The organism is Sporosarcina sp. P19, from assembly GCF_002743165.1.
GTDB classification, from domain to species: domain Bacteria; phylum Bacillota; class Bacilli; order Bacillales_A; family Planococcaceae; genus Sporosarcina; species Sporosarcina ureae.
Window position 1 is genome coordinate 1 of sequence record NZ_PDYR01000006.1, and the last position, 115,343, is coordinate 115,343.

The following is a 115,343-nucleotide window of genomic DNA, read 5'->3' on the forward strand; positions in this document are numbered from 1 at the left end:
CGACTTGCATGTATTAGGCATGCCGCCAGCGTTCGTCCTGAGCCAGGATCAAACTCTCCATAAGAGAAATTCGATTAGCTCGAGTTTCATTTGCTGGCATCAATTAAGATACTCATTTTGTTTATGTCATCGTTAAATGCATAAACTGTATTTCGTTAACGTTTTGCTGTTCAGTTTTCAAGGTTCATTTATTCTTTAAAATAATGGAGCGGGTAGGGAGAATCGAACTCCCATCATCAGCTTGGAAGGCTGAGGTTTTACCACTAAACTATACCCGCGTATAAGTTGTAATTAAATTGTAACGGTTGAGAATGTTTGGTGCGGTAAAGAGGATTTGAACCTCCACGGGGTTAACCCCCACTAGGCCCTCAACCTAGCGCGTCTGCCATTCCGCCACTACCGCTTTGTTTCAGCGACAATTACTAGTATACACCTTCAGTTTAATAAGTCAAGAACTTTCTTGAATTCTTTTTAAAATGAATGGTGAGCCGTACAGGATTCGAACCTGTGACCCTCTGATTAAAAGTCAGATGCTCTACCAACTGAGCTAACGGCTCATGTTAAAATGAAAGGAACAATTTGTCCCAAATACCTTTGATCTCTCTAAAGCATGTACCACGCAATAGAAATGGCTGGGGTAGCTGGATTCGAACCAACGAGTGACGGAGTCAAAGTCCGTTGCCTTACCGCTTGGCTATACCCCATCAATGATAACTCGCTATCAAATCTTCAGGGATTTGTTCATTTTATTAAAAGTGACCCCTACGGGATTCGAACCCGTGATACCGCCGTGAAAGGGCGGTGTCTTAACCGCTTGACCAAGGGGCCTTAATGGTAATGTCGGTTCAGCAAGCGAATGGTTTGTTGCGCTTGTCTTAGTCGACTTTTACTATTATAGACAGGGTGTTGCCGTTCGTCAACCTTTTTGGACAATCTTTTTTAAATAACTTTTCAATATGCCTTAAAACGTTGATATGACAACCTTTCCGTTTATAATTTTTATAAGCTACAAAGCCGTCTTTCACTTCTTTTTATCAAATTGTATAAAAGGCATCCAATCATTATGATTGAATGCCTTTCACGCTTTACTTCACTTTCGAGATCTCCCCTGCACATTTTCCACAGCGATACTTCGTGCAATCCATTCTTCTGCGCCTAGGATAATCCAGCCCGCAAGCCGTACAACGATATAGATGGATGATTGTACTTTTCGCTCTACGTTCCGTAAGCGGTTTGCAATGACGGGGTGAATTCGTCTCTTTCAGTAGCTGTTTAAAATCTGAATCTCCATGTTTATACCCCTTCCCTTCTATATGAAGGTGATAATGGCATAGTTCATGTTTAATGATCCCGATCAATTCTTCTTCATCATGAAGCTTAATAACCAATGGGTTGATCTCTATAAAATGATTACTTAACTTATAGCGACCACCCGTCGTCCGCAGCCTACTATTAAAAATTGCTTGATGGACAAACGGCTTATGGAAGATTTCCAATGAGATCTGCTCAACCAGCTGTTGTAATTGTTCTTCTGACATGCTGATTCTCTCCTTTATTTCTTAAGAGGAAGCATAGATAATGCGATACGCCCTTTTTGGCGATCGACGGAATCAATCCATACTGTAACAATATCACCGGATGCAACTACGTCTAATGGATGCTTTACATAACCATTTTTCATTTTGGAGATGTGTACTAGCCCATCTTCTGAAACGCCAATGTCTACAAATGCACCGAAATCTACTACGTTGCGCACTGTTCCTTGCATTTCCATTCCTTCATATACATCTTTGATATCAAGTACATCCGCTTTCAATAAAGGTTGCGGATAATCATCTCGCGGGTCGCGATTCGGACGCTGTAAAGTTTGTATAATATCTTGCAATGTTATTTCTCCTACGTCTAGCTGCGCAGCAAGTTGAGGGATATCGACGTGTTCGAGAGCAGCTGTTGCTTTTTCTGTTCCAAGCTGTGATTTGTCGAGTTGCAACTCTTTCAATACTGCTTCTGCCACTTTATAACTCTCTGGGTGAATGCCTGTCGAGTCGAAGCGGTCTTTTGATTCTGGTATACGTAAGAAGCCAATTGCCTGTTCGTAAGTTTTCGCGCCGAGTCTCGGTACTTTTTTCAGTTCTGTACGTTTTGTGAACTTACCTGCTTCATCTCTTGCTTTAACAATGTTCTCCGCAACGGCTTTTGACAGACCTGAAACATACTGTAACAGCGAAGATGAAGCGGTATTGACATTAACCCCCACTCGGTTCACCGCTGTTTCCACAACAAACGAAAGTGATTCGGTCAGATTCTTTTTCGCTACGTCGTGCTGGTATTGTCCCACACCAATAGATTCGGGATCGATTTTCACAAGTTCAGACAACGGATCCTGCAGTCTTCGTGCGATGGATACCGCACTTCTTTGCTCTACCTGCAGGTCTGGGAACTCTTCTCGTGCTTTTGCAGATGCTGAGTACACACTCGCGCCTGCTTCATTGACAATTACGTAGGAAACCGGCTCCGCCACTTCTTTTATTAGATCGACGATGAACTTTTCTGTCTCACGGGATGCAGTTCCGTTACCAATCGCAATAATGGATATCGGATATTTCTTCAATAAATCGCGTATTACTTTTTTTGATGCTTCTTTTTGTGGCTTTGGTGGATGAGGATAGATGACAGAGATATCATGTAACTTTCCTGTTTCATCCACTACCGCAAGTTTACATCCTGTTCTAAATGCCGGATCTACACCAAGTACTGTTCTACCTTTTAATGGCGGTTGTAATAGAAGGCTACGAAGGTTTTCCGAAAACACGTGAATTGCCTGCGTTTCTGCTTTTTCGGTTAAAGTCGTTCGTACTTCTCTTTCTATTGAAGGAGCAATTAATCGTTTAAAAGAATCCTCTAACGCTTCTCTTATATACGTTGCGGATGAAGTAGGATGTCGCTTTAGATACACACGCTCGAGATCACCAATGATGCGATCTGCTGGGAAACCTACCCCCACACGCAATACATCTTCTTTTTCTCCCCGATTAATAGCTAACACGCGGTGAGGCACGATTTTACTGAGTGGCTCTTCATATTCATAGTAGTTTTCAAAAACTTTTCGTTCATCTTCCGCACCTTTTTTAATAGTGGCTGTTAATTTCCCAGATGCCCATGTGATTTTACGAATCTTCTCCCGTATTGTTGCGTCTTCTGATACTCTCTCCGCAATGATGAACTTAGCCCCTTCTAACGCATCCTCTATTGTAAGGATTTCTTTTTCAAGATTGATATAGGCTTGTGCTGCAGATTGAATGTTCTCGGATGTCTGTTGCATTAATTGGTCAGCGAGAGGTTCCAAGCCATTTTCAATCGCAATCATTGCCTTCGTACGTCGTTTCTGTTTATAAGGGCGATACAAGTCCTCAATTCGCTGCAATACGGTTGCACGTTCGATCTCTGCCTTTAACGTATCATCCAGCTTTCCTTGTTCATCGATTAAGCGCAGAACTTCTTCTTTTCGCTGTTCAAGCGACTTTATATAGTGATAGGCATCTTCAATATCCTTGATTTGTACTTCGTCGAGCGAACCTGTTGCTTCCTTCCGGTAACGCGCAATAAAAGGTACAGTGTTGCCTTCTTCCAATAGCGCGATGACACTTGCCGTTTGGGGCTTACTGATTCCTGCACGACTTGCTGTTGCTTCCATAAGATCTTTTGACAATTCAATCACCCTTTCTCCTTTCCATATAATAGCATGTTTCCAATACGCTTTCCTTCTGCAACCATTTATTTTCAAGCACAAAAAAAGCCGCTTCAACCTAATGAAGCAGGCTAGCTGCGATGAATGTTGCATCATCATCATCCTCAATCGTCCGTTCAACCTTTTTATACAATTGATACGGAGTAGAGCTTTCTTGTAAGTACTTTTTAGGACTTCGCAAATTCACACCATCAGAATGAAGAAAGAACCGGTCATTCTTATTATAAGGATACCTTTGTGTTCGAGGCGATTGTGGTCGTCCGGACAGATAACCCATTACTGGTAAAGGATAAATCATCTGACCATTTGATTGCAGTATATAGATCCGGATGTTACCGACACAACTATATTCTATAGTTTGCTGTTTAAAGTACACTTTTACAATCCCTACTGCCGCACCGCGTTTATGCAACATCTGTTTATTGCAACGCAGTAACAAATCGTCAGGTGATTCATGATGATACATCTTTAAGACTTGTGGAATTATTTCAGCCGATTCTTTTGCTTCTGTTCCACTGCCTAAGCCATCTGCAATAGCACAAATGAAATAATCTTCTTCTGAATGAATGTAGTATGCATCCCCAGAATCTTTATTACCTTTTTTGGACTGTTGATATATATATGCCTCTACATAGTCATTCTCAAAAGTCTCCACTAATTTGCACCACCACTTGTTAGGATTACTTCTTGTAACTTCTTAATTGCTTTGCGTTGCAGTCTTGAAACGTGCATTTGGGAAATATCCAGTAATTCTCCAGCTTCTTTCTGGCTCATCTGATCGATATATGTATACTGGATAATTTGACGTTCGCGTTCACTTAAAACGTTCAGTGCATTCAAAACAAGCATACGCTGATCTGTCTTTTCAAAACCGCCATCAGTTTCACCAATGATATCAAGCAGTGTAATGGTTCCACCTTCTGAATCCGCGTCCAGTGTATGGTCAATCGACAGCGCTTGGTAACTTCTGCCCATTTCCATCGCTTCAAGTACTAATTCTTCGTCGGTACCAAGATATTCTGCTATTTCATAGACCATTGGCGAACGCTGAAATTCAGTCGTTAACGTTTCAACAGCCGCTTTTATCTTCGGCCCTAACTCTTTGATTCGTCTCGGTACGTGAACTGCCCAGGTTTTATCACGAAGGAATCGCTTAATTTCCCCGATGATTGTCGGTACGGCAAACGCTTCGAAGTTCCGTCCTTGCTCAGGATCATATCTCCGAATTGCTCCTAATAGTCCGAGCATTCCCGCCTGCACAATATCTTCATGATGAGATTGCCCACGGGAATATTTGCGCGCGATGGAGTGTACTAGTCGCTCATAATGCAGGACTAGTTGTGTTTGCGCATGGTCGTCATTATTCTCTTGATATTCATGTATCCATTTAATGACTTGCTCTTTTGTCTCACTGTCACGAGAAGACTGTTGATTTGACATGGTCCTCTCCCCGCTCTCTGCCCAAATATTTGGTCATGAAAACAATGACACCCTCCCCATGGTCAACTTTGACTTCATCCATTAATGTTTCCATCAAGTAAAGTCCTAAGCCACCTTCTCTAAGAGGTGAATCCTCATTCCAATCTTGATATGGGCCGACTTTTTTCTTTGTTTCTTCAAAGTCGAAGCTTTGACCATGATCTGTCACAACAATTTCCAGGCGATCTTTATAAAGGGCACACCCCAAAATCACTTCACCTGTTTTTTCATCATTATACGCGTGTTGCACAGCATTTGTCACTGCTTCACTTGCCGCGATCTTCAAATCTTCAATTTCGTCATATGTGAATCCAATACGACTTGCAAGACCTGATATAGCTAAACGAGCTACACCTACATATTGGGCTTTTGCCGGAACCTTTATTTCAATGTAATCAAACGCTTGCATTATCTTCGCCACCTTTAGATTGTTCAATCTCCATAATGTCACTGAGGCCCGTAATTTCAAACAATCGGTAAAGGCGTTGGTTTAGTCCTTTAATAACTAATTTCCCGTTATGCGCTTTTACTTCTTTATAGAATCCGACAAATATGCCTAAGCCTGTACTGTCCATATAATTTACTTCAGATAAGTCTAATTCCACTTCGATTCCTTCTACTAACTCTAAAGTAGCCAAATGTTCTTTCAATTTTGGCGCTGTATATATATATCGATTTCTCCGATAACTTTAAAATTATGTACGAGATCTTTATCAACTTGCTCAACTTGTAAATTCATTTCGCCACCCCGATCGCTTTCTCTATTTTCTATGAATGTATAGCATAGTTATATCCACTACACACTCATTGTTTTATACCCATTCTTAGACTTCTTAAACCTTCAATTTGTTTTTTTCAAAATCACAAGTGTGAAGTCATCGTGCAGTTCATAATTCTGCATTTTAGATAGCTCATTAAATAAATAGTCAACCATTGCTTGTGCACTTTCCGAACGTACTTCGTGCAATAGATTCTCTATAACATCCATTTCAATGAAGCCTTTATCTGTTCTAGTTTCCGTTACACCATCCGTCATAATCGCAATAAAGTCATTTTCTTCGAGACGCACAGTACGTTCTTCATACACCGCTTCTGCTTGAACGCCAAGTAACAGACCTTTACTTTCTAGCAAACTGTACGAATCTTCAGAAGCACGATAAAACAGAGCAGGCTCATGCCCAGCTGAAGAATAACGGAATACCGAGTTTTCTGTATCGTATTTTCCATAAAACATAGAAATGAACATAGAATCAGCAATGCTTTGCTCCACCATTTTATTGATAAAGCTTAATACTTCAAAAGGACTTCTTTTCTCATACCGCAAGCTATCCATGCCAAACTTCACCATGGACATATGCATAGCTGCAGACATGCCTTTGCCGATAATATCGGCAACCGCCAAGCAAACTTCTTGTTCAGTTTCTTTTAGAAAGTATACATAATCACCGTTCATTTGCTTCGATGGCTTGGAGATCCAACCTATATCCAGACCCTCCAACATAGGAGTTGTTGTTTGTAGCAAAGTACTTTGTACTCTCACCGCAATATCCATCTCTGTTTGAATGACTTCTTGTTTGCGGATTAAGCTCTGGTGTTCTTTTAACGCTAGTCCATAATGAATCATCATTTCAATTAAAAAATCGAAAGATACGCTGACATCGGCCGGCATATCTTTAATCAGTTCTTCAATAGACGTTTTATGAATACTGATGACATCTTCCGGCGCGATATTCTTTTCTATGAAGCTGCGGCTGAATTGCTGTCCCAAATAGAGAGCTTCTTCCCCTTTGGAGTGCAGATAATTCTCCAGCATTTGCTTATACTGCCTACCCGCCTCTTGTGGCAATACCCTTCAACTCCTAGTGCAACCATTTAGTCGCTGTAATAGTGGTACCTACACCCACTTCTGTTTCTACACGAAAATCATCCATCAATCGTTTGACTCCAGGCATTCCTGCACCTAGCCCTCCCGATGTCGTGTATCCATCTGTCATAACTTTTTGTAAATCAGAAATTCCCGGTCCTTCATCGGTAGCGGTAATTAGTAATCCCACCCGTACACCTACTGTAATAGGCACAATTTCGATTCGACCTTTTCCCGCGTAAAGATATATGTTTCTTGCTAATTCACTAATGGCAGTCGTAATTCTAGCTTGGTCGACTGTCCCAAAACCCGTACTTTTCGCCTCATTACGTCCTAATTGTCTAGCAGCAACAATATCCCATTCTGTCTTGATCTCTATAGAAGACCTGTGTTCCATGGTCAGGCCTCCAATTCTCTAGTCAATTTCTCTAGCCCATTCTCTAGATCTAATGCAGTTGTCACGTTCTCTAAACGGATGCCTAATTCAATTAGCGTGATAGCTACAGATGGTTGAATACCTGTTATAACAACTTTCGCACCCATTAGACTTGTCATATGAATAACATCCCCAAGTACTTTAGCGATGAATGAATCAATAAAGTCGATTGGCGTCAAATCAATCACAACGCCTCGTGCAGACGTTTTATGCAGTTGATTCAATAAATCTTCTTGGAATTGTAATGCTGTCTGATCATCAAGCTCTACTTGAATAGATACAATCAATGTGTCTTTTAGCTTTAGAATTGGGATTCGCATCTTCATACTACATTTCCTCCTCCACAATTGTTCGACCTGTCATTTCCAGCGCCTTTTGCATACCTCTGCGTAACGTGCTAGTCGTCGAGAAATCTGTAAGATTAATGCCAAGCGTTACAATAGTTTGCGCAATTTCCGGACGAATACCTACTAGCATACATTTTGCACCTACTAAACGAACAGCATCTGCCGCCTGGATAATATGGTGTGCAACCATCGTGTCTACTACTGGGACGCCTGTAATATCAAGTAATACAACTTCAGCGCGCTGCTTGACAACGCCCTCCAATAAATTCTCCATGATCAATTTCGCACGTTCCGTATCGATTGTACCGACTAACGGCATGACAGATATCTTGTCGAAAACAGGAATTAATGAAGCCGATAGTTCTTGCAATGCAATCTTCTGCAAGATATCCGTACGTTCCCACTTTGTGGAATATTCTTCAATAATGCTTTCTCTTAACGGATTGATCCAGTTCGAGAAGATGTTAATCCCTTCGCGTAAGTTAGACTCTTGTAAAATCCCCGTTTCAAAGAATAGATTATATACGACAGAAGAAAACGTATCAATTGCCCGATTGATGAATTTAATGGACCATCCAAAATGAATGATTTTTTCCGTGAACTCATCCAAACGTTCCTTGTCCACTGTATCGCGGTACGTTAGATTGGATGTCATCAGTTCTGTAAACTCTCTACTAGTTGTTGCTACTACAGGCGCTGGCATTAATTCCAGAAAACGTTCATCTGCGTTCTCTTTCATCTCTTCTACCCAACGCGTCGTAATTGTATCTATATTTTCAACTATACCTTTTCTCATGACTTCGTTCATCGTTATTTGTTCCTCCCTACATCTTCAGTTATCTCCATTGTATCGAATTTCGCTGCAAACTACATGTATTTTGTCGTTTTTTTCGAATTTACTATAAAAAAAACACTATAACCAATTGGCTATAGTGTTTCAAGCAGCCATTAGTTACTGGCGCCATCTGCAATAAAATTTGTTGGAATATGTATGCTAAAATTTAATAAGTCCGAAGCTTACTTGTAACGCTTCGTCGACTTGTTTCATTAACGCATCGTCTAAGTGAGTTATTTTGTCTGTAAGCCTTGACTTGTCGATTGTGCGGACTTGCTCGAGCAGGATGACTGAATCCCGCTCGAATCCATGCCGGGCCGCAGTAATTTCGACATGTGTCGGCAATTTTGCTTTTTGAATTTGTGCAGTAATGGCTGCTACAATCACTGTGGGACTGAATCGGTTACCAATATCATTTTGGATGATCAGTACCGGCCTAGTCCCACCCTGTTCAGAACCGACTACAGGTGACAAATCTGCAAAAAAGACGTCTCCGCGTTTAATTGCCAACTTTTCATCCTCCGCTGACGCAACGTTCTACGGTATGCTGAGCTTCAAATTCCGCATATAAACATTCTGCCGCTATGTTGAGGTTGATTTGCGACATTTCCACATAACCTCTTATCATGGCTTCACGTAATAAGGAAGCTTCACCATGTTCGATATGTTTCACATCTGTCGTATAAACGAAATCTTCTTGCACTTGCTCCCATTGAAAGATTGCGTCTTCATTTTGCTGTTGCAATCTGGTTGAGGCTATACTAAGTATTCTTTTATCGTTTTTATCCGTACGCAAATCGAGCACCTCCGACAAACCCATCCCTCTATTTCTATATCAATTCTATCTTACCACTTATATTGGAATATGAAAAGACAAGGTTTGAAGTGTTTTGACAAGAAATACTAGTTTCGTCAGTAGAATGTCGAATTGAATGATCGTTGCGTCATATATTCCAATAGATAGTTTCGACTTTTTTACGTATAGACTCTCGGTATCCGTGTAGAAAATGTTACAGCTATTTCATAGGGTATCGTGTTTAAGCGTTCAGACCATTCTTCTATAGCTATTTCTTCTTTGCCTTGTTTACCGATCAGTACCACCTTTTCCCCTTCAGGATATTCACGAGGTAATCGGATCATGCATTGGTCCATGCAAATGGTGCCAACAATCGGTACCCTCTTGCCGTCAATTAGTACTTCCTGACCTGTAAGCGAACGCTTTAAACCATCCGCATAGCCCACCGGTAATGTACCGATCCATTCTCCTTCAACAGCCTCATACGTACCACCATAGCTAATCGCCTCACCAGCAGTCATCTGTTTCACGTAAGTTAATTCAGTTTCAAGCGCTAATGCTCGCTTAAGTTTAAATGGTAGCTGCTTTGCCACAGTATCAGACGGCGGTATTCCGTATAAACTTATGCCAAAACGGACAGCATCTAGTGCATATTCAGGAAACAACAATGCCCCCGCGCTATTGGACGCATGAATAAGACGCGGTTTTTCAGGCAAACAATTTACTAGGCGCATGAATCGCTCAAACTGTCGCCGTGTTGGTTCTCGATCTTCTTCATCTGCACGTGCGAAATGTGTGAATACACCATCAATAGATAGATCGGACTGTTGAATACACTTCACCAATTGAGCAAGCTCTTCTTCAGTCCGTACTCCAATTCTACCCATTCCGCTGTCGATTTTTACATGAATCCTGCATTTATTATCAAATGGTTGTTGAGCAATCACTTGTTTTACCCAACTCTCACTCGTGACCGTTAATATAATGCGATGTTGTGCTGCTACTGCCGCAAATGATACCGGTGAAAGTCCCAGCACGAGTATATCCGCTGTCGGCTGTGTTTTCCTGAGCGTCATAGCTTCATCCGGAGTAGCAACAGCGAACATTTCTGCTCCCGCTTGTAATGCAACGGAAGCAGCCTGCGCGACTCCATGACCATATCCATCTGATTTGACGACCGCGATCAACTTAGTTTTTTTAGGTAAATAAGAAATAAGCTGTTCTGCATTGTGTTTAATAGCCGCCGTGTTAATAACCGCTCGCGTTGGCCGATATTGTGTTTCGTTGAACATTTCCTTCCACCTCGTTATAGGATAGACTGTAGCATGCAATAATTATCTATCCAAAGGCACAGTCTAGTCAATTGATTCAGCCGTTGATTACTTCGATTCAGTTGCTGTCATTGAATTCGCTACAGTGATCAGTTCTTCCTTGCTTAACATGTCAGATGCAACAAAGAACGCCATGCCATTTGCTTCCCAGTGGATGGATTGTTCTGTCAATGCCGCTACTGCGAATCCTAGATCAACCGGATCACCTTCTATGGATACAGGCATTTCATTCAATGGCTTTTCAGCCGGTTCTTGAATTACAACATATTCCTTATCCCCACTGAATGTCATAATAACACGCTGACCATTCTCAATTTCCACACTCTTTTCTTCTGACAATGTAGTACCTTGTAAATTAGCAACCGGATAGTACGTTTGTTGATTTACCTTAGCCTGTTCTTCCCCATCACCTTCTGTTGCTTCTTCATCAGAATCCGCTTTATCGCCGTCTGCTTTCGGTTTATCCATTTCCACTTTATATTCAGCAACTTTATGCTCTACACCCAATGCAATTTTATCGAACTTAATGGAGATCTTTTCTTCACCTGCTTCATCATGGATCGTCACCTTATTTGGTAACAAAGTCTTTTTATCGATATGAATTTTCTGAGTTGGTAAAAGTGACTTATGATTATTGCGTGTCGCCGTTTCAAAGATATACTCTTTTTCCTTTTCTTCCATTACTGCCGCCTTGTCTGCCTTAATATCTTCAGCAAGCGTTCCGATCAGATACCCCTGACTGTTTTGTGCCGGCCAGTCACTTTGGAATTTGTAGGTTTTGCCGAGTGACGGTGTAATGACGAATACGCCTTCTTCGTTACGAACGATCATTTGTGACTCTTCATTCCCCGATTGTGTCACATTTACTTTGTAAAACTCCGGCTTAGTATGCCATACTTCCACATTGTACACCCGAGGCTCTGAACCTGTTTTGATTTCCATCGAAGCATTTAACTCGTAGCCTTTTGTTTCATTCCACTTATTACTAAGTTTCTTCATGACATCTTCTTTGGAGGGTTTACCGCATCCTCCTAGTACTAACATAACTGCGATGACTGTTAACAAGATAATTTTTTTCCGCATTCTTTTCATCCTTTCTCCAATCAATTCGGGTAGCTTATCTTATGAGAGGGATGAATCGATTATGCGAGCTTGTTTTAAATTCTAATTAGATGCTTTCAGAGTTCCACTAAGACCACTTGTGCAGCAGCTACTGTTTGGGTATGTGTAATGCTAACGAACCCCTGAACCAGCTGACTATGAAAGTACAGTACAGGACGACCACTTGCTTCTGAAATGACTTCGATGTCCAGAAAACTGCAATCTGCTCCTATTCCAGTACCTCGCGCTTTAGAGAATGCCTCTTTGGCGGCAAACCGGCCTGCCAAGTATTCGATTTTACGGGGGCCACTTAGTGTTTCATATACATGTAGTTCTCTTTCGGACAATATCCGTTCTCTGAATTTGGTGTTGCGGCCATCCAAACGGGCTACACGGTCCAATTCCACGATGTCTAATCCAATTCCTTGAATCAAAATGAACAACTCCTTTCCCTTCAAGTTAAATAATATGTATAATCAGTACAGAAGATTGAGGTGAAACCATGTTTATACGAACGGAAAATTTTTCACAATATGTTCGCGCCTATCCCGTCGTGACATTTTTGCTTGCCTTAAATATCGGGATATTTATCTACACATTGATTCCCGGTATTGGTAATCAACTCTTTTTATTCGGCCTGGGAGATAACTTCCTCATTGCGAATGGAGAGTATTGGCGCTTAATAACCCCGATGTTTTTGCATGGCGGTTTTATGCACTTACTATTTAACATGTTCTCGCTTTTCGTTTTCGGACCAGAGCTTGAGAAAATCGCGGGGAAAGCACGGTTTATTACAGTGTATATGTTAGCCGGCTTATTCGGCGATATCGCAACATACTTCGTGCAGCCTGCTGCTTATACGCACGTCGGTGCAAGTGGTGCGATTTTCGGTGTGTTCGGTGCGTTTGGTGCACTTGTGTATTACACGAAGCATGCGTTTCCGCAGTTGAGACAAGTTATTTTGCCGATTATCGTCATTAGTGTTGTGATGACGTTTGTAGGAACGAATATCAACGTGACTGCGCACATAGCCGGGCTGCTTACAGGCTTCCTGATTGGGCTGAGCTTCTTCAATCCGAAGAACATCGTCAGTTGGCGAAAGAAATAGTGTGATGCAAAGTCAGACGAGGATGATCCTTGTCTGACTTTTTGAATTATAATGAAATAGTGAGAGAATTAGTGGGCACAAGAGGTGTTTCATTCAAGCCGGAGACGTTTTCCAAAGCGTAGATCTCATACCTTTTGTCCCCTCTCTGCCAGCCATTCTACTTCATTAAGCCCCAAAAGCCAGACAAGATTAGTTGTCTGGCTCTGTTTGTAATTCTGTGCTTTCCGCGTGAAATTCATACCAAGATAGGAACTTTTCTGCGTCCTCCTGAGGCATGTGACGAATGGATGGAGCGTCCAATGTCATTCCGGATTTGACATTGGACGTAATGGTCGCAACCTTTTTCCTGCGATGAAAATAATTCTGATCTAACTCCATCGATTGAATCCGATTTTTCTCCGTAAACACCGTCTGCCGGCTGATTGTGCGAAAACGCATCGTCAACTGCTTCGGCAAGATGGTATAGGCTGCTGTTTTGTATTGCCAAATACCGTGTAATCCTACCAATGGTAACAGTAGTAACGTCAGCAAGCCGTATGGGAAAAAGTTGTACGAGACAATTGCTATCGGGATAAGTGTCACCAATAACTTAAAACGATAGTAGAAACGTTTCCCTCTTCCACCAATTCTTTCCGTAGGTTCACTGAAATCTATATTTGGAAATAGTTCCTGTAACGGTTCAATGATGCGGTTTCGTTTCGCTAGCGGGAAAAGTTTGATTCGAGAACCTTCCCCCACTCCCCCAGCACTGTTGATGATGACCGCTCCATAGCCGAATAGTTGACGGAGAGGATTTTCAGTGATCGTGATATTTTGTACTCGTTTCAACGGCACAGTAACTCTTTTTTTCTCGAGCAACCCTCGCGTGATGACTAAATCATCTTTCTCACGCATGACCTTGAAATCATAATTTGCAAGAAATGTCATCGCAACGGATAGTATCCAAACGATAAGAAAACCGAGTGCTACTAAAATCGCAATGACGAATACACCGATACGGATGAACGATTTCAGCTCTCCGAACAACCAATCGTACGGAATGAGTTCTTCGATTTGCGATAAAAATACGATTGCACCCGATAAAATAACCCCGATCCCACCTGAAGTTGTCGCAAGCATAAGCAAGTCACCTGTCGTCATGGAGAAAATTACTGGCGCTGGTTGTTGTGCTACCCGAACTTCTTCCTCCGGGTCTCTAATCAATTGCCACTCTGTTTGATCAAATATTATCGGCTCCGGACCTAGTACTTTTACTTTTTTCGCCTGCTTGATTTCTTTTTCAATCTGTTGCGCCGCTTCTTTCGTGATGGCAGTTAATTCAGCCTCGGCATCTTTACCTGAAGATGAGCCTGCTGTTTCTATTTTGACTTTCACCAACTGGAACGGTCGGTGAAAAATACCTTCTGTGTAATCCAGACTTTGAATACGATCGAATGGAATGTAACGCTTTTTCCGCACAAACAAACCCGATACGATGCGCAATTCTTGATCCTCAAACCAGTAATCAAAACGGCGCCATTTTACAATACCCGAAACTAACGTGAATACGATCAGCACGCCGAATAAAATCAACGACCAATACTGGATATACCATGGAGCTGTACTTTCTCCTTTGAAACCATTCACGAAAACCAAAATCACGAATGGACCAATCAATTCTTTCAGCGTGTTCGCAGTCTCAACGACAGCAGATATCCAATGAAGTTTATAACGTGGTTCAGACATCGTCTTTCGCCACCCTTGCAAACGTGGATATACGGTTGCGTAGTTCATCTGCCTCTTCCGTCACGAGCGCAGGAATGGAATGATTAGTCGCTGCAGTAGAGATCGTGATGGAAGCTAGACCGTACTTACGTAAAATCGGTCCTTCTGCTGTATCCACGTGCTGAACGCGGACCATCGGAATGAGTGTGCGATTGACGATGAATAATCCGTGTTGAAGCTCAATTTCCGCTTCACGTACTTCATAACGCCAGCGTTGCCAACGAATTTTCGGGAATAAGTAAATCGATAAAAATGCATGTAATAGTATAACTACTGTAACGACGATCATAATCCAAATTGGCCAGTCAAAAAAGTACGATAAAAAACCTAATCCGACTGCTACTGCCAGTATGATCACACTTTGAATCGTTCCATACAATCTCCAAACAGTTAACCCTTTTCTGGAAATTTGATTTGAAGGTTGTTGCCTCACAGATCCACCTCTTTTCAGATTTCTACTTATACTTATTAAACTATCATGAAAATATTTCACTCTAGTCGATCATATCATATTCACGACAAAAAAATCCGGGCTGCTATAATGCAGACCCGGATTTTATATTTTCTATTCTTATCGCTCTGAACGGTTACTGCTGTTACGTCTTGAACCGCCATCTCTTCTTGCGCCATCGCGAGGTCCGCTGCTACGTCTTGAACCGCCGCCAGAACCGCCACCACTGAAGCTTCTGCTGCGTCCGCCTTGTGAACGTCCGCCGCTGCGGTTGCCACCTTTATAGCCTCCACCTGAACGGGATGAAGAAGGTCTGCGTGAAGGTAATGGGCGCTCTTCTGTAATGCTTACAGGTGTTTCATCAATATTTTTAGTCAATGATTTAAGAGCTGCCGCCACAATTTCTTTCGCATCATGTTTCTCAAGCAATTGCGCTGCTAATCCAGCATAGTCCTCTGAATTTTTTTGGTCAATTACTTCTACTAGTGAATCCACTGCATTTTTCTTCTGTTCAAGCAATGCTTCATCAGAAGTTGGTGGACGTAGGGGAGTCATACGCTTCTTAGTCGTTTCCTCAACGATGCGAAGGTAACCCATTTCACGTGGCGTTACGAATGTAACAGCCACTCCACTTTTACCAGCACGGCCAGTACGGCCGATACGGTGAACATAGCTCTCTGGATCTTGCGGAATGTCAAAGTTGTAAACATGTGTTACGCCCGAGATATCCAATCCACGTGCAGCTACGTCTGTTGCTACAAGTACATCGATTTTATTGTCTTTAAACTGACGCAAAACTGACATACGTTTTGCTTGTGTCAAGTCACCGTGGATTCCTTCAGCAATATAGCCGCGAATACTTAGTGCATGAGCCAACTCATCTACCCGGCGCTTAGTGCGTCCGAATACGATAGCCAATTCAGGCTGTTGAACGTTCAACAATCTTGATAACACATCAAATTTCTCACGTTCATGAGATTTTACGAAGAACTGTTCAATGTTCTCAACAGTCATTTCTTTGGATTTAATTTTAACTACTTCTGGGTTTTTCATGAAAGTTTCTGCAATTTTACGGATTGGAGCTGGCATAGTTGCTGAGAATAGCAGCGTCTGGCGCTCAGCCGGTACGCTTGCAAGAATTGTATTGATATCTTCGATGAACCCCATGTTCAACATTTCATCCGCTTCATCCAAAACAAGTGTTTGAACGTGATCAAGCTTCAATGTTTTACGGTTGATATGGTCCAAAATACGTCCCGGTGTACCGACAACAATATTTGGATTATTACGAAGTGCACGGATTTGACGTCCGATTTCTTGACCGCCATAAACGGAAAGAACTTTCGCGCGGCTACCGTAGCCTACTTTATAAATTTCTTCTGATACTTGGATTGCCAATTCACGAGTTGGTGCGATGACCAACGCTTGAACTGCAGTGCTCTTTGGATCCAATTTTTCAATAATTGGAATACCGAATGCTGCCGTTTTACCAGTACCTGTTTGTGCTTGCCCGATTACGTCGCGGCCTTCCATACCAAAAGTAATTGTTCCCTCTTGGATTGGAGTTGCCTCTTCAAACCCCATGCGTAGCAAAGCCTTTTGTGTCGTTTCATTAATATTCAATTCTGAAAACTTCGTCAAAATATTCAATCTCCTTTATTTCTCCATTTGACAATTGGTTACATCTGCAAATGAAAGCGCGGCAAATTCGAGCCATGTACTTTGAAAATTGGGAGCGTTTCCGATATATCCATCTCTGGTTTATAAAAAGAATCTTCTAGAAGGATTCTTGTGGTCGAGAGAAGTCATATCAATTACACTTATCGTAATTGCGTCCAGATTTTTATACAGCACAATGTAAAATCTGTGACATACAAGGAAAGCTCGGTCCTTGCCGAGCGGTGAAAACAGCAAGTCATTGCTAGTTTGCCTACTAATCACCGTTTTATTCAAAAAAAAGTACTCTCCGTAAAATAAAACGGAAGAGTGCCGTGTAAATGTATCCAATTCCTTTTATCATTCTACCATGGCTTACACAAGACTGCAACGAATCCGCTTAAGTTCCATTAATCAGTCTTCATCCATGAACTTCAGTACTTTTGCGAACCATACGTGGCGATCTTTGCTATAACAAATATGATGTTTGCCATGTTCGGAATAAATCAGATGTTTTTCTTTTGACCCTAGTTGTTCGTACAACAAGTCTGCTGTGAATGCAGGAACGATGCCATCTTGCTTCCCCTGCACGATACAAACAGGAGTTTTGACTTGATGGTGATACGGTCGCACTAAGCGAACGACACGTAAAAACTCTAGGGCCATACGAACTGGTGTATGTGTCAGCTTATAGTTATACAGATGATAGAACGAGTTGGGAGGATAAGCTTTACGCTTTAGGGACCTCATCATGATTCTCGCGTCTTCCAATAAAATACGTGGATTAATATATTTCGCCGCAGCACTTAATAAGATAAGCTTTTTTATCGGATAGCGCATGGCCAAATACATGGCGATCAAGCCGCCCATGGAGAAGCCGACAACTATGACGTCATCTACTTCTTTTTCTAGTCTTCTTAACTCTAATTCAGCGATCATCATCCATGACTTGGCTGAGCCTCTTAGTACGCCCGGATCCATTTCATGCCCCGGTAACACAGGCACTACTACTTTCCAATGGGTATGATTTTCTAGAAATCGTTTAAACGGAGCGACTTCAAAAGGACCGCCCGTGAATCCGTGAATGATGAGGACGCCTGTCGTCACAATTCTTCCTCAGTGAGCAACTCTACGATCCGTTCTAGCTTCATTCCCCTAGATCCTTTGAAAAGCACCACTGTCTGATCCGTTAGTTTTGGGCGCAACGCATCTGCAAGCAATTCGGCATCATTCGCTGTCCACATGATATCTATAGGATGATTTTTCAACTGATCCGACAACCACTTCATACGATGCCCAAACAACGCGATACCTTTTAGGTCCATTTTTTTCAGTTCGTCCGCCAACTCTTCGTGATAGCGCTGTTCATTAGTGCCAAGCTCGAGCATATCACCTAGAACAAGCCATTTGTTTTCTTTAACGAATGTACCCTCGATAAAACGGAATGCTGCACGCATGGAAGTAGGTGCTGCATTGTATGCATCATTAATAATTAATGAACCGTTTTTTCCCGCAACAGGTTGCATACGCATATTCGTTAAGGTTGTTTCACTTAATGATTCTTCGATTTGCTGTTCCGTCAGACCCAACTCTGTTGCGATCGCAATCGCAGCCAGTGCATTCTTCACCTGATGAGAACCGTATACAGGAATCGTGAAGTGAGCTTCGAGTTTACCAACTACAGTAAACGAGCTACCTTTATCGGTAGATGTAATTTGCTGCGCAGTCAGATCTGCTTGATCGTAGCCGAATGACATGCTACGTAAATCGGATTGTCGATTGACTAATCCTTGTAATAACGGCTCGTCGCCGTCGTACAGCAACATACCCTCATTTACCAGACCATCGATGATTTCAAACTTCGCCTTTGCAATGCCTTCACGAGAACCGAGGTCTTGCATATGTGCCTCACCGATATTGGTTATGACAGCAAACTGTGGTTTAGCAAGCGTTGACAAGAAAGAGATTTCTCCAAAGCCGCTCATCCCCATTTCAAGGATCGCAACTTCCGTGTCGTCTTCAACAGACAGTAAAGTCAGCGGCAAGCCGAGTTCATTATTGAAGTTACCTTCTGTTTTTTTCACCTTGCGATAAGGTGACAGGACGCCCGCAATCAGATCTTTTGTCGATGTTTTACCATTCGACCCTGTGACTCCAATGACAGTACACGTCAATTCACTTCGGTAGCTACGGGCCATTTGCTGCAATGCAAGCTCTGAATCCTCGACGAACAGCAGCGGAATATCGGCTGGCGGATTCGGTTCATCTTTCAGCCAAAGTGCCGCAATTGCACCTTGTTCAATTGCCCCTTTGACGTATTGATGTCCATTTACTTGTTCTCCTCTAAATGGGATAAACAAGTCACCCGCTTGCACATTCCGTGAATCGATGCAGACACCTGTCACTTGTTGGTTCGCGATATGCTGTCCTTCTGCTTGAAGCCATTGCTGGATCGTTACTAGATTTCGTTTCACGTTACTTCCTCCACTCAGTCCATCGTATATTGTAGTTGCTGTTTTTCCGTATGCCGTTCTACTGCCAGTTCAATTAGCTGATCAATTAATTCAGGATAAGTCAGTCCAGACTTCTGCCACAGTAACGGGAACATACTAGTTGGCGTAAAGCCAGGTAATGTATTCACTTCATTGATCCATACTTCATCGTCTGCTGTCACAAAAAAGTCTGCTCGGACGAGTCCTGAACAGTCTAGAACTTTAAATGCACGGATTGCCATGTCTTTCATATGCTCTGCAACGGTATCCGGCATTTCAGCCGGAATAGATAACTCCGTGCTTTGATCTTTATATTTTGCTTCATAATCGTAAAAATCTGCAACCGGACGAATTTCCCCTGCTACTGATACCTTAGGATGGTCGTTACCGAGAACCGCCATTTCAATTTCACGTGCCACAATGCCTTGTTCAACAATAATTTTGCGGTCAAATTTCAATGCCAGTTCAACCGCTTTTTCGAGCGATTCACGATCATCCGCTTTACTGATTCCGACACTTGATCCAAGATTAGCTGGTTTGACGAACATTGGATAAGATAATTCTTGTTCCGCCTGATCTAATAATTGCTCTGCGTGCTTTTTCCACGTACTGCGAATAAAGTGGACATATGCAACTTGCTTCAAACCTGCTTGAGCGAATAATTGTTTCATCACGACTTTATCCATGCCTGCTGAAGAAGCAAGAACTCCGTTACCTGCGTATGGAATATTTAACACTTCAAACAACCCTTGTACTGTTCCGTCTTCTCCGTTCGTTCCATGAAGTAGCGGCAAAATGACGTCGGGCATATCCCCTTGTAAAAAACTTTCAATATGATCAGGCTTTGGTTGTTCACTTTTCAGACGTAATGCCTCAATATTTGAAACTGGTCCAGTTAACGGATCGCCTTTCAACCATTCACCTTGCATAGTAATATAGATTGGCAGTACTTCATATTTATCTAAATCTAGCGCCTCTGTTACTGCACGCGCTGTAGAAAGCGACACTTCATGCTCTGCGGATTTCCCGCCGTATACTAAACCTAACCGTTTTTTCATGTAATCTCCTCACATTCCGTAGTTTTCATTCATACAGTTTACCATGAACGGAGCCAATTCATGAATGAAAAACCCACGTTCTTCATTCTTTTTACTTCTCGTAGAAACCAATCATTTCACAACTCGTCTAGTAATGGGTGTACTTCTTAAAAAGTTTTGCGATATAATAGGTGATTATAGTAAGAGAATACTAGCTTAAGAAAAGGTGAGTTCATAATTGAAACAAACAAACAGGCTAGGTGAACGATTTGACTGGACACTTGCCTTTATCATTTTGCTTTTCGCGATTGTCAGTTTTTTCGTCATTGGATCTGCTCAAACCTCTGAGCAATATACACAGAACTTCGTTTTAAAACAAGTGAGATGGTATATACTCGGTTCTTTCATCGTAGCGATGGTCATGTATTTTGAACCCGATCAGTATAAAAAGTTCGCTTGGTATTTTTATGGCTTTGGTATTTTCTTGTTGGTCTTTCTTATGTTAGCGCCCGGTGGTCCGGGGCAAATTGCAGAAATGCGCTACAGCGCAAAACGTTGGTTGCATTTGCCTGTCATTGGGACAATCCAACCTGCCGAATTCATTAAGACATTCTTTATTATCGGACTTGCCAAGTTGGTCAGCACGCATAACGAACGCTCGTTAAGCAGGACATATACGACAGATTTACTATTGCTCGGTAAAATTGCGCTGATGCTTGTCGTTCCGTTGTTTCTCATCATGAAGCAACCCGATCTCGGAACTTCACTCGTCTTCATTTCTATTACTGCTGCCATCGTCATCGTTTCTGGCATATCATGGAAAATACTCGTGCCCGTCTTTTCATTTGGAGCGGCAGCCGCAGGAGGCATTCTGTGGATGTCACTGTTCGCACAAGATCTGCTCGACAAATTCGGTTTTTCACCTTATCAGTTTAAACGTGTCTATTCTTGGCTCGACCCATACTCTTACCCGACAGATGAAGGGTATAACTTGATTAATGCGATGACCGCAATAGGCTCAGGACAACTGACAGGTAAAGGTTTTCTAGAACGCGTTGTATACATCCCTGAGAATCACACGGACTTTATCTTCAGTGTAATAGGAGAAGAGTATGGTTTTATCGGTGCTTGCTTAGTGATCACACTGTATTTCATTTTAATTTACCACTTAACGAAAGTTGCTTTATCATTGCATGATACGTTCAGCGTATATGTTTGTACTGGCGTCATTGCGATGATCACGTTCCACGTATTTGAAAATATTGGAATGAATATTCAGCTGTTACCTATTACAGGTATCCCTCTCCCATTCATAAGTTATGGGGGAAGTTCTTTATTTAGTAATATGCTGGCAATCGGCTTAATTTTCAGCATGAAGTTCCATCAGCGAACGTATTTATTCGATGCGGATGACAGTGACTAAATGTAAATGAATACCGACTCCCTTTCCGAACATTCACAACTTGTGTAGAATGTATAGGAAAGGGGGTTTTTTAATGTCAACTTTACCAAATTGTCCAAAATGCCAATCCGAATACACTTATGAAAATGGAAACCTTCTCGTTTGCCCTGAATGTGCATATGAATGGACACTTGGATCGATGGAAGAATCCGATCAACCAGGTATGCCGGAGATCAAGGACGCAAATGGCAATGTGTTGCAGAATGGAGATTCTGTGACGGTCATTAAAGATTTGAAAGTAAAAGGAAGTTCCAACGCTTTGAAAATGGGGACGAAAGTGAAAAGCATTCGCTTAGTCGACGGTGACCATAATATCGATTGTAAGATTGATGGATTTGGCGCTATGCAACTAAAATCGGAGTTTGTTAAGAAAATTTAAAGCATAAACTAACGCGAAAAGCTCACCCTCGAATATATTCGGGGGTGAGCTTTTCGTATACTTTCTTATTTAATTAGCTTGAACGGGTGGTGCTTGTACGGCAGGCGCCAATGCTTGCAACATATCACTTCTGGATTTTGTGAGTTTTGCGGAAACACCAAGCTTTGCCAAATTGGAAATAATTGTCTTGAAATCCATCTCTTTAGCCACTTCTTCCACCTCAACCTTCCTAGTTAGTTATATAGACGTTTGATTGCTCGTGAAGTTCTAGATTTTAAAAGTTTCTTATGGTCTTTATTATACCACTTTAATTGCCTTTTAAATCTTTCATTTATGTAAAATTTTCATCTTTTACACAAGTTTTTATCCTCAATATGTAAAAACGAATGTTTTGACATACCCCCTATACGTATATTAAAGTGGATATATACGAAAGGTGGAGAATCACGAATGACGTTACTACCTGAAGATATTTCTCTAAATGAAGTGGAAACTTCTTGCCGTAAGAGTCATCATCCGGAAGAAATTAAGACGAACTTGACTCATCGCCTGAACCGTATCGAAGGTCAGATACGAGGTATAAAAGGTATGGTAGAGCGCGATGTTTATTGCGATGATATTATCACTCAACTTTCTGCTACACAATCCGCTTTAAACAGTGTGGCGAATGTTTTATTGGATGGACACTTAAAAGGCTGTGTGAAAAACAGGTTAGCTGAAGGTGACGAAGAAGTGTTAGACGAACTAGCTAAAACTATAGCTAAATTAATTAGAAAATAGGAGGAATTGTAATGACTACAACTACATTGAACGTAAAAGGTATGACATGTAATCACTGTGTACAAGCAGTAGAGGGAGCATTAACAGAATTATCGGGAGTGGAGCGTGCTTTGGTTGATTTGAAAGCGAATAGCGTAGCCGTGGAGTATGACGAATCCGTTGTAACCGTTGGACAAATGACAGAAGCCATTGAAGATCAAGGATATGACGTCGAAGCGTAACAAGAGAGGTGACCTGCATCATGAATGAGCAAAAAAGAGAGATTGCTATTACAGGCATGACCTGTGCCGCTTGTGCTAACCGCATCGAAAAAGGTTTGCAACGTATGGAAGGTGTTTCGACAGCTACCGTCAATTTTGCTACAGAAAAAGCGGCTGTTACATTTGATTCTAACCAAACCGGATTAACTGACGTGGAAGAACGAATTCGCAAGCTAGGTTATGATGTATTGATGGAAGAAGCGAACCTCAATATTAGCGGCATGACATGTGCTGCTTGTTCCGCACGGATTGAGAAAGTGTTGTCACGAATGCCTGGCGTTCAAAACGCCACCGTCAACTTAGCACTTGAAACAGCTCACGTAAGCTATGATCCTGCCGCTTTAGAATTGACAGATATTTTACAAAAAATCAAAAAGGTCGGTTATGAAGCAGTACCTCGTACAGAAGAGGCCGATAGTCAAACTGATCATCGTCAGAAAGATATTAATGACAAGACGCGCAAGCTAATTATTTCATCTATTCTTTCACTGCCGCTCTTATGGACCATGTTTGCACATTTTTCCTTCACTTCTTGGATGTATGTGCCTGAAATCTTTATGAATCCATATTTCCAGTGGATATTAGCAACACCTGTACAGTTTTGGATTGGCGCTACGTTCTATAAAGGCGCGTATGCAGCACTACGTAACGGCAGTGCCAATATGGATGTACTTGTTGTACTGGGTACGTCTGCCGCATATTTCTATTCCGTTTACCTTGTGTTGACAGGTTACGCATTGGATCACGGCTTATATTTCGAAACAAGCGCAGTATTGATTACATTGATTTTATTAGGTAAATTATTCGAGGCACGAGCAAAAGGTCGGTCTTCAGATGCAATCAAAAATCTTATGAAGTTGCAACCGCAAGTGGCTATCTTAGAGCGCAACGGAGAAACTGTGGAAATATCCATCCATGAAGTAACGCACGGAGACATTCTAGTCATTCGACCAGGAGCTTCTATTCCCGTAGATGGACTGGTATTATCCGGATCTTCCGCGGTAGATGAATCGATGCTAACGGGCGAAAGTTTACCTGTAGATAAACAACCAGGCAATGAAGTGTTTGCAGCTACCGTGAACGCTAATGGTTCATTACGGATAAAAGCATCGAATGTCGGCAAAGACACGATGCTTTCCACTATTATTCGCGTCGTAAAAGAAGCACAAGGTTCAAAGGCTCCAATTCAGAGACTAGCTGACCGGATATCCGGAGTGTTCGTACCTGTCGTCGTCGGGATTGCGGTCATTACGTTCCTCATATGGTATTTCGTAGTCACACCTGGTAATTTCGAAGCTTCTCTAACGAGCATGATTGCAGTTTTAGTCATCGCATGTCCTTGTGCACTCGGTCTTGCTACCCCTACTTCTATTATGGCCGGTTCAGGAAGGGCAGCGGAAGAAGGCGTGTTATTTAAAACTGCTGAAGCAATGGAACAAACCCGTTCCATTGATACCATTGTGTTTGATAAGACAGGAACAATTACAAAAGGTCATCCAGAATTAACAGATTTCCACGTTCGCAATGAAAAACAGCGTATGTCTTTGCTTTCCCTTGCTGCTGCGGCTGAAAGTGACTCCGAGCATCCCGTTGCAAAAGCCATTACGGCTCACGGATTACAACAGTTTTCTACATTGCCTACTGTGGAGTCATTCGAAGCGATTCCTGGTTACGGAATTCAAACAGTAATTGACGGACAAAATATTTTGCTAGGAACAAGAAATCTACTTTCTCACCATAATGTGGAATTTGATTCTACGATTGCTTCTGTAGAACAAATGGAAGGCGACGGCAAGACCGTTATGTTTATGGCAGTGGATGGTATACACGAAGCGATCATTGCAGTCGCAGATACAATTAAAGATACATCGAAGCAAGCAATAGCCGAGCTGCGTGCGATGGATCTTGATGTCATCATGTTAACGGGAGATCAGCATATGACAGCGCAAGCAATTGCACATACCGCAGGCATCGATCATGTCATTGCAGGCGTATTGCCAGACCGTAAAGCGGAGGTCATCCGCTCCTTACAAGCTGAGGGTAAGCGTGTAGCTATGGTCGGAGACGGTATTAACGATGCCCCCGCCCTTGCGGTAGCCGATATTGGTATGGCAATGGGGACTGGAACAGCGGTCGCGATGGAAGCCGCTGACGTGACGCTCATGCATGGTGATTTGTTGCGTGTAGTTGATACGGTGAAAATGAGTAAGTTGACGGTCCGGAATATAAAGCAGAACTTGTTCTGGGCGTTGGCGTATAACTCAATTGGTATTCCGATTGCGGCAGTCGGTTTGTTGGCCCCATGGCTAGCAGGCGCTGCGATGGCGTTTAGTTCGGTGTCTGTTGTGTTGAACGCTTTACGTTTGCAACGTGTGAAGTTGCATTAAGAAAAGTATTAAGCTGTCCTGGGAGTCATTCATGACTTCTTGGGGCAGTTTTTTCCTTGCTGGAGTTCTTGCCCTATAATATATAGGAAAGCTGGCAGTGGTGTCGGGGTGGGGATTTCTTATTGTTGTACATTAAAGTTAGGGGTGTAATTTGTTCTGAATTTGCTCATGAGGTTGAAACGCACTTGACCTTAACTAAGTTCAAAGACAACTGTAATGAAACACAATTGTTAGTGAGTAATCTGCGTCGTTGCACTTTGAAGTTAGGATTGAAGTGGAAGATAGCGGCGACTTCCGATGGATCAACGAGAGCCGTAGCTAAGCAGAGCTTTTGCGAGTAAAGTCGAAGCGTTAGAAGCTTGCACTTTGCTTTCATAAACTACAATTGGTAAGCCACGCCTATCGGAAAGTGTTCTCTGCTGGAGGTGCAATCCCCTCGTCGATACTAGCTCCCTATTCTCCGCTAATACTTGAATGCTGACCTTATTCATCGTACGATGAGAAAGAAACTATTCATTCAGAAAGCAGGTTATATATGAAGAAAACGATCTTATTACTAATGTCCGTTCAGTTCTTCGTTTACCTTGGCTTCGGCATCATCATTCCCATTTTACCTGAGGTTATCCTCGCCGAAGGTTTTTCGAAAGTACATGTCGGTGGCTTGCTAACAATTTATGCATTGTCTTCGTTTTTCACTGCACCATTATGGGGCGCGCTATCTGATCGCACTGGCAGAAAGAAGTTAATTATAATCGGGTTGCTTGGCTTCAGCGTCAGCTTCTTTTTATTCGCGGCATTCATGCACGACATTGTATTACTCTATGTTTCACGCGTAGTAGGTGGTATCTTCTCAGGTGCGCTGTATACGGCCGTAACTGGCTTTGTCGCTGATATCACAACAGTGGAAAATCGAAATAAGTATATGGGTCTGCTCGGTATGTCAATTGGTCTTGGCTTCATTTTCGGCCCAGCAATTGGCGGCATTCTGGGCGATGTTCATTTACAATTACCATTCATCACTTCTGGGACTTTAACATTATTATTAACAGTATACGCTATGATTATTTTGAAAGAGCCTAATCGTCATAGTGATGGAAATAAACGGGCGATTATTCCGAAAGGCGCCTCTACATTGTGGACGTATCGTATACGTTATCTATTTATTACTTCATTCATAATCACATTTTTACTTGCAGGTGTAGAGGCGACATTCCAACTCTTCCAAATCGATAAAATTCAAATTACACCATTGCAACTTGGGTATTTGTTTATGGCTAGCGGTCTTGTAGATGCAGCAATTCAAGGCGGTGTAGTACGACGGGTGAAAAATGGTACCGAAACTTCGTGGATTATCGTTGCGCAGGTCGTTACGGCAATTGGCCTCATACTCATTCCATTTTCCACAAGCTTACTTTGGGCAGGTTTTGCGATGAGCGTATTCACTGCTGGTAACGCACTCGTCCGGACCGTACTCGTATCTCTCACAACTAAAGAATCAGGTGGTATGTATGGTACCGCAGCAGGTCTCTCATACTCGATGGATAATATGGGGCGTATTATTGGACCCTTGTTATTTACCTGGGTATTCACAATGCAAGCAGGTAATATGTACTTTGTTTCCGCTATCATAGCGCTACTATCCATAGGGCTGGTATTTATTTTCCGGAAATCCCCTCGCTCTCTGCGAAATATACCAGATGCAATTGCTTGAAATAAAGCAAAAGATACTTCACCTTCCTTTATAAATAGGTTATTATCGTCAACTCCGCTATAGTAAAGGAATAGTATATACCCTACGGGAGGAAGCATATGACGCAAGTAATAAGTTTGATTATCACAAGCACGTTGATTATTAACATATTTCTCGCGATTGCTTTAATATTTTTAGAGCGTCGGGATCCTACAAGTACTTGGGCATGGTTGCTTGTGCTGTTTTTTATTCCTATTTTAGGTTTCATTATCTATCTATTACTCGGTCGGCAATTACGTCAAAAACACTTATTCCGCTGGGAAGGTAGAAATAAGATCGGTATTGAGAAACTGATTAATTATCAGCTCGAGGCCATAGAAAACGAGACGTTTGAGTTTCTAAAAAATGACACAGAAGAATATGATGATATGATTTATTTGCATTTACGCAATAATCATTCCGTACTAACACAAGATAATGATGTGCAAGTATATACGGACGGTCGCGATAAATTTGACGCATTGCTTGAAGACTTGGAACACGCTCGTGATCATATCCATATTCAGTATTATATATTCCGACTAGACGGTATAGGAAAGCAGATTGAAGAGATTCTAATCAGTAAAGCAAAATCAGGTGTGAAAGTACGGATGCTGTTTGACGATATTGGTTCACGTGGTTTGCATGTGAAAAACTTTCATAAATTGATGGAGAGCGGTGGTGAAGTAGCTGCGTTCTTCCCCGCCTTGCTACCATTAATCAATCCTCGCTTAAATTACCGAAACCATCGGAAAATCGTCATTATCGACGGGCGAATTGGTTACATCGGAGGATTTAACGTCGGGGATGAATATTTGGGGCTCAGCAAGAAGTTCGGATACTGGCGCGACACGCATCTCCGAATCGAAGGAAGTGCGGTTCATCCATTACAGACTCGCTTTATACTCGATTGGAATCAAGCATCACCTAAAACGAATATTCAATACAATGAACGATTCTTCCCAGCCATTCCTCGCAAAGGAGATGTCGGCTTGCAAATTGTATCTAGCGGACCTGATTCCGAGTGGGAAGATATTAAAGATGGCTATTTGAAAATGATATTTCTGGCAAAAGACTACATCTATATTCAGACACCTTATTTTATTCCTGATACAAGTATGTTGGATGCGCTTCGGATCGCATGTCTATCAGGCGTAGACGTACGAATAATGATTCCCAACAAACCGGATCATATGTTCGTTTACTGGGCAACCTATTCGAACGTCGGCATTCTATTAAAAGCTGGTGCAAGAGTATACATTTATGAAAATGGTTTCATCCATGCCAAGCAAATTGTAGTGGATGATCAAGTATCGTCTGTTGGAACAGCGAATATAGATGTTCGTAGTTTCCGCTTGAATTTCGAAGTGAATGCTTTCATCTATGATCGAGAAAAATCACATGAGTTGGCAGAAATTTTTGAGCAAGATATTCAAAGCTCAACTGAGCTGACACTGGATGCTTATTTGGAGCGTGAACGATTGATTAAAGTAAAGGAATCTATCTCTCGCTTACTTTCACCCATCTTATAGACCAAAACGGTCGACAGAAGATTTATCTTCTGTCGACCGTTTTTATCGTACACCTAAATACTCTTCTAAAGTAATATTTTGTTTAAATATGTGTTCCGCCTTATCTTTTCCTACATAACGATAATGCCAAGATTCATGCATATACCCAGTTTTATCTTCTTTTCCTTCAGGGTAACGAAGGATAAATCCGTATTGATGGGCATTGGCAGCAAGCCACTTAGCTGCTTCAGTATCACCGAATGAATTCGACGCCCAATGTTTTTCATGATTAACTTCGCCGATATCAAATGCAAGACCGGTTTGATGCTCTGAGTAACCAGGACGCGCACTATAACGATCAGCCGCTTCTTGCCCGTCTCTTTCCACGTATCGGTTATATAAGGTGACTTGATAGTCATACGAACGATACGTACTGAATGCCTGCAAATTAATGCCCGATGTAACGGCCGATGCTGCTAATTCATTGAACGCTTCTCGCGCTTCTTCGCTTTCTCCAGGTGCATAGTCCTCCGGCAAAGGGTATTGTTTATTGACTAGCAATATACCTTGAACAAGCTTCGGTTCTTCAGGTAATTTTTGTCCTTTTATATAGCTAGTGGAATTAGAAGGTTTCACTGAATTTGGCGGCACTGCTTTCCCTTGAGACTTTTCTTCTTGTACTGCCTCTTCCTCCTGTTCTTCTTCAATTAATGGTTTTTCTACCTCTCGAAGTCGCTCTTCACTTGAAACGTCAGATGAGGATGTGTTTTCTTCACTACGTTCTGTTGTATCCGCACTATCTGAATCCGAAGGCTTTTCTATTTCTGCAAAGTCAGCCGTCGGGTCTGCTTCATTTCGAATAGTGTCAACGGCCTTTTGCATACTCCACCCGTTCGTTCCGATCCATATCACACTGCCCACAAGGATAATAAAGAGTAGAACAATAACTCCATCTATCCATCTATTATTCCGTCTGCGCTTTCTGGCAAACGATTCATCCTTTTTATTTCTCATGCTATACCCTGCTTTCTTTCTGACTCGCTTATTAAATTGCTACTCTCTTTTATATACATTTTACGGTCTGTTTTAAACTACGTATTCTAGTGTATCACCATTTTTCTTTTACGTCTGTTTATGCTAGTATTTACGTAACTAAAGATTCAGTCATTATTGTGAGGTCTTGCATTTGAATAATCAACGTTGGCTCTCGATGAGCTTTTTCGTATTTTTCTTTACATGGGGCATCTTCTTACCTTATTGGACAGGTTGGTTGACTTCATCAAAAGGTCTATCCGTGACACAAGCTAGCTTCATAATGGGTGTTGGTATGATCGCTAGGTCTTTTTCAACGTTTTTTCTATTTCCGTACGCTACACGAAAAATATCACTTCTGCGCGTTATACGTTGGACTACTTTTTTATCTTTCATTCTCGCGCTTGCTTATCTTCCGGAAAGTCCCTTTGGAATCCTATTTGTATTGACGGTTTTATTTAGTGCCATATATCCTATCATTCTCCCAAGCGCTGAGAGTGGCGCTTCATTATTGATGCAACATGAGCGAATCCATTACGGTAAGAGTCGCTCATTCGGTTCAATCGGCTATACTGTCGCCTTACTATTGATCGGTACGGTAACGGCAATCTGGAATGAACAAGCGATTTTGTATATGATGATTATCGGTCTCGGTGTGGGATTGATATTTTTCTTTCAATCTGCTCCAGCCGTGTTACAACAACACCCCGTTACAGGTTCGGTTGCCCAAAAGGGTCAATTGCGGGCTTTGTTTGCGAATAAACCTTTTGTCATCGTGCTATGTATTGCGATATTACTTCAAGGCTCGCATGCTTCTTATTATAACTATGGTTTTATTTTTTTGGATGAGATGGGAATCAACGGTTTTTATGTCGGGGTGATCCTTAATATCGCTGTACTGTTTGAAATCATATTTTTCACGCTGGCAGACCGGTTGCTTTCAGGAGCCAAAACGTCGACTTTATTCATAGTAGCGGCAGCCGGTTCTACCATTCGTTGGATTTCCATCTTCCTTTTCCCTATAACTAGTGTATTTATCGTAACACAGATTCTCCACTCCCTATCTTTCGGCATGGCACATTTTGCATTCATTCAATACATATCAAAAAGTGTACCACATCATCTCATTGCTTCTGCGCAGGGTGTCTATGCAGCAGTAGCGTTGAGTTTGAGCACTGCACTTCTGACATTCCCTGCTGGATATTTATACGACCAGTCCCCACGCTTGGCATTTTTAAGTATGGCGGTTTGTTCCACTGGTGCACTAATTGTACTTTTTTGGACAAAGCAGCTTATTTCTCACGATATTGAAAAAAAGAAAGACCGCTAATTCCAGAGCGGCCTTTCTTTTTGTTAAAACAGTAAGATGTACGCTAATGCTCCAAGTGAACCTACCCCGAAAAATAACGCCATCCAAAGCATCCATTTCGCTTCACGCATTAGACCTTGATTTCTATACATAATAGTTCGTGCGGCATTAGTAAAGGTAAACATGATCAGCATGAACAGAATGGCGAATTCTAAATTTAACTTGATGATAAAATACAACGCTGCTGCTGCAGAAGCTGTAATTGCCAAGCCCATGATCCATTTCAATTTCATGTGACTCTTCCTCTCCATTGTTGGCAACAAAAAAAGCTGGTATGCACCAGCTTTCTCAGTACCTTACTTTTCTTCCGCGACTGGTGGTTCAACATGTTTAAAGTAAAATTTACGTCCAAGATACGTTTGGAAGATTAACAGTAACCCTCCCACTGCCCAATACAGTGGCAAAGCAGCCATTACAGTATACGAAATGAACATAATCATAATAGGTGACATGTAAATGAATAACTTCATTTGTTTCTGTTGCTGTTCAGGCATTGTCCACAATGACACGCGCGCTTGGACAAAGTATACAGCTCCGGCTACTAACATCATGATAATATCCGGTTCACCGAGTTTAAACCATAAGAATTCATGTTCTTTCACTTCAGGTGGTGCATAAAGGATAGCAAAATACAAGCCCATAATGATTGGCATTTGAATTACAAGCGGTAAACAACCCATATTTAATGGATTGACACCATGTTTAGAATACAGTCCCATCATTTCCTGCTGCAACTTCATTTGCTCTTCTTTATCCTGAGATTCCTTCGATGCTTTCATACGCTTTTGGATATCTTCCATTTCTGGTCGTAGTCCATCCATCTTTACCTTCATCTCTTGTTGAGATTTATAGTTTTTTAACATCAACGGCATCAAAACTATACGAATCGCTACAGTTATCAGTACGATTGCAAAACCATAATTACCATTAAAAGCTTCTCCTAGATAATGAAGTAGCCAATCCATCGGTCTTACAAATGTACTGTAGAAAATACCTGTTTTGTTTTCCACACCGGAACAACCGCTCAAAAACACAGCAGTAATTGCCAATAAACTCACGAGCCCTATTCTTTTCTTCAATGGTTTCACCTACGCTATCTCAAACTAAAGAAAAGTATACAGCAAACAGCGATAAATTTACAGCGAATCACCTTTTTTTATAGTAAAACGAAAGTAATTTCCGTCCAAATCCTTCTGAAAGCGCCGAGGTGTTAAGCCCGTATACTTTTTAAACACACGTGTGAAGTAACTTTGGTTACAGAAATGAAATCTCTCTGCAATTTCCGCAATTTTTAAATTAGAAAAACGTAAATAAAATTGTATTTCTTCTATTTTTCGCATGGTAATATATTCCACCAACGTGACAGATGTATGTTCTCGGAATATGCGAGAAAGGTGGCTAGTACTAACATTGAACTGTTTGGCAATTTCTTCAACGATTAATGGCTTTTCAACGTTTGCATTTATGTACTGAATCACTTCATTGACCGTTTCATGCGAAAGGGAAGGTTTTACTTTTCCCTTGAGGATATAGTAGTAGAACTCGACTAATTCATCTCCGATTTCCTTTACGTTTTCTGTATGTAAATTGGTATGGATCATTTCTATACAAGCTACATTAAATCTCAAGGCATTTTCTTCAGTACAAATAGATGCTTTCTGTAATCGTCTTGTCATGATGGAAGAGAGGGTAATGAAATAGTATTTTATGACTTCGAATGAGTATCTAGGTTTATACTCATACAAAACTCCCTGAATTTCCTTAAGCGTAGAGCGTGCGCTACCTAGCTCCAAATTAAAGATCTGTAGGAGAAATTGTTGCTCCAGGTAAAAAAACAACTTCGCTCGTTCTGTATTTCCCTCTTTGTCAATAACACTGATCAAGTCCAAACTAGAGGCTTCTGTTATCTTGCCAGTCATGAGTATCCCTCCACTCATTCTATATATATATGACTACGCAAGACGCATTACTATATGTACATTATTTTACCTTATTCCCCAGGATTATCTACCCCTTATGTATTTAACGCTATATATATATTAAAGCGCCCCTTAAAAAGAGGCGCTTTTAGTATTTTAATGTGTTTAGATTTAGTTAGATTTATTGTCTTTTTCCGCTTCCTTAGTTGTTTCGTCCTTGTTATATAGTGGCTTATTATCGCTCTTGTCTTCATTTTTCTTATAAAGGCCATCTTTTTCAACAGCCTTTTTATCTGGATCCTGTACTGCTTGGTTATAATAATGAACACTTGTCTGTGCTCCCTCGGATACCATGTTGTTATCTCGTAAATCTGTCGGATCTGAATGACCTACTTTTTCAGTCGCTTGGTCAACTAATTTATTGTTATTAACAAATGTGTCTACCTTTTCCTTCAACACACCTACTGTTTCCATTGCCTTATCTCGATTTTCTTTTTTGCTAAAGAAAGCGTAAGCTCCTGCAGCAAGTGTTGCAAATAATAAACCATTTGATTTTTTAGCCATATTTACCATCCTCCGTCGTAATGTAATTGTAGCGATTTTCTATCTACTGCTTAATATACCCCGTAGTCTTACTTTCAAACGTTTTCAGTTCAGTTAGTTACTTAGTAATTGTAAATATAAATGTACTATTTTATTTACTGTTTATGCTTAATGCATACTTTACTACTTTTCAATCGCCTACGTAGTAATTTTCGTTTTCGGCGCATAGTAGTTTTGCAAAGTGTATTTTGTTATACTATGTAGAAAGAGAACTAGAGGTGAGATCACTATGATTCGTAAAATGACAGTAGAAGATATTCAAGATGTTCAAGAGATTGCCCTTACTGCTTGGCAGCATACATTTTCAAAACATATACCCGCAGACGTGATCGAGACATTTATCGAGCGAACCTATTCTGATTTAATGTTGAAGAAACAACTGGAAAAAACAATGGTTTTACTTGCGTTAGATGAGCAAGAAAATCCTGTAGGATATTTAAGCTATACACCGATTGATGTGGATGGCGAAAGTGAGGTAACGGCACTTCATATGCTTCCAACACATCTGAACTGCGGATATGAAGATGCGTTATTGAAAGCAGCATTGGCTACGTTGCAGGATGCCGTAAACGTGGATGTGTATGTAGACCAGAATGATAGGACGCTCCAAGACTTCTATGCAAAACAAGGATTTAGTTTTGTAGAATCGTTCTCCGAGTTGTTCGAAGGCATTTCCGTAAATACTCTTCATTATACATTGCCTATTACACAGCATGCACATACATGAAATAAAAAGCCAGAATTGTACTTATACCGTTAATCAAGTAGATTATTTTGTGTAATATAGTGTGAATACTGATCTACTAGCAAAGACCCTTTTCTTTAGGAAAAGGGTCTTTGCGTGTTTATAGCTATTTAGCTCATCCAATTGGACTGCGTTGAGACGTACTCATCAGGTGAAGGTCCTGGAGCCATTGGCGGCTTCTTTGTAAAGCAAAGGATGGCTGCAATGTAGAGTAAGATGGATGCCAAGGATAGGATTCCACCTAGCAGGCCGGCAATGATGAATAATATACCGGCAGTTTTTGGACTCTTATTGTTCCAAACTTTTACTAGACCAATAATATTCAATACCAGGCCTATGAAAGCTACAGCAACCAAGATCCAAATGACAGTCGAAAAAGAGCCCATGAACGACATGAACATGTCTATTTCTTCTGTGTTTAATACACCCTCACTTACAATGCCTTCACGGAATTCATCCATGAACGTTGGATCCGTACTTGCCATATTCCAAATGAATGCTACGAGGGCGGAACCGATCACACCAAGCGCCAATAAAATGGCTGATATGATTCCAAGCACACGCTCTGCTGTACGATTAATCATTCCACGTCATCCTCTTCTGCTAGTTTATTTCTCTATTACCTATACGCAAGGAATTGAGAAAAGTTTCAAAAAGTGATGTGGAACATCTAGAACGTACCCGTTCCATCATACGACTTATGCTTTTACATCGTTATAATCATCACTTCGGTCGAACGCATTCACTACATATGAACAGACCGCTTTCATCTTTAATCCTTTTTCACGTGCATTTTCAGCTGCTTGATCAAGTAGCTTTTTTGCGACTCCTTGGCCACGCAACGAGTCGTCTGTATAGGTATGTGTCATCGTCATGACCCCACTTTCTTCAGACCACTCGATTTCTGCCTTAACATCTCCCGCCACTTTATACTGATACGCATACTTCGTTCCACCTAGATCAACAAGCTCAAAATTCATTCCTTCGCGCTGTTCTGTGTCTTTGTTTTCACTCATGCATATCTCTCCTTTATAGTTATACTTCTAAACTATAACGTACCACAATGACTACTTAACTAAACAAAGATTTAAGTGAATCTGCCATATTTCTGAAAAACTCTTTTACCTTTTCCCAGAAACTTGGATCTATATCGCCTAACTTTTCTTTAATTTTCGATGCCATGTCGGACAGTTGTTCATTAAGCTTCGTGAAATCAATATCCAGTTTCGAGATCCGATCCATTAGGTCAATTAACAATTGACGATCTGCTTCATTTAACTCTATATTGAATTTTTGCAATTGATCATGGACGATCTGTTCTACGTCTTCCTTTGTCGCAGGCTTTTGTTCCGAGATCTGTTTTTTAATCTCTGTCAACAAATTGGCTACTTCGTCTTGATCAACGCCTGCTTTTTCTGAAAGCCTCGTTGCCAGACTCAATTCATCATTTGCTACATCCGTACGCTCGGTATCGAGAACCTCTCCCGACACTTCATACGCTTTGTAGATTCCAACGAGAGCTGAGTGACCTGTTACTTTCTTGGGTGCCGCCACTTCAACGACGGCGTCTTCAATACCTGCTGTCATCATAGCAGTTGCATACATGTCCGCCGTAACTTGTGTGATATGATCCGGTGTCACAATATTGATGACAAGACCTTCGCCTTCTTCTTGTCTAGTGATTTTAGCCGAAGAATACATTCGGGCATTTCGGTCGCCGCCAGGGATATATTTGATCAAATCATTGCCGTCTACTGATAGTTCTTCCACTTCAGCTTCCTCAGCTACTTTTAGACTTTCTTTCACACTCGCTTTTTCACTATCCGATAAATTTGAACCATATACTACAATCGGAACTCCAAGCTTTTCATTGATGACTTCATCTGCTGATACTGCAGATGGCGCTATAATTGCAACCATCATCATAAAAGCCAATAGAGAGGCTAATCCTTTTTTCATACAGTCACTCCTCCTTGTTCTATATGTATAGATACGTTGAGGTTCATAGAAAAGTTGCGCTTATTATAATATAAGAGTTGTCCAACCGTCTTGTTGTGTAATTCTTCGTTCTCTCATCAACGTGCCAAGTGCCCGTTTGAAAGCGCCCTTACTCATCTGGAACATTTCATCAATTTCTTCAGGAGTGGATTTATCAGTAAACGGCATTTTACCGCCTGACTGTTCTAAATAGGCTAAAATCTGTTCACCATCTGACTGTAAACGATCTTGCTTTCTTGGCAATAACGAGCCGTTCATCGTGCCGTCATCATGGACTTCAATAATACGAACATCTACTTCTTCACCCAATCTTGGCTCTGCTTTACGCTCTGTTTCGTGGACGAAAATACGTTGGATGTCTTCAGTCAATAAAAATGTACCGATGGGTAGCAGGCGATACGCTCTTGCTTTGACATTCTGATTGTACATATCTGTTTCCGCCATTGTATAGTGCTCCTGGATTCTTTCTTCAGTCACTAGACGTCCGAACAAGTTGCCGCCTGGATCTGAACGAAGCGTCATATACAGCTCATCGCCTGGTTGCGGCCATAATTCTTTAATTTGTGGGAAGTCCGCCCGATTGATCAGCACTTCAAAGGATGCGCCGATATCTACATAGGCCCCTTCACTTCTTTCCAAACGAATCACTTTTGCCCAGCCGAATGAATGAACGGTTACTGACGGTATTTGTGCAGTGCCTGTCAGTTCACCCCTTCTATTAATGTAAAGAAAAACTTCAATTGTCGATTGCTCTTGTGCATCCGGTGCTTCAGATTCATTCATATAGATTTCTTCTCCGGCAGCGTCCAATACAAAGCGTGACCCTTCTTTGCGAAGAATTTCAAGTGTTGCGAGTGTACCTGGTTGTAATAATGTCATATAAGATAATCCTTTCTAGAGTGCTTTACTTTTTAATTTTTTTACGAATTCAGGATCAGACTCAAGCGTCTCCACTAGATCAGTAATACGATCCATCGCATTCCAACTTAGGTGATGTTCAATCCCTTCTACGTCTCCGTAGATATTTTCTTCTTCCACACCAATGATACGCAGAAATTGCTCTAGTAATTCATGGCGATGCACAAGTTTTTTACCAAAACGCAAACCACGGTCTGTTAATGCCAACCCCCGGTATCGCTCATAGTGCACATAGCCTTCACGATCCAGGCGCTGAGCCATTTTAGTTACAGATGAAGGAAGCACAGAAAGTGCTTCTGCCACGTCTGACACACGCGCTTCACCTCTCGCTTCTAATTGCAAATAAATTTGTTCAATATAATCTTCCATACTCGGTGTAGCCAAACTATCGCCTCCTCATTTGACAGTCAACATCTACGAATTACTATCTTTAAAGTTTAAGATTTGAAAGCATGGGTAAATTACTTACATAGCAGATAATAATGAAAAGGAGTTGATTCACTATGGGTCGTATATTATGGCTTGTTATTGTAGTTCTACTAGCATTATGGGTAATTGGTTTAGTAGCAAATATTGGCGGTGGCTTAATCCACACACTTTTAGTAATTGCCGGCATTATCTTTGTCATTCAATTAATAACTGGTAGACGTTCGATATAGTGAAAACTAGTTTATAGTGCTCCTTTTGTGATTAGGTAACGATCGCGTACACACATGTGTTGCGTAAGTCTTGCCCATTCGCAGAAGGAGCATTTTTACGTAAAATCCCTTCCAGTTCAAAACTTGTTCGTTTTGCAACTGCACGACCTTTACTGTGATTCTCGTCACAAAGAAATTCTACCCGTGTAGCCGATAGATCTGTAAATGCAAACTTCACAAGCTCTTTGATCGCTTCTGTCATATAGCCTTCGCCTTCAAACTTCGTGTCCAGCCAATACTCTACTTCAAATTTACGAATGTTCCAATCGATACGATGGAAACCAGCGCAACCAATAAATTCACCTGTTTCTTTTAAAAACAGATGAAAGTTCAAAGATTTTCTACCGATGAATTCAGAAACTGATTGACGTACATATTCCTCTGTCGATTCGATCGTCATTTCCTTCTGCGCCCATCCAGTCCACTTTCGCAACGTAGGCATTGAATGTGATACCGCACCCCAAACATCCATCGAGTCATTTAATTCAGGCGCTCGAATATGTAGCCGTTCAGATTGTAGCTGCTCTTTGAAACCAGGTATGCTCTTTACATAACGTTCCCGATCTTCCCAACGTACAGGCGTTGTCGTACCGGCCTCATAATCTTCTCTCGTCATTCCATATGTTACGGCGTCATAATACGTATTCTCTTTCGGAAGAAACCATGCTTGGCGCAAATGTGCTTCCTTTACAAAACCAGCCCGCTCGAACGCTTTACGCATAGCTGCATTATCGTGGCGTGTATGTCCTTCAATACGAATCTTATGTTCCGGTAATTCGAACACGTATTGCGTAAGTTTTTTTAGCGCCCGCGAACCATAACCATAACCCCTGAAATCATCGGCAATCCGCAAGTCAAATAATGGGACATCTTCTTGTAAATCATAGACTTTTACGATTCCCACTTTTTCGTTTTCACTATTCTCGATCCAGAACGTCTTTACGTCATCCGATGCATAACCGCCTTCTTCAATCGACTTTTCAAGCAATTCGCGACCTGGCTGACTACTATCGTGATAAGGCCATGAGTTTGTCGTCATAAACTGAATAAGCAAATCTTGTTCTTCTATCGTCCATTCTTGTAAGCGCATTAAAACTCCTCCATCATGTCTGCCTGTATGCAAGCGCCTCACGTGATATTACATCTTTTGCTGTGCTTCAATTGCATGTTCGTATGCAATTTTCACTAAGTCCGCAACATGTTCGTCTGCTAAAGAGTAGTATACCATTTTGCCACGTCTTTCTGATTTAGCTAATGAATGATCCCGCAAGTAACGTAAATGATGGGAAGCGGTAGCGGATGAAGATTGAATCACTGCCGCTACATCACAGACGCACATTTCCGATTCCAATGTTAGTGAATAAGCAATTCGTAAACGTGTTTCATCAGCCAACGCTTTGAATATTTGTACCATCTCCGTTACATCTGGAAGCTCTTTCCGAATTTTACGAACTACATCTTCGTGCACTATTGTTACTTCACAAGCATCTTGATTTACCACTTTCTCACCCCATTCATTCGACTATAGATTACGGTAATTATATAGATAAGAAGTTGAAAAATCAATTGACTCTAATGTTCATTTGAATCAACCATTGCTACATTTTATCTGTATGTTTCCCGTGAATTTTTTCATATAATTCATCTTCCGTAGAAATATCGGCTAGCTTCACTTTCGATCGATAAGCAGCACGGATAATTACATGGCCAGCAACTGGTGCTGTCAAAAAAACAAAGCCAATACCGAGAAGCAACCGTACACTGATAAAGTTTTCGGTGAATAGAAAATAGAGGAACGCGCCGGATAGTGTCAATAATACTGCTAGTGTCGAACTTTTCGTCGCAGCGTGTGACCGAGTGTAGACATCCGGTAAGCGGATTAATCCAAAGACACTCAAGATACTTGCAATAGCACCTGTCAAAATTAATAAAGCTCCTACAAATTCACCGATCTCGCTTACGTTCAACTATTTTCCCCCTCTCGATAAATTTGGAAAATGCGATCGTCCCAATAAAAGAAAGAATACCAAGAATCAAGATCGCTTCCAAAAATGCTTTTGTATTTAAAATCACCGACACGACGGCAATTGTAGCGATTAAATTTACTCCGATTACATCGAGTGCCACGACACGATCTGGAAGCGAAGGACCTAGGATAATTCGGATGACGGCCACCAAAATAGTCAATGCGAATAGTATGACCGATATTGTCAGCATACCTGCTATCATCGTGTCACCTCCATGATCGCTTTCTCAAAATTCTTCAATTGCTTAATCAATCCGTCGCGCGATTCTTCGACGTCCATTGCGTGAATATATAGCTCATTGCCCTCAGCGGATACTTCCATCACGACCGATCCTGGTGTTAAGGTAAGTAGCATAGAAAGCATGGTCACTTCCACATCACTCGTCAAGATAGTCTCGTATTTAAAGATTCCCGGCTTGATACGCAGTGTAGGCCGCACGATTTGGGAGATGACCACAATGCTCGACTGCGTCAGTTCCCTGATAAAGATTAACAAGAGCTTGCAGGAAGCATATACTCTGCGTAAATAGAAATGCGTATCGAAAAAACGGCTCATGACAAATATAATGCCGAGTCCGACTAAAAATCCCATGAAAAACGTTGTGAATAATAGTTCATCTTCATCAATCAGTGTCATCCATAAAAAGGCGATAAATAAATTCAGCAGAAGCTGTAATGGCATGTCGTCTCCCCCTCCCTACTCTAAATCGTCGCCTATCACAGCGCGTATATACTGTTTGGGATCTGCTAATGTATCTGCTGCATCCTGAATATAAGGTGACAGCAGTTCTGCACCTATACCTAATCCAACTATGAGTACCGCAAGCAATACGAGTGGCAATCCGATTTTCTTTTGAAATGGCTTCTGATCATCTTCACTAATTATCGTTTCTCCCCAAAAACTATTGAGGAAAACACGAAGAAGTGAATATAATACGCCAATACTTGATAAAAACGACACAGCGAGCAACACGTAAGATCCCGTCTCAATTGCACCTAACCCTATATATACTTTTCCAATAAATCCGCTGAATGGCGGAATTCCGGCAATTGCAAGCATCGTCAAGAAAAATAACCAACCGACTAGCGGGTAGTTTCGGATCAGGCCGCTGATCTCATTGAACTTCGAACGTCCCGTCAAATATACGACAGTACCTGCCAATAGAAACAGCAATGCCTTACTAATCATGTCGTGAATCAAATAATAGCTCGCACCTTGGAAAGCAATATTCGTAGCAATTGCCAGACCTGTCAACACAAAGCCAACGGAAATGATGACATTATACGAGACAATCTGACGTATATCTGAATAGGCTATAGCTCCGAGACAACCCGCAACCATTGTGACAATGGCTAAGACGCCAATGATTTTATAAATAACTGGATCATGTATAAATATTAATGTAAACATGCGATACAGCGCATAAATACCGACTTTCGTCAGTAATGCGCCAAACAGCGCAGCGACCGCAGTAGGTGGTGCTGAATAAGAACCTGGCAACCAGAAATAAAGTAGTAAGCCCGCTTTCAAACTAAAGACAATCAAGAAAATAATTGCGATCAACGTCAGTAGCGGTCCTTGTCCCGTTTCTGCTACACGTACAGCGATATGTGCCATGTTTAACGTACCCAGTACACCGTATATATACGCGATGCCCAACAAAAAGAACCAAGATGCTAATACATTAATCAGTACATACGTAATACCTTCCTTTAACTGTGTTTTGCGTCCTCCAAGAGTCAGCAGCACATAGGAAGCTAGTAACATGACTTCAAAACAAACAAATAGGTTAAATAAATCGCCAGTCAGAAATGAGCCATTGACTCCTGCTACTAAAAACAGGACGAATGGATAGAAGAACATCGTCTCTGTCTCAATCCCTGTCGTAGCGAATGCATATAGCAAAATAATACTGGAAACGGCGCATGCAACCAGTACGAGTAACATCGCAAATGAATCGCCTACAAACAAAATACCGTGCGGCGGTAACCAATCTCCAAAGTCTAAGCGCATGATGCCATTTAGATGAATGTGATGGAGACAATAAGCAGCTACAGCAGCAGAAGCCATTGTCGTTAGTACACTAAGCACACGTTGCACGCGAATATATGGACGTAAGAATACTAAAATCACACCTACCAAAACAGGCAGGATCATAGGCAATACCAATATATTATTCATCTTGTCGCCCTCGCAATCTAGGTCCACGGCCAGACTCTTGGTACACACGGTAAGATAGTACGAGTAAAAATGCCGTCACCGCGAAGCTGATGACAATCGCCGTCAGAATAAGTGCTTGCGGGAGGGCGTCTGTATATTCCGCAGCTGTCTCCGTAAGCAAAGGCACATCGCCTTTTTTTAATCCGCCCATCGTCAATAATAATAAATGAATGGCATGCGACAGGATTGCAGTCCCTAAAATAATTCGCAACATCTCTTTTGATAAGAGTAAATAAACGCCTACTGCCACTAGCACACCAACCAGAAGGGTAATTAATGTCTCCATTACTCCACATCCTCACTGATTCCCAAAATAATCGTCACGACAACACCGAGGACAGTCAGTGCGACTCCCGCTTCGAAAATCGTCATCGTTCCAAGTTCTGTTTCACCAAAAACCGGTAAATCTACAAGCCATGTCGTCTGTGAAAGAAAGGACTCACCAAACAATATTGACAACATTCCGGTACCTACCGCAAGCAACACGCCAAGTGCCGCCACCCGCTTAAAATCAAACGGCGTTCCCCGGTGAACCGTTTCTATGTCATAAACTAAATACAATAATACAAACGCAGAAGAGAGCACAAGTCCACCAATGAAGCCGCCCCCCGGATTATTATGTCCCGATATAAACAGCTCCACACCAAACGTCAAGATGATGAAAAACACAATCTTCGTCACCGTCTGTAAGATCACATCATTTTTCTTCAGGGTGATCCACCCCCTTCTTGCGACGCAGCTTGACTAATGAATAGACGCCAAGACCTGCGATGAACAATACCAGTACTTCAAGCATCGTATCGAATGCACGGAAGTCACCGAGTATTGTATTCACTACATTCAAACCGCCTGCAAGCCGTGACGCTGTCTCATAATAGATAGAAATAGACGGATACATGGAATGGCCTTGCACGAGCAAAGCGATAACGGTAACAGCCACCCCGGACGCAACCGCGATCAGTCCATTGCGTATTCGCATAGAAACGGACTTATACTCGTTTTTCCACTCCGGTAAATAGTAGAAGCACAGTAAAAACAGCACCGTTGTAACCGTCTCGACAATTATTTGCGTCAACGCCAAATCCGGCGCACGGAATACGACAAATAGAATGGCGATGGAATAGCCCAGTACTCCGTTAAGAATAATGGCAGTAATCCTAGATTTAGCAAATAAGATCGCTACACTGGAACACATCATCACGAATATAATAATACTTTCATTAATTTCAATCACGGCATCATCTGAGAAGTCGAAAATGAACTGCTGGAAACCTAGCAAGCCTATTCCGACAAGCGCAATGAAAAACAACATGATATACGCAACATAATCTCGTACTGATCCGGTCATATATGTTTTCGTCACAACAGAAGCTACACGTTCTATTCGCTGTAACAATGCATTATATAAGCGATCAAGCGTCCATTGTAAAAAGCCTACACTGTAAATCCATTTCCAGTAACGCAATAAACCATATAATAAGATTCCCATGATAATTACACCGATGGTCATGAAGATTGGCATCTCCCAACCATGCCACACGTGTATTTCCGGTACTAGTCCAGGCATCCCCTCATATTGCGGATATACCGCATTCATTGCCGGCCCTAAAACATACGTACCGAGCAGATTCGGGAAGATGAAAATAAGTACAACTAGACTGCCAAGTACCATAGGTGAGATTAACATTTGAATCGATGCTTCATGAGCAGGTCGTTGTCCAGGAGCCGGTGCGTGTACTTTACCGAAAAACGTCTGAAACACGATGATCATACAATAAATAAATGTGAATATACTGCCGACCCACGCAATAATTGGGAACAATAAGACCAACGAATCCATTGATAATAGATTGGCTTCTTTTAATGATAGCATTGCTTCAAAAAATAATTCCTTACTTAAGAAGCCGTTGAATGGCGGCAGTCCTGCCATGGAAAAACTGCCAATCAGTGCAATGGTAAATGTGATAGGCATGATCGTTGCCAAGCCACCAAGTCGATTAATATTACGTGTTCCTAGCTCGTGATCTAAAATACCGACGACCATAAATAAAGATCCTTTAAAGGTAGAATGGTTAATCAAATGAAATAATGCAGCGAATGTAGCGGCGGTAAATAACGCAATCTGTGTACTTTCAGAAGAAGCAAATGCTAATGAGCCGATACCAAGCAGGCTCATGATCATTCCCAGTTGACTCACTGTAGAGAACGCGAGCAACGCTTTCAGATCCGTTTGCTTCACCGCGTTAACCGATCCCCACAACATCGTCAGTAACCCTACACAAGATACGACATAAAACCATGTGGTATCACCTGCGAAGACTGGGGTAAACCGCGCTACTAAATAAATACCCGCTTTAACCATCGTGGCGGAGTGTAAGTAGGCACTGACAGGCGTAGGTGCTTCCATCGCGTCAGGTAGCCAAATATGGAATGGAAACTGAGCAGACTTAGTGAACGCGCCAATCAAAACAAGCAACATGGCAGGTATGAACAGTGAATCCGCTGCAATCACTTCCCGCATAGAAATTAGTTCCTGTAAATTGAACGTTCCTGTTATTGTATAAAGCATTAAAAATCCAACTAACATGAAAATACCGCCTGTGACGGTAATCAACATCGATTTCTTCGCTCCGTATCTTGACTGTTTTCGGTGATACCAGAAAGCAATTAGTAAGAAGGAAGAAATACTCGTCAATTCCCAGAATACATACAGGACGATTAGGTTATCGGATAATACAACACCAAGCATAGCCCCCATGAACAATAGTAAATATGTATAAAATCGACCAATCGCTTCCCGTTCAGAAAGGTAGTAGATTGAATACAATACAACTAAACTACCGATTCCCGTGATCAGCAACGCAAAAATCATACTCAATCCATCTAAATGTGTGGAAAAATAGACATCTGCAGAAGGTATCCAAGGAAACGTATATAAATAAGACGCCCCATTCGAAAGCGAAGGAACAAGACGAATCAGTAAGATAAACAAGAACAGTGGAATGGTAATTACAAACCAGCCAATCCGTCTCCCAGTCAAAATTTTGTGTATGAACGGAACTAAACACGCAGCTATAAAAGGAATGAATATTGCTAGTAAGACGGTTATCAATCTAACACCTCCCAGAATCAATTGATTATAAGTGTCAATAGAATGCGTAGAGCCTCTTGACTGTATACAGTACGTTATGCATAATGGGACTCTAAGCGTAGAGTACAATCTCTACTCGAAAGTATACACTACTTTATCAAAAACCGCATAAAAAGCGCGGTCAGCATACTGTAAGGCCAAGTTCATAATCCTATATACAGGATGAGATTCTCTGGCGGAATTGCAGCGGAAAGCATTCCCCTAAAGTTTGAACCAGTTAGTAATAATTCATAGAATTCGAAGAGGTGATGAGTCATTATGGGCAAAATGAAAAGCCGTATGGACGAGGGAATTCTCGTTTGTGTGTATTACGGTCCAAATGGTGAACGTCTCATTAATAGAGGATATAAAATTGCAACCATCATGGATTGTCCGCTCTATATCTTGACCGTTGATCCTGCGCCACTCGATGATTTCGACGTGGATAAATCTGAGTATATTGATCGTTGGAAAGAGCTTGCGGAAGAATTAGACGTGGAAGCGTTCATTATTCGCGACGATGAAAAGCGCCCAACCGCAAAAGTGATTAAAGAAGTGGCTCACCAATACGGCATTACACAAATCATCATCGGACAAACCGCGCAAAGTCGCTGGGAGGAAATAACAAAAGGCTCTTTCATGAACGTCTTGTTGAGAGAAATTCCATTTGTTGATTTCCATGTCGTGTCAGTTGATCGGGCGATAAAGAGTGAGACAGAAGGATCGTTTGAAAAAGGCGTACGCGCGTATTTAATTCCAGATGGAGATAACTTCCGTATCAACTTCACGCTTTCGAAGCACGCCCAATATGAAGGAATCTTCTTTAAGGAAATTGGGACCGACTTCAACAACGGGGTTTTTAAGTTCATGCAGAATAGTAAGATATGCCAAGTGCAAATAGAAGACGACCAAGTGCTCGACTCAAGTAAGATTCAATGCAAGATACAAAATTAACACTAAGAGAGATGTCCCGGAATGGGGCATCTCTCTTTTTGTATGTATGCAAGTTCAAGATCCAAGAATTTATGCAGTGGGAGTTAAGTGGTAAGTACGAGGGGAATGAAAGCGTCCCCTCCGTAGCGCCAATCCTCATCCACAACACCCTGCCAGCCTCTCTATCCAACTTTTCACATCAAAAAAAGAGTTATCCCGAGAGGTCATTAAAATAATGACTTCGCAGACAACTCCTATCGCCTCTGTTATTCAGAAAGTTCTTCCCCTACAATCTTCACTTCCATCTCCAGATCAATACCGAAATTCTTCTTCACTTCCGCTTTGACCATCTCAATCGTCTGAATATAATCTGCCGCCGTAGCATTATTTTTATTGACGATGAACCCCGCGTGTTTAGTAGACACTTCTGCTCCACCAAACCCTTTACCCTGCAAGCCGCTATCTTGGATCAATTTTCCAGCGAAATAGCCAGGTGGACGTTTGAACACACTACCTGCCGATGGATATTCAAGTGGCTGTTTGGATTCACGTTGGAACGTTAAGTCGGCAACTGCCGCATCGATATCACACTGTTCACCTTGAGTGAGCCAGAATTCTGCAGATAGGACATAGTAGCCTTCTGTAGTAATAATGCTTTTACGATATCCTAGTTCTAACTCATCTTTTGAAAGCATGAATATTTTTCCAGTAGCATCCATTACAGTCGCATGATGAATAATATCTTTAATTTCTCCACCGTACGCTCCAGCGTTCATTGCCATTGCGCCACCTATTGAACCCGGTATTCCACAAGCGAACTCCAGACCAGTTAAACAAGCTATTGCCGCTTGTTTGGAAGCGTCAATAATATTCGCGCCAGCTTCCGCTATCATTCTATTACCATCAATCTTAATATTGTTGAGGTTTGCCATATACATTACAATCCCACGAACACCACCGTCACGAACGACCATATTCGAACCGTTCCCCAGTAATAAAATCGGAATTTCATTAGTAAAAGCATAGCTAACAACTGCTTGCACTTCTTCTATTGTGCCAGGCGCCGCGACAACATCCGCTTTACCACCTAGACGTGTTTTCGTATATTTGTTTAGTGGCTCATCAAGTAATAACCAACCGCTTTGTATATTCTTTTGAAGATCTTCAAACCATCGATGTTTTGACATCTACATCAAGTCCTTTCAGTATACGTGTCCCCAGTTTTACGGAAACAATCTTATCCATCTATTAGTATGCTTGCAATCCGTCTTTTTGACAAGGTTTTTCATTTTGACTTTCAACCTTTTTTCAATTACAGTTTAGCTAACTAAATTTCCATTAGGAGGAGTGAAAGTGAATACATGGAAGGTAGATAAGAGTGCGTCCACTGTCGGCTTTTCCGTTCCACATATGATGGTATCAACTGTCACGGGAACGTTTGAAGAATTTTCAGGAGAATTACAAGGAAACATAGCCGATCTGACGAAAACCAAGATTAGTTTTCAAGTAATCGTCGCTTCAATCCAGACAAAGAATAGAGACCGTGATCTACATCTATGCTCGGTGGACTTTTTTGATGCTGAAACTTTCCCTGAAATGACATTCTCTTCTCGTGCAATTTATAACGATACAGACGGTAGATATCAAATGTCCGGAGACTTGACTGTTAAACATACGACCAAAAGAGCAATATTTTGCATCACTCCTCAAGAAGTGACTGTATTCGGAGCTACATATTTTGTTGAGGGTGAGATCAAACGAAAAGATTTCGGATTAATGTGGAATCGGGCAATCGAAGCTGGCGGTGTGATGGTTGGAGAGGTGATAGATATTAAGATGTCGGTTGTAATTTGCAAAGGTGAAAAATAACGGGAGCATCGTGAATTGACGTTCGTAACGAAAGTGTCCTATTAACAATTCACTAACGTACTGTTTCAAAATGAAATAAAAGACTGAAGACGAAACGCCTCGTAATTCTATAGAGTTTTCTTCAGTCCTATAAAACAGCTCAATTATTTAGATATCACAAGTCTCATCATCACACTGCCCACCATCATTTGTACCAAGTACTTGTAACTTAGGTTTGGCCATACCCTCTTCTTCAGCTATTTTTTCAAGCGCTTCAACAAATGCTTCTGTAGGCTGCGCTCCACTTATAGCATATTTACGATTAATTACGAAGAATGGCACGCCTTGGACACCAATTTCCTGCGCTTCTTTGATATCATTTTTTACTTCATCCTCGAAATTATTACTATGAAGCATCTCTCTAGTTTTGTTTGCATCTAATCCAGCTTCTGTCGCGATCGCTACGAGTACTTCTTCCGTATCAATGCGCTCTCCCTCCACGAAGTAGCCATGCAAGAGACGCTCTGTTACTTCTTTTTCCACACCGTGCTTCCCTGCGAATTTCGCTAGACGATGTGCATCCAGCGTATTAGAAGTTCTCATTTTATCCACTTGATAGTGAAGTTCAACCGATTTTGCTTGCTCTTCTATATTATTCAGCATGTTTTTCGCTTCTGTTTTGCTGACATTGTACTTTCCTGCTAACCTTTCCACTACCGATTGGTCTGAAGCTACTGGTGTATTCGGATCTAGCTGATACGCCTTGAATATAACCTCCGACTTTTCTTCCAGCCCTAATTGTTTCAAGGCATGCTCTAAACGTCTTTTTCCAATATAGCAAAACGGACAAACATAATCTGACCATACTTCAATTTTCATTTTTTGCCCCACCTTTCTATTCTCTATTTTAGATTCAAGTAAAGTTGGCAACAATGTTAATGCTTGGATTATATAATTATACAGAATGAGGTGTCGGAATGAATGAATCTCTATGGCTTGCCACCGCTTATCCGAAGTCTACCTATCCAACAGTAGATGATGATGTAACTTGCGATGTATTAATCATAGGAGGCGGACTGAGCGGGATAGCAAATGCTTATTTTTTGGCTAAGCAAGGAAAGAGCGTTGTGTTGCTTGAGAAAAATAGTTTGTTGCATGGAGCAACCGGAAATTCTACAGGTAAATTAACTGCCCAACATGACTTGGTATATGCGGACATGATCGAACAGTTTGGTGTAGAGAGCGCAAAACAATATTTCGATGTAAATGAACAAGCTGTTGATTTTGCGCGATCCATTGCGGAGGCAGACCAGCTGCAAACCGCACACTCCGCGCTATATTCCCAAACGGCAGAAGGTACAGAACGATTACTGGCAGAGAAAAAGGCATATGAAGCGATTGGGATTCCTTTTATACTTGCGGGCAGTGCTTCCTACTTACCTTTTGAAACAGCCCATACTTTACTGATTGAAGACGAAGCACAAATACATCCAGTGCGTTTTGGACAACGATTAGCACAGCTCGCTGTGAAAGAAGGTGCACGCATCTTTGAACATGCACAAGTAGCGGCATTGGATACTGATCGTCATTTTGTCAAACTCTCTTCATCTAAAGTAGTCAGTTATCGACAACTAGTTATCTGCTCACATTATCCAATTGAGGCCCTAGAAGGCATGCAAATTCTTAAACTGGACGTCGAGCGCTCCTATATTGCTGCGTCAAAAACAGAGACTCCATTTGATCATCAATTTATCTCGGTAGATGAGCCGAAGCGCTCGATACGGACAGCGACAATCGATGACCAGTCTTACTTATTACTATGCGCTCAATCTCATCCTGCAGGCTCGGAAAAAGAAACACAACTTCATTACGACAGCTTGACAGAGGATATTAAAACGACATTGGGGCATCCCGATGTTGTCTACAAATGGTCGGCTCAGGATCCGTCCACACCTGATTTGGTGCCTTATGCAGGAGCTATTTCAAACTCGTCGCCAGACGTCTATATTAGTACAGGCTATCGGAAATGGGGACTATCTAATTCCTTAGCTTGTGCGGAAATCATCTCGGATGCGATTGTCGGGCGATCGAATGCCGCAAGCGAATTATTTTCTCCTAGCAGAACAGATTTCGGCTCTTTATCCAGCCGTGCTCTACTATTAGCTGGACGTACCGTAAAGGAATTTGCCGGAGGACATATCGCCCGGACCGACTCGCCGATCTGTACGCATATGGGGTGCCGTACCCGCTGGAATAAAGGAGACCAAACGTGGGACTGTCCATGTCACGGATCCCGTTTTCGTGCAGATGGAACCGTGTTGGAAGGTCCTGCCACACAACCCCTAGATTTAGGATAAAAAAACTGTCACAGAAGATCGGGCTACCGATTTCCGTGACAGTCTGGTGTTTATGAAAGTGCTTCAGTCAATACAGGTACAATTTGCTTCTTACGTGAAACGATACCTTTTAACAAAGCCGAATTATTATTGAACGCTACATTAAATGCAGAACCTGCACGTTCAGCTTCTTTTCCGAGAGCAATGATTACGGAATCGCTATTGATGATATCTGTCACAACAAACAGGAATAAGTCTAGCTCTTTTTGCTTGATTACATTATTTAATTCCGCTTCCAGTTCATCTTGTCGGCCAAGGATATCTTGCAAGTCTACTGCATTTACTTGTGCAATTACCATTTTCACATCGCCAAAAATAAATTCTTTCGAATCCAGATTAGCCAAATCCTTTACAGGTACAGAGCTTAAGTCTGCTCCAGCTTTCAACATGTCCAAACCGTAAACAGCAGCATCTACTTCTGCAATTGCAGCCAGTTCTTCAGCTGCTGCCTGGTCTTGATCTGTAAATGTTGGTGATTTGAATAATAATGAATCTGATACGATCGCAGAAAGCATTAAGCCCGCAATGTTCTTTGGAATTTCAACGCCATGCTCTTTGAATAATTTGTTCAAAATCGTTGCCGTACAGCCTACTGGCTCCGCACGATAATACAATGGATCGTTTGTCTGGAAGTTCGCGATACGGTGATGATCAATCACTTCCAACACTTGTACATCATCCAAGTCATCCACACTTTGTTGTTTCTCATTATGATCGACTAAGATGACTTGAGATGTCTCAGGTGCCGCTTTTTCAATTAACCGTGGTGCTTCAAAACCGAAAGTTTCAAGCGCATACGCTGTTTCTTTTGTAATATTACCTAGACGAACAGCTTCTGCATCCACTCCGATTTGTTGTTTAAGATAAGCATACGTAATCGCAGATGCAATGGAATCGGTATCCGGGTTTTTATGCCCAATAACTAACACTTTTGACATTTGTTAATTCCTCCTATTTCACTATGTTTACTGACTATATTCTACCACACTATTCAAGATTGACTAGTGGGAAATAGTAAAGATTGTATTTCTTCCTTATTATGAAGGAAATCTGCAATCGTGTAACGGTCTAGCACTTCAAAGTAAGCTTGAAGCGCTTCGTATAATACACCTCTTAGCTGGCAGGCTTGAGACAACACACACATATTTTTACTCGGATCAAAACATTCGACTAAGTGAAAATCGTCTTCTGTTTTTCGAACTAGTTCGCCTACATTTATGCTATGTGGATCTACACTGAGACGGATTCCACCACCACGACCACGAGTGGTTACAATCAGTTCCAGTTTTCCTAACTCATGGACTATTTTGGTGAGGTGATTTTTCGAGATTTTATAAGCATCCGAGATTTCTTGAACTGTAGATAGTTCATCCGATTGCTTGGAAGCTAAAAAAATCAGAACACGCAGCGAATAATCTGTATACATCGTTAAACGCATAATATCACCACTTTCTACTCTCACCTTATTATAGCATTTTCAATCGAAAAATCATTGATTGACACTGAGCGTTACACTTATAAGCTTAGCTACTTTTTGAATAGAATGTGACAACATTCACATATTATTTTTAAACATGTATTTTAAATATATCTTTTAGATTCTAAATGATTTATGATAGAGATATCAAATACGGAGAGGTTGTGTATTCACAATGTTAGATCAAAAAACTATCGACGTTATCAAATCCACAGTACCAGTACTAGAGGAACACGGAACAGCCATTACTACGGCGTTCTACAAAAATATGTTCGTGGCTCATCCGGAATTACTAGACATTTTCAACCACGCTAATCAGTCGCAAGGACGTCAGCAGACAGCTCTTGCAAACACAGTATACGCAGCTGCGCAACATATCGATAACCTAGAAGCCATTCTACCGGTTGTTGTACAAATCGCGCACAAGCACGTATCTCTTGGAATCTTGCCGGAACATTATCCAATTGTCGGAGAGTATCTGTTAAAAGCTATCAAAGAAGTACTTGGTGATGCAGCGACTCCTGAAATTATGGATGCATGGGAAGCCGCTTACGGTGTAATCGCTGGCGCATTCATCGGTGTAGAAAAAGATATGTATGAGAATACAGAAAAAGCCGATGGCGGATGGCACTTATTCAAAGACTTCGAGATCGTCGACAAAGTAGAAGAAAGTGATGTCATTACTTCATTCTACTTAAAACCTGTTGATGGCAAAAAATTGCCATACTATTTACCGGGACAATACATTACGATTCGTTTGGAAATCCCAGGCGCAAAAAATATTGTCAACCGTCAGTACAGCTTGTCTCAAAAATCAAATGACGAGACTTTCCGTATCTCAGTTAAACGTGAAGATACATTAACACCAAACGGCGTAGTTTCTTGCTACTTGCATGAAAATGCAAGTGTAGGCGACATCATCGAAGTAAGTGCTCCAGCAGGCGACTTCTACTTAGATCCTACTGGCACAGCACCTGTTACTTTAATCAGCGGTGGGGTTGGTATTACACCAATGAAAGCTATGTATTCAACTATTGCAGACTTGTCTCCAGAACGTGAAGTAGCATTCTTGCACTCTGCACGTACACGTAGTCAACAAGCATTTGCGAATAAATTAGAGCATATAAATGCAAAACTGCCAAACTCTACGTACAAAGCTCTATATTCAGAAGAGGGAGACGGCATGTTCACACGTGAGTTCTTAGAAGAAAACGTTATTGCAGACAGTGATGTCTATGTATGTGGACCAACTGGTTTCATGGAGTTCGTTATTCAACAACTTCACACAATGGGTATTCCAGAAGATAAAATTCACTTCGAATTCTTCGGCCCAGCTGTAGCACTTCAATTACAATCTGTTTAACCATAAACAACCCCCGCGAATGTGAATAATTCGCGGGGGTATTTTTATACTTTATTCGGCATACGGATTGAAGACATAATGAGGGCAGCTACTAAAAATAGACCTAAATAACCGACGACCGGATATAGTGTATTGACCAATTTCGTGAATCCAAAAAAGCTCAATGCATAGCCAATTACTAATGAAAATGCTATGAATAACTTAAATTTCATCGTTCCACTTTGGATGAATCGAGCACCAAACGCATAGAACATACTGACCGCTGTATTGAAGATCATACCGTATAAAATAACTGCCATGAAGATTGCAAAGATCGGTGAAATATTATTGATAATTGCAAGCATCGGCAAATCTGCTCCTGCTACATTTTCCACCTGTGAAAAAATCGCCAAGTGACTTAACAGTATTAAAATACCTAATCCAAGACCACCTACGAATCCACCTCGTGCTGCAATCTTTTCATCTTTTTCCGCACCGCCCATAACAATTGCCATCGAGGCACCTACCGCAATATTAAATGACACATAGTTAATGGCAGATATGAACCAGTTAGGCAATGTCGTAGGCAATGCTTGTGCGACAGGGTCTAGAACCGCGAATGTTGTATCCATCGTGACGATACTGTAAACAGATACGACAACTACTGTAATAATTAAAAAGGGTGTTATACTCCCTATTACAGCAACTACTTTATCTACGTTTAATAATATCGTCAAGAACACTAAAATCATCATAAGCAAACTGCCTACAAATGTCGGTAAGCCAAATTGCTGATGTAAGTTAGCACCGGCACCCGCCAGCATCACCACACCCACGCCAAATAATGTAAAGATGATAATACCATCCACTATTACACCTAAATAGCGCCCACTGATTTTGTAGATTACGTCTTTGTGTGAAGGTGTTCGCATTCGACTTCCAAGACGCGTTAATGTCATTCCTAAGTAAGCGAACAGCGCCGTACAAATCACTGCGCCAATCATGCCTAAGTAACCGAAACTCGTAAAATACGTCATAATTTCATTACCGGAAGCAAATCCCGCCCCTACGATAATCCCAATAAATGCACTGCCCATTTTCAATATTTTCTTCATAATTTCCCCTATTCTTCTCTGTAACCAAGCAAATTCGAGATGTTCATTCATCTATTTTCTATATTTAGAGACGAATGGGTTGTCTTTTTCAAAGAAACGCCAAGGATAATGCACGGCTTCACCAGTGTTGCCAATCCCGACCCGAGGACCCGGTTCTATTTCAGCCTGAGGTAAGCCTTCTGCTATATAGAGAGGCTTCTGTGTCCAATGATGGCCGTAGTATGACATCGTCACGCCAAGAGCTTTGGAGAGCTTCCCGGGTCCATTTGTAAGATCGGTCTCTTTCTTAATGTGTATGCCACGACGTTGTTGCATATGACGTACTCCTTCTATTGGTTCACCTGCTCGCAGTAATACAGCATGCGGTGTCCCCTCTTGTGCACAGACCACATTCATTAGTGTGTGCGTGTGCATTTGATATGTATAGACGGAACCCGGCTTACCGAACATAATTTCTGTACGCTTTGTTCTACGATTACCATAACTATGCGCAGCACGGTCCTCAGCTCCATGATACGCTTCTGTTTCCACAATTCTAACCACTGATAGTCCTTCGGGTTCCTCATGGACAATATATTGACCGACCAAATTACGGGCAAGCTCTAGTACAGGTACATTGAAGAAAGGTGAATCAATCGGTTCATACATACAATCTTCTCCTTTCCGTTCTCATGCCAATCCTTGACCTTCTGCAAACTCACAATAGAGTTTATGTGTTTTCAATAGTTCGGTGTGATTTCCTCTACCGGTAATCTGACCATTCTCTAAAAAGAGTAATTGATCTGCATGCAGTACAGTTGCCAATCGGTGTGCAATAATAAGCGTAGTTCTACCTTGCATCAAGTGGCGTAATGCTTCTTGGACATGCGTTTCCGATCCGCTATCTAAATTCGACGTCGCTTCATCCAATAATAATATCTCTGGGTTATGCAATAATGCACGCGCGATTGCAATACGTTGACGCTGACCACCTGACAACTTCATACCGCGCTCCCCCACCATCGTATCGAATTGATCCGGCATATCTTTTATGAATGTATACGCATTGGCCGCTTTTGCAGCTTCAATAACTTGTTCAAGAGGTGGTCTCTTTTCAAGACCGTACGCAATGTTATCTAAGATTGTTCCACTCAATAATGGGCTTTCCTGTGAGACGTAGCCTATACGCCGGCGCCAATCCGATAACGGAATCATCTGAATCGGATCTGCTCCAAGCCGTATTTCTCCAGAAGTCGGTTGATAAAATCTCTCCATCAATGAAAAGATTGTGGTCTTTCCTCCACCGCTTGGTCCGACGAATGCCGTTACAGTTCCTCGCTCTGCAGTGAATGAAATTCCGTTCACTACATCCTTCCCCTCTTCATATGAAAAATGAACATTTGAAAATGCGATGGCGCCTTCTATTTTCGATGTACGTTCACCGTCTGCGGACTCTGAATCCATCCGCAGAATGCCTTGAATTCTTTCTGTCGCCCCTACTGCTTTTTGGAATGAAGTGAAAAATTGAGCCATTTGAGCGAACGGTACGATGATCTGAAATAGCAAGAAAATAATTGCAACTAACGTTCCTGCTGATAATGCACCTTTTGCAACTTGTGCTCCTCCATATCCGAGAATCACTACTAAGATACCCATCATTGTCAACATCATGATAGGTGAAATAACAGCCTGTATTTTTGCTTCTTTCAGCCCATATCGAAATAGCGATTGAATGGCTACTTTGCCTTTCTCCCCTTCAGTAGATTCTGCGCGATATGCTTTCACTAACCGGATATCTCCAAGTACACGGCCTAGATGTCCCGAAAACTTTGCCATTTCAGCCTGTGTCGCTTTCGCTACCTTGTGCATTAAACGTCCAAGCGGATACAAGATCGCCATACTAACAGGCACACTAATTAACAGGATAATCGTCATTTTCCAATCGAGCACCAATAGAATAATGACCGCTCCAATAATTGAGATCATACCCGAGATGAACGATACTAGATGCTCTGAAACAAGTGATTTTAATACAGTCGTATCTTGTGTAATGCGACTCATCGTTTCGCCCGTTTCATTTCGATCAAAATATGGCACAGGTAAACGCAATACTTTTTGCCATAATTGATTACGTAAATCCGCCACTACCGTCTCACCAATAAAGGCCAACATATAATAGGAGAAACCTCCAGCAATTGCTTGCACTACGAATAAAACGAGCAGAAAAACGCCCGTTTTCCAGTTCAATAATTCACTTGTGAAGGAGTCCACTAAATCTTTGGTAATCAACGGCACAGCTAGTCCTGCGGCTGTTTCAACGAGAGATAGCACCAGTGCAAAGATTGTCACAGCAACTGGCCAGCGCAATGTCTTGACCAGACTCATAAAGTTTTTTACGGATCCTTTAGGTTTTACTTGATCATTCATGGTGTTTCCTCTTTTCTATCTCATTCAAACGGATGTTGCATTTGCCTTTGAAGATATTCACCAATGCGATGCCAATCGGCCTCCAAATCAGGTCTAAGGGATGGACGATAAAACACTGAAGCTGGATGGAATGTCGGTATTATAGTGTATGATTCATCCGTTAAACTATATTGTTTATCTTCTAATTCCGCTAAATATTGCACAGGTTGCGTCAATATTTGTCCATGAAGAGCCGTAACCTTCGCATGTTTTCCTAGCAATCGCTGCAAGCCGATATTGCCCAGTGTTACGATGAGCTTCGGTTGAAGATTGGCTACTTCAAAATCAAGGATGAGCGCATGGGCCAATTGTTCTTTTTGTGTGGGTGGTCGATTATACTTACGCTCCGTCAAACTACCATCCCGTTCTTTCTTCGTCCCCCATTTGTATGGTCTACTGCGGAACGAACTCGTCATATAGACATCTTCACGTGTTAGCCCGATCGATGCAAGGGATTTCATTAATTCGTCACCTGCACGGCCAATGAACGGAATACCATGTATCGCTTCATGTTCTCCCGGCGCTTCTCCAACGAGTAAGAGCGTCGGTGATTTCGGACCTTCTCCGTGAACAAAGCCTTCTACTGGAAATCCTTCGCTACGTTCTAAAGCTACACGCGCAATTTCATCTGGTACACGAAACATCGTATCCACTCCTTTCTGTAATTATAAAGGTTTCCCTGGCGAATAAAAAATGTTAACCATCGAAAAAGCCGCTCCCATTTCAGTGAAATGGAAACGACTAACTTTATACTATGTTAACTCCGTTTGTTTTGTTTCTGTTCCGAGGAAAATAACAGCTAGTACTCCTACCATAATAGCTGCGCAGAATATACCAAAGACTACTCCGAAACCGTATCCTGCCGTTAACAATGAACCAACGAGAAGTGGTCCAAAAATTCCTCCCACACGTCCAACTGCAGCTGCAACCCCAGAGCCTGTCGCTCGGATCGCGGTAGGATATTGTTCGGGTGAATAAGCGTAGAGTGCTCCCCATGCCCCCAAGTTAAAGAAGGATAGAAACGCACCGGCTACCATCAATGTAGTCAATGTCTCCGCATTGCCAAAAGCTAGAGCACTGAGTGCCGTTCCGAATAAATAAGTAGCGAGGACAAATTTACGTCCTATGCGCTCGATTAGCCACGCGGCACTGAAATAGCCTGGCAACTGCGCTAGTGTCATCAATAATACATAGCCAAAACTTTTAATTAGACTAAAACCTTTGATCACCATTACGCTCGGTAGCCAAAGGAACATGCCGTAATACGAGAAAACCACAGCAAACCATACAATCCACAACATGATTGTCCGTTTTCTAAATGTCGGAGCCAGTAGTTGCTTTAGTTTCTGTCCAGTCGTTTGCGATGTTTTTTCTTGCTCTTCGAATTTCTTGGAGTCCGGTAAATTACGTCGAATGTAAATCGCATAAAATGCCGGTAGTGCCGTAATGATCAGAGCAATTCTCCAGCCGAATTCTGGGATAATAAAATATGCTATTAAAGCCGCTATAAGCCAGCCCGCTGCCCAGAAGCTTTCCAGTAACACGACCACACGTCCCCGCTCTTTTGCGGATACGCTTTCTGAAACTAATGTAGAGGCAACAGGCAACTCTCCCCCTAACCCTGCTCCCACTAAGAAACGCAAGGCTAAAAACGCCCATAATGTCGTCGTCAAAGCGGATAAGCCACTCGCAACTGAAAATAAAACCAATGTCATCATAAATACTTGCTTACGTCCAATTCGATCGGCCAATAACCCGAATCCGAATGCACCTATCGCCATGCCGATCGAGTTAACACTACCAATCCAGCCCATCTCAGTCGAAGTCAGATTCCACTCTACAGCTAATGCAGCAATGACGAATGACAGGATTCCCACATCCATCGCGTCGAACATCCAGCCTGTACCTGCTATGCCTAATAATTTATTTCGTGATATTTCTTTCTTTTTCACGGGGCTTCTACCTTTCTATTGTACAATCTTTAGGTGTCTTTACAGTTGTCATTATAGCACTTTTTAGTTGCATTTGACTAGCTTTGTTTTTGGGGTATTTTTAGATGTTGGTGGTTGTGCGTTTCGCGGGTGATGATAGAGCGGGTGGGTTGTGGGTATGAGCGGATACGAGACTGGATTGAGCGGATGGAATGCGGCTATGAGCGGATTCGGGACTGGATTGAGCGGTTAGGCTGTGGCTATGAGCGGATACGCGACTGGATTGAGCGGATTGACTGTGGGTATGAGCGGATTCGAGACTGGATTGAGCGGATGGAATGCGGCTATGAGCGGATTCGGGGCTGGTTTGAGCGGATGGGCTGTGGCTATGAGCGGATTCGGGACTGGATTGAGCGGTTTGGCTGCGACTATGAGCGGATACGGGACTGGATTGAGCGGTTTGGCTGTGGTTATGAGCGAACAAACAACATGATAGAGCGCTCGTTCAAGTTGAATAAGCACACCCCAACAAATTAGAGTGAAAAACAATAATGAACATACAAAAATCCCAGAAGACAGAGTCTCCCGGGATTTCATTCGTTCTTATAGTCCAGCTTCCACTTCTTTGATCATTTCTTTGATTGATTGAAGTCCGCCACCAGATAGGTACCAATATTCACCGTTCAAATAAACCATTTTGTCGTTCTTGAATGCGTTTGTTTTCTTCACAAGATCGTTTTCAACAGAATCTTTCGCCGATGCGCCGTTACCGATTGCTGCGTCGCGGTCGATCACGAAGAGGATATCTGGGTTTGTTTCTAAGATGTATTCAAACGTGATGTTTTGTCCATGTGTAGAAACTTCTATTTTTTCGTCAGCGGGCTCAAAACCAAATACGTCATGAACTAGTCCGAAACGTGAGCTTGGGCCGTATGCACTTACTTTCCCTTCAGTTGCTAGGATAATTAATGCATTGCTGTCGATGCCTTCAGTTTTAGTTTTGATTTCTTCGATGCTTGCATCTACTTCTGCTAATTCAGTGTTCATCTCATCTTCTTTATCGAAGATTGTAGCGATTTTACCCATGTTCTCTTTGAAAGATTCCATGTAGTTAGCTGTATCAACACCCATGAAGATGGTTGGAGCGATTTCAGATAACTGATCATACAAGTCTGTTTGACGTCCAGAGATGAAGATCACGTCTGGTTTCATTGCATTGATTGCTTCAAAGTCAGGCTCTTTCAAACTACCAAGATTTTCATATTTCTCATCTTCGTATTTAGAAAGGTAACCCGGTACGTTTGATTGTGGAAGACCTGCTACTTCAATTCCTAGCTCATCTAATGTATCCAATGTTCCAAAGTCAAAAACTACTACCTTTTCAGGGTTCTTTTCAAGTGTTGTTTCACCAAGTTCATGTGTAATCGTTACTTCTTTGCTTTCTTCAGCTGGCTTGTCTTCAGGTTTTGCATTGTCTGCAGGTTTTTCTTCGTCTTTCGCACCGCCACAAGCAGCTAGTGCAAGCATTAAGATTAATGCAAATAGGGAAAGGGTAAGTTTCTTCATTTTAGTATAATTCCTCACTTTGTATAATTTATTTTAAGAGTTAAAATACACACAAATACGGCAATCTTTCATTTGTTGAATGGGAATTTCCATATCATAAATTTCGCGTAATGAATCTGAGGTGATAATATCGTTTGTTACTCCGTCCTTGACGACTTTTCCGTTCTTTAACGCAACGATGCGGTCTGAGTAGACAGAGGCAAAGTTGATGTCATGCAAGACGATGACCACCGTTTTGCCAAGATCGTCGACAAGCTGACGCAAGATTTTCATGATTTGCACGGAGTGTTTCATGTCCAGGTTATTCAGTGGTTCATCGAGCAGAATATAATCGGTGTCTTGTGCAATTGTCATCGCAATGAACGCTCGCTGACGCTGACCACCGGATAATTCATCCAAATATGCTTCTTGCATGTCTATCAGGCCCATATACTCCAACGCCTGATCCACCATCCGCTCATCTTCTTCCTGAAGACGGCCCTTACAGTGCGGGAAACGGCCGAACGAAACAAGTTCACGGATGGTAAGTTTGACATTCATGAAGTTAGATTGCTTTAATATCGCGACGCGCTTAGCAAAATCATTAGACTTCATATTTTTCACTTTGCTTTTATCGAGCAATACTTCGCCCGTGTCAGCATCCATTAATCGACTTACCATCGACAGAAGAGTAGATTTACCAGCCCCGTTCGGTCCAATGAATGATGTGATTTTTCCACGGTGAATATTCACACTGACCTTTTCGACGACTGCTTTTTTTCCATAAAACTTCGTTATCTCACGAACTTGAATCATGAAGACCGACTCTCCTTTAATAATAAGTAGATAAAGTACATGCCACCGACAAAGTTAATGATCACACTGAGTGTGGTCGAGAAAGAGAATAGACGTTCAACGATCCACTGTCCGCCAACTAATGCAATGACACTCATCAATGCAGCACCGGCAATTAACACCGAATGCTTGAACGTGTTAAAGAATTGGTAGGACAAGTTGGCTACGATTAATCCGAAGAATGTAATCGGACCTACAAGTGCCGTGGACACCGCAATCAGTACTGCCGATAAAATCAGCATGATCTTGACGACCGACTGATACGGTACACCTAGATTGATAGCTGTATCGCGTCCCAATGATAAAACATCAAGTTCATTGATATAGCGCCATCCGATAATTAGTGTGATAACCAATATTGATAATGCCCACCAGACGAGATCCCCGTTGATATTGTTGAAACTCGCAAACATCTTATCTTGCACACGCAAAAATTCATTCGGATCAATCATCACTTGCAGGAATGTCGAAATACTTCCGAAGAATGTACCGACGATGATACCGACTAGCAGTAAGAAATAAATCGGCCGGTTCCCTTTTCCGAATAAGAAGTGATAGAGCAGTAAGGCGAACAATATCATCGCACCTACCGACAGCATGAAGTTAAACTGCTGGTTGATCAGGACAAATGAAGTGGATCCGAAAAAGAATATGAGAACGGTTTGTAGCAGGATATAGAGTGAATCTAATCCCATAATACTTGGCGTCAAAATGCGGTTATGCGTGATGGTCTGGAAAATAACTGTGGAATATGCCACTGCCACACCTGTTAAAATCATCGCCACCACTTTGATTGCTCTTCTAGGAAGTGCATAGTCATAGCTGCCGTTCAAACCTTGAAACAGATATAATCCGCAAAAGACTAATGAAAATGCCAACAAAATTAATAGCTTCGTTGAGTTACGCATAGGCTTTCCCCCTAAACAGCAAGAACAGGAAGATTGCGCTTCCGATGACACCGACCATTAAACTGATCGAGATTTCATACGGGAAAATAATAACCCTGCCTAGAATGTCACATATAAGAAGGAAAATCGCGCCTAGCAATGCAGTATGCGGCAAGGTCTTTTGTAAATGGTCTCCTTTGAAGATTGAGACGATGTTCGGAATGATTAACCCTAAGAAAGGAATCAGTCCCACTGTCAATACAACCGTTGTCGTTATTAATGCGACTAAGACCAACCCAATATTGACGATACTCTTGTAAGCGAGTCCTAAGTTCTTGGAAAAGTCTTCTCCCATACCTGCCACTGTAAATCGATTCGCATATAAATATGTAATGATCAACACGGGTATACTAATATACAAAAGCTCATAACGGCCTTTCATGATCATGGAAAAATCTCCTTGAAGCCAAGCAGACATATTCTGGATCACGTTTGCTTTAAATGCAAAAAATGTGGTGATGGAAGATAAGATATTCCCGAACATCAATCCAACAAGCGGAATGAAAATCGCATCTTTGAATTTAATACGATCAAGAATTTGCATAAACAAAAATGTACCAAGTAAGGCGAATGTAAACGATACCGCCATCTTTTCTAATAGTGTTGCGTTGGTAAAGATCAACATAGACACTAAGATTCCAAGTTTAGTCGCATCCAACGTCCCTGCCGTGGTAGGTGATACAAATTTATTGCGGCTCAATTGTTGCATAATCAAACCTGCAATACTCATCCCTGCACCTGCAAGTAATATCGCGACTAATCGAGGGAACCGACTAATCATGAAAATTTCTGTCGCTTCTGACCGCCAGTCCAATAGGTCCGCTGGTGTGATTCGGCTTGCGCCAACAAACAGCGAAAGAAATGATAAAAGTATAACTGCTGTAATTAAGTAACGTTTCTTCATGAAGAACTCCGATATCGAATATTTGAGCATTTCTCATTTAAATGAAAATGATTATCATTCGCTCAACAACAACTTTACAGCGTTTTGTAGATGATGTCAATATCTAAATGAAAATCGTTATCAACACTTTTTTAAAAATGCATATTTGGGTACTTATGCCCCGTTATTTATTTAAACGTATGGGATTATACGAAAAAACCGTTTTCCGTATGACACGGAAAACGGCGTATTCATTTACTGCTGATTCATTCCTTGGTCCATTTCTTGGGCGCTATCCAATATTTCTTTCGGTACTTTGATTTCATCAATCTCATTGATCTTTGTCATGGTACCCTTCATATTCTGCGTGACTTTAACTTGCTGACCTTGCTCGTCCATTGTCATGACCATATCCATGTCAAAGTCTTTTGTGAAGAAAGTCTTTTTATCAATAGTGAAGTGTAGATCGACTTTTTCTACTTTTAAATCTGTTTCTTCCAACTTGGCTTCATCTGCTCCTGCCGGCATGTGCTTCTCTAACATCTCCTGCATGAGCTCGCTAAACTTTTCACCAGAACCTATCAATGTCAAAACGTATTCATCGTTAGTCTCTTCAAATGTAAAGTCTTCTGCGTATTCTTTATACATAGTGAAGTCCACTGGTGATTCAGTCACTCCCGCCATTTGACCAGTGACTTCCTCATACAGTTCATTCGGTAGTTTGATCCAACCACCTGATTGTGGATCTTTCATGAAGAAACCTTCTTCTGTCATATACTGTTCTATCGCCATTTCTTCATCGCCAACTTGCATATTCATGGTTTGGCGCATAGCGAGCGGTTCAAGTATCATATCCATATCAATCGTTGAATTAATGTCTTGCTTTTCATCCCCCATTTCTAACGTTTGCATAATTTCCATATCAGAATGCATACTCTGCTGTGTTTCAGCTGCCGCATTTGCTTTTTCCATTACTTCACCGGCTGTCAGTTCACTTTTTACGACCACTTCTTCTCTTTCCCCTGTCATAGGATCTTCTTTAGGTTCAGCAGTTTGGCCACAGGCACTTAAGACAAGTGCTAGCGTTCCTGCTGTAAGAATGGTTGTCCATTTTTTCATACTGTTCATCACTCCTTATATATTGTTCTCGCTTAGTTGTACGATTGATTAAGAAAAATTCCTCAGATTCACCTTTTTATATTAAACATAACACAATGGGAAAACCACAAGTTAATACACTAAATACTTTTAATATTCATCAAGAGGTTTAGATTCCGAGTTATCGGGCAAACTAGAAGCATCCCACCCCCTTTCTCTTCTTATAAAGATAAAAGGTTTTGGCTGCATGCATTGCGCATGCAGCCCTTTTTTATATTCAATTTAGAATAAATTCTTGTAGACGTTCATATTCACTTGCTGGCATTTCTACAGTCATCAAAGTACCTTCTTCTTCATATGCTGTATCTTTAATTGACGCGTTTTCATTGAGATGTGCAACGATTTCTCCACGGTCGTATGGAATCATTAATTTACACGTGACATATTGTCGGAATAAGTTTTGTTGGATCAATGTTAGTAATTCAGGTATTCCTTTATCTTCGCCAGCCGACATCCAAATACTCTGATCTTTTATACGTGGATAGGAGATTTCAGTCAAGTCCGATTTATTATATATGTTGATAGTAGGAATGCTTTTCACGCCAATATCTCCTAGCGTTTCATTAGTAACGTCCATCATATGACCATGTTCTTCGTCGGAAACGTCCACAACATGCAACAATAAGTCGGCATTCTTGGCTTCTTCTAGTGTCGAACGGAATGCTTGGACAAGATGGTGTGGGAGTTTGGAAACGAACCCTACGGTATCCGTTAATATAAATTCTTTTTTATCATGCAGCTTGATCTTTCTTACAGCGGTTTCGAGCGTTGCAAATAGCATATCTTTTTCACGGACTTCTTTAGATTCATCCACATCCGTAAATTGCAGCAATCGATTCATCAACGTGGATTTCCCAGCGTTTGTATAACCTACAATCGACACTACAGGTATACCGCTTCTGACACGCTGTTTTCGCTGCGTTTCTCGTTGATCACTTACATGCTCGAGTTCACGGCGAAGCTTCGCTATCTGATCTTCAATTTTCCGACGATCAAGCTCAAGCTTCGTTTCTCCGGCTCCTTTATTCTGTAAGCCGCCTCCCGTGCCGCCACCTTGCCTGCTGAGTGATGCACGTAGTCCGATAAGTCGTGGCAGTGTATATTGCAGTTGCGCTAATTCAACTTGCATCTGCGCTTCTCGGTTGCGTGCCCGCCTCGCAAAAATATCCAGTATTAGCATAGTACGGTCAATGATTTTACATTCTAGATCTCTTTCCAGATTTCGTAACTGTGAAGGTGATAATTCATCATTGAAGATTATTAAATTCGCTTCGTTTTCTTCATACACATCACGGATTTCATCGATCTTCCCTCTTCCAATATAACTAGAAGGATTTTTCCGTTCCAAATTCTGTGTCACTTCACCTAGTACTTCTACATTGATGGCTTCTGCCAAATTCTTCAGTTCTTCCATCGCATATTCAAAGTGCAAATCCTTCTGCTCATGCACGCCAACTATTATGGCCTTTTCAATTAACACATCCATGCTAACATCCTCCAGACATCTTTATATATAGTTTACCCTTCGTTCTATTTGCTAATCGTTCGATATGAAATGAATCTCCGCCAAACGTTGTGCTGTGTCATTTTTTTCTATAAAGCGCAAAACAACGTCTCCGATTCGGATATCATGTACATCTCCGACTTTCTGTGATAATACTATTGCCCATTCACCGGATTCTCGTAACGGGTCTTCCACATGGAAAATACATTCAGAAATTTTTTGTTGCTGATGGAAAGTCGTTCGCGCACCCGTCTTAGCAAGACCAGCTTGTCGCTTTTCTTCGGGTTCTTCCCATTCGATGAAGAATGGATACGGCAATTCATTGGAGACACTTTGTTCAATAAACAGCATCTTCCAGCGAAGCAACTCACCATTTTCTGTTTTTCGTGAAGCTTTGAGAATTTTAGTTGTCGTGAAACCTTTATTATCGAGTTCATCTTTCCATTGTTCCATATCCTCGACGGAAAAACAGACAGTTGCCCAGCCGTCACCATATGGCTGATCATGAAAATATTGAGCAATAAGCGGTTGCTCCTCTACTGCTATTCTCGCTTTGTTTTCATCTACTACTGTCAGCCATTCGATATAGACATTATCAGTATACAATAACGCATTCGCTGTTCCCCAGTTTTCATGTTGTCCACCAACTACTGCCGGATTACCTTTTGCACGTTGTTCATTGACAATACTTTGAACATCATACTGAGTGAAATAGACGAGGTGGTCGAGTTTCATAGTAAGCATGCCCTCCTAAATAGATGATTTCCTTCTATCATATCAAACCTGTCCTACCAATCGGGATTCCCCGACCTTTATGTTTTGCCTCATCCGTTATGTGTGTGGATGATGAATACACGATACGGAGCTATGATGAAAGAAAACCTTACATACTATAAGATCAGCAACAGTCAAAATAAGCTTCAGTGTTTCCCGAAAGGTCAGAATAGTGTAGGATAAAAGGAGAGTTTCAGGAAGATATATGTTCTGACGAAAACGAATGCGGAGGGATTGTATGGTAATCAATTTATTAAAGTCTCACTCATCGGTTCGACGTTATAAAGATGAACCGATTTCAAGAGAGACAGTTATGGAACTAGTGAAAGCAGGTCAGCATGCAGCAAGTTCTCATTTCGTGCAAGCATGCACGGTAATGTATGTAACGGACACTGAAAAACGCGGCCAGTTGGCTGAGCTATCCAAGAACCGTCGCCAATTCTATACAGCCGGCGCAGTATTAGTATTCTGTATGGACTATAACCGATTATCTCATGCTGCCCGTTTACATGGTCAGGAAATTGACTATACAGTAGCAGAAAATGTATTAGTTGGCGCGATCGATGTCGGTCTTTTCGCACAAAATGTCGTCATTGCTGCCGAATCAAAAGGCTATGGTATTTGCTATATCGGCGGCGTACGGAATGCGATGGAGGAAATTTCAGAAGTACTGGAATTGCCTAAAGGTGTTGTGCCTCTATTCGGATTGTCTATCGGTGTTCCAAATGAATCCAATGGAGTCAAACCACGTTTACCTGTAGAAGCCATTTTACATGAAAACACGTATAACGAAGAAAAGTATACTGAACTATTACCAGCATATGACGAAACCATGAAAGAATACTATGCGAGCCGTGACTCAAATCAGCGTGATGCAATGTGGACAAAAGAAATGGCTGATTTCCTTGAATCACCAAGAAGAACGGATCTTCAGGCATTCTTACAAAAGCAAGGATTCTTATTGAACTGAAGACAGACAGGAGTGTCAAACGATGTCAGTAGATGACGTGCTGGAACTACTCCAGCGACGCATGACAGATGGAACATTCATCCGTGCGACCATTAGTGGTCCACGAATGAAATCCAATGATGTGAAGCGAATTAAATTAAAACCGCTTGAACTAAAAGGTGAATTTTACATTCAATTTGAATATCAGCATGAACGTGTTCTCAAGCATGATAATGTGGCACTTGAAGACGTGGCGCAACCTCTGCACGATGCCTTGAAAACCTTTAAGCAATTCCATATTGATTTATCAGATGAAACGATGCAGATTCAAATATCCAAGAAGATGAAAGTTTCGATTAAACGAATTTTCCTTAATACAGAAAAGACCGTTGACTACGCGCATAATCGTACGAAAAATTACGCTTTGAATGAAGGGACACCTTATCCATTTCTTGTTCGTCTCGGCGTTCAAACAGCTGAAGGTAAGGTCAAAAATCAAAAACATGATAAGTTTCGTCAAATCAATCGCTTCGTCGAACTGATTGATGACACACTTTCCCACTTGCCGAAAGACCGTCCGATTCGCATACTCGATTTCGGATCGGGTAAATCTTATTTGACGTTCGCACTGTATCATTACTTGCGAATCGAAAAAGGCCTTGATATTCGGGTAACGGGACTAGATCTTAAAAAAGAAGTCATTGAAGAATGCCAGGAAATCGCACGTGATCTGCAATATGATCAACTCGAATTTCTAGTAGGCGATATCAATGAGTACGATGGCGATACTGCAGTCGATATGGTCGTCACGCTTCACGCATGTGACGTGGCAACGGATATGGCGTTGGCTAAAGCAGTCAACTGGGGGGCTTCCGTCATCCTATCGGTTCCTTGCTGTCAGCATGAACTGTTTTCACAAGTTCAAGCCCCGGCACTCGACATCATGTTGCAGCATGGCCTAGTAAAAGAACGTTTTGCTGCACTAGCAACCGATTCCATCCGCGCAGAGTTGCTGACATTAGTTGGCTATGAAGCACAACTAGTGGAGTTCATCGATATGGAGCACACACCGAAGAACATCTTGATACGTGCTTACCGTACTACTAAGCAACCAACTCCAGAGCAAATTGATCGTTACGTTGCATTCAGAAATATGTTGCAGGCGAAGCCTTTCTTAGAGAACGAACTGCAGCCTTTGCTCGGTTTTCTACCAGCAGATGACCATCACACTATTTAACAGCATAAAAGATCACCGCAACGTCTTATTGACAATACGGTGATCTTTTTATCAAACTTATCATTGTGGCAAGTGTTCGATTATACTATCCACTGCCTGCTTAATATAATGCGGTTTCGTCCCAAGATTCAAACGAATGAAGCCTTTCGAGTTTTCCCCAAACCACTCTCCGTAGTCGATTGCCAGTTTACATGTATCTTGCACAAATTCTTTTACACTGTCTGGCTGGATATGTGCGCGCAAGTCAATCCACAATAGGTACGTTCCTTCCAATGGCGTAACGATTAACTTAGGCGCATGCTCTGCGAACTGTTCTACTGCATAGCGTTCATTCGACTTCACGACTTCTCGTAATCCTTCAAGCCAGTCTGCCCCATGATTATACGCCGCCTCTGCAGCCGTCATACCTAGCATATTCACTTCTGTTTGATTCACGGAATTCACAAATGTATCGAACTGCTCTAGCAACGCTTCATTTTCAATGATAATCTGAGATGTTAACAAGCCCGCCAGGTTGAATGTTTTGGAAGCAGAAGTTACTGTAATGACACGCTCAGAGTACTTCCCTCCAGTGACAATTGCAGATGGTATATGTGTATGATCGCCAAACGTCATATCATGATGGATTTCATCCGACACAACCAGTACGTCATGTTTTTCACATATTGACAAGAGTTTCTCTGCTTCCTCTGCTGTCCACACACGACCAACGGGATTATGCGGTGTACAATGAATGAATAATTTCACGTCATTCTCAAGTATTTGCTTTTCAAAGTCTTCAAAGTCTATTGTGTAAACGCCTGCCGTATTAATGAGTTCGCTGCTTATCAGTGTACGGCCAGTATCTTTCACTGCGTTGGCGAAAGGATAATAGACCGGAGATAGAATCATCACTGCATCCTGAGGTTTCGTAAATGCATTAACAAACCAGTATAACGCCGTCACGACGCCTGTTGAAAAACGCATCCATTCCTCTTTCACTTCATAACCATGATGCTCACGTTCCCAATTAATGAACGCTTCAAAATATGATTCAGGTGCATATGTATAACCGAACACCCCAAAGTCCACTTTTTCTTTCAACGCCTCGATCACTTGCTCTGGTGCCTTAAATTCCATATCTGCTACCCAGGCCGCAAGTAAGTCTGCATCACCGAAACGTTCCTCCAGCTTGTCCCATTTCAGCGAGTACGTACCCTTTCGATCAACTGCATAACGTTCCAAAAACTCTTCTTTATTCATATAGAAACCTCCTCTGTTATCAATTTCATAGTAGTCATTCTATTCCGATTGTATCATATGTCCCCTTTTGCTTCCTCCGTTGTCGTTATGATTTCTTTTGGGGTATACTAGAGTATTGAAGCGACATTAGTTGGAGGTCATGAAAGTGAGAAAATGGAATACCGCAATCATTTTAACAGCACTATTTTTCATTTGTTCCATTCAGTCTGTCAGCGCACAAACGACAGACGTAAAATATATAGACGTCCCTAATCACCACTGGGCAAAAAATGAAATCATGCAGCTGGATGAAATGAAAATCATCACAGGCAATTTCGATATGCAATATCATCCTGAAGAACCACTAACAAAGGGGCAAGCTGCTGTATCTTTATCTAAAATCTTCGGATCAAAATTCATTGATAAATCTTATGGTTTTTCAGATATCGCATGGGGATCAGATAAAGCACGTTTTGCTTTGACTGCTGTTGAAAACGGCTGGATCCAACCAAGCGAACGTGGAGTTTTCGGCTTTGATGAACCATTGACGAAGACAGAGCTATGGAATTCACTCATTACGGCCTTTGATATGGAAAAGGACTTCGCTAAAGTGTTATCTACTAGTTGGCCTTCTAGTTCGGATCGAGCTACATTACAAAACATTCCTGTTTATACGTTTCCTCAAGTAGAGGAGTATCTTCATTATGGAGACTCGGTCGTATCGCGAGCATACTTTTCAAAAGCACTGCATCGGATACTAGTGGAAACCAATCGTATAAAACACCCGAAGCAATTCACACTTACCGCTCCTGAAGAGTCCGTTGCCTATAGTAAAAGTGTACCCGGAAATCATTTAGGGAGTGTACCATTCAGTACTCACCCCCTTTATTTACGCTCGGAGGAAGCATTTGAATATAAAGACTTTACACAAATCAATTATGGCTTTTCACGAGATAGTACGTATACGTATGCAGTTGGAACAGATGGGGCAGAAATTAAACTAACTGTTCGTGAATTACCTAATAGAGATGTATTTGTATTCTCGGAACTACACAATCCAACAGACGCAGCTATTACTGTAGAAGTACTTCAAAAAGAAGAGGATATCGCACGTTTTAATTTATTCCGTTATGATCGCTATCCACTCATGCGTGAAAACACGGATTTGACCGATGCGGATATGACAACTTATCCAACAGGATTGTTGCGCTTCATTAAGACAGATGGCTCAGTAGAAGAGCGGATGATTGGACAGGCTTATCTATCCAAACAATTATCTCTCCGCTATGATAATGACGAACAAAGCGTTTCGCGTGAACTTCTTGAAGAGCAAGAGAACTTCACCTATGCGTTAGCTGGAAAAACACTATTATCCTCCTACACACTTCAAGCCGATTCAGGGGAAATTGCTGATCACTGGTATGTCGATTCGGACGAACCATTGTTTAATTCAAAGAATGATATATTTAAGTGGATGAGAGAAACTAGTCAGAATCACAAGAAGCGAAATAATTGGTACACTGCAGATGGTTCGTATAATAAACTGGCTGACTCGACAGAACCAATGCCCGTTTCAGGTCAAAACTACGGACGTACTTTATTGATGCTGAAAGAAGATCGTGCATTGACACTCTATCATGAGAATAAAGGACGATACTTTGAGAATCTAGTCTATAATGCTTTCGTCAACTTGAAAAACTTCAAGCAGGACAAGGCCTACTGGGAAACAGAAGTAACCAGTACGTATCTCAAAAATTTGTATGATATTCACGCACCATTCATTGATACGCGTTTCAATGAACAAATCGCTTTATTCTATTATAATATCGGTGGTGAGTTCGGGATCCCTTCTGCAAATGAACCACTGCGTAATTATGCTGACCTGCTAGTTTCCCAACAACAAAAAGGCAATATTAATAGAGTAGCTAGCGATGCATATTACATTGCGGATTACTTTCCGATCAAACAGAAAGTTACTACCCATACATCCATGAACCATGCACTCGGTGGTATGAATATTCTACTCCTATCTTACCAAGAGTTCGGGGATTGGCGATATCTCCAAACCGCACGCAATATCCAGCGAGCCATTGTCTATCAAAAAGATAAATGGATTCGTGATAACGGAGATATTTGGTATAAGATTTCTCCAGAATCCACTTTTGAGGGGGATGATTATAAACATTTGACACTGGAAGACTTGATTGAATCCTATCAACTTTGGCAGCAAATCGATCCAAGTTACTTGCCTACCCTGAAGCAACTAATTATTTCCAAGGCTACCTTCCTATCCAATGAAAAACTTGGCTATACGACAAAAATTAAAAAGGGCTTGAAGGAAATTGGATTATACGAGTATCTACCAGATGGCGATGAAGTCACTGACGCTTTATAAGCACAATGAAAAAGAGCGACCCTTGCACACTGTGCAGGATCGCTCTTTTTACTTACTTTTCTTTTTCAAGCAACTCCATTGTTTCATCGAATTCTTTTTCAATAATGGGGTTGTGTTTATACGTTGCTTTACTTACTACAACCGCAACAAGGAGACAAATCGCGAACCCTGGGACGATTTCATATAGTGAACTCGATAAGAACTTGACGTTACCCCAAACACCGACTGTAATGGCACCAGCGATCATACCGTATAGTGCACCTTTAGCCGTTAACTTTCTCCAGTATAATGACAAGAGAATAATGGGACCGAATGCACCACCAAAACCTGCCCAAGCGAATGAAACCAATTTTAAGACAGATTCTTTATTTGGCCAAGCCAGCACCATGGCGACAATCGTCACGAGCAGAACGGCTAGGCGGCCTAAAAATACATAGCGACTATCCGAAGCGTCTGTTTTGAAAACTGCTTTATATAAGTCTTCAATCAAAGCAGATGATGTCACGATCAATTGAGAAGATATCGTACTCATAATAGCTGCCAATACAGCTGCTAGCATGATGCCTGCAATCAACGGATGGAATATGATCTGTCCGAGAACGATAAAGACCGTTTCCGGATCTGCCAAGTCCGCGCCATTTTGCTGAAAATACGCGACACCGATTAATGCAGTAGCAATCGCACCTATTAAACTCAGTAACATCCAGCCAATACCGATCCGTCTGGCACTTTTCGTCTCTTTAACAGAGCTGATCGCCATAAAGCGGACGATAATATGCGGCTGGCCGAAGTAACCTAGTCCCCATGCTAGTGAGGAAATGATTCCTACCACACTCACACCTGATACAAAGTTAAAGAGCGAAGGATCGACTTCTCTTATACTCGCTGCAGTTTCTGAAAATCCACCTGTTATGAAAATACCAAATGAAGGCACTAAAATCAGTGCTAAAAACATAATCAATCCTTGGATGAAATCGGTATAACTTACTGCCAAAAATCCACCGAACAATGTATACGCTAACACTACTACTGATACAATGATGAGCCCTGTATGATATTCTAACCCGAATGAACTTTGAAAGAACTTCCCACCTGCTACCATACCTGAGGATACGTAGAACGTGAAGAATGATAAAATAATGATACCTGAAGCCACCCGCAATAAACGAGAAGTATCTTTTAATCTATTCTCAAGGAAACTCGGAATCGTGATGGAGTTATTCGAAACTTGTGTGTAGACACGTAAACGCGGCGCCACAAACAACCAGTTCAAATAAGCACCTACCGTCAAGCCAATCGCGAGCCATGCTTCACCTAATCCACTTAAATAAATTGCACCCGGCAGTCCCATCAACAGCCAACCGGACATATCGGACGCTCCGGCACTTAGTGCTGTAACAGCCGGCCCGAGCGAACGTCCACCAAGCATATAATCCGTCAGGTTCGATGTACGTTTGAACGCATACCAACCAATGAACAGCATAGCCGCCATGTAAACGATTATGGAAATAAGCTGATACATTTGTTCTGTCATACAATCATCTCCTTTTTTCTATCTATGTACTCATACTACCTGATAGGTAGCGCGCTTTGAACCTTTATTTCGAGACTCGTAGAATATAACTATTTTTTCGATACAATTCCCCGGGAAATTACTTCATTTGACATAGAAAACAAAAACGCTTTATTTCCACATGTTACATATATTTTGAAACCATTCTCTCCTTCCTAACGTATAGATACAAACCAAAGGGGGAGATCAAATGTTACACACGACAACTAACATGTTGCAAGGCCGAACAATTGAAACGTATCACGGGATTGTATCAGGCGAAACCATTATGGGAGCAAATATCGTACGGGATATTTTTGCATCTGTCACTGATATTGTAGGCGGACGCAGTGCTGCTTATGAAAGCAAACTAACTGAAGCACGTCAAACAGCACTTGATGAAATGTCCCAGAAAGCGAATGTTATGGGGGCGAACGCTGTCATCGGTGTAGATTTAGATTTCGAAATGGTACGTGAAGGTATGATGATGTGTATCGCAACCGGTACAGCTGTAACGTATCGCGATGGAGAATAATCATATATACAAAAGAGAGGGTACTCCCTCTCTTTTGTATTACTCTAATATTTCTGCTACGCGTCCAACTTGTCCATCCTCAAGCCGTACTTTAATCCCGTGCGGATGAAAACTGGAATTGGTCAATAAATCTTTTACGACACCTTCTGTTTTCACGCCGCTTCGCTGATCTTTCTTTAAAATAACGGCTACTCGTAATCCAGGTTTTACATCTGCTCTATTCTGTCCATTCATATACTCAACTCTCCTCGTTTTTATTTAGTGTACCATATTTATGAACTCTTTCTCTTCAAGTACATCTGATGAAGGAAGGAATAATGCATGATACAATAAAGGTTATCAAACTAGGAGGGGTTTTCATGCGATTAACAGTATACTTAGCTGGGGAAATTCACACATCTTGGCGAGATGAAGTCAAACAACAAGCAAAGGATTTACAATTACCTGTCGACTTTGTCGGACCCATGGAAGACCATGACCGCTCAGACAATATTGGGGAAGAGATTCTAGGCGAACAACCGGATAAAATATTTAAAGATGCCGCAGCTTCTAGCCTTAATAACTTACGAACGGAAATTTTAATGAAAAAATCAGATGTCGTCATGGCGTTATTTGGCGAACAGTACAAACAGTGGAATACTGCGATGGATGCCAGCGCAGCAGTCGCTTTCGGGAAGCCACTCATTCTGATCCGTCAGGAAAATCATCACCACCCACTAAAGGAACTATCCCGCAAAGCACATGTTACCGTAGAATCGGTAGATCAAGCAGTCTTAGCTCTGAAATATATTTTTGAGTAAATATGTGAATTACTTACTAGAGGACAAGCCTAACATTTATCGGCTTGTCTTTTTCTTTGTCCACTGATTACTATGATCTTCACTTGAAACGCCATTTAGTTTGGCTAGTATTCATACGTAGTAATTTCATCCTATCTTACCTTAAAGATATAATTTCTTAACTGAAAATTCTATACGTATAGAGTCAGGGCAAATGGTAGAATAGAAGTAGATGAGATAGTGGAAGGGGCAATCGGATCGTGCAGAAAAATGGAATTCGCCAACAATACATAAAAGTATTTATCGTTTCAATAGTCATCACGATTGTCGGAATGGCTAGTATGTATTTCTATGCTAGTAACTCTTGGGATGAACTAGAAGATCAACAGCAAGACTCTTATACAAAGTCAAAACTAGTGGAAGAAATATCCGATTCAATTCAAGATCTATTCTTTCGAACCCGTGGTTACTATGCTTTTCAAATAGAGGAAGAACTAAACTATGCTTATCAAGCAATCGAAGACATTCATTCTCATTCCAAGGAATTTAAATCGTTTCATCTAAATGCAGAAGAACAACAAATCATTGCCGAAATCGATAACTTCTTAACGGAATACGAAAATGTCACCCTTCCAAAAGCCATTCAATTTGTTGAAGAAAATGATTATGACGGCTTACGGAACTTAGCAAATAGTGGTACCAACCTAACCGTTAATAGCTTCATTAAATATGCCAGTGTATACGAAGATTCTTCAAAGGATAAGCAAAGAAATGCATATGATCAAACGATGCAACAAACTAAAAATTTCTTTTTGATTATCACCATATTTGGCTTCATCTTCTTGCTTATTCCAATCTATATGGTTTGGAATGTTATTCATCGTGTGGTTAAGCCAATAGAAGATATTACGCGTGCGGCAGATCGGTATGAAACAGAAGGTACAGTGCTATTCCAACCTATTCAGACAAAGAATGAAATCGGTGCACTTTCGCAATCCATTCATAAAATGATGGAACGCATTCAAATGAATGAGCAGGAGCTCCTCTCCCAAAATGAAGAATTAATTACACAGCAAGATGAATTATTCAGTCGCCAGACTAAGATGGAATTCGCTTTATCGGAAGCTCGATTTTCACGTTTTCGTTTGGAACGTTACAATGGTTTGAGTCATATCTTATCATTCTCACTGGATAAGCAAGAAGTATGCGACCAAACTTCTGACTATTTAAATCAAATATATCAATCCGACTTGGGTTTTCTTTGGCTTCCTAGAAGCGGAATTCATACATTAAAGGGAATTTCACAAGAGTTTTTTGATGAAATTAAACGAGAACGGTTAGAATATATAAAAACCAGACTTGAAACAGAGCCCTATTTCATTATCAAACGAGAAGCAGAATATGAAAAAGGCATAGCCGACAACATTACATATGTCTATGATTTTGTGACAGGTGTCTATAATGTCGCAAACGAATTAAGCGTCGTTTCCGTCCTCTCACGTATCGGCAGGCCATTTTCGGATGACGACCAAAAAGATTTATATGGTTTGCTTAAGCGAATTGCCATTGCGGTGGATCGAATTGAGCAATACGAACTTATTAGTCATGAACGTCAGTTGAATCAAAACATCCTGGATAGTATCAATGAAGGTATTCGATTCGTCTCAAACAGAGATGAGAATGATAAGTATAATGCAGCCTTATTCGATTTACTTGGCATGAAACCTGAAACAGAACACAAGATATGGTCTCGAGAAGAGTGGACGGAGGTTTTCCTAAAGCAAATCGATGACCCGGTTCAATACAAAGTATTTCTTGATGAAGCAAACCAATCCGAAGCTACGGAGTTCATTAATAACCAATATATACTTTCATTACCTTCTAACGAATCTCGAGTCATGAATGTGTATAGTGTCCCAATTATTATTCAAAATGAAAAAGTCGGTACGATTTTCGTACATCGTGATATAACTCATGAGCACGAAGTCAATAAAATGAAAACAGAATTGGTTTCGACTGTCAGTCACGAATTACGAACACCTTTATCGAGTATCGTCGGATTCTCTGAGCTTTTACTAAATAAAGATATGGATGATACACGCAAGAAACGTTATCTTGAGACTATTCATAGCGAAGCAAACCGACTAACTGCGCTCATCAATGACTTCTTAGATCTTCAGCGGATGGAATCTGGGCGTCAATCGTACACAGTAGAAGATATAACGATCAGTGAAGTGGCTGAAAAGGCTGTGGCTAATTTACTGATTCAATCACCTCGCCATACGATAAACGTGCAAGATCTGACTTATTCATCTCTAATCAGAGCCGACTATAATCGTATTTTGCAAGTATTCATGAATTTAATCGGAAATGCGATTAAGTTTTCTCCTGACGGCGGAAGCGTGAATATCACTCTGTTAAATCAACAGGACGCAGTTACCGTTTCCATAGCGGATGAAGGCATTGGAATTCCTTCAGATACTATTGGTCATCTATTTGAAAAGTTCTATAGATTCGATAATAGTTACAGTAGAAAAATTGGTGGTACAGGTCTCGGTCTATCTATTTGTAAAGAGATTATTCAAGATCATAATGGACAGATTTGGGTGGATTCTGAAGAAAATGTAGGGACGACTATTTTCTTTGCTCTTCCTTTAAAACAGCAATTACCAACAGAAAAAATTGACTCTGATAAACCTTTGGTCGTGATAGTAGAAGATGATGTGAATATTTCTTTATTACTTGGTGAAGAGCTAGCAAGCAATGGTTTTTCAGTCATTCATCATTCCAAGGTGAACAAAGCATTTGCCTGTATAGAAAAAAGGCTACCTACCGCAGTCGTCGTTGATCTAATGTTAGACGAAGGTGAAAATGGTTGGGATCTGATTAGCCAAATGAAAGATCACACTCAAACTGAATCAATTCCTATTGTTATATCCTCTTCATTGGAAAAAGAACCGTTACTAATGGAGAAGTTTCATGTCAGTGAATTTTTGACGAAACCTTACCCTCTCAGCGATTTATCATCCATTATCATGGAGACTATAGAACGGTCGGATGGACTGATTTTATATCCAGAGAACGACTAAATAGAACGTCCTTTCCATAATGGAGAGGACGTTCTGTTTTTTATAGATATGCACAGTAATTAAAATAATGATTTAACTAATTCAGCTAGTTCATTTGGACTAAATGGTTTGGGTACGAAATAAGAGGCCCCTTTAGCTAAAGCAAGATCCTGATCTGCTTGCTGCGCTTTCGCAGTGAGCATAATGATAGGTGTTGTTAGTTTTAACGGTTGTAGATGCTCTAATAATTCCAAACCGGTCATACGTGGCATCATATAATCCAAAAGAATGGCGTCATATGGATGGCTTTGAATTTTTTCCAAAGCTTCTACCCCGTCTTCAGCCTCTTCCACTTGAAATCCTTCAAATTCCAAAGTGTCTGTGAGCAACATGCGCAAAATATCTTCATCATCTACAACTAACACTTTTTTTCCTACATGTGTCAAAGTGGGCATCTCCTTCTAATCTCTTTTATCAAATAACCGGTTAGCTAATTTATCGATTCTTCCGAGGACTTCTGAAGGTTGGAATGGCTTAATTATATAGTCGTCTGCTCCAAGCCAGAGTGCCGCCTTAATATCATTCGCACTTTTTCTAGCTGTCATCATGGATACCGTGACGTTTGTTTTGGAATGGTCACTCTTTAATCGACTTAATACTTCAAGACCGTCCATTTTTGGCATGACACCATCAAGTAGTACGATGAAATAGGCGTCAGGGCTATACCAGTCATCTTCAAGAAACGAAGGGCCATCAGCATATGTCTTCACTGTAATATCAATATCCGAAGACTTTAATTCCAGCAACGTTTGCTGAAGGATTTGCCTGATGAATGAGTCGTCGTCAACGATAATGACGATCAACTTTCTCTTTACTACTCGTTTTCTCTGGTCGTAAATCACAGTTTGATTTCGCCCTGAACGCTTTGCTTCATAAAGAGCCTGATCAGCAGCAGATATCAAGTTGGCAGTATTCCCTTCATATGTCGCACTGCCTGCCGAGAAGGTCACCTGAAACGTCCCTTCACCTGAAGTGAATATTGCGTCATTGAACTTTTCTCGAATTCGCTCAACAGCATGCACAGTATCTTCTGCTTTGATGTTATCAAATAATAAAGCAAACTCTTCCCCGCCATAACGGAATACATAATCACCTTCGAACTTTTCTTCTTTAATGATTTTGCCAAAACTCTGCAATACTTCATCGCCTGCAGGATGTCCATACAGATCATTTACTTGTTTAAAGTGATCCAAGTCTATTATGACCAGCGAAAAAACCGCTTCAGATTGATCGGCTTTTTTCGCCAATGTATTAATCGTCTCATCAAAGTAGCGTCGATTCCCAACACCCGTCAAACTATCTGTAATCATACTGCTACTGACCGCATGCTGACGCATTTGCCGATTGAACAAATAAGGAAAAAAGACATCCATATCAAAAGGTTTAGGTATCAAATCCATAGCGCCTCTACGATACGTTTCAATTAGCATTTCTTTTGTTACTTCTTCACTCGAGATGGCTAAAGTCGTATTTTTTTGTCGCGCGGGTTCTGCGATTTGATCCAACACCTCAAAGCCTGTCATATCAGGCAACTTTGCATCTATAATCACAATACTTGGTCTCATAGAGTAAAACTGTTCAATTCCACGCTTCCCATTCAATGAAATAATTACTTGAGCTCCAAGCTTCTCAAGCAGCTCTTTTAAATAGGATACGAACTCTAAGTCTTGATCAATAATTAGAACGAACGTTTCCTGGTCAAGACGATTGACGTAGCGATCAGGCAATTGAAATTCTTCTTTTTTCACAGCAACTGTATTATCAAAATGCGAACGAATACGATTCTTCAAATTTTCTAATGAAGAAACGGGTATTTTCTGATCGTTGGAAGACGTCAGAATCTCTAACTGTGACGTGCAAAAGAGAGACAACTGTTGTAATCCAATTGTCCCGGACGTTCCCTTCAATTTATGAAGAAAATAATATAACTCTCTTTCCGTTAAACTACCACGCGCTTTCCACTCTTCAAAGATATTCTCTGTTCGTTGTGCGAGCATATTTTGATATTTTTTTTGACTCACTTTTTTCCTCTCCGTTCAGCGAAAGCATTCCCAGCTCGGCCTGTACTTCTGATTCCCCGGTATTCTACTTCTATAAAAAAAGAGCTGGTAATATAGAGTTTCCCATTACCAGCTCAAACGCATATTTACTCTAGACCCATTTCTTCTTTTACTACTTGTGAAATCCGTTCTGCATAGTCTGCACACTGTGCTTCTGTTTCAGATTCGACCATTACGCGGACAAGAGGCTCCGTACCCGAAGGACGCACTAGTACTCTTCCCTGACCGTTCATTTCTTTCTCTACCTCGTTAATAACTCCGACAATACGCATATTATCCATGACCGCATATTTATCCATTACACGAATATTAATTAGTTTCTGTGGATACACTTTCATTTCACTAGCCAATTCCGATAATTTTTTACCAGTTTGCTGCATGATATTAACAAGTTGCAATGCCGTCAGTAAGCCATCACCCGTTGTATTGTAATCCATGAAGATAATGTGGCCTGATTGCTCACCACCAAGATTATAATGATTCTTACGCATCTCTTCTACAACGTACCGATCACCTACAGCTGTTTGAACACTCTTCATGCCAAATTCCTCTAGCGCTTTATAGAAGCCCAGATTACTCATCACAGTAGAGACAATAGTATCTGATTTTAATCTGCCTTTGCTATGTAAATATCGAGCTACGATGAACATAATTTGGTCACCGTCGACAATATTTCCTTTTTCATCAACTGCGATAAGACGATCGCCATCACCATCAAATGCTAGACCGATATCTGCACTCTTTTCTACTACAAGTGCTGCAAGTGTTTCAGGATGTGTAGATCCGACGCCATCATTGATATTCAAGCCGTTTGGAGAAGCACCCATTGTAGTCAAGTCTGCATCCAAGTCTGCAAATACATGGGTTGCCAAGACAGAAGTCGCTCCATGTGCGCAATCGAGCGCTACATGGATATTTTCGAAGTCCTCATCGACAATTTGTTTCAGGTATTGAATATATTTCTGACCGCCTTCGAAGTATTCCGTAATGGTTCCAACACTTCCACCTACCGGACGAGGTAATGTATCTTCTTCTGCATTTAATAATTTTTCGAATTCCTCTTCTTGTGCATCAGTTAATTTAAAGCCGGTATCTCCGAAGAACTTAATTCCATTATCCTCAACCGGATTATGTGATGCTGAAATCATAACGCCTGCTTGCGCGTTCATGACACGTGTTAAATAGGCTACGCCTGGTGTACTAATTACGCCTAACTTCATAACTTCCACACCAACAGATAATAGGCCTGCTATTAAGGCATTTTCAAGCATTAAACCAGAAATCCGTGTATCTCTTCCCACTAGCACTTCTGCTTTTTCTTCTGTATCTTTAGTGAATAAATATCCACCGATTCTGCCTAATTTAAATGCCAGTTCAGGTGTAAGTTCCTTGTTCGCTACACCTCTGACGCCATCTGTTCCAAAATACTGTGTCATGTTGTATTCTTCCTTTCGATCTGATCTTAGTAGATCACGTTTGGTACGAGCTTTACGATTCTTTACTATCATCTGTCTTTTTCGATACGTTAGAAGTTTCACCTGAAACTTTCACCTGAACTTTTAATTTGGCAGGTGTCACTTTAGTAATTCCTTCAGGTTTCTTTACATCTACTTCCACTTTTCCGGATTTAGTTATTTTAGTGATATCCAGTTCTACTGGAATTTCTTTGATTGCATCCACTGTACTCTTTGGTCCGTGAATGCGGACTGATTGACTCTCGGGTACAGCACTTTCAATAGTTATTCCAGTCGGTGATTGACCCTTTTGTTGCAACTTCAACGGAATTTCACGACTATATTCCTGAACATCCACTTTGACCGTGACTTCTTCCGGATCCAATGCAACGGAGAGCTTATTCAAGTCGCGATCTAATACGCGAACACGAGATTTTTGCTCAAAAGGTTTATCAAGGCTACCGTCACTTGTAATAGAAACTTTTACGAAACTAATCGCATCCACAACACTTTTCGCACCTGTAACATTAATCGAGGAAGGTTGGACTCCCATGCTTTTCACTTCATAGCCGTCTGCTAGCAATCTAGTATTCATCTCTGGATCGACACGAAATGATTGAGTTACCTTTTCCTCAATGTTAATAGTCACTGTTGCAGGGTCAAGTCGAACATCTAGTTTATCTGATAAATTTTCTGCTTGTATACGTACATTATGTTCACCGAGTGTCAAATTTTGCAAATCCAATTTCAATGTGAAATCCTTTAACAACTTAGTAGTCTGTACAATTTGGGCCGGCCCTTCAATTGTCATATTGACCATGTCAGGTACTCCGGTTACTACCAAATTCTCCGTATCGTAATATACTTCCACAGGTACATCTTGCATGAGATCAAACATATCGCCTATTGTATTACGACTAGATTGATCCTCAGCTTTTACTGATAAAAACAGCATAATGGCTAAAAAAAGAGCAGTCAGTCGTAAAAACCAGGGGCTATCCATGAATTTATCCATTTTTTCTCTTCCCCCACTTCCATAGAGAAGTATCTGTTTGTCCTGTTGTGTTACCGAACCAGGAAATACGTAATAGTTTTTCGAACTCCTCGATATCTAATTTACGATTGATTTCCCCTTCTACAGCTAGACTGATGGCACCGGTTTCTTCTGAAACAATGATGGTTACCGAATCAGTGACCTCACTGATACCAAGCGCAGCACGATGTCGTGTACCGAGCTCTTTGGAAATAAATGCACTTTCCGACAATGGTAAATAACAACCCGCAGCAGCAATACGGTTTTTCGTCACAATGACTGCACCGTCATGCAGTGGTGTGTTTGGAATGAAAATATTGATAAGAAGTTCGGAAGTAATATGTGAATTCATAGGGGTACCTGTTTCGATATATTCACTAAGACCTGTTTCTTTCTCAATTGTGATTAACGCACCAATTCGTCGCTTCGCCATATAGCTAACGGATTTGACGAATGCCTCAATCAAGCGGTCACGTTCTTCTTCCTCCTGCATAGCAGTCCGCGCAAAGAGCCTCCCCCGTCCTAGTTGCTCCAATGCTCTACGTAATTCAGGCTGGAATATGATGATTGCAGCCAAAAAACCGAATCGAAGTACTTCCTCCATCATCCATTGGAGGGTCTTCAAGCCGAGCCATTCCGTAATATAGCGACCGATTAAAATCACAAAAATACCTTTCAATAATTGAACAGCTTTTGTTCCTTTAATAATAGTAATTAATTTATAGAGTACGAACCAAACAAGAAGCACATCCACAATATTTTTCAGTATTTCTATTGGTGCTAATGTTGTTACTTGCTCCAAACCCGGCATGTGCTTCCCCTACCTTTTAAAAAATTCTTATACATCTAGTATAACATAATTCCCAACTAACATGCCCAACTAAAAGGTATTGAACATCTGAATGTAAATCAAAAAAGTGATGCGTAAGCTCGGAAGCCGCATCACTTTACAATCTATTTCGTCATTCATTTTCAAGCTTTTGTTCCTTCGACGCAGGAATAATATCTTTTGCAACAGATTTCATCTTATACCATAGCCAATCAAATATCTCATTGATTTCTTCACTTGATCCCGTTATAACGGCCGTTGAAGCCATATACTTGGAACCTTTAATGACTGTGACATTGCCATCCACTTCTCCTTCAATTCGAAGGTCCCCATTCTTCACGACTAGGTCTCCTACAACCGTTTCGCCTGCCGGTACAACCACCGTTTCCCCTTCAACAACTAAATTAGGCTGTTTTGTAAATGAAAACTGCTGCTCATTTTCAAAACTCGAGAAAAAAGATGCACTCATCAGTAGTAAAAACATCGCAGCCGCCACCATAAATGGATGCTGACGAAACCACTTATTCGGACCTTTCTTGATCATCTGTTTCGGCAATCTTGCCGTCACGCCATCAACAAATCCAGCGGGCGCTTCCACTACATCGACACCCTTAAATAAAGTAACAGTTTGCTCTAGTTCCTCAAATATTTCTCTACACTCTTCACATAACTTCAGATGGTCGTTCATAATCTGCTCTTCATCATTGGTGATTTCACCATCTAAAAACGCATGCATATAATGGACAACATGTTTAGGACATTTTTCCATGAATCCAACCTCCTACATACTACCCATTTGTTGTCGAAGCGCTTCTCTTCCTCGATGCACTCGTGTTTTTACCGTACCAAGTGGCATCTCCAAAATGTCGGCGATTTCCTGCAACTGTAGGTCTTCCATATATCGCAAAATAATAATCGTACGGTATTTATCGGGCAGCCTGTTTACTTCGTATTGAACACGATCTTTCATTTCCATCTTCTCTACTTCTTCTTCCGGTAACTGATGATCCGTTGCGATTTGCGAATACATATCCAAGCCTTCCGTTCCTGGCACCGTAGCATCCAAGTAGTAATCAGGTTTTTTCTTACGAATGCGGTCAATACATAAATTGGTCGCAATACGGTACAACCAAGTAGAAAATTTTCGCTTTTGATCATAGGTTTCCAAGTTTACATAGGCTCGCACAAAGGCTTCTTGTGCAATATCTTCCGCCTCTGCTGCATTGTTCAACATTCGGTAACATACTTGATATAGACGGTGCTGAAAATGGATGACGATTTCCTCAAAAGCTTCCTGATTACCATGTAAAACTTCTTTTACTCGTTTGTTAATTAATTCGTCCAATAGGCTTCACTCTCCGCTCCTATGCGGCTGTCCCTTTATATACGTTAGAAACTTCATTTAGTTTCACTTTTTTTATTTATTATGTCCATCTCTACTTTATCATTATTTCAGCTATCTGTGGTAGTAATTTCCTTAATAGAAAAAAGTGATCAAAACCCGCAGGCTTTAATCACTTCCACAAATTATAGTAGCTTTTCACCAAATAACGAACCCATCAGTCCAACTGCCACATCAGCCGTCTTATTGTACTCATCCAGTATAGGGTTTACCTCAACAAACTCCGCGGATGTAATGACATTTGCATCTTCTAGCAATTCCATCGCCAGATGACTTTCACGGTAGGTGATCCCACCTGGTACCGGTGTTCCAACTCCCGGGGTATACAACGGATCTAAACCGTCCAAGTCTAATGACAAATGAACACCATCTACTTGTCTTGAAGCAAAATATTTAAGCGTTTGCTGTATCACTGCTGACATACCATAACAATCAATTTCATGCATAGTAAACACTTTTACGCCTTTTTCTTTAATTAATTGTCGTTCACCAGGATCCACTGAGCGCGCTCCGATAATTACTACGTTTTCAGGATTGATTTTCGCTCCTTTATTATGCACATTCACTAATTGCTCATGTCCCAGCCCAATGCTGACCGCGAGTGGCATACCGTGGATATTTCCTGACGGAGAGGTTTCGCTTGTATTCATATCTGCATGCGCATCGTACCAAATAACACCAAGATTTGTATAGTGTTCCGCCAACCCTGCAAGTGTGCCTATTGCGATACTATGGTCTCCACCAAGCACTAATGGAAACTTCTTGTTCTTTACAATAGCCGAAACTGTCGCAGCAAGCTCTTCGGTCGCTTCTGTCACCTCTGTTAAATTCTTCAATCCCGCTTCATTACACGATAAATCGTGAACAGGAGAAACAGAAATATTACCTTCGTCCGTTACGTGATGACCCAAAGCTTGTAGACGCTCTATCGCTCCTGCATATCGAATTGCACTTGGTCCCATATCCACTCCACGTCGGCTCTGGCCAAGATCTACGGGCACTCCTATTAAAGAAATGTCTAGTTCGCGCATAACTAATCCTCCAACCTGATATTTATATTTTTAAGTAGAACCGTATTCTCTTATCTCTTTCGCGTTTTCTAGTGACATGGGTCGACCGTAATAATAGCCCTGACCTTCGCGGCACCCTAAGTTGTAGAGCATTTTTGCCTGCTCTGGTAATTCTATTCCTTCTGCCACTACGTTTAACCCTGCGGTATCAGCAAGAGTTACAATTGCTTTGATAATAGCTTGACTGTTCTCATTTTCCAATACATCCCTCACAAATGCCATATCAATTTTCAACGTATCGGCTGGGAGTTCTTTAATATAACTAAACGTACTATAACCGGTTCCGAAGTCGTCAATCGCAACAGTAATACCTTCACTTCGAAGTCTTTGAATGGATTCTTTCATACCTTCCGTATCGATAAATGAACTTTCTGTCAGTTCCAACTCTAGCATCTCAGGTGGTACATGGTATTCTTTAATAATATTCAAGACAGTGTCAACAAAGCCCTCTTCTTTCATTTGGACTGTGGAGACATTTACAGCGAATCGGCAGGTTTCACCAGCTGCCACCTCTATCTCTGCGCGCTTACACACTTCACGTAAAATCCATTCACCTAGCGGTACGATAATTTTTGTTTCCTCGGCTAGCGGAATGAATTTATTAGGAGGAATCACTCCTAAATCTGGATGATTCCAACGTACAAGCGCTTCTACGCCTGTCAATTCGCCAGTATCCAATAACACTTTCGGCTGATACTCAAGATAAAAGTGTTGTTGTTGCACACTTTTACGTAATTCATTTTCCAACAAAATTCGCTCTAACGACATCTTTGAAGTACCGGGCTTGTACAGTACAGTATCCCCGCCACCACGTATCTTGACCTTACTTAACGCCAATGTGGCTTTAGTGATCAAATCAGAAGGGTGATCGGCGTGTTCAGGATACATAGAAACACCACAACTTATAGACAATGTGTAGGTTTGTTTTCCAACTTGGATAGGCTTTTCTAAGAAAGTACGAATATCTTCCGCATGATTATAAAACTCTTCTGCGTCTAGCAATCCGGGTATGATGAAGGCAAATTCATCTCCCGCAATACGCGCTAACAGGCTTTCAGGACCTGTTCTCTCTTTCAGCCTTTCTCCAACCATCGCCAATAAATAGTCTCCTGCTTCATGCCCAAGTAAATCATTTGCATAGCGTAGTCGATCAATATTCATATGAACGAGAGCAAATATTTGCTTGCGGGTACGTGCTCTTTCAAATGCTAGCGCCATCTGTTCCCTAAATGAATTTCGATTCATTAAGGAAGTCAATGGGTCATTGTAGACAAGGTATTTGATTTTCTCGTCTGATTTCACACGTTCTGTGACATCACGCATGACGACTAGTAGTTTGTCTTCATATTCAACTGATTCCCTCACTTTATCAATCTTTGCCTCCATGAAGTGCAATCTATTTTTACTATCTAGAAAAGGATACTCCAAATTGAGTGCTTGGTACTGATATCTCCCAAATTGCAAAATTTTCTTTTCTACCTTTTGGCGGTTTTGCTTATAAATATATGAATAGAATGAATTGGAAAGTAGTTCGTCCACTGAATGCCCAAGAAGCTTCTGAAAGGATGGTGAAACATAGTAGAATTTCCCGTGCCGATCAATGACGGCAATATAGTCAGATGCATTATCTGTAATAATTTCGTAAAGATCTGCATTTTTTCGGATTTCTAGTTCCATTTTCTTTCTCTCGGAAATGTCATAGCGAATTGCGATATATTGATAGGGTTTTCCTTTATGATTTAAAAATGCGACGATCGTTGTGTCTACCCAGTAAGTTGTTCCATCCTTGGCACGATTACATATATCGCCACGCCAAGTCTTGCCCGCCCCAATCGTTGCCCACATCTCTTTAAAGAATGCTGCATCATGATGACCCGAGTTGACAATGCGTTGATTAGCACCAATTAATTCTTCTTTTGAGTATTTTGAAATTTTTTCGAAGTGTTCGTTGGCATATTGAATCGTTCCTTTTGAGTCGGTGATTGCGACGATAGCTGCCTGTTCTAATGTATAGGCAATATCACTAAGAACCTTTTGCAATTCTTTTTCACTACTAGACTCAACAAGTGCATTCATGCCGTTTAGAAATTCTTGCATAGCTATATCACAATCCCTATATCTGGTTATTTTTCGTCATGCATACAAGTTTAAATACCTATATGTGTTACAGATTATTATACATGATTATTCAAATTGTTCTATATATTTAAGTATTTTATTCAACAAAAAAACCCTCTATTTTTCAAAAAATAAAAGGTTTGTATATTTTAAATATAGAATTGTACGTACGTTAGTAAAATGGCTGGGGTAGCTGGATTCGAACCAACGAGTGACGGAGTCAAAGTCCGTTGCCTTACCGCTTGGCTATACCCCAACGAATAGCTGGTTATTCTTTTCTACAGGTAAAACAAACATGGTGGTGGGGGACGGATTCGAACCGCCGAACCCGGAGGGAGCGGATTTACAGTCCGCCGCGTTTAGCCACTTCGCTACCCCACCGTGTTAAAATTGCGATAAGCTTCGCATTGCTGCGTCAGGCTTCATTCGCTCAATCAGTCACGTACCTGAGTACGCTCCTTCTTTCTCTCACTTGCTTCCTTGCACTACTCGCTTCGCTTGCACAGGATGTGCTGACTTCGATGTTGCCACAGGATGTGGCGTTCTTAATTGAAGTACCTTCGCAATTGCTGCTTTACTTTTAAAAATTAAATGGTGACCCCTACGGGATTCGAACCCGTGATACCGCCGTGAAAGGGCGGTGTCTTAACCGCTTGACCAAGGGGCCATAAAAGTGTTCATGGAGCTTCCAGCCGGACTCGAACCGGCGACTTCTTCCTTACCATGGAAGCACTCTACCTGCTGAGCTATGGAAGCATAAAAAATGGCTCCGCAGGTAAGACTCGAACTTACGACCGATCGGTTAACAGCCGATTGCTCTACCACTGAGCTACTGCGGAATAATATTATATGTAGTACGTTTGACGACAAAAACCATTATAGCATGTTTGCTAACTCTCTGCAACAAATACTTTTAAATCACTCAAGCTTTTTTAATTATAGTGGGCTTAGTCATATACGTCAAGGGTTTTTCATACAATAGTTTAGACTTCACATAGTTAAGGAGATTGGCATGATCAAAAAACTTCTCTTCCTTCTTGTATTGACTGCACTATTCCTAGCTTTCATCCCTCAATTGGCCAAGCCTTCTTCTACCTTGAAGGCGGTTTTCCGATTGACCGAACAACCTGCAGTGATAGTGAAAGGTACACAAGGTTCGGCATTGACCATCAATATTTCATTCGGTGATAAAGAAGTGGAGGAACTTCTTGAAAAATTGTCGCAGCCCTATCCTTTATTATTTATCGATAGTGACTGGGCTTCACGCTTCCCTCATATTACAGAGCAAATTAAACAGCGTTCTCTACCTGTCGCATTACTCGGTACAGAGGGTCAACAGTATGAAAACGATCCCAATCTGTTGAGCGAGCAACTTCAAACGTTTGAAGAATTGTTTAGCAAGCGACCTCTTTGGTTCCGTACGACAGATGAAGAATTCCCCTTAGCGCTGCTGCAAGAATTAAGCGAAGCAGAAATCAACGCCCTTGGATCTACTGTCCAGTGGTCTGGCGGCGCATTACCGAAAGCTTCAAAGGGTGAAATTATTGCCGTTCCATATGCCCGTAACGAACACGTAGCTACAACTGAGATTCAGCGATTAATTGCCAGCCGTACTTTTCAATCCGTAGAGGACCTGTTATTTCGGTCAACTGTAAAAACAAAAAAAATTCCACAATAAAAAAACTGACGGGAGAAAAATCTCCTGTCAGTTTTTTTTGGATTTACCCGCTTGTTCCTTCGCATTTTTTCTTTCCGTTCTGCGTTGATCTAGCTTTTCTTTATCAACATCGGATTGTTTGTTGTATTTAGGCAATATTAATAACTGATACGCATTCACTGCGAGAAGCGGAAATAAAAGAATGGTTACCCATTCATCTTTGTTACCTGAAGTGACCATTAGTGCCGGTAACCATTCAAGCGTCGTGATCACAATCATGAAGAATAATGCTGAAATTAATGCATGTTTTTTTGTCCACTGTGCTTTAAAGTACGCTGTCACTACTGATACTGCAATTAAGGTGATGAGTAAGAAAATATACAAAAATGTACGACTTGTATCTTCTTTCGTTAATTGAAAACGGAAAAAGACTAAATCAAACAGTACCACTACTATGATCAGCATTTGCACCCAATTCCATAATGTTAGCGTACGGAATATATTTACGCCGAACTGATGGACGGTTAAGTAGGCGAAGAAGCCCATCTGCGCAATCACACTCATTGTAAATCCTAAGAAAATCATCCATAAAAAAGCACCAAGAAATTGCCATATCTCGCCTGCCTGTAAGTATCCATAGAAAAAATCCCAACGTACAATTAGACCGACAACCGCTGTGATTGCTCCGCCAATTGCCATTGCGCGTAAGAAAAATTTAACCCAATTTCGTATTGTCACAGTACTGTTCCCCTTTTTATCATGTCCATCCTAGTGTATCAACGATCGACAAAAAAATCTATTTCATTGAACGATTCATGCATATTCCTTCTTATATTGTGAACAATAAATGAAAATACAAGTGGAAGGTTGAGTGGAATGAAAAAATTTGCAGTTCTATTTCTATTCCTTCTATTCCTTACGGGTTGCAGCGGAGGTCATCAGGCGGCGCCAAGCTATGATGAGATGAAAAAGATGATGACGGATGCAATCCAAACGGAAGACGGAAAAAAAGCACTCCGTAAATTGATGACTGATCCTGAGTTCAGGGAGTTATTAGTACTTGAACAGCCCGAAGTCAAGCAGAGCATTGAGAATGTATTACTTTCTAAAGAAGGAGAACTTTTTTGGAAAACAACTTTTGAAGATCCTAAATTCACTGAATCCATCGCAAAAAGCATGAAAAAGCAACAAGCGGATATTATGAAAGATTTGATGGGAGATGCTTCTTTTCAAAAAGAAATGGAGAAGTTTTTTGGTCAACCAGACATGATGAAGCAAATGGAGAATATCGTGAATTCAGCAACGCTCAAGAAGGAAATGGAGAAGGCCATAGAGGATACAATCAATAGTCCTCTCATGCAAGCAAAGTGGCAAGAACTGATTATGAAGGCAGGAAAAGGTGCTGGTGAGGAATCCGCTAAGGGTGACGCTAAAGAAGAAAAAACAGACGAAGAAGGAAAATAATCCTTTCTTCGTCTGTTACATTTTACTTTTCTGTTTTTTTAATTACTGTATCGGCAACGTCTAAATAGATTTTTCCTATCGGATGATCTTCTGCGTAGACGGAAGGTGCAAAATCCGTTTCGTTCCAGTCAGGTTGGCCGAGAGGAATTTGTCCTAATAATTCCGTACGAAGTTCTTCAGAAAGACGAACACCGCCGCCTTGTCCAAAGACATACTCTTTCTCGCCTGTTGCTTGCGATGAGAACCAAGACATGTTTTCAATCACACCGAGTAACTCATGTTCAGTCTGTAATGCCATCGCCCCTGCACGTGCTGCAACGAATGCTGCAGTTGGGTGTGGAGTAGTAACGACAATTTCTTTAGATGCTGGAATCATTTGGTGAATATCAAGCGCCACGTCACCTGTTCCTGGTGGTAAGTCGAGCAATAAGTAATCCAACTCGCCCCAGTCCACGTCGCGGAAGAATTGATCCAACACTTTCCCAAGCATAGGTCCACGCCATACGACAGGTGCGTTGTCTTCAACAAAGAAGCCCATTGATATCACTTTGACACCAAAACGTTCTACTGGCATGATACGATCCTCCCGGACTTCAGGCATAGCTGTAATACCCATCATATCCGGAACACTGAATCCATAAATATCTGCATCAATCAAACCAACTTTTTTGCCGCGTCTAGCTAAAGCTACTGCTAAGTTGACAGAGACTGTAGATTTTCCTACACCGCCTTTACCAGATGCAATCGAGATAAACTCGATATTAGATAAAGGGGATAAGATATCTTGTGTTTCCGCTTCCGTAACTGTACCCCGGAATTGCTCTAACACTTCTTTAGGCAGCTCTTCAAATCGAATGCCCACCGAGTCGGCTCCTGCTTCTTTCAACGTTTCAACTATTTTTGATTGTAGCGTCAATTGCTCTCCGGTATTCACTTTCGCAATCGCGATTTTAACACTGACGTGTTCTTTTTCAGGTTTAATGGTTACACCCACAATACCATTCGTTTCTGCCAATGTTTTATGTAAAAACGGATCTTCCAATGCGCCAATCAGTTCACGGACTTGTTGTTCATTAATCACATTCAACACTCCTTACTGAATTCATTCACTCCCTTTCAGTATATCATATTCCCTATTCACTAAAACGTCATATGCTTCATTGTTCTTCAGCAAGTTGGTATTTCACAATTCCATCCACAATCGCTGCAGCCACTTTTTTCTGATATGATTTATTTGCCAATAGTTTTCTTTCCTCTGGATTGGACAGGAAGCCTGTTTCTACCAATACAGCTGGCACTGGTACTTTTTTCAATAAGTAGACCCCTGTGATTTTCATGGCTTCTCGCTCTGTATTTTTCAACTGATCACGCAATTCGTTTTGGATCGACGTCGCTAGTTGCTTACCCTCTGGATGGCCGCCTGGATGATAAAATACTTGTGCTCCTCTCCAGCGTTCTTCTGGAATTGCGTTAACGTGTACGCTGATAAACATGTCGGGCTTCGAATCGACGGCCATGCTTTCACGTAGTTTCAGGTCTGCGAACTTTCTACTTCTCAACGAGGTAAACTTCTCGGATGGTGCATGTTCCGCGACCGCATCGCCACTTTTCTCCCTCGTCATTTCTACAGTTGCCCCTTTTTTCTTTAATAGTTTACTCACTTCATGGGAGATGTTTAAAGTAATATCTTTTTCAATGAGTTCACCTGCTGAAGCACCCCCATCTTCCCCACCATGCCCAGGATCAATGAGGATGCTTACCCCACCAAGTTCTGAGGGCAGAAAGAAGCCACGATCAGATGCTTTGACGCCGTATAACACTCCACCTAACGAGAAAATTATTAGCAACCCTGCTACAAGCCACTTTTTCATACAGACACCGCCTTTTTCTTTCACTATACGCTTGGACTTTTGAGGTTATGTCTACGTAGTATATGAGAAGCTGTTTAGAGTAGGAGATAGTGAAGTGTACCATGGGCTTATGCTATGGATTTGTAAGAGTGAAGACACCGTTGCACTAGAGGTGCACGCACACTACGTAACTAGGTAGAAATGCGACACTCTACGGTGGAACGCATATATAAAAAGCTGTCGCAAGAAGTTTTTCACTTCTTACGACAGCTTTGGTTTCGCTTATTATTTTGTTTCGCCTTCCCATGCTAACATGCCGCCCACCATGTTTGTTACATCGAATCCTTCGTCTGCCATAAGCTCCTGCGCACGGCCACTTCTGCCGCCTGAACGGCATACGAGAATGTAAGGTGTTTCAGCATTTAAGTCATGCATTACAACGGGTAGGTTGCCAAGTGCGATGTGTTGTGCACCCGGAATGATGCCTTCTGCTATTTCGTCATCTTCACGTACATCGATGATATTGAGCTCTTTACCGCTTTCTAGTTGCTCTTGCACTTCTTTTGCAGTTAATTCTTTTAAAGTCATGAATGATATCCTCCAAAGTGTTTAATGTACCCTTATTCTATCTTGCTGAGTTAAGCATTGTCTATTGAAATGAACTAATTAGTGTTGTTGTAATTCTTTCATAGTATGCCCTCGGTTTTCCCATAATCTGGTCGTGTCCGCCAATTCAACAATCGCAGGGATATAGCGCTCGGATTCTTTAATAGGCAGTTCCAGTCCGGATACAAATAATGAAAGTTCCATCATGAAGTCGCCGCCACTTACTTGCAAATTATATACTAGTTCAGAGACTTCTTCCTCTACATTCAATTGATCGCCGAAGTCTTCTCTTAACATATTCTTTACTTTTACCTGCTCTCGCGTTTCTTGAAAGTACTCTTCATCAATGAATCGCAGTAATTCTTCTTTTCCAGGTATGTAATATGGCTTTCCAGCTGCATTTCGTTTTAGGTTGTCCTTTTCATCCTCTTCGCTAGTCGCTTCAGCTACAAATTCGTTTGATTGAATATAAACGAAGCTCTCCTCTAGTTTTTCTTTCACTTGCTCTGATTGCAAAAATCTTTCCACTTCATCCAATGAAATCTCTTCTTTGTTTTGATTATTGTAGATCTCAACCACTTTTTCAACAGGCACAATCCCATATAGATTTGTGCACGCCACGATATACTTCATTACCAATTCTTCATTCATTATATACACGCCTTTCACTTATCCGGATAAATTCCCTATGTACTCTTTCTGTATTGTATCAAAACTATTGTTCAGTACGAGAACTATTTTGATCATTCAAGACGATGTCATAATATACTATACCAACTAGAAAAATCAGGAGGAATAGTATGGGTGCTATAAACGGCAAGGAGTTTGTACGTAGAATGAATGAGCAAAACGCGGAGATTTGGCTGGATGGGCAACAATTGAAAGGACCTATCTCTGAACACCCCGCTTTTAAAGGGCTTATCGAAACGAAGGCTTCCCTATATGATTTACAACTGTCACCTGCACATAGATCTCTTATGACATATGTTTCGCCAGTCACAAATGAGCGAATTGGAATTTCTTACTTACAACCTAAGACCAAAACAGATTTGCAGAATCGCAGAGTCATGACAGAAGAATGGGCAAGACTTTCTTGCGGCTTACTTGGTAGAAGTCCCGATTACCTTAATACGGTAATCATGAGCTTTGCCTCTTCTTCGCCTCACTTGCTCGGCAAGGAAAACTGCTTTCCCGAACATATTCAAGCGCTGTATGAACGAGCACGAGAAGAGGACCTATCTTTTACTCACACCTTCATCACACCGCAGACTAATCGATCTCAAAGTGCCTTTAATATGTCAGATGAACCAGTCTCTGCGAAGATTGTAGGTAAGACATCGAAAGGACTTATCATTAAAGGAGCTAAGCTACTTGCAACACAGGGCGGCGTGACAGATGAAGTATTGGTATTTAGCACGCCTTCATTTCTTGGGGATCCTGATGAAGCTTTCGCCTTTTCCATTCCCTCCGGAACAGAAGGTTTGCGTTTTCTTTGTAGAGAATCATTTGTAGGAGGGAGTTCCACATTTAATTACCCACTGAGTTCAAGGTTTGAAGAGATGGATGCTGTAGTGGTTTTCGATAATGTTCTCGTCCCATGGGAGCGTGTATTCTTTCATCACAATGCCGAAGTAGCTTCAGAGTTTTTTTCCATGAGTTCGTTCCATCCATTCGCCACACATCAAGTCATTACGAGACAGATCGTCAAAACGGAGTTCATGCTGAATTTAGCAGAGCAGCTCGTTCAAACGATTAATATAGCGGAATATCTCCACATTCAAGAAAAACTGTCTGAAATAATTATTGGACTCGAAACAATGAAAGCACTGCGAGATAAATCGGAAGCTGATGCAGCACTCGATCAATGGGGGTATATGTGTCCAAGTGCAATACCACTTCAAGTAGCCAGCAATGTTTTCCCGAAAGTCTACCCGCGTTTCAGTGAGATCATTCAGCTAATCGGAGCAAGTGGAATGATTGCGTTACCCACCGATAAGGATTTCCATTCGGCTATTCAACCTGATCTCGCAAAGTACCTGCAAGGAGCTACAAAAACCGCGGTAGAACGTGTACAACTGTTTCGTTTGGCTTGGGATTTGACGATGAGTTCGTTCGGCACAAGACAAACACAATATGAACGGTATTTTTTCGGAGATCCGGTTCGCTTATCAGGTCATCTATACCGATCCTATCCGAAAGACGCGGGGCAAGAAATGATACGCGGTTTACTTTCCGATTAAATAAGAAGTCTGCAATTCACCTAAACTATTCGGATGCATGTCTACACAAGTGGTTCACCAACGACATCAAGACTTACATTTTCTTTTATCAAAAAGCTCCCGAATAAAACAACTCCCCTAGGCCATGTTAGATGGCATAGGGGTGTTGTTTTAATTAATAGGTATTTCTTGAAAATCGATGCGAATAAATTTACCCGTTTCTGCTGAATAGGTGACAGTCACTAGCACACCGAATTCCCGTTCTTCCTCTTTTAACCAAAGCTGGAACTTTTCCGTGTTTGTAACTTTCTTTGAGTCAGTTGCGATATGCAAATAATCCTTGATATCTGCATGAGGATACTTGAGCATCGTTTGCTTGATAGCAAGCCTTGACCATTTGGCGTATGCCGGTACTTCCACTTTACTAAGTGCAGCAACTGGCGCATCACTAGTGCCCGACCCACTTGTCAATAAAACTCCAAGTGCCAAGCCTATTTTCGCAAAGATGGCGCACACCTCCTTTTAAGAATAGCATGCGCTGATTATAACCATTCAATTCTAAATAAAAAAACATCCAACTAAAATAGTTAGATGTCTCTTGTATATTAAATTTTTATTGTCTGTTCTTCCTTCACACCAGGCCACATTTGTTTCGTATACGCCATGTCCCAGAACATATACTCATAACGAGTCGTATTAAGGAAAATCTCCTCTAACTTCGCTAATTCCGATTCAGGCTTACCTTTTGCTGTTTCATCCATTAAGTCTAAGCACCAAGTAGCCAACTCCCCGAAGTCTTCCGATGAATACATGCGAATCCAGTCACCGTACAACGGATGATCCAACGCACCTGGCAACTCAGAAAGCTCTTTGCCGATCTCCCAGTAGCTCCACGCACACGGCAATAATGCAGCGACTACTTCCGCTAAAGAACCGTTTTGACTAACATGCAACATATAGTGCGTATACGCTAGGACAATGGGTGACGGCTTGGCATTCTCTAGCTCTTCTTCTGTAATACCAAAGCGAGCTGCATACTTACGATGTAGATCCATTTCCGTGTTTAGTGTACCGTTAAGTAACGCTGCAAATTTCCCCATCATCTCTACATCGGTAGCCTTCATCGTGCCTACAGCAAACACTTTCGCGTAGTCAATTAAATACAAATAGTCTTGCACCATATAAAATCGAAACTTCTCCTCATCCAACGTACCATTTCCAATTTCTTGGACAAATGGATGACTATGATTCTGTCTCCAAATTGGTAATGTCTTCTCTAATAAGCGCTCAGTGAACTTCATGTATACTCTCCCCTTTTACGTAGTAAATGAAAAAACCACTTCTTGACCAGAAGTGGCGGAGAGACATCACAGAGCCAGAAATAAGCTACGTAACATCTGCACCACTTCCTTACGCCGGTATGAACCGGATCAAGTTAAAGGGTTAAAGCAATATGCTTCTCTCAGCTCCACAGAGCACCCCTAGCGGTAACAACTATTTCATTTGTATATCCATTATAGGCATATCTTGTCAGAAAAGTCAAACGAATTAAGATTATAAACGGCCCAACATACAACACAGTGAATGGCAACAGTCCTCAAGTTGATGGCATTTAACCGAATAAGTTTATTTTTAGTGAGAGTCACGCAGTTTCAAATCTTTATTCTAGATGTTCTTTAAGCTTTTTCTGAACATCTTCTTCTATTTTTTTCACGCGCTCTTCTTTTAGTTTACGTCTTGGTTTAGGATGAAACCATTCGATTTCACCGTTAATAAATGTTCCTTTAAACTCTTCACCCTGGATCTTTAATTTAAATAACTGAAGTGGCCGAGTTTGATTTCTGCTAATCGAACGTTCGATTTCAATATCATCTGCTTCATTTCGAATCCCTTGCTCAGATAACAATTCCAACACTTTATTCTCTATGGCAATTACCTCTTCTTCACCGACGTCTTGCTTCGGATGTGGATGAAGCCATTGGATTTCACCATCATGATAGTCACCCTTATAATTACGACCTTCTATGATGAGCTTAAACTGAATTCGCTCGTACTGCCTGTCTTCAAAAACTTTTTCCGCTTCAAAGTCGTCTACCACAGGAAACACCTCCAAAAATAGTAACAAGTCTCTTTTTTATAGAATAATTCATCTTACTTCATCCATCACTACTAATTCAAGCTATTTGGCACAAAGTTAGATTTTTCCATCGTTCAAGTTTACTTATAAGGATCCTTTTCAAATATAAATAAAATTTACATATATCTAAGCAATAAGTTGTTGTCAAACCAATCACTGTTCTAAGGCACTTGTTATAAACGCAAAATTCAGTGGAAAAATGATGTTCACGGCCAGATTAAAAGCCGTTCAGTCTATTGCCCCTTTGCTCATTACAAGTCAGCATGCCAAATTCACACTTGGGTAACGGTCTTTTTAAAGACATTCATAATAAGCACGAATGTTGAGCCTATACACCTAAAACACCTGTAATTCCACTTGGATTGACGACTGGTTCCAGCCTATAAAGTGTTATTACTCATATGTTTAATGATACCCTAATTTCTGTGTTTCAATCATTTGAAATGACACTCTAACTATTTTATTGGACTGGTATCTAAGCTGTTCGAACACACTCCAATGCGCGAACTACTAATCATATAATAATTTATATATAAACAGCAAAATTAACAGGAAAAGCCCAACAACTCTTTAGAATTGTCGGGCCCTGTCTAGTACTTCCTTAAAAAACTTGGTTTTGTTTGATACCATTCGTCGCTAATCACGTGATGGCACACTGAAATAATTCGTTCTATGACCTGTGTATAGTTTGCTAATATACGGATGGTGAAGCCAGGAACAGCAAGTTTAGATAATCCAAATGTAAATTCTCCAGCCTCTTGTTGAATCGTTTCATACAATCGATCCAATAAAGCATCGCTTGTCTTTTCTCCAACGACAATTAAGGAACCTAAATGTGTGTATCCTTCCATAAAACCTAACTCATTCATATGCTGAGATGCTGGATGAAGTTTAATATGGTCAAAGGCAACAAGTTGATTTTCCATATAAATCTCCGTTTTCAAACGGAGCATATCGTAGCTGAACTTTTCTCCTTCCGGCGACCATCCGGGAGTCAGTATATCGGAATATAGCAATGTTGCGCCTTTTTCCATGTATATACTGTTTTTTTGATAACAACTGGCATCTTTGTATGCAATAAGTGCATCCGGCAAGTACTCTAGATAACTGTCTTTTTTCATATGAAAGATCGTCTCTTGGTACACTGGCTTGGTGGGCGTTCTATATACTTTCGTCGACGACTGGGTCGTCAACGTCAGCATCGCTCGTTCACCAAGCGTGACTTTCATTTGATACCGATCTCCATCTAAATAGCCACCGCCAGGATTTAATAAATAATAGCATGGATAACTATTCTTATTGAAATAGACAGGGCGCATCACTTTAAATGCACCCTGGAAGTAGACACTTTTTGCCACGGAGCGTCCTAAGCGGTTTTCCATGACAAGGTCAAGAACGCCTGTCCATTCAGACATCTTGTCCTAGTCCTTTTAACAAAGCATGTTTCCTGACCCACTCTACTACTTCATCTAGCCCTTGATCGTCTTTTAAATTAGTGAAAAAGAAAGGCTTATTTCCTCGGAATACTTTTGTGTCAGACTCCATGACTTCAAGACTTGCCCCGACATATGGCGCCAAATCTGTTTTGTTTATAATAAACAAGTCAGATTTAATCATTCCTTGTCCGCCTTTGCGCGGGATTTTTTCACCCTGCGCCACGTCAATTATATAAATGGAAAAGTCTACGAGTTCCGGACTGAATGTAGCCGCTAGATTATCGCCGCCACTCTCTACAAAAATCAACTCTACGTCGGGATGCTTTTCCTGCAATTCATTAATCGCCGCAAAGTTCATCGATGCATCTTCCCGAATTGCCGTATGTGGACAGCCTCCTGTTTCCACCCCGACAATGCGGTCTTCTGGAAGAATACCGTTGGCAACTAAAAACTTGGCATCTTCTTTCGTATATATATCATTTGTAATGACAGCCATACTTACTTCGCCCTCTAAAGCGCGTGTAATCTTTTCGACCAGCATAGTTTTTCCTGCACCAACTGGTCCACCAACACCTATTTTAATTGGTCCCATTCTAAGCACATCCTTATTCTCAATTTCATTGTGTTCATTACGAACTAAAAATACGTATCCCAACACGTTCGTGCTGCATTTGTGAAAGCTCGAGTCCTGGCGATACGACTCCAAACTCTTCTTGATCTAATTCCATAATTTTGTCTGTTGTTTGCTGAAGTTGTTGTTGAAACGTATAAATAATCTTCTGTCCCGCAGTTTGTCCAAGCGGGATGGCCCGCACGGCATTTTGTACGAGACTAACAACCGTCGAATATAAATAATATAAAATCGTTGTAGTCTTTTCTACTTGAAGGTGATGTCCGATCATTGTAAAAACAATAGCCGGATGTCCGAAAGCTTGTTTGTCACGAATTTTCTGCGCGTAGATAGATAACACTGGTATTTTGTAAATGGATTCGGCAATGTCTAACATTCTGTCACCCATACGTTGTGTTCCATCACGTGATTCACGGGCAAGATTCTGTACAGTCAATATGCGATCCAATTCCCAAATCTTATCAAGATCATCCACATCAAGCGCATCATAAACGAGTCTTACGGCCAAGCCATCTGCATAAGCAAGCTGTTCATGCAGATAGACATTCAACCACTCAGAAAACGTATTGGCATCGGTGACCTTGTCGTTTTGGATATACGTTTCCAGTCCAAATGACTGGCTAAAAGAGCCGATCGGAAAACTTGAATCGCATAGCTGTAACAAGGACAGTGCGTTATTAGTCATGGCTATGTCCGATATGACGGAAAGCCTTCGCAACTTTTCGTTCTTCACGCTTGAACGGAATACCCATTTCTTGTAGCAATTCCTCGACTAAATAATCATACTGAACGAGCATGTCCTCATCCTCAAACTGCGCAGGTAAATGACGATTTCCGAGCTGATGAGCAATCGTTCCCATTTCAAGCATCGTGCGCGGGCTAATAATAATTAAATCGTCAGAAAGTACGTCAATCAAAATAACATTCTTATCATCCATAAAAAGAATGTCTCCCACTTCCAAATCACGCGGTTTTTTTAATCGAATTCCAATTTCACGCCCGTGATCAGTTTCCACACGTTGGATCCTTTTCATTAAATGCGCACTTTCTAAGTACACTTTCTCTTTATGAAGGCTCTCATACTTACTTGGATCTAAATCTCTAACGTTCATTAAGACTTCTTCTACAATCATTTTCTTCACCTCAGAATAAGAAATAGCGTTGCCCCATAGGTACTACGTCAATCGGATCACACGTTATAAGTTTTCCGTCAATTTTCACTTCATACGTTTGTGGATCTACATCAATGTGGGGTGTAGCTGTATTTAATTTCATATCTTTTTTCGTGAGACTGCGTATATTACGAACAGGCAGTACCACTTTTTCAAGTCCAAGCTTCTCTTTTATTCCTTGATCATATGCAATTTGGGAAACAAATGTAATAGAACTTTGCGACAATGCCTTACCGAGTGTTGCATACATCGGACGATAAATCATTGGTTGTGGCGTCGGGATCGTCGCATTGGCATCTCCCATTAAGCTAAAGACTGCCATTCCATTTTTCAATATCATTTCCGGTTTAACGCCAAAGAATTTTGGATCCCATAGGACAAGGTCGGCCATTTTCCCGACTTCAATTGAACCGATATACTCCGATATGCCGTGAGCAATAGCAGGATTAATCGTATATTTAGCGACATAGCGCTTTACCCGATTATTATCCGAATACTCACTATCGCCCTCCATAACTCCAAGCTGTTTTTTCATTTTGTGAGCTACTTGCCATGTGCGAAGTGCAACTTCTCCGATCCGGCCCATCGCCTGAGAATCTGAGCTTGTCATACTAAAGACACCTAGGTCTTGTAAAATATCTTCCGCTGCAATCGTTTCATTGCGAATACGTGAATCTGCAAATGCGATATCTTCTGGCACGGAAGGATTTAAGTTATGCGCTACCATCACCATATCCAAATGCTCATCAATCGTATTAATTGTATACGGCAATGTCGGATTGGTAGAAGCCGGCAACACGTTCATCATGCCTGCCGATTTAATCAAATCCGGAGCATGTCCGCCTCCTGCACCCTCTGTATGGTACATATGGATACCGCGACCATCAATGGCTTTGATCGTATCTTCAAAAAATCCGGATTCGTTTAATGTATCCGCGTGAAGTGCGACTTGCACGTCATATTCATCAGCAATGCGTAATGCATGATCGAGAACAGACGGTGTCGCGCCCCAATCTTCATGAACTTTCAAACCAATCGCACCGGCAATTATTTGTTCAGCTAATGGGCCTCCTGCTGCTGCATGCCCTTTCCCTGTTAATCCGATATTGATCGGTTGTCCATCCAAAGCCTTCAGCATGGAATGAAGATGCCAAGCACCTGGTGTGGCAGTCGTGGCTCTAGAACCATCTCCTGGTCCAGCTCCACCACCGATTAGTGTTGTCGTTCCCGCAGTAAGTGCGACATCTACTTGTGCCGGATTAATAAAGTGCACGTGCGTATCAATTGCACCGGCAGTAATGATTTTACCTTCACCCGAAATAACTTCAGTGGACGTTCCAATAATAATATCCACTTTGTCTTGTACAAGCGGATTACCCGCTTTGCCGATACCCGAAATTTTGCCGTCTCGAATTGCTAGATCGGCTTTATATATTCCTGTATAGTCCAGCACGACAACATTTGTAATAACTGTATCAGGTACGCGTTCATCTTCTTCGCGCGTTATGTACGGGTGTTGGCCCATTCCATCGCGAATGACTTTCCCGCCACCGAACACAACTTCTTCGCCATATTTCGTGTAGTCTTTTTCGATTTGGATAAATAAATCTGTATCTGCTAGTCGGACAGAGTCTCCGGTTGTCGGTCCGTACATTTGAGCATATTGCTCTCTATCCATTTTAAAACTCATTTTGTATTCCCGCCTTCCAATGCTCCGTCTACTTTATTGTGAAATCCGTACACTTCTCTTTCTCCAGCATAGTCAATTAGCTGTACTTCTTTTTCATCGCCCGGCTCAAAACGAACAGCAGCGCCTGCAGGAATATTTAAACGTTTACCATACGTCACATCCCGATCAAACTTTAACGCAAGATTCACTTCATAAAAATGATAATGGGAACCAATTTGGATGGGTCTGTCCCCATGATTAATAACTTGTACATGTATATTTTCTGCACCTTCATTACAAATGATTGGTTCATCTTTTAAAATGTATTCGCCTGGTATCATCGTTACGTCTCCCTTCTATTCATAAACAATCTATCTTATCGGGTTATGCACTGTGACTAACTTCGTCCCATCAGGGAATGTTGCTTCTACTTGAATGTCATCAATCATTTCAGGAATCCCATCCATTACATCTTCACGAGTTAAAATCGTCGCACCATAAGCCATAAGTTCCGCAACTGTTTTCCCGTCTCTGGCACCTTCCATCACCTCATATGTAATAAGAGCCATTGCTTCAGGGTGATTCAATTTAAGCCCTCGTTCCCTCCGTCTTCTGGCAACGTCTGCAGCAACAACGATCATTAACTTATCAATTTCACGCGGTAGTAATCGCATTGTTCAACCTCCTAAAATAAATAATATATTGCAGTAATACACTTCTCCAATTAAAAATGTAATATTCTATAAAGTGTAAAAATTATATTAACTTTTTATCCTCTTTTGATTGCTTTACATATTTTGATTCATTCATATAATTCCATTGATAAAGCGTGTGTGTATAGAGAGGTCCAACTTGTCACAGTTTACCCAAATGCAAGTTAACATAAACGTTGTCCACATAACACTTCGCCGACAAATAAACTATTGTTAGCGGCCAAAATAGTTTTTCGGTCAAGTTGTCTCTAAATTCGAATCATATCATAAGGTAACGAGTTGTTTAATAAATGGTCTAGTCGCAGTTGATTCGTTAAAGACTCATAATATCAGGGGGTGATCCGTGAGCCTCTCAACTAGCTAAAACAACTGGGAATGAAGGGTGGTTTACTTTCTTTTTAGAAAGTGAATTGGAGTTACTGCTACTAATTTATTGTACAGTTTCTCGGCGAAGATTCAAGTGTTCCCGCTTACATAAAGAGCTGGCGAGATATCTACTTAGAAAAGTACTGCTCAAGCTAAACACAAAAAAAGCCCTTCTCATTAAATAATGAGAAGAACTTTTGAAAAAACAAATTAACGTTTTGAGAACTGAGGTGCACGACGAGCGCCGCGAAGACCTGGTTTCTTACGTTCCTTCATACGTGGATCACGTGTTAGGAATCCTGCTGATTTAAGTGCTGCACGGAAATCAGGATCTACAGTAAGCAATGCACGAGCAACGCCGTGACGGATTGCACCTGCTTGACCTGTGTAACCTCCACCGTTAACGTTAACGTGGATATCGTAGCTTCCAAGTGTTTCCGTTGTAACTAGTGGTTGTTTAATGATTTCACGAAGTGTTTCGAATGGTACGTAGTCTTCTACGTCACGATTATTGACGACAATTTTGCCTTCGCCAGGAATTAGACGTACACGAGCTACTGAACTTTTACGACGGCCAGTGCCGATATATTGTACTTGTGCCAAGTGGGTTTCCTCCTCTTAATTAACCGCGAAGCTCGAAAGCTTCTGGTTTTTGTGCTGCATGCTGATGTTCTGGACCAGCAAATACGTGTAATTTCTTGATTGTTTGACGACCTAGAGGACCGTTTGGAAGCATTCCTTTAATCGCAAGTTCAAGCATTTTTACAGGGTAGTTCGTACGCATTTCAAGAGCAGTACGTGACTTGATGCTACCTGTGTAACCAGAGTGACGGTAGTACATTTTATCTTTCAACTTGTTACCAGTCAATTGGATTTTTTCAGCGTTGATGATGATGACGTGATCGCCTGTATCAACATGTGGTGTAAACGTTGGTTTATGTTTACCGCGTAAAAGAGTTGCAACTTCTGAAGCAAGACGACCAAGCGTTTGTCCTTCAGCGTCGACAACTAGCCATTTACGTTCGACTTCGTGACCTTTAGCCATGAATGTTGTGCGCATATTGTATTTCCTCCTAAAATATCAAATCTGTTCCCTTGTTTTCTCTATCCCTAAACACAAATAAACTTCCGGGGCTTGTTTGTGGGGTTATTGAAATACCATTTATCATGTTATCCTTTATTGCCAATAAAGTCAAGCGTTTTTATGTATACGCCAGGATTAGTTGCCATGACTTCAATAAGTGACTTCTAGCAAGTACAAACCGTGTGCCGCCGCAGTTTTCCCTGCTCTTTGGCGATCTTTTGCCTCGAGTATTTTTTGGATATCTTCGGGCTCGTCCCATCCAATGCCAACTGCCAGCAAAGCACCGGCAATCGTACGAACCATATTGTAAAGAAATCCATCTCCTTCCACTTCAAGAATTAGTTCGTCCTGATGCCGTTCAAGTGTTAGTTTCCGGATCGTACGGACTTTATTCGAGGTAGCGGTCTTCGCCGAACAGAAACTTGTAAAATCGTGTGTGCCGATTAAATAGGCAGCACCTGCATTCATTCGTTCTACATCCGGATTCCACCTACCTAAATGAACAGCAAAATTACGCTCGAATGGACTTTGCAATTCTCCATAGGACCATTTATATCGATACGTTTTACCTTTTGCACCGTAACGGGCATGGAAATCTTTAGACACCTGTTCAATCGCAGTTATACGTATGTCCTTAGGTAGCAGCACATTCAATGCCATCAGCCAGCGATCACCTAAATCTAGAGGTGTGTCAAAATGAATGACCTGACCTAACGCATGGACACCAGCATCGGTTCGTCCGCTTGCTACCGCGTGTGATGTCGGGTCTTTATGCAATTTAACAAGCGCCTTATCTATCTCCGCTTGAACTGTCCGCATGGTTGGCTGCGATTGATATCCAGCAAAATGCGTCCCGTCATACGAAACAGTCGCTTTCATTCGTTTCAATTTACTCACTTCCTCACCCACAGCAATACACCTACCAATAGCACAAATGTGATCAGAACAGCAGTATCCCTCATGTGCCAAGACAACTGACGGAACCTTGTGCGACCTTCTCCACCACGGTAGCCACGAACTTCCATAGCGATCGCTAAATCTTCTGCACGCTTAAATGCACTGACAAATAGTGGTACAAGCAATGGAATGACTGCCTGCACCCGCTCTTTGATGGAACCGGTACTTAAATCAGATCCTCTTGCTAGTTGTGCTTTTAAAATTTTATCCGTTTCATCCATTAAAGTTGGAATAAAGCGAAGAGATATCGACATCATCAATGCCAACTCATGTACTGGCAATTTCAGCTTTTTAAAAGGATTGAGCAACGTTTCCAATCCATCCGTAATCGAGATTGGTGAAGTTGTTAATGTCAATACTGTCGTAATCAAAACGAGAACCAAAAATCGGATGGATATAAATATACCCATTCGCAAACCCTCTTCATAAATTTTGATAAACTTCCATTCAAATATAACGGGTCCTTCACGTGTAAAGAAGATATGTAATAGAAGAGTAAAAATGATTAAAAAAATGACCGGTTTTAACCCGTTGATCAAAAAATATGGTCTAATTCGAGCGAGTGCAATGGCAAACGCTGTGAAGCCAAGCAAAATGGCATAAGACACAACGTTATTGGACAAGAACACCGCTACTACAAACAGAAACACAAAGAGCAACTTGGAACGGGGGTCCATACGATGCACAATGGATGTACCTGGAATAAAACGGCCAATAATCATTTTTTCTAACATGGCCGCTCCCCTTTTCTCGCAATAGCTTTTGCTAACTCTTGTGCCAATGTATCTTCCGTAAGTGCAATGCGATCAAAACGCTGTCCACTCATCTTTTCGATCTGACGCTGAAAACGCACGGAACGCGGGACGCTGAGTCGAAATGAATGAAGCTTATCTTCCAAACTATATATTTCTTCAGGCGTCCCTTCCATCACAGCCGTCCCCTCATGCATCACAAGGATTCGATCACTGTAGCGTGCCGCATCTTCCATACTATGTGTCACAAGGATCGTCGTTAGACTTTCTGTCTTATGCAAATGATGGAATAACTCCATAATCTCTTTACGACCTTTAGGATCCAAGCCCGCTGTAGGCTCGTCAAGGACTAAGACAGATGGTTTGAATGCTAGGACACCCGCAATCGCAACACGCCGCATTTGACCTCCTGACAGTTCAAAAGGAGACTTCTGCAGCACATCCTCCGGCAGACCTAAAAGCTTCACTAATTCATGTGCTCGAGCTCTTGCTTCCTCTTTCGGCACACCAAAATTTATAGGTCCGAACATGATATCTTTTTCAACTGTTTCTTCAAATAACTGGTGTTCAGGAAACTGAAAGACAATCCCTACTTGGTTTCGAACTTCCTTCATCTTCTTACCTTTAGTCTGGGCAGTAATCATCGTGTCACCTATTTGGACAATACCTTCAGACGGCTTTAGCAACCCATTCAAATGAAGCAATAAAGTCGATTTCCCTGAACCCGTATGACCAATGATTGATGTATAAGAACCTGAAGGGATCGTAGCTGTCACGTCCTGCAAAGCACGTTTCTCAAACGGTGAATCTTTAGCGTATAAGTATCCTACTTGCTGAAGTGAAATGTCCACAATTCATTCACCAACTCTTCTTCTGTCATATGATTACCTTGCAACTCTACGCCAGTGGCTCTTAATAACTCAGAAACACGTAAAGCAAATGGCAGATCAAGTCCTACTTTTTCAAGTTCAGTACCTTGTTGGAAAATTTCCTGCGGTGTACCTACCATCAATACTTGTCCTTCATTCATTACCAATATACGATCTGCCAATAATACTTCCTCTAAATCATGCGTAATGGATAACACAGTCAAGTTAATTTCAGATCGTAACTTCTTGACGATCTCGATTACTTCTTCACGTCCCTGGGGATCCAGCATAGAAGTGGCTTCATCCAAAATAAGTAGCTCAGGATGCATAGCTAACGCACCTGCAATCGCTACACGCTGCTTCTGACCACCTGAGAGATGATGTGGCTCGTGATTAATGTAATCCTTCATCTTCACCTGTTCCAAAGCCTCTTGAACACGTTTTACCATCATGTCGTATGGTACGCCATTGTTTTCTAATGCAAAGGCTACATCATCTTGCACAGTAGATCCGACAAACTGATTATCCGGGTTTTGAAAGACAATGCCCATACGCGAACGTGTTTCCCAAAGATTCTCTTCTGATAGTCGTTCCGAGAAGAGATGTACTTCACCTGATGAAGGAAACATCAAACCAATCAACAGCTTTGCTAGCGTCGACTTACCAGAACCGTTATGCCCTACAACTGCCAGCCATTCTCCTTCATACAAAGTGAAAGACGCATTATTCAATGCCTTAGTTGACATAGGCGAAGATTCTTCTTCCTCCATATCGTAAGAAAACTCCACATGGTGCATCGACGCTATTTCCTTCATTTAGATTCCTCCTCTTAGGTGATGTTATGGATCAATATAAACTCTATGTACTCAGTTATTCTTATGTATAAAAAAAAAGCGCGTACCTCATCTAAGGAATGCGCCTTTGAAAACGAAAATGCCGGGTGCTCATGCCGACATCTCAGATGAGGTACGTAGAGCTAGACCAGTCGATTACTCGCGGATCATAACACTCAGCTTTTATGTCGTATAAATCTCGTACTTGTAATAAGAGGGTGTGCTGTGCGTGACAGACACACCCTCGAAGTGTTGGAATTACACCAGTTCGATAATAACTACTGGTGCGCCATCGCCACGGCGAGGTCCCATTTTCATTATACGTGTATAACCGCCTTGGCGATCTGCATAACGTGGTGCTACTGTATCAAAAAGTTTTTGAAGTGCAAACACTGTTGCTTCTTCGCCTTCTCCGTTTTCAACAGTTACCTTTTCACGACGGATATATTCAGCCGCTTGACGACGTGCATGAAGATCTCCACGTTTTCCAAGAGTGATCATCTTTTCAACAACTTTACGTAATTCTTTCGCACGTGTTTCAGTTGTTTGGATGCGCTCATGAATGATAAGATCTGTCGTTAAGTCGCGAAGCATTGCTTTACGTTGTGAACTTGTGCGTCCAAGTTTTCTGTATCCCATTTGAAGTTACCCTCCTTCAATATATGTCAGTTATTCTTCAGAGCGTAACTCAAGGTTTAGCTCATCCAATTTAGCTTTCACTTCTTCAAGTGATTTACGGCCTAAGTTTCGCACTTTCATCATTTCGTCTTCAGACTTGTTAGCAAGCTCTAAAACCGTATTGATGCCTGCACGCTTCAAGCAGTTATAAGATCGGACAGAAAGATCAAGTTCTTCAATTGTCATTTCCAAAACTTTTTCTTTTTGGTCTTCTTCTTTTTCTACCATGATTTCTGCAGTTTGTGCTTCGTCAGTCATACCAACGAATATATTCAAATGCTCTGTAAGAATTTTAGCTCCAAGTGATACTGCCTCTTTAGGACCAATGCTTCCATCTGTCCATACATCGAGTGTCAACTTATCAAAGTTGGTACTTTGTCCGACGCGAGTGTTTTCAACTTGGAAGTTAACGCGTGATACAGGAGTGTAAATCGAGTCGATTGGAATTACACCAATCGCTAGATCCTCACGTTTGTTTTGATCGGAAGGAACATATCCTCGTCCACGTACAGCATACATACGCATACGTAAATGTCCATTTTTACCGAGAGTAGCAATCGGGAGATCTGGATTTAATACTTCAACATCACTATCATGTGTGATGTCTGCAGCCGTCACGACGCCTTCACCTTTCACATCGATCTCAATAACTTTCTCATCGTCTGAGTAAATTTTGAGAGCTAGTTTCTTCACATTCAAAATAACTGTAGATACGTCTTCGACGACACCTTCAATTGTAGCGAATTCATGAAGTACACCATCGATTTGAATAGATGTCACAGCAGCTCCTGGTAATGAAGACAAGAGAATGCGGCGCAAGGAATTCCCTAGGGTGTTTCCATATCCACGCTCTAATGGTTCGATAATAAACTTACCGAACTGTGAATCTTCACCGATCGTTACTGTTTCAATCTTTGGTTTCTCAATCTCGATCATTTATTTACCCTCCTCAAAACGTCTCTATAATGGTTTAACCTTATTGAATTCACTGATAATAGATAGTCTATTTCAACAGTATTAACAAAAAATGTCTTTCTTAATCCAATAGATTCAAACCGATTATACGCGACGACGTTTTGGCGGGCGACAACCATTATGCGGAACCGGAGTTACGTCTCTGATTGCAGTAACTTCAAGACCAGCAGCTTGTAGTGAACGGATAGCCGCTTCACGACCAGCACCTGGGCCTTTAACTGTTACTTCCAATGATTTTAAACCGTGTTCCATTGCTGTTTTCGCTGCAGTTTCAGCAGCCATTTGTGCAGCAAATGGAGTGGATTTACGGGAACCTCTAAAGCCAAGTGCACCAGCGCTAGACCATGAAAGTGCATTACCGTGGCTATCCGTGATAGTTACGATAGTGTTATTGAACGTTGAACGGATATGTGCAATACCAGTCTCAATATTCTTTTTTACACGACGTTTACGAGTTTGTTGTTTACGTGCCATGTTGGAAAGAACCCTCCTTTACCTAATTATTTTTTCTTGTTAGCCATTGTGCGTTTAGGACCCTTACGCGTACGTGCATTGTTTTTCGTGTTTTGTCCACGAACAGGCAATCCACGACGGTGACGGATACCACGGTTACTACCGATTTCCATCAAACGCTTGATGTTTAGAGAAGTTTCACGACGAAGATCTCCTTCTACTTTCAAGCCGTCAATTTGTTCACGAATCTTATCAAGCTCAGCGTCAGTTAAATCACGAACGCGAGTTTCTTGAGAAATATCAGCTGCAGTTAAAATTGATTGTGCAGTTGTTTTACCAATACCGAATATATATGTCAATGAAATGACAACGCGCTTATCGCGCGGAACGTCTACACCAGCAATACGTGCCATATAAGTTGTGCACCTCCTTGTGTTTTAGCCTTGTCTTTGTTTGTGCTTTGGATTTTCACAGATTACCATTACTCGGCCGCGTCTACGAATAACTTTACATTTTTCGCAGATCGGTTTTACAGATGGTCTTACTTTCATCTTACCCAACCTCCTTCAGTATTTCGGGAGTGCAAAAGTTTATTTGAAACGGTATGTGATACGACCACGTGTTAAATCGTAAGGTGAAAGTTCTAATGTCACCTTGTCGCCTGGCAGAATACGAATAAAGTGCATACGAATTTTACCTGACACGTGTGCAAGCACAGTATGTCCGTTTTCTAACTCCACTTTAAACATCGCATTCGGCAACGTTTCAAGAACAGTTCCTTCTACCTCAATTACGTCGTCCTTCGCCATCAATCCTGTCTCCCTTCTATATCCCAATAAAGGCTTTCACCATCGAGCGGCATCAGTTGCCTTCAAAAGGCTTCCTTCAACATATGTCCAGTTAGCATGAGTGATGTTCGAAAGACGTCTGCCACATTTCGCTGTTTCGCATAAATCACGAATGAGATCCTTTATTGCCCTCGTTGCAGTGCCAATTATATATTATACTGCCATTGGCAATAGAATGCATGTCGGAACTACCAAGGAATTAATGATAAACTCTCATTGATCTTATAACAGGAACCTAATGCTTTTGCAGTTCGATTTCATCCATTACCTTCCGAACAATGAAGAAGATGTGCCCGAAAAGGATTGATTACTTTTTACCTTGTTGCAAAACTGCATCTAAGTCCTTGAATACAAGATTAATATCCTGTTGGCCATTAATTTTAGTCAGTACACCTTTTTCGCCATAAAAGTCGAGTAAAGGAGCTGTCTGATTCATATTTACTTCCAGACGATTCATGACAGTATCCGGATTGTCATCTGCACGTTGGTAAAGTTCTCCGCCATCTTTATCACACACATCTTCTACCTTTGGCGGGTTGAAGATCAAGTGATACGATGTGCCACATACTTTACAAATTCGACGGCCAGATAACCTTGCCACCAATTCTTCCGTATCGACTTCGATATCCAATACGTACTCAATGCTTTTTCCTAAATCCTCAAGTAAAGCATCTAGTGCTTCAGCTTGTGGGACCGTTCTAGGGAAACCATCAAGCAAGAATCCTTTGTCACAATCCGGTTTGCTTAAACGTTCACGCACGATACCAATGGTAACTTCATCAGGAACTAATGCTCCTTGATCCATGAACGATTTTGCTTTAACTCCAAGTTCCGTGCCATCTTTGATGGCAGCTCGGAACATATCGCCTGTAGAAATATGAGGGATTCCGTATTTCTCGACAATTTTGTCTGCTTGTGTGCCTTTACCAGCACCAGGCAGACCCATTAATACGATATTCATACGTCCTTGCCCTCCATTTGTTTACAATAGGTCAGGCTATTGCTTTTTATTTCATAAAGCCTCTGTAATGTCTCTTCACTAATTGTGATTCTAATTGCTTCATTGATTCAAGTGCAACCCCTACTACGATGAGCAAGCTCGTTCCGCCGATTTGAGCGGATTGAGGCAAATTCGCCAAGTTGATGAAGAAGATCGGCATAACCGCTACGACAGCAAGGAAAATCGAGCCGACGAACGTCAGTCTATACAGAGTACTTGTTAAGTACTTTTGAGTGTTTGCTCCTGGACGAATTCCTGGAATGTATGCACCTTGTTTTTTCAGATTGTCTGCCATATTTTCTGGATTCACTTGAATGAATGCATAGAAATACGTAAACGCGATAATAAGTGTTACATACAAAATCATACCAATCGGATTCGTATAATCGAAGATCCGAATAATAGTTTTAGTTACACTGTTCTCACCGAAAAATGGAGCGATTTGTTGTGGCGTTATAAAGAATGCCACCGCAAAGATTACCGGGATAACTCCTGCAGCATTTAATTTCAAAGGTAAGTGTGTTTGTTGACTTGCAACAGACTGATTGCGTCCTGAGACACGTTTCGCATATTGAATCGGAATTTTCCTCAATGCTTCTTGGAAGTAAATAACCCCGACCACTATGGCTACGATCACGATCAGCAGTAAGACCATCGTTGCAATTCTAATAAATAGTGCATCTCCAGCGTCTTGAATTTGCGTTACATACAACTGGTTAACTGCATTTGGAATGCCGGCAACAATCCCTGCAAAGATAATGATGGAAATACCATTTCCAACACCTTTTGCAGTAATTTGTTCACCAAGCCATAGAAGGAAAGCAGTACCGGCAGTCAACACAATTGCAATTGTGATATACGTAGATACGCTATTGTCTTGAATCAGTGTACCGCCAAATGTTTGGTTGAAACCAAACGACATGGCAAGTGCTTGAATAAAGGCTAGAACGATCGTGAAATATCTTGTGAATTGTGCAAGTTTACGTCTTCCGACGTCACCTTGTTTTGACCACTCAGTAAACTTTGGAACAACATCCATCTGCAAGAGTTGTACAATGATGGATGCCGTGATATACGGCATAATCCCCATTGCAAAGATCGAGAAGTTGGATAGTGCTCCCCCACCAAATGTGTTCAAGAATCCGATAAACTGGTTATCTGATTGTTGTAAAGCAGTTGCATCAACGTTTGGAACCGGAACAAATGTCCCTAGTCTAAAAACGATGAGCACTAGGAGGGTGAAAATTATTTTAGACCGGATCTCCTTCACACGCATGAAATTAGAGATTGTCTGAAACATTATACCACCTCTGTTTGCCCGCCTGCTTTTTCAATTGCTTCTTTTGCAGAAGCGGAGAATTTGTTAGCACGTACTGTGATCTTCTTATCAAGTGTTCCGTTACCCAGAATCTTGATACCAGATTTGGCGTTGCTTACAACACCAGTTTCAATTAACAATTCCGGCGTTACTTCCGTGCCTTCTTCGAAACGATTTAATGTGTCGAGGTTAACGATAGCATAATCTTTACGATTGATGTTCGTGAACCCGCGCTTAGGAAGTCGTTGGAAAAGAGGAATTTGTCCACCTTCGAAACCAAGACGTACACCGCCGCCTGAACGAGCGTTTTGGCCGTCATGACCTCTACCAGAAGTCTTACCTGTTCCAGATCCAATCCCACGACCAACACGTTTGCGGTTTCTGCGAGATCCCTCAGCTGGTTTTAGCTCATGTAATTTCATCTTATCGGCACCTCCTTATTGTAAAATAGTACTTAAATTTCTTTAACGGTTACCAAGTGGCTAACTTTTGTAATCATACCACGGATGGCATCGTTGCTTTGATGCTCAACTGTTTGATTTAACTTTCGAAGGCCTAGTGCTTCAATTGTTTTACGCTGTGTTGGCTTTGAACCAATAACACTTTTCGTAAGGGTGACTTCAAGTTTGTTCGTCATTGTATTTCCCCCCTTAACCTAACAGTTCTTCTACGGATTTACCACGCAATTTGGCAATGTCTTCTGCGCGTTTCAAATTCTGCAACCCTTCGATTGTTGCACGTACCATGTTGATCGGTGTGCTTGATCCAAGAGATTTAGAAAGTATATCCGTGACGCCTGCAAGTTCAAGTACCGCACGGACAGGTCCACCTGCGATAACACCAGTACCCGGAGCAGCTGGTTTGATGAGGATTTGTCCTGCACCAAAGCGTCCGATTACTTCATGTGGAGTTGTACCTTTGACCATTGGCACTACAATCAAGTTTTTCTTCGCATCTTCAATTGCTTTACGGATTGCATCTGGAACTTCTTGTGCTTTACCAGTACCAAAACCGACACGACCGTTTTTATCTCCGACTACGACAAGTGCAGTGAAGCGGAAACGACGTCCACCTTTTACAACTTTCGCAACGCGGTTGATCGTTACTACGCGTTCTTCAAACTCACTTT

125 protein-coding genes, 10 tRNA genes, 1 rRNA gene, 1 pseudogene and 1 riboswitch (1 of these 138 running past the window's edge) are annotated in these 115,343 nt (G+C 41.4%); of the genes and pseudogenes, 25 read left to right on the plus strand and 112 right to left on the minus strand.

Going from position 1 to position 115,343, the window contains the following annotated elements; translation table 11 throughout:
- The 21 genes and pseudogenes from CSV74_RS08020 to acpS form a co-directional block, all read right to left on the minus strand.
- Window positions 1–64, minus strand: a 16S ribosomal RNA gene (locus tag CSV74_RS08020); the annotation flags it as partial.
- A 140-nt stretch (window positions 65–204) separates the two neighbouring features.
- Window positions 205–278, minus strand: a tRNA-Gly gene (locus CSV74_RS08025).
- A gap of 38 nt (window positions 279–316) precedes the next feature.
- Window positions 317–403: transfer RNA gene (locus tag CSV74_RS08030), tRNA-Leu, on the minus strand.
- A 78-nt stretch (window positions 404–481) separates the two neighbouring features.
- Window positions 482–557 (minus strand) — tRNA-Lys (locus CSV74_RS08035).
- A gap of 72 nt (window positions 558–629) precedes the next feature.
- Window positions 630–704 (minus strand) — tRNA-Gln (locus tag CSV74_RS08040).
- A gap of 52 nt (window positions 705–756) precedes the next feature.
- Window positions 757–828, minus strand: a tRNA-Glu gene (locus CSV74_RS08045).
- Between the two features lie 257 nt (window positions 829–1,085).
- Window positions 1,086–1,538: a SprT family protein gene (locus CSV74_RS08050; protein WP_099691294.1), complete on the minus strand. Its 453-nt coding sequence runs from the start codon at window positions 1,536–1,538 to the stop codon at window positions 1,086–1,088.
- A 14-nt stretch (window positions 1,539–1,552) separates the two neighbouring features.
- Window positions 1,553–3,694 carry a Tex family protein gene (locus CSV74_RS08055; RefSeq protein WP_099691382.1) on the minus strand — a complete coding sequence of 714 codons (2,142 nt, stop codon included), beginning with the start codon at window positions 3,692–3,694 and terminating at the stop codon, window positions 1,553–1,555.
- A gap of 112 nt (window positions 3,695–3,806) precedes the next feature.
- Window positions 3,807–4,403, minus strand: a complete 597-nt coding sequence (locus CSV74_RS08060; protein WP_099669849.1) for a PP2C family serine/threonine-protein phosphatase — start codon at window positions 4,401–4,403, stop codon at window positions 3,807–3,809.
- Window positions 4,403–5,188 carry an RNA polymerase sigma factor SigB gene (gene sigB / locus CSV74_RS08065; protein ID WP_029054715.1) on the minus strand — a complete coding sequence of 262 codons (786 nt, stop codon included), beginning with the start codon at window positions 5,186–5,188 and terminating at the stop codon, window positions 4,403–4,405. Before sigB ends, CSV74_RS08060 begins: the two co-directional genes overlap by 1 nt.
- Window positions 5,163–5,636, minus strand: a complete 474-nt coding sequence (rsbW, locus tag CSV74_RS08070; protein ID WP_029054716.1) for an anti-sigma B factor RsbW — start codon at window positions 5,634–5,636, stop codon at window positions 5,163–5,165. Before rsbW ends, sigB begins: the two co-directional genes overlap by 26 nt.
- Window positions 5,623–5,966 (minus strand): annotated as a pseudogene (locus CSV74_RS08075) (STAS domain-containing protein). The gene rsbW and the pseudogene CSV74_RS08075 overlap by 14 nt, the downstream one beginning before the upstream one ends.
- Window positions 5,967–6,068: 102 nt before the next feature.
- Window positions 6,069–7,073, minus strand: coding sequence for a PP2C family protein-serine/threonine phosphatase (locus tag CSV74_RS08080; protein ID WP_199170331.1), 1,005 nt, complete (start codon window positions 7,071–7,073; stop codon window positions 6,069–6,071).
- Between the two features lie 13 nt (window positions 7,074–7,086).
- Complete coding sequence (locus tag CSV74_RS08085) at window positions 7,087–7,488, minus strand: anti-sigma regulatory factor (RefSeq protein WP_029054719.1); 402 nt, start codon at window positions 7,486–7,488, stop codon at window positions 7,087–7,089.
- A 2-nt stretch (window positions 7,489–7,490) separates the two neighbouring features.
- Entirely contained in the window at window positions 7,491–7,853 is a 363-nt protein-coding gene (locus tag CSV74_RS08090; protein ID WP_083034138.1) for an STAS domain-containing protein, read from the minus strand.
- Window position 7,854: 1 nt separating this feature from the next.
- Window positions 7,855–8,682 (minus strand): RsbT co-antagonist protein RsbRA, encoded by an 828-nt coding sequence (locus CSV74_RS08095; protein ID WP_099691295.1) that lies wholly within the window; start codon window positions 8,680–8,682, stop codon window positions 7,855–7,857.
- 186 nt (window positions 8,683–8,868) lie between these two features.
- Complete coding sequence (locus CSV74_RS08100; RefSeq protein ID WP_029054722.1) at window positions 8,869–9,219, minus strand: type II toxin-antitoxin system PemK/MazF family toxin; 351 nt, start codon at window positions 9,217–9,219, stop codon at window positions 8,869–8,871.
- A 4-nt stretch (window positions 9,220–9,223) separates the two neighbouring features.
- Window positions 9,224–9,529, minus strand: coding sequence for a hypothetical protein (locus tag CSV74_RS17085; protein ID WP_029054723.1), 306 nt, complete (start codon window positions 9,527–9,529; stop codon window positions 9,224–9,226).
- A gap of 155 nt (window positions 9,530–9,684) precedes the next feature.
- A complete protein-coding gene (alr, locus tag CSV74_RS08110) occupies window positions 9,685–10,797 on the minus strand; it encodes an alanine racemase (RefSeq protein WP_029054724.1) in 1,113 nt (370 codons plus the stop codon).
- 87 nt (window positions 10,798–10,884) lie between these two features.
- Complete coding sequence (locus tag CSV74_RS08115; RefSeq protein WP_099669853.1) at window positions 10,885–11,919, minus strand: LolA family protein; 1,035 nt, start codon at window positions 11,917–11,919, stop codon at window positions 10,885–10,887.
- Between the two features lie 95 nt (window positions 11,920–12,014).
- Complete coding sequence (acpS, locus tag CSV74_RS08120; RefSeq protein ID WP_099691296.1) at window positions 12,015–12,371, minus strand: holo-ACP synthase; 357 nt, start codon at window positions 12,369–12,371, stop codon at window positions 12,015–12,017.
- Between the two features lie 68 nt (window positions 12,372–12,439).
- Between acpS and CSV74_RS08125 the strand changes: the two genes are divergently transcribed.
- On the plus strand, window positions 12,440–13,045 hold the full coding sequence (locus CSV74_RS08125) for a rhomboid family intramembrane serine protease (RefSeq protein WP_029054727.1): 606 nt from the start codon (window positions 12,440–12,442) through the stop codon (window positions 13,043–13,045).
- 189 nt (window positions 13,046–13,234) lie between these two features.
- On the opposite strand, the gene CSV74_RS08130 is transcribed toward CSV74_RS08125, so the two are convergent.
- The 6 genes from CSV74_RS08130 to CSV74_RS08155 form a co-directional block, all read right to left on the minus strand.
- On the minus strand, window positions 13,235–14,770 hold the full coding sequence (locus CSV74_RS08130) for a PH domain-containing protein (protein WP_099691297.1): 1,536 nt from the start codon (window positions 14,768–14,770) through the stop codon (window positions 13,235–13,237).
- Window positions 14,763–15,242: a PH domain-containing protein gene (locus CSV74_RS08135; protein ID WP_099691298.1), complete on the minus strand. Its 480-nt coding sequence runs from the start codon at window positions 15,240–15,242 to the stop codon at window positions 14,763–14,765. The genes CSV74_RS08130 and CSV74_RS08135 overlap by 8 nt, the downstream gene beginning before the upstream one ends.
- A gap of 138 nt (window positions 15,243–15,380) precedes the next feature.
- Window positions 15,381–16,901, minus strand: coding sequence for a degradosome RNA helicase CshA (gene cshA / locus CSV74_RS08140; RefSeq protein ID WP_099691299.1), 1,521 nt, complete (start codon window positions 16,899–16,901; stop codon window positions 15,381–15,383).
- 429 nt (window positions 16,902–17,330) lie between these two features.
- Window positions 17,331–18,023: an alpha/beta hydrolase gene (locus tag CSV74_RS08145; protein ID WP_099691300.1), complete on the minus strand. Its 693-nt coding sequence runs from the start codon at window positions 18,021–18,023 to the stop codon at window positions 17,331–17,333.
- Window positions 18,020–19,390 (minus strand): UDP-N-acetylmuramoyl-tripeptide--D-alanyl-D-alanine ligase, encoded by a 1,371-nt coding sequence (locus CSV74_RS08150; RefSeq protein WP_199170332.1) that lies wholly within the window; start codon window positions 19,388–19,390, stop codon window positions 18,020–18,022. Before CSV74_RS08150 ends, CSV74_RS08145 begins: the two co-directional genes overlap by 4 nt.
- Window positions 19,391–19,404: 14 nt before the next feature.
- Window positions 19,405–20,466 (minus strand): D-alanine--D-alanine ligase, encoded by a 1,062-nt coding sequence (locus CSV74_RS08155; RefSeq protein ID WP_099691302.1) that lies wholly within the window; start codon window positions 20,464–20,466, stop codon window positions 19,405–19,407.
- 217 nt (window positions 20,467–20,683) lie between these two features.
- Between CSV74_RS08155 and CSV74_RS08160 the strand changes: the two genes are divergently transcribed.
- Together CSV74_RS08160 and CSV74_RS08165 are read left to right on the plus strand one after the other, a co-directional pair.
- On the plus strand, window positions 20,684–21,868 hold the full coding sequence (locus CSV74_RS08160) for an FtsW/RodA/SpoVE family cell cycle protein (protein WP_099691303.1): 1,185 nt from the start codon (window positions 20,684–20,686) through the stop codon (window positions 21,866–21,868).
- 73 nt (window positions 21,869–21,941) lie between these two features.
- Window positions 21,942–22,286, plus strand: coding sequence for a zinc ribbon domain-containing protein YjdM (locus CSV74_RS08165; protein ID WP_099691304.1), 345 nt, complete (start codon window positions 21,942–21,944; stop codon window positions 22,284–22,286).
- Between the two features lie 69 nt (window positions 22,287–22,355).
- On the opposite strand, the gene CSV74_RS16625 is transcribed toward CSV74_RS08165, so the two are convergent.
- A complete protein-coding gene (locus CSV74_RS16625; protein WP_158231774.1) occupies window positions 22,356–22,505 on the minus strand; it encodes an Lmo0850 family protein in 150 nt (49 codons plus the stop codon).
- A 231-nt stretch (window positions 22,506–22,736) separates the two neighbouring features.
- On the opposite strand from CSV74_RS16625, the gene CSV74_RS08170 reads away from it, so the two are divergent.
- The 5 genes from CSV74_RS08170 (at window position 22,737) to cls (ending at window position 28,974) form a co-directional block, all read left to right on the plus strand.
- Window positions 22,737–23,066: a metal-sensitive transcriptional regulator gene (locus tag CSV74_RS08170; protein WP_099691305.1), complete on the plus strand. Its 330-nt coding sequence runs from the start codon at window positions 22,737–22,739 to the stop codon at window positions 23,064–23,066.
- Between the two features lie 11 nt (window positions 23,067–23,077).
- Entirely contained in the window at window positions 23,078–23,287 is a 210-nt protein-coding gene (copZ, locus tag CSV74_RS08175; protein WP_099638249.1) for a copper chaperone CopZ, read from the plus strand.
- 20 nt (window positions 23,288–23,307) lie between these two features.
- Window positions 23,308–25,713 (plus strand): heavy metal translocating P-type ATPase, encoded by a 2,406-nt coding sequence (locus CSV74_RS08180; protein WP_099691306.1) that lies wholly within the window; start codon window positions 23,308–23,310, stop codon window positions 25,711–25,713.
- A gap of 535 nt (window positions 25,714–26,248) precedes the next feature.
- Window positions 26,249–27,424, plus strand: a complete 1,176-nt coding sequence (locus CSV74_RS08185) for an MFS transporter (protein ID WP_099691307.1) — start codon at window positions 26,249–26,251, stop codon at window positions 27,422–27,424.
- A 98-nt stretch (window positions 27,425–27,522) separates the two neighbouring features.
- Window positions 27,523–28,974 (plus strand): cardiolipin synthase, encoded by a 1,452-nt coding sequence (cls, locus tag CSV74_RS08190; protein ID WP_099691308.1) that lies wholly within the window; start codon window positions 27,523–27,525, stop codon window positions 28,972–28,974.
- Between the two features lie 42 nt (window positions 28,975–29,016).
- Here the strand turns inward: cls and CSV74_RS08195 are convergent, their stop codons facing one another.
- On the minus strand, window positions 29,017–29,967 hold the full coding sequence (locus CSV74_RS08195) for a M15 family metallopeptidase (RefSeq protein WP_099691309.1): 951 nt from the start codon (window positions 29,965–29,967) through the stop codon (window positions 29,017–29,019).
- 172 nt (window positions 29,968–30,139) lie between these two features.
- Between CSV74_RS08195 and CSV74_RS08200 the strand changes: the two genes are divergently transcribed.
- Window positions 30,140–31,315 carry an MFS transporter gene (locus CSV74_RS08200; RefSeq protein ID WP_099691310.1) on the plus strand — a complete coding sequence of 392 codons (1,176 nt, stop codon included), beginning with the start codon at window positions 30,140–30,142 and terminating at the stop codon, window positions 31,313–31,315.
- 23 nt (window positions 31,316–31,338) lie between these two features.
- Here CSV74_RS08200 and CSV74_RS08205 read toward each other — a convergent pair whose 3' ends face one another.
- From CSV74_RS08205 to CSV74_RS08220, 4 genes are all read right to left on the minus strand, one after another.
- Window positions 31,339–31,587 carry a hypothetical protein gene (locus tag CSV74_RS08205; protein WP_099669869.1) on the minus strand — a complete coding sequence of 83 codons (249 nt, stop codon included), beginning with the start codon at window positions 31,585–31,587 and terminating at the stop codon, window positions 31,339–31,341.
- A gap of 63 nt (window positions 31,588–31,650) precedes the next feature.
- Complete coding sequence (gene yidC / locus CSV74_RS08210; RefSeq protein WP_029054744.1) at window positions 31,651–32,433, minus strand: membrane protein insertase YidC; 783 nt, start codon at window positions 32,431–32,433, stop codon at window positions 31,651–31,653.
- Between the two features lie 57 nt (window positions 32,434–32,490).
- Complete coding sequence (locus CSV74_RS08215; protein WP_051210595.1) at window positions 32,491–33,273, minus strand: helix-turn-helix domain-containing protein; 783 nt, start codon at window positions 33,271–33,273, stop codon at window positions 32,491–32,493.
- A 171-nt stretch (window positions 33,274–33,444) separates the two neighbouring features.
- Window positions 33,445–33,837, minus strand: a complete 393-nt coding sequence (locus CSV74_RS08220; RefSeq protein WP_233190851.1) for a hypothetical protein — start codon at window positions 33,835–33,837, stop codon at window positions 33,445–33,447.
- A gap of 268 nt (window positions 33,838–34,105) precedes the next feature.
- Here CSV74_RS08220 and CSV74_RS08225 point away from each other — a divergent pair, with 268 nt between their 5' ends.
- Entirely contained in the window at window positions 34,106–34,603 is a 498-nt protein-coding gene (locus CSV74_RS08225; RefSeq protein ID WP_099691311.1) for a GNAT family N-acetyltransferase, read from the plus strand.
- 128 nt (window positions 34,604–34,731) lie between these two features.
- Here CSV74_RS08225 and CSV74_RS08230 read toward each other — a convergent pair whose 3' ends face one another.
- The 5 genes from CSV74_RS08230 to mntR form a co-directional block, all read right to left on the minus strand.
- On the minus strand, window positions 34,732–35,205 hold the full coding sequence (locus CSV74_RS08230; RefSeq protein ID WP_051210597.1) for a DUF4064 domain-containing protein: 474 nt from the start codon (window positions 35,203–35,205) through the stop codon (window positions 34,732–34,734).
- A 114-nt stretch (window positions 35,206–35,319) separates the two neighbouring features.
- Window positions 35,320–35,601 carry a GNAT family N-acetyltransferase gene (locus CSV74_RS08235; RefSeq protein ID WP_099691384.1) on the minus strand — a complete coding sequence of 94 codons (282 nt, stop codon included), beginning with the start codon at window positions 35,599–35,601 and terminating at the stop codon, window positions 35,320–35,322.
- A gap of 91 nt (window positions 35,602–35,692) precedes the next feature.
- The gene (locus tag CSV74_RS08240) at window positions 35,693–36,580 is read right to left on the minus strand and encodes a DUF1002 domain-containing protein (protein ID WP_099691312.1); all 888 of its coding nucleotides are present in this window, start codon (window positions 36,578–36,580) and stop codon (window positions 35,693–35,695) included.
- A 63-nt stretch (window positions 36,581–36,643) separates the two neighbouring features.
- Complete coding sequence (locus CSV74_RS08245) at window positions 36,644–37,498, minus strand: CvfB family protein (protein WP_029054748.1); 855 nt, start codon at window positions 37,496–37,498, stop codon at window positions 36,644–36,646.
- Window positions 37,499–37,513: 15 nt separating this feature from the next.
- Complete coding sequence (mntR, locus tag CSV74_RS08250) at window positions 37,514–37,921, minus strand: transcriptional regulator MntR (protein ID WP_029054749.1); 408 nt, start codon at window positions 37,919–37,921, stop codon at window positions 37,514–37,516.
- Window positions 37,922–38,040: 119 nt separating this feature from the next.
- Between mntR and CSV74_RS16515 the strand changes: the two genes are divergently transcribed.
- Window positions 38,041–38,196 (plus strand): lmo0937 family membrane protein, encoded by a 156-nt coding sequence (locus CSV74_RS16515; protein WP_143560758.1) that lies wholly within the window; start codon window positions 38,041–38,043, stop codon window positions 38,194–38,196.
- Window positions 38,197–38,227: 31 nt separating this feature from the next.
- On the opposite strand, the gene CSV74_RS08255 is transcribed toward CSV74_RS16515, so the two are convergent.
- The 9 genes from CSV74_RS08255 to CSV74_RS08295 all read right to left on the minus strand — a co-directional run bounded on the left by CSV74_RS08255 (window position 38,228) and on the right by CSV74_RS08295 (window position 45,594).
- Window positions 38,228–39,325, minus strand: a complete 1,098-nt coding sequence (locus CSV74_RS08255; RefSeq protein ID WP_099691313.1) for a GNAT family N-acetyltransferase — start codon at window positions 39,323–39,325, stop codon at window positions 38,228–38,230.
- Between the two features lie 48 nt (window positions 39,326–39,373).
- On the minus strand, window positions 39,374–39,736 hold the full coding sequence (locus CSV74_RS08260; RefSeq protein ID WP_029054751.1) for an ArsR/SmtB family transcription factor: 363 nt from the start codon (window positions 39,734–39,736) through the stop codon (window positions 39,374–39,376).
- Window positions 39,737–39,833: 97 nt separating this feature from the next.
- Entirely contained in the window at window positions 39,834–40,202 is a 369-nt protein-coding gene (gene mnhG / locus CSV74_RS08265) for a monovalent cation/H(+) antiporter subunit G (protein ID WP_099691314.1), read from the minus strand.
- On the minus strand, window positions 40,180–40,464 hold the full coding sequence (locus CSV74_RS08270) for a Na(+)/H(+) antiporter subunit F1 (protein ID WP_029054753.1): 285 nt from the start codon (window positions 40,462–40,464) through the stop codon (window positions 40,180–40,182). Before CSV74_RS08270 ends, mnhG begins: the two co-directional genes overlap by 23 nt.
- Entirely contained in the window at window positions 40,461–40,943 is a 483-nt protein-coding gene (locus tag CSV74_RS08275; RefSeq protein WP_029054754.1) for a Na+/H+ antiporter subunit E, read from the minus strand. Before CSV74_RS08275 ends, CSV74_RS08270 begins: the two co-directional genes overlap by 4 nt.
- Window positions 40,944–40,958: 15 nt before the next feature.
- The gene (locus CSV74_RS08280) at window positions 40,959–42,443 is read right to left on the minus strand and encodes a Na+/H+ antiporter subunit D (protein WP_099691315.1); all 1,485 of its coding nucleotides are present in this window, start codon (window positions 42,441–42,443) and stop codon (window positions 40,959–40,961) included.
- Complete coding sequence (locus CSV74_RS08285; RefSeq protein WP_029054756.1) at window positions 42,436–42,768, minus strand: Na(+)/H(+) antiporter subunit C; 333 nt, start codon at window positions 42,766–42,768, stop codon at window positions 42,436–42,438. The genes CSV74_RS08280 and CSV74_RS08285 overlap by 8 nt, the downstream gene beginning before the upstream one ends.
- Window positions 42,768–43,193 carry a Na(+)/H(+) antiporter subunit B gene (locus CSV74_RS08290; RefSeq protein ID WP_029054757.1) on the minus strand — a complete coding sequence of 142 codons (426 nt, stop codon included), beginning with the start codon at window positions 43,191–43,193 and terminating at the stop codon, window positions 42,768–42,770. The genes CSV74_RS08285 and CSV74_RS08290 overlap by 1 nt, the downstream gene beginning before the upstream one ends.
- Window positions 43,180–45,594: a Na+/H+ antiporter subunit A gene (locus CSV74_RS08295; protein ID WP_199170333.1), complete on the minus strand. Its 2,415-nt coding sequence runs from the start codon at window positions 45,592–45,594 to the stop codon at window positions 43,180–43,182. Before CSV74_RS08295 ends, CSV74_RS08290 begins: the two co-directional genes overlap by 14 nt.
- A gap of 297 nt (window positions 45,595–45,891) precedes the next feature.
- Between CSV74_RS08295 and CSV74_RS08300 the strand changes: the two genes are divergently transcribed.
- Entirely contained in the window at window positions 45,892–46,566 is a 675-nt protein-coding gene (locus tag CSV74_RS08300) for an adenine nucleotide alpha hydrolase family protein (protein ID WP_099691316.1), read from the plus strand.
- A 245-nt stretch (window positions 46,567–46,811) separates the two neighbouring features.
- Here CSV74_RS08300 and murB read toward each other — a convergent pair whose 3' ends face one another.
- A complete protein-coding gene (gene murB / locus CSV74_RS08305; RefSeq protein ID WP_099691317.1) occupies window positions 46,812–47,732 on the minus strand; it encodes a UDP-N-acetylmuramate dehydrogenase in 921 nt (306 codons plus the stop codon).
- A gap of 166 nt (window positions 47,733–47,898) precedes the next feature.
- Here murB and CSV74_RS08310 point away from each other — a divergent pair, with 166 nt between their 5' ends.
- Window positions 47,899–48,414, plus strand: a complete 516-nt coding sequence (locus tag CSV74_RS08310) for a YceI family protein (protein ID WP_099691318.1) — start codon at window positions 47,899–47,901, stop codon at window positions 48,412–48,414.
- A 147-nt stretch (window positions 48,415–48,561) separates the two neighbouring features.
- Here CSV74_RS08310 and CSV74_RS08315 read toward each other — a convergent pair whose 3' ends face one another.
- Window positions 48,562–49,272: a DsbA family oxidoreductase gene (locus CSV74_RS08315; RefSeq protein WP_099691319.1), complete on the minus strand. Its 711-nt coding sequence runs from the start codon at window positions 49,270–49,272 to the stop codon at window positions 48,562–48,564.
- A gap of 98 nt (window positions 49,273–49,370) precedes the next feature.
- Between CSV74_RS08315 and CSV74_RS08320 the strand changes: the two genes are divergently transcribed.
- Window positions 49,371–50,750 carry an FAD-dependent oxidoreductase gene (locus tag CSV74_RS08320; RefSeq protein ID WP_099691320.1) on the plus strand — a complete coding sequence of 460 codons (1,380 nt, stop codon included), beginning with the start codon at window positions 49,371–49,373 and terminating at the stop codon, window positions 50,748–50,750.
- Window positions 50,751–50,800: 50 nt separating this feature from the next.
- Here CSV74_RS08320 and CSV74_RS08325 read toward each other — a convergent pair whose 3' ends face one another.
- Together CSV74_RS08325 and CSV74_RS08330 are read right to left on the minus strand one after the other, a co-directional pair.
- Window positions 50,801–51,727 (minus strand): manganese-dependent inorganic pyrophosphatase, encoded by a 927-nt coding sequence (locus CSV74_RS08325; RefSeq protein WP_099691321.1) that lies wholly within the window; start codon window positions 51,725–51,727, stop codon window positions 50,801–50,803.
- Window positions 51,728–51,780: 53 nt separating this feature from the next.
- Window positions 51,781–52,227, minus strand: coding sequence for an RrF2 family transcriptional regulator (locus CSV74_RS08330; RefSeq protein ID WP_099691322.1), 447 nt, complete (start codon window positions 52,225–52,227; stop codon window positions 51,781–51,783).
- Between the two features lie 190 nt (window positions 52,228–52,417).
- Between CSV74_RS08330 and hmpA the strand changes: the two genes are divergently transcribed.
- Window positions 52,418–53,629, plus strand: coding sequence for an NO-inducible flavohemoprotein (gene hmpA, locus CSV74_RS08335; protein WP_483315650.1), 1,212 nt, complete (start codon window positions 52,418–52,420; stop codon window positions 53,627–53,629).
- A gap of 44 nt (window positions 53,630–53,673) precedes the next feature.
- Here the strand turns inward: hmpA and CSV74_RS08340 are convergent, their stop codons facing one another.
- The 5 genes from CSV74_RS08340 to CSV74_RS08360 form a co-directional block, all read right to left on the minus strand.
- Complete coding sequence (locus CSV74_RS08340) at window positions 53,674–54,723, minus strand: YkvI family membrane protein (RefSeq protein ID WP_099691324.1); 1,050 nt, start codon at window positions 54,721–54,723, stop codon at window positions 53,674–53,676.
- A 51-nt stretch (window positions 54,724–54,774) separates the two neighbouring features.
- Window positions 54,775–55,371 carry a DNA-3-methyladenine glycosylase gene (locus CSV74_RS08345; protein WP_099691325.1) on the minus strand — a complete coding sequence of 199 codons (597 nt, stop codon included), beginning with the start codon at window positions 55,369–55,371 and terminating at the stop codon, window positions 54,775–54,777.
- Between the two features lie 21 nt (window positions 55,372–55,392).
- Entirely contained in the window at window positions 55,393–57,129 is a 1,737-nt protein-coding gene (locus CSV74_RS08350; RefSeq protein ID WP_099691326.1) for an ABC transporter ATP-binding protein, read from the minus strand.
- Window positions 57,130–57,149: 20 nt separating this feature from the next.
- A complete protein-coding gene (locus tag CSV74_RS08355) occupies window positions 57,150–57,812 on the minus strand; it encodes a uracil-DNA glycosylase (protein ID WP_099691327.1) in 663 nt (220 codons plus the stop codon).
- Window positions 57,813–57,920: 108 nt separating this feature from the next.
- Window positions 57,921–59,063, minus strand: a complete 1,143-nt coding sequence (locus CSV74_RS08360) for an MFS transporter (protein ID WP_198040356.1) — start codon at window positions 59,061–59,063, stop codon at window positions 57,921–57,923.
- A 189-nt stretch (window positions 59,064–59,252) separates the two neighbouring features.
- Here CSV74_RS08360 and CSV74_RS16520 point away from each other — a divergent pair, with 189 nt between their 5' ends.
- A complete protein-coding gene (locus tag CSV74_RS16520) occupies window positions 59,253–59,636 on the plus strand; it encodes a hypothetical protein (RefSeq protein ID WP_143560759.1) in 384 nt (127 codons plus the stop codon).
- Between the two features lie 66 nt (window positions 59,637–59,702).
- Here the strand turns inward: CSV74_RS16520 and CSV74_RS08370 are convergent, their stop codons facing one another.
- The 7 genes from CSV74_RS08370 to CSV74_RS08400 form a co-directional block, all read right to left on the minus strand.
- A complete protein-coding gene (locus CSV74_RS08370) occupies window positions 59,703–60,665 on the minus strand; it encodes a siderophore ABC transporter substrate-binding protein (RefSeq protein WP_099691329.1) in 963 nt (320 codons plus the stop codon).
- A gap of 33 nt (window positions 60,666–60,698) precedes the next feature.
- The gene (locus CSV74_RS08375; protein WP_099669891.1) at window positions 60,699–61,460 is read right to left on the minus strand and encodes an iron ABC transporter ATP-binding protein; all 762 of its coding nucleotides are present in this window, start codon (window positions 61,458–61,460) and stop codon (window positions 60,699–60,701) included.
- Window positions 61,457–62,407 (minus strand): iron chelate uptake ABC transporter family permease subunit, encoded by a 951-nt coding sequence (locus CSV74_RS08380; protein ID WP_099669892.1) that lies wholly within the window; start codon window positions 62,405–62,407, stop codon window positions 61,457–61,459. Before CSV74_RS08380 ends, CSV74_RS08375 begins: the two co-directional genes overlap by 4 nt.
- The gene (locus tag CSV74_RS08385; protein WP_099691330.1) at window positions 62,400–63,350 is read right to left on the minus strand and encodes an ABC transporter permease; all 951 of its coding nucleotides are present in this window, start codon (window positions 63,348–63,350) and stop codon (window positions 62,400–62,402) included. Before CSV74_RS08385 ends, CSV74_RS08380 begins: the two co-directional genes overlap by 8 nt.
- A gap of 234 nt (window positions 63,351–63,584) precedes the next feature.
- Complete coding sequence (locus tag CSV74_RS08390; protein ID WP_099691331.1) at window positions 63,585–64,448, minus strand: DUF6612 family protein; 864 nt, start codon at window positions 64,446–64,448, stop codon at window positions 63,585–63,587.
- 256 nt (window positions 64,449–64,704) lie between these two features.
- Complete coding sequence (gene hflX, locus CSV74_RS08395) at window positions 64,705–65,973, minus strand: GTPase HflX (RefSeq protein ID WP_099691332.1); 1,269 nt, start codon at window positions 65,971–65,973, stop codon at window positions 64,705–64,707.
- A gap of 51 nt (window positions 65,974–66,024) precedes the next feature.
- On the minus strand, window positions 66,025–66,726 hold the full coding sequence (locus CSV74_RS08400; RefSeq protein WP_158231775.1) for a VOC family protein: 702 nt from the start codon (window positions 66,724–66,726) through the stop codon (window positions 66,025–66,027).
- 277 nt (window positions 66,727–67,003) lie between these two features.
- On the opposite strand from CSV74_RS08400, the gene nfsA reads away from it, so the two are divergent.
- Both nfsA and CSV74_RS08410 read left to right on the plus strand, forming a co-directional pair.
- Window positions 67,004–67,735: an oxygen-insensitive NADPH nitroreductase gene (gene nfsA, locus CSV74_RS08405; RefSeq protein WP_099691334.1), complete on the plus strand. Its 732-nt coding sequence runs from the start codon at window positions 67,004–67,006 to the stop codon at window positions 67,733–67,735.
- Between the two features lie 22 nt (window positions 67,736–67,757).
- A complete protein-coding gene (locus CSV74_RS08410) occupies window positions 67,758–68,951 on the plus strand; it encodes a class I SAM-dependent methyltransferase (protein ID WP_099691335.1) in 1,194 nt (397 codons plus the stop codon).
- A 60-nt stretch (window positions 68,952–69,011) separates the two neighbouring features.
- Here CSV74_RS08410 and CSV74_RS08415 read toward each other — a convergent pair whose 3' ends face one another.
- Entirely contained in the window at window positions 69,012–70,193 is a 1,182-nt protein-coding gene (locus CSV74_RS08415) for a MalY/PatB family protein (RefSeq protein ID WP_099691336.1), read from the minus strand.
- A gap of 145 nt (window positions 70,194–70,338) precedes the next feature.
- Here CSV74_RS08415 and CSV74_RS08420 point away from each other — a divergent pair, with 145 nt between their 5' ends.
- Window positions 70,339–72,567, plus strand: a complete 2,229-nt coding sequence (locus CSV74_RS08420; protein WP_158231776.1) for an S-layer homology domain-containing protein — start codon at window positions 70,339–70,341, stop codon at window positions 72,565–72,567.
- Between the two features lie 52 nt (window positions 72,568–72,619).
- Here the strand turns inward: CSV74_RS08420 and putP are convergent, their stop codons facing one another.
- A complete protein-coding gene (putP, locus tag CSV74_RS08425; RefSeq protein WP_099691338.1) occupies window positions 72,620–74,101 on the minus strand; it encodes a sodium/proline symporter PutP in 1,482 nt (493 codons plus the stop codon).
- 229 nt (window positions 74,102–74,330) lie between these two features.
- On the opposite strand from putP, the gene CSV74_RS08430 reads away from it, so the two are divergent.
- Window positions 74,331–74,654, plus strand: coding sequence for a YbjQ family protein (locus CSV74_RS08430; protein WP_099669902.1), 324 nt, complete (start codon window positions 74,331–74,333; stop codon window positions 74,652–74,654).
- A gap of 39 nt (window positions 74,655–74,693) precedes the next feature.
- On the opposite strand, the gene CSV74_RS08435 is transcribed toward CSV74_RS08430, so the two are convergent.
- Window positions 74,694–74,888, minus strand: coding sequence for a YwbE family protein (locus CSV74_RS08435; RefSeq protein ID WP_099669903.1), 195 nt, complete (start codon window positions 74,886–74,888; stop codon window positions 74,694–74,696).
- A gap of 125 nt (window positions 74,889–75,013) precedes the next feature.
- Here CSV74_RS08435 and CSV74_RS08440 point away from each other — a divergent pair, with 125 nt between their 5' ends.
- Window positions 75,014–75,454, plus strand: a complete 441-nt coding sequence (locus tag CSV74_RS08440) for a YtoQ family protein (RefSeq protein WP_099691339.1) — start codon at window positions 75,014–75,016, stop codon at window positions 75,452–75,454.
- A 239-nt stretch (window positions 75,455–75,693) separates the two neighbouring features.
- Window positions 75,694–78,522, plus strand: a complete 2,829-nt coding sequence (locus tag CSV74_RS08445) for an ATP-binding protein (protein WP_099691340.1) — start codon at window positions 75,694–75,696, stop codon at window positions 78,520–78,522.
- 59 nt (window positions 78,523–78,581) lie between these two features.
- Here the strand turns inward: CSV74_RS08445 and CSV74_RS08450 are convergent, their stop codons facing one another.
- From CSV74_RS08450 to CSV74_RS08515, 14 genes are all read right to left on the minus strand, one after another.
- Window positions 78,582–78,947, minus strand: coding sequence for a response regulator transcription factor (locus CSV74_RS08450; protein ID WP_255408333.1), 366 nt, complete (start codon window positions 78,945–78,947; stop codon window positions 78,582–78,584).
- A 15-nt stretch (window positions 78,948–78,962) separates the two neighbouring features.
- On the minus strand, window positions 78,963–80,582 hold the full coding sequence (locus CSV74_RS08455; RefSeq protein ID WP_099691342.1) for a diguanylate cyclase: 1,620 nt from the start codon (window positions 80,580–80,582) through the stop codon (window positions 78,963–78,965).
- A gap of 125 nt (window positions 80,583–80,707) precedes the next feature.
- A complete protein-coding gene (gene glmM, locus CSV74_RS08460; RefSeq protein ID WP_099669908.1) occupies window positions 80,708–82,057 on the minus strand; it encodes a phosphoglucosamine mutase in 1,350 nt (449 codons plus the stop codon).
- A gap of 52 nt (window positions 82,058–82,109) precedes the next feature.
- On the minus strand, window positions 82,110–83,090 hold the full coding sequence (locus CSV74_RS08465) for a CdaR family protein (protein ID WP_099691343.1): 981 nt from the start codon (window positions 83,088–83,090) through the stop codon (window positions 82,110–82,112).
- Window positions 83,083–83,919 (minus strand): diadenylate cyclase CdaA, encoded by an 837-nt coding sequence (cdaA, locus tag CSV74_RS08470; RefSeq protein ID WP_029053226.1) that lies wholly within the window; start codon window positions 83,917–83,919, stop codon window positions 83,083–83,085. Before cdaA ends, CSV74_RS08465 begins: the two co-directional genes overlap by 8 nt.
- A 151-nt stretch (window positions 83,920–84,070) precedes the next feature.
- The gene (locus CSV74_RS08475; protein ID WP_099691344.1) at window positions 84,071–84,706 is read right to left on the minus strand and encodes an anti-sigma factor family protein; all 636 of its coding nucleotides are present in this window, start codon (window positions 84,704–84,706) and stop codon (window positions 84,071–84,073) included.
- Window positions 84,707–84,718: 12 nt separating this feature from the next.
- The gene (gene sigW, locus CSV74_RS08480; RefSeq protein ID WP_029053228.1) at window positions 84,719–85,282 is read right to left on the minus strand and encodes an RNA polymerase sigma factor SigW; all 564 of its coding nucleotides are present in this window, start codon (window positions 85,280–85,282) and stop codon (window positions 84,719–84,721) included.
- 182 nt (window positions 85,283–85,464) lie between these two features.
- Entirely contained in the window at window positions 85,465–86,370 is a 906-nt protein-coding gene (gene rocF, locus CSV74_RS08485; RefSeq protein ID WP_099691345.1) for an arginase, read from the minus strand.
- Window positions 86,371–86,400: 30 nt separating this feature from the next.
- On the minus strand, window positions 86,401–88,506 hold the full coding sequence (locus tag CSV74_RS08490) for a sensor domain-containing protein (protein WP_099691346.1): 2,106 nt from the start codon (window positions 88,504–88,506) through the stop codon (window positions 86,401–86,403).
- Window positions 88,507–88,708: 202 nt separating this feature from the next.
- Window positions 88,709–88,783: transfer RNA gene (locus CSV74_RS08495), tRNA-Gln, on the minus strand.
- Window positions 88,784–88,823: 40 nt separating this feature from the next.
- A tRNA-Tyr gene (locus CSV74_RS08500) sits at window positions 88,824–88,908 on the minus strand.
- Between the two features lie 211 nt (window positions 88,909–89,119).
- Window positions 89,120–89,194, minus strand: a tRNA-Glu gene (locus tag CSV74_RS08505).
- Between the two features lie 13 nt (window positions 89,195–89,207).
- A tRNA-Thr gene (locus tag CSV74_RS08510) sits at window positions 89,208–89,283 on the minus strand.
- Between the two features lie 8 nt (window positions 89,284–89,291).
- Window positions 89,292–89,366, minus strand: a tRNA-Asn gene (locus tag CSV74_RS08515).
- 173 nt (window positions 89,367–89,539) lie between these two features.
- Here CSV74_RS08515 and CSV74_RS08520 point away from each other — a divergent pair.
- Complete coding sequence (locus tag CSV74_RS08520; RefSeq protein ID WP_099691347.1) at window positions 89,540–90,205, plus strand: polysaccharide deacetylase family protein; 666 nt, start codon at window positions 89,540–89,542, stop codon at window positions 90,203–90,205.
- A 27-nt stretch (window positions 90,206–90,232) separates the two neighbouring features.
- Here CSV74_RS08520 and CSV74_RS08525 read toward each other — a convergent pair whose 3' ends face one another.
- Complete coding sequence (locus tag CSV74_RS08525) at window positions 90,233–90,922, minus strand: KinB-signaling pathway activation protein (RefSeq protein ID WP_099691348.1); 690 nt, start codon at window positions 90,920–90,922, stop codon at window positions 90,233–90,235.
- Window positions 90,923–91,060: 138 nt separating this feature from the next.
- Here CSV74_RS08525 and gerD point away from each other — a divergent pair, with 138 nt between their 5' ends.
- Window positions 91,061–91,648 carry a spore germination lipoprotein GerD gene (gene gerD / locus CSV74_RS08530; RefSeq protein WP_029053232.1) on the plus strand — a complete coding sequence of 196 codons (588 nt, stop codon included), beginning with the start codon at window positions 91,061–91,063 and terminating at the stop codon, window positions 91,646–91,648.
- 22 nt (window positions 91,649–91,670) lie between these two features.
- Here the strand turns inward: gerD and CSV74_RS08535 are convergent, their stop codons facing one another.
- From CSV74_RS08535 to CSV74_RS08550, 4 genes are all read right to left on the minus strand, one after another.
- The gene (locus CSV74_RS08535; protein WP_099691349.1) at window positions 91,671–92,729 is read right to left on the minus strand and encodes an Mrp/NBP35 family ATP-binding protein; all 1,059 of its coding nucleotides are present in this window, start codon (window positions 92,727–92,729) and stop codon (window positions 91,671–91,673) included.
- Between the two features lie 76 nt (window positions 92,730–92,805).
- Window positions 92,806–93,519, minus strand: coding sequence for an N-acetylmuramoyl-L-alanine amidase (locus CSV74_RS08540; RefSeq protein WP_029053234.1), 714 nt, complete (start codon window positions 93,517–93,519; stop codon window positions 92,806–92,808).
- A 264-nt stretch (window positions 93,520–93,783) separates the two neighbouring features.
- Window positions 93,784–94,086: a rhodanese-like domain-containing protein gene (locus tag CSV74_RS08545; protein ID WP_099691350.1), complete on the minus strand. Its 303-nt coding sequence runs from the start codon at window positions 94,084–94,086 to the stop codon at window positions 93,784–93,786.
- Between the two features lie 78 nt (window positions 94,087–94,164).
- Complete coding sequence (locus CSV74_RS08550) at window positions 94,165–94,755, minus strand: hypothetical protein (RefSeq protein WP_099691351.1); 591 nt, start codon at window positions 94,753–94,755, stop codon at window positions 94,165–94,167.
- A 149-nt stretch (window positions 94,756–94,904) separates the two neighbouring features.
- Here CSV74_RS08550 and hpaB point away from each other — a divergent pair, with 149 nt between their 5' ends.
- Window positions 94,905–96,344, plus strand: coding sequence for a 4-hydroxyphenylacetate 3-monooxygenase, oxygenase component (gene hpaB, locus CSV74_RS08555; protein ID WP_099691352.1), 1,440 nt, complete (start codon window positions 94,905–94,907; stop codon window positions 96,342–96,344).
- A 150-nt stretch (window positions 96,345–96,494) separates the two neighbouring features.
- On the opposite strand, the gene CSV74_RS08560 is transcribed toward hpaB, so the two are convergent.
- The 27 genes from CSV74_RS08560 to rpsE form a co-directional block, all read right to left on the minus strand.
- Window positions 96,495–96,794 carry a DUF3889 domain-containing protein gene (locus tag CSV74_RS08560; protein ID WP_158231777.1) on the minus strand — a complete coding sequence of 100 codons (300 nt, stop codon included), beginning with the start codon at window positions 96,792–96,794 and terminating at the stop codon, window positions 96,495–96,497.
- A gap of 134 nt (window positions 96,795–96,928) precedes the next feature.
- A complete protein-coding gene (gene tenA, locus CSV74_RS08565) occupies window positions 96,929–97,624 on the minus strand; it encodes a thiaminase II (protein WP_099691353.1) in 696 nt (231 codons plus the stop codon).
- Between the two features lie 89 nt (window positions 97,625–97,713).
- Window positions 97,714–97,816: riboswitch (TPP riboswitch) on the minus strand.
- A 167-nt stretch (window positions 97,817–97,983) separates the two neighbouring features.
- Window positions 97,984–98,421, minus strand: a complete 438-nt coding sequence (locus CSV74_RS08570; protein WP_232321189.1) for a YheE family protein — start codon at window positions 98,419–98,421, stop codon at window positions 97,984–97,986.
- 629 nt (window positions 98,422–99,050) lie between these two features.
- Window positions 99,051–99,875 (minus strand): urease accessory protein UreD, encoded by an 825-nt coding sequence (locus CSV74_RS08575; protein WP_029053241.1) that lies wholly within the window; start codon window positions 99,873–99,875, stop codon window positions 99,051–99,053.
- Window positions 99,868–100,488 (minus strand): urease accessory protein UreG, encoded by a 621-nt coding sequence (gene ureG / locus CSV74_RS08580; protein WP_099691354.1) that lies wholly within the window; start codon window positions 100,486–100,488, stop codon window positions 99,868–99,870. The genes CSV74_RS08575 and ureG overlap by 8 nt, the downstream gene beginning before the upstream one ends.
- Before the next feature lie 37 nt (window positions 100,489–100,525).
- Window positions 100,526–101,212, minus strand: coding sequence for an urease accessory protein UreF (locus CSV74_RS08585; protein ID WP_099691355.1), 687 nt, complete (start codon window positions 101,210–101,212; stop codon window positions 100,526–100,528).
- The gene (gene ureE, locus CSV74_RS08590; RefSeq protein ID WP_099691356.1) at window positions 101,205–101,660 is read right to left on the minus strand and encodes an urease accessory protein UreE; all 456 of its coding nucleotides are present in this window, start codon (window positions 101,658–101,660) and stop codon (window positions 101,205–101,207) included. The genes CSV74_RS08585 and ureE overlap by 8 nt, the downstream gene beginning before the upstream one ends.
- Window positions 101,661–101,670: 10 nt before the next feature.
- A complete protein-coding gene (gene ureC / locus CSV74_RS08595) occupies window positions 101,671–103,389 on the minus strand; it encodes an urease subunit alpha (RefSeq protein WP_099691357.1) in 1,719 nt (572 codons plus the stop codon).
- Window positions 103,386–103,709 carry an urease subunit beta gene (locus CSV74_RS08600; protein WP_099669926.1) on the minus strand — a complete coding sequence of 108 codons (324 nt, stop codon included), beginning with the start codon at window positions 103,707–103,709 and terminating at the stop codon, window positions 103,386–103,388. Before CSV74_RS08600 ends, ureC begins: the two co-directional genes overlap by 4 nt.
- 30 nt (window positions 103,710–103,739) lie before the next feature.
- On the minus strand, window positions 103,740–104,042 hold the full coding sequence (locus CSV74_RS08605; protein WP_029053247.1) for an urease subunit gamma: 303 nt from the start codon (window positions 104,040–104,042) through the stop codon (window positions 103,740–103,742).
- A 615-nt stretch (window positions 104,043–104,657) separates the two neighbouring features.
- Complete coding sequence (gene rpsI, locus CSV74_RS08610) at window positions 104,658–105,050, minus strand: 30S ribosomal protein S9 (RefSeq protein ID WP_085131997.1); 393 nt, start codon at window positions 105,048–105,050, stop codon at window positions 104,658–104,660.
- Window positions 105,051–105,069: 19 nt separating this feature from the next.
- Window positions 105,070–105,507, minus strand: coding sequence for a 50S ribosomal protein L13 (rplM, locus tag CSV74_RS08615; protein WP_029053249.1), 438 nt, complete (start codon window positions 105,505–105,507; stop codon window positions 105,070–105,072).
- Between the two features lie 174 nt (window positions 105,508–105,681).
- Entirely contained in the window at window positions 105,682–106,419 is a 738-nt protein-coding gene (gene truA / locus CSV74_RS08620; RefSeq protein ID WP_099691386.1) for a tRNA pseudouridine(38-40) synthase TruA, read from the minus strand.
- 5 nt (window positions 106,420–106,424) lie between these two features.
- The gene (locus CSV74_RS08625) at window positions 106,425–107,222 is read right to left on the minus strand and encodes an energy-coupling factor transporter transmembrane component T family protein (RefSeq protein ID WP_099691358.1); all 798 of its coding nucleotides are present in this window, start codon (window positions 107,220–107,222) and stop codon (window positions 106,425–106,427) included.
- Window positions 107,216–108,091: an energy-coupling factor ABC transporter ATP-binding protein gene (locus CSV74_RS08630; RefSeq protein WP_099691359.1), complete on the minus strand. Its 876-nt coding sequence runs from the start codon at window positions 108,089–108,091 to the stop codon at window positions 107,216–107,218. Before CSV74_RS08630 ends, CSV74_RS08625 begins: the two co-directional genes overlap by 7 nt.
- Window positions 108,067–108,924: an energy-coupling factor ABC transporter ATP-binding protein gene (locus tag CSV74_RS08635; protein ID WP_029053253.1), complete on the minus strand. Its 858-nt coding sequence runs from the start codon at window positions 108,922–108,924 to the stop codon at window positions 108,067–108,069. The genes CSV74_RS08630 and CSV74_RS08635 overlap by 25 nt, the downstream gene beginning before the upstream one ends.
- A 276-nt stretch (window positions 108,925–109,200) precedes the next feature.
- Window positions 109,201–109,581 (minus strand): 50S ribosomal protein L17, encoded by a 381-nt coding sequence (gene rplQ, locus CSV74_RS08640; protein WP_029053254.1) that lies wholly within the window; start codon window positions 109,579–109,581, stop codon window positions 109,201–109,203.
- A gap of 30 nt (window positions 109,582–109,611) precedes the next feature.
- Window positions 109,612–110,556, minus strand: a complete 945-nt coding sequence (locus CSV74_RS08645) for a DNA-directed RNA polymerase subunit alpha (protein ID WP_029053255.1) — start codon at window positions 110,554–110,556, stop codon at window positions 109,612–109,614.
- 123 nt (window positions 110,557–110,679) lie between these two features.
- A complete protein-coding gene (gene rpsK, locus CSV74_RS08650; protein ID WP_009499031.1) occupies window positions 110,680–111,069 on the minus strand; it encodes a 30S ribosomal protein S11 in 390 nt (129 codons plus the stop codon).
- A 26-nt stretch (window positions 111,070–111,095) separates the two neighbouring features.
- Window positions 111,096–111,461 (minus strand): 30S ribosomal protein S13, encoded by a 366-nt coding sequence (gene rpsM, locus CSV74_RS08655; RefSeq protein WP_029053256.1) that lies wholly within the window; start codon window positions 111,459–111,461, stop codon window positions 111,096–111,098.
- Window positions 111,462–111,485: 24 nt separating this feature from the next.
- Window positions 111,486–111,599: a 50S ribosomal protein L36 gene (gene rpmJ / locus CSV74_RS08660; protein WP_076758849.1), complete on the minus strand. Its 114-nt coding sequence runs from the start codon at window positions 111,597–111,599 to the stop codon at window positions 111,486–111,488.
- A gap of 39 nt (window positions 111,600–111,638) precedes the next feature.
- Window positions 111,639–111,857 carry a translation initiation factor IF-1 gene (infA, locus tag CSV74_RS08665; protein WP_029053257.1) on the minus strand — a complete coding sequence of 73 codons (219 nt, stop codon included), beginning with the start codon at window positions 111,855–111,857 and terminating at the stop codon, window positions 111,639–111,641.
- 346 nt (window positions 111,858–112,203) lie between these two features.
- On the minus strand, window positions 112,204–112,857 hold the full coding sequence (locus CSV74_RS08670; protein WP_029053258.1) for an adenylate kinase: 654 nt from the start codon (window positions 112,855–112,857) through the stop codon (window positions 112,204–112,206).
- Between the two features lie 46 nt (window positions 112,858–112,903).
- A complete protein-coding gene (gene secY / locus CSV74_RS08675; protein ID WP_029053259.1) occupies window positions 112,904–114,196 on the minus strand; it encodes a preprotein translocase subunit SecY in 1,293 nt (430 codons plus the stop codon).
- On the minus strand, window positions 114,196–114,636 hold the full coding sequence (gene rplO / locus CSV74_RS08680; RefSeq protein ID WP_083034249.1) for a 50S ribosomal protein L15: 441 nt from the start codon (window positions 114,634–114,636) through the stop codon (window positions 114,196–114,198). Before rplO ends, secY begins: the two co-directional genes overlap by 1 nt.
- Before the next feature lie 32 nt (window positions 114,637–114,668).
- A complete protein-coding gene (rpmD, locus tag CSV74_RS08685; RefSeq protein WP_029053261.1) occupies window positions 114,669–114,851 on the minus strand; it encodes a 50S ribosomal protein L30 in 183 nt (60 codons plus the stop codon).
- A gap of 13 nt (window positions 114,852–114,864) precedes the next feature.
- Window positions 114,865–115,343, minus strand: the 3' portion of a protein-coding gene (rpsE, locus tag CSV74_RS08690) for a 30S ribosomal protein S5 (protein ID WP_029053262.1). Its footprint extends 22 nt past the window's final position; 479 of the gene's 501 nt are visible here — the last part of the coding sequence; its start codon lies beyond the right edge, outside the window; the stop codon is at window positions 114,865–114,867.

Coding starts and splice junctions, on each gene's coding strand:
- CSV74_RS08050 (WP_099691294.1), bottom strand. CDS start 1,538: ATGTCAGAAGAACAATTACAACAGCTGGTTGAGCAGATCTCATTGGAA.
- CSV74_RS08055 (WP_099691382.1), bottom strand. CDS start 3,694: ATGGAAGCAACAGCAAGTCGTGCAGGAATCAGTAAGCCCCAAACGGCA.
- sigB (WP_029054715.1), bottom strand. CDS start 5,188: ATGTCAAATCAACAGTCTTCTCGTGACAGTGAGACAAAAGAGCAAGTC.
- rsbW (WP_029054716.1), bottom strand. CDS start 5,636: ATGCAAGCGTTTGATTACATTGAAATAAAGGTTCCGGCAAAAGCCCAA.
- CSV74_RS08085 (WP_029054719.1), bottom strand. CDS start 7,488: ATGGAACACAGGTCTTCTATAGAGATCAAGACAGAATGGGATATTGTT.
- CSV74_RS08090 (WP_083034138.1), bottom strand. CDS start 7,853: ATGAAGATGCGAATCCCAATTCTAAAGCTAAAAGACACATTGATTGTA.
- CSV74_RS08095 (WP_099691295.1), bottom strand. CDS start 8,682: ATGAACGAAGTCATGAGAAAAGGTATAGTTGAAAATATAGATACAATT.
- CSV74_RS17085 (WP_029054723.1), bottom strand. CDS start 9,529: ATGGGTTTGTCGGAGGTGCTCGATTTGCGTACGGATAAAAACGATAAA.
- alr (WP_029054724.1), bottom strand. CDS start 10,797: ATGTTCAACGAAACACAATATCGGCCAACGCGAGCGGTTATTAACACG.
- CSV74_RS08115 (WP_099669853.1), bottom strand. CDS start 11,919: ATGCGGAAAAAAATTATCTTGTTAACAGTCATCGCAGTTATGTTAGTA.
- CSV74_RS08125 (WP_029054727.1), top strand. CDS start 12,440: ATGTTTATACGAACGGAAAATTTTTCACAATATGTTCGCGCCTATCCC.
- CSV74_RS08130 (WP_099691297.1), bottom strand. CDS start 14,770: ATGTCTGAACCACGTTATAAACTTCATTGGATATCTGCTGTCGTTGAG.
- CSV74_RS08155 (WP_099691302.1), bottom strand. CDS start 20,466: ATGAAAAAACGGTTAGGTTTAGTATACGGCGGGAAATCCGCAGAGCAT.
- CSV74_RS08165 (WP_099691304.1), top strand. CDS start 21,942: ATGTCAACTTTACCAAATTGTCCAAAATGCCAATCCGAATACACTTAT.
- CSV74_RS08170 (WP_099691305.1), top strand. CDS start 22,737: ATGACGTTACTACCTGAAGATATTTCTCTAAATGAAGTGGAAACTTCT.
- copZ (WP_099638249.1), top strand. CDS start 23,078: ATGACTACAACTACATTGAACGTAAAAGGTATGACATGTAATCACTGT.
- CSV74_RS08180 (WP_099691306.1), top strand. CDS start 23,308: ATGAATGAGCAAAAAAGAGAGATTGCTATTACAGGCATGACCTGTGCC.
- CSV74_RS08185 (WP_099691307.1), top strand. CDS start 26,249: ATGAAGAAAACGATCTTATTACTAATGTCCGTTCAGTTCTTCGTTTAC.
- cls (WP_099691308.1), top strand. CDS start 27,523: ATGACGCAAGTAATAAGTTTGATTATCACAAGCACGTTGATTATTAAC.
- CSV74_RS08195 (WP_099691309.1), bottom strand. CDS start 29,967: ATGAGAAATAAAAAGGATGAATCGTTTGCCAGAAAGCGCAGACGGAAT.
- CSV74_RS08205 (WP_099669869.1), bottom strand. CDS start 31,587: ATGAAATTGAAATGGATCATGGGCTTGGCAATTACAGCTTCTGCAGCA.
- CSV74_RS08215 (WP_051210595.1), bottom strand. CDS start 33,273: ATGACTGGCAAGATAACAGAAGCCTCTAGTTTGGACTTGATCAGTGTT.
- CSV74_RS08220 (WP_233190851.1), bottom strand. CDS start 33,837: ATGGCTAAAAAATCAAATGGTTTATTATTTGCAACACTTGCTGCAGGA.
- CSV74_RS08225 (WP_099691311.1), top strand. CDS start 34,106: ATGATTCGTAAAATGACAGTAGAAGATATTCAAGATGTTCAAGAGATT.
- CSV74_RS08230 (WP_051210597.1), bottom strand. CDS start 35,205: ATGATTAATCGTACAGCAGAGCGTGTGCTTGGAATCATATCAGCCATT.
- CSV74_RS08235 (WP_099691384.1), bottom strand. CDS start 35,601: ATGAATTTTGAGCTTGTTGATCTAGGTGGAACGAAGTATGCGTATCAG.
- CSV74_RS08240 (WP_099691312.1), bottom strand. CDS start 36,580: ATGAAAAAAGGATTAGCCTCTCTATTGGCTTTTATGATGATGGTTGCA.
- CSV74_RS08245 (WP_029054748.1), bottom strand. CDS start 37,498: ATGACATTATTACAACCAGGTACACTCGCAACACTTGAAATTCTTCGC.
- CSV74_RS16515 (WP_143560758.1), top strand. CDS start 38,041: ATGGGTCGTATATTATGGCTTGTTATTGTAGTTCTACTAGCATTATGG.
- CSV74_RS08255 (WP_099691313.1), bottom strand. CDS start 39,325: ATGCGCTTACAAGAATGGACGATAGAAGAACAAGATTTGCTTATTCAG.
- CSV74_RS08270 (WP_029054753.1), bottom strand. CDS start 40,464: ATGATAGCAGGTATGCTGACAATATCGGTCATACTATTCGCATTGACT.
- CSV74_RS08275 (WP_029054754.1), bottom strand. CDS start 40,943: ATGCCATTACAGCTTCTGCTGAATTTATTTATCGCCTTTTTATGGATG.
- CSV74_RS08280 (WP_099691315.1), bottom strand. CDS start 42,443: ATGAATAATATATTGGTATTGCCTATGATCCTGCCTGTTTTGGTAGGT.
- CSV74_RS08285 (WP_029054756.1), bottom strand. CDS start 42,768: ATGGAGACATTAATTACCCTTCTGGTTGGTGTGCTAGTGGCAGTAGGC.
- CSV74_RS08300 (WP_099691316.1), top strand. CDS start 45,892: ATGGGCAAAATGAAAAGCCGTATGGACGAGGGAATTCTCGTTTGTGTG.
- murB (WP_099691317.1), bottom strand. CDS start 47,732: ATGTCAAAACATCGATGGTTTGAAGATCTTCAAAAGAATATACAAAGC.
- CSV74_RS08315 (WP_099691319.1), bottom strand. CDS start 49,272: ATGAAAATTGAAGTATGGTCAGATTATGTTTGTCCGTTTTGCTATATT.
- CSV74_RS08320 (WP_099691320.1), top strand. CDS start 49,371: ATGAATGAATCTCTATGGCTTGCCACCGCTTATCCGAAGTCTACCTAT.
- CSV74_RS08325 (WP_099691321.1), bottom strand. CDS start 51,727: ATGTCAAAAGTGTTAGTTATTGGGCATAAAAACCCGGATACCGATTCC.
- CSV74_RS08330 (WP_099691322.1), bottom strand. CDS start 52,227: ATGCGTTTAACGATGTATACAGATTATTCGCTGCGTGTTCTGATTTTT.
- CSV74_RS08340 (WP_099691324.1), bottom strand. CDS start 54,723: ATGAAGAAAATATTGAAAATGGGCAGTGCATTTATTGGGATTATCGTA.
- CSV74_RS08345 (WP_099691325.1), bottom strand. CDS start 55,371: ATGTATGAACCGATTGATTCACCTTTCTTCAATGTACCTGTACTAGAG.
- CSV74_RS08350 (WP_099691326.1), bottom strand. CDS start 57,129: ATGAATGATCAAGTAAAACCTAAAGGATCCGTAAAAAACTTTATGAGT.
- CSV74_RS08355 (WP_099691327.1), bottom strand. CDS start 57,812: ATGTTTCGTGTACCAGATGAAATTGCGCGTGTAGCTTTAGAACGTAGC.
- CSV74_RS08360 (WP_198040356.1), bottom strand. CDS start 59,063: ATGTTCGACGCGATGGATGTGGGAATCCTGTCATTCGTCATTGCTGCA.
- CSV74_RS16520 (WP_143560759.1), top strand. CDS start 59,253: ATGATAGAGCGGGTGGGTTGTGGGTATGAGCGGATACGAGACTGGATT.
- CSV74_RS08370 (WP_099691329.1), bottom strand. CDS start 60,665: ATGAAGAAACTTACCCTTTCCCTATTTGCATTAATCTTAATGCTTGCA.
- CSV74_RS08375 (WP_099669891.1), bottom strand. CDS start 61,460: ATGATTCAAGTTCGTGAGATAACGAAGTTTTATGGAAAAAAAGCAGTC.
- CSV74_RS08380 (WP_099669892.1), bottom strand. CDS start 62,407: ATGCGTAACTCAACGAAGCTATTAATTTTGTTGGCATTTTCATTAGTC.
- CSV74_RS08385 (WP_099691330.1), bottom strand. CDS start 63,350: ATGAAGAAACGTTACTTAATTACAGCAGTTATACTTTTATCATTTCTT.
- CSV74_RS08390 (WP_099691331.1), bottom strand. CDS start 64,448: ATGAAAAAATGGACAACCATTCTTACAGCAGGAACGCTAGCACTTGTC.
- hflX (WP_099691332.1), bottom strand. CDS start 65,973: ATGGATGTGTTAATTGAAAAGGCCATAATAGTTGGCGTGCATGAGCAG.
- CSV74_RS08400 (WP_158231775.1), bottom strand. CDS start 66,726: ATGAAACTCGACCACCTCGTCTATTTCACTCAGTATGATGTTCAAAGT.
- nfsA (WP_099691334.1), top strand. CDS start 67,004: ATGGTAATCAATTTATTAAAGTCTCACTCATCGGTTCGACGTTATAAA.
- CSV74_RS08410 (WP_099691335.1), top strand. CDS start 67,758: ATGTCAGTAGATGACGTGCTGGAACTACTCCAGCGACGCATGACAGAT.
- CSV74_RS08415 (WP_099691336.1), bottom strand. CDS start 70,193: ATGAATAAAGAAGAGTTTTTGGAACGTTATGCAGTTGATCGAAAGGGT.
- putP (WP_099691338.1), bottom strand. CDS start 74,101: ATGACAGAACAAATGTATCAGCTTATTTCCATAATCGTTTACATGGCG.
- CSV74_RS08430 (WP_099669902.1), top strand. CDS start 74,331: ATGTTACACACGACAACTAACATGTTGCAAGGCCGAACAATTGAAACG.
- CSV74_RS08435 (WP_099669903.1), bottom strand. CDS start 74,888: ATGAATGGACAGAATAGAGCAGATGTAAAACCTGGATTACGAGTAGCC.
- CSV74_RS08440 (WP_099691339.1), top strand. CDS start 75,014: ATGCGATTAACAGTATACTTAGCTGGGGAAATTCACACATCTTGGCGA.
- glmM (WP_099669908.1), bottom strand. CDS start 82,057: ATGACACAGTATTTTGGAACAGATGGCGTCAGAGGTGTAGCGAACAAG.
- CSV74_RS08465 (WP_099691343.1), bottom strand. CDS start 83,090: ATGGATAAATTCATGGATAGCCCCTGGTTTTTACGACTGACTGCTCTT.
- cdaA (WP_029053226.1), bottom strand. CDS start 83,919: ATGCCGGGTTTGGAGCAAGTAACAACATTAGCACCAATAGAAATACTG.
- CSV74_RS08475 (WP_099691344.1), bottom strand. CDS start 84,706: ATGGAAAAATGTCCTAAACATGTTGTCCATTATATGCATGCGTTTTTA.
- rocF (WP_099691345.1), bottom strand. CDS start 86,370: ATGCGCGAACTAGACATTTCTTTAATAGGAGTGCCCGTAGATCTTGGC.
- CSV74_RS08490 (WP_099691346.1), bottom strand. CDS start 88,506: ATGCAAGAATTTCTAAACGGCATGAATGCACTTGTTGAGTCTAGTAGT.
- CSV74_RS08520 (WP_099691347.1), top strand. CDS start 89,540: ATGATCAAAAAACTTCTCTTCCTTCTTGTATTGACTGCACTATTCCTA.
- gerD (WP_029053232.1), top strand. CDS start 91,061: ATGAAAAAATTTGCAGTTCTATTTCTATTCCTTCTATTCCTTACGGGT.
- CSV74_RS08540 (WP_029053234.1), bottom strand. CDS start 93,519: ATGAAAAAGTGGCTTGTAGCAGGGTTGCTAATAATTTTCTCGTTAGGT.
- CSV74_RS08545 (WP_099691350.1), bottom strand. CDS start 94,086: ATGACTTTAAAAGAATTAACTGCAAAAGAAGTGCAAGAGCAACTAGAA.
- CSV74_RS08550 (WP_099691351.1), bottom strand. CDS start 94,755: ATGAATGAAGAATTGGTAATGAAGTATATCGTGGCGTGCACAAATCTA.
- hpaB (WP_099691352.1), top strand. CDS start 94,905: ATGGGTGCTATAAACGGCAAGGAGTTTGTACGTAGAATGAATGAGCAA.
- tenA (WP_099691353.1), bottom strand. CDS start 97,624: ATGAAGTTCACTGAGCGCTTATTAGAGAAGACATTACCAATTTGGAGA.
- CSV74_RS08575 (WP_029053241.1), bottom strand. CDS start 99,875: ATGTCTGAATGGACAGGCGTTCTTGACCTTGTCATGGAAAACCGCTTA.
- ureG (WP_099691354.1), bottom strand. CDS start 100,488: ATGGGACCAATTAAAATAGGTGTTGGTGGACCAGTTGGTGCAGGAAAA.
- CSV74_RS08585 (WP_099691355.1), bottom strand. CDS start 101,212: ATGACTAATAACGCACTGTCCTTGTTACAGCTATGCGATTCAAGTTTT.
- ureE (WP_099691356.1), bottom strand. CDS start 101,660: ATGATTGTAGAAGAAGTCTTAATGAACGTTAGAGATTTAGATCCAAGT.
- ureC (WP_099691357.1), bottom strand. CDS start 103,389: ATGAGTTTTAAAATGGATAGAGAGCAATATGCTCAAATGTACGGACCG.
- CSV74_RS08600 (WP_099669926.1), bottom strand. CDS start 103,709: ATGATACCAGGCGAATACATTTTAAAAGATGAACCAATCATTTGTAAT.
- CSV74_RS08605 (WP_029053247.1), bottom strand. CDS start 104,042: ATGCGATTACTACCGCGTGAAATTGATAAGTTAATGATCGTTGTTGCT.
- rplM (WP_029053249.1), bottom strand. CDS start 105,507: ATGCGCACAACATTCATGGCTAAAGGTCACGAAGTCGAACGTAAATGG.
- CSV74_RS08625 (WP_099691358.1), bottom strand. CDS start 107,222: ATGTTAGAAAAAATGATTATTGGCCGTTTTATTCCAGGTACATCCATT.
- CSV74_RS08635 (WP_029053253.1), bottom strand. CDS start 108,924: ATGAAGGAAATAGCGTCGATGCACCATGTGGAGTTTTCTTACGATATG.
- rplQ (WP_029053254.1), bottom strand. CDS start 109,581: ATGGGATACAGAAAACTTGGACGCACAAGTTCACAACGTAAAGCAATG.
- CSV74_RS08645 (WP_029053255.1), bottom strand. CDS start 110,556: ATGATCGAGATTGAGAAACCAAAGATTGAAACAGTAACGATCGGTGAA.
- rpsK (WP_009499031.1), bottom strand. CDS start 111,069: ATGGCACGTAAACAACAAACTCGTAAACGTCGTGTAAAAAAGAATATT.
- rpsM (WP_029053256.1), bottom strand. CDS start 111,461: ATGGCACGTATTGCTGGTGTAGACGTTCCGCGCGATAAGCGCGTTGTC.
- rpmJ (WP_076758849.1), bottom strand. CDS start 111,599: ATGAAAGTAAGACCATCTGTAAAACCGATCTGCGAAAAATGTAAAGTT.
- infA (WP_029053257.1), bottom strand. CDS start 111,857: ATGGCGAAGGACGACGTAATTGAGGTAGAAGGAACTGTTCTTGAAACG.
- CSV74_RS08670 (WP_029053258.1), bottom strand. CDS start 112,857: ATGAATATCGTATTAATGGGTCTGCCTGGTGCTGGTAAAGGCACACAA.
- secY (WP_029053259.1), bottom strand. CDS start 114,196: ATGTTTCAGACAATCTCTAATTTCATGCGTGTGAAGGAGATCCGGTCT.
- rplO (WP_083034249.1), bottom strand. CDS start 114,636: ATGAAATTACATGAGCTAAAACCAGCTGAGGGATCTCGCAGAAACCGC.
- rpmD (WP_029053261.1), bottom strand. CDS start 114,851: ATGACGAACAAACTTGAAGTCACCCTTACGAAAAGTGTTATTGGTTCA.